At 61.5% G+C, this 112972-nt stretch carries 114 protein-coding genes, 1 tRNA gene and 1 other RNA gene; 51 read left to right on the top strand and 65 right to left on the bottom strand.

Translation table 11 applies throughout. From position 1 onward, the window contains the following. Window positions 1-64: 64 nt before the first annotated feature. The 4 genes from B9A97_RS04570 to B9A97_RS04585 form a co-directional block, all read right to left on the bottom strand. On the bottom strand, window positions 65-424 hold the full coding sequence (locus tag B9A97_RS04570; RefSeq protein ID WP_179145220.1) for a hypothetical protein: 360 nt from the start codon (window positions 422-424) through the stop codon (window positions 65-67). A 477-nt stretch (window positions 425-901) separates the two neighbouring features. Then, window positions 902-977, bottom strand: a tRNA-Lys gene (locus B9A97_RS04575). A 205-nt stretch (window positions 978-1182) separates the two neighbouring features. Continuing rightward, the gene (locus tag B9A97_RS04580; RefSeq protein ID WP_084364140.1) at window positions 1183-2097 is read right to left on the bottom strand and encodes a PhzF family phenazine biosynthesis protein; all 915 of its coding nucleotides are present in this window, start codon (window positions 2095-2097) and stop codon (window positions 1183-1185) included. Between the two features lie 812 nt (window positions 2098-2909). Beyond that, window positions 2910-4019 carry an endonuclease/exonuclease/phosphatase family protein gene (locus B9A97_RS04585; RefSeq protein WP_084363850.1) on the bottom strand — a complete coding sequence of 370 codons (1110 nt, stop codon included), beginning with the start codon at window positions 4017-4019 and terminating at the stop codon, window positions 2910-2912. A gap of 175 nt (window positions 4020-4194) precedes the next feature. Between B9A97_RS04585 and B9A97_RS04590 the strand changes: the two genes are divergently transcribed. Further along, window positions 4195-4572 carry a DUF4189 domain-containing protein gene (locus B9A97_RS04590; protein ID WP_244564128.1) on the top strand — a complete coding sequence of 126 codons (378 nt, stop codon included), beginning with the start codon at window positions 4195-4197 and terminating at the stop codon, window positions 4570-4572. A 4-nt stretch (window positions 4573-4576) separates the two neighbouring features. On the opposite strand, the gene B9A97_RS04595 is transcribed toward B9A97_RS04590, so the two are convergent. From B9A97_RS04595 to B9A97_RS04605, 3 genes are read right to left on the bottom strand one after another with little or no spacing between them, the layout of a single operon-like run. After that, window positions 4577-5608, bottom strand: a complete 1032-nt coding sequence (locus tag B9A97_RS04595) for an ABC transporter ATP-binding protein (RefSeq protein WP_084363852.1) — start codon at window positions 5606-5608, stop codon at window positions 4577-4579. After that, a complete protein-coding gene (locus B9A97_RS04600) occupies window positions 5596-7290 on the bottom strand; it encodes an ABC transporter permease (protein WP_084363853.1) in 1695 nt (564 codons plus the stop codon). The genes B9A97_RS04595 and B9A97_RS04600 overlap by 13 nt, the downstream gene beginning before the upstream one ends. A gap of 12 nt (window positions 7291-7302) precedes the next feature. Continuing rightward, window positions 7303-8283 (bottom strand): ABC transporter substrate-binding protein, encoded by a 981-nt coding sequence (locus B9A97_RS04605; RefSeq protein WP_084363855.1) that lies wholly within the window; start codon window positions 8281-8283, stop codon window positions 7303-7305. A 378-nt stretch (window positions 8284-8661) separates the two neighbouring features. On the opposite strand from B9A97_RS04605, the gene B9A97_RS04610 reads away from it, so the two are divergent. Beyond that, complete coding sequence (locus B9A97_RS04610; RefSeq protein WP_084363857.1) at window positions 8662-10563, top strand: CASTOR/POLLUX-related putative ion channel; 1902 nt, start codon at window positions 8662-8664, stop codon at window positions 10561-10563. 72 nt (window positions 10564-10635) lie between these two features. Here the strand turns inward: B9A97_RS04610 and B9A97_RS04615 are convergent, their stop codons facing one another. Continuing rightward, a complete protein-coding gene (locus tag B9A97_RS04615) occupies window positions 10636-11862 on the bottom strand; it encodes an aminotransferase-like domain-containing protein (RefSeq protein ID WP_084363858.1) in 1227 nt (408 codons plus the stop codon). 488 nt (window positions 11863-12350) lie between these two features. Here B9A97_RS04615 and B9A97_RS04620 point away from each other — a divergent pair, with 488 nt between their 5' ends. Further along, complete coding sequence (locus B9A97_RS04620) at window positions 12351-12725, top strand: hypothetical protein (RefSeq protein WP_084363859.1); 375 nt, start codon at window positions 12351-12353, stop codon at window positions 12723-12725. A gap of 66 nt (window positions 12726-12791) precedes the next feature. Here the strand turns inward: B9A97_RS04620 and B9A97_RS04625 are convergent, their stop codons facing one another. The 3 genes from B9A97_RS04625 to B9A97_RS04635 all read right to left on the bottom strand — a co-directional run bounded on the left by B9A97_RS04625 (window position 12792) and on the right by B9A97_RS04635 (window position 15169). Next, window positions 12792-13211, bottom strand: coding sequence for a cupin domain-containing protein (locus tag B9A97_RS04625; protein ID WP_143530329.1), 420 nt, complete (start codon window positions 13209-13211; stop codon window positions 12792-12794). A 233-nt stretch (window positions 13212-13444) separates the two neighbouring features. Further along, the gene (gene ilvC, locus B9A97_RS04630) at window positions 13445-14464 is read right to left on the bottom strand and encodes a ketol-acid reductoisomerase (protein ID WP_084363861.1); all 1020 of its coding nucleotides are present in this window, start codon (window positions 14462-14464) and stop codon (window positions 13445-13447) included. A 66-nt stretch (window positions 14465-14530) separates the two neighbouring features. Next, window positions 14531-15169 carry a TetR/AcrR family transcriptional regulator gene (locus B9A97_RS04635; protein ID WP_084363862.1) on the bottom strand — a complete coding sequence of 213 codons (639 nt, stop codon included), beginning with the start codon at window positions 15167-15169 and terminating at the stop codon, window positions 14531-14533. A 383-nt stretch (window positions 15170-15552) separates the two neighbouring features. On the opposite strand from B9A97_RS04635, the gene B9A97_RS04640 reads away from it, so the two are divergent. From B9A97_RS04640 to B9A97_RS04665, 6 genes are all read left to right on the top strand, one after another. After that, window positions 15553-15801 carry a hypothetical protein gene (locus B9A97_RS04640; RefSeq protein WP_084363864.1) on the top strand — a complete coding sequence of 83 codons (249 nt, stop codon included), beginning with the start codon at window positions 15553-15555 and terminating at the stop codon, window positions 15799-15801. Window positions 15802-15834: 33 nt separating this feature from the next. Then, window positions 15835-16083 (top strand): hypothetical protein, encoded by a 249-nt coding sequence (locus B9A97_RS04645; protein WP_084363865.1) that lies wholly within the window; start codon window positions 15835-15837, stop codon window positions 16081-16083. A 31-nt stretch (window positions 16084-16114) separates the two neighbouring features. Then, the gene (locus tag B9A97_RS04650) at window positions 16115-16363 is read left to right on the top strand and encodes a hypothetical protein (protein ID WP_084363867.1); all 249 of its coding nucleotides are present in this window, start codon (window positions 16115-16117) and stop codon (window positions 16361-16363) included. A 26-nt stretch (window positions 16364-16389) separates the two neighbouring features. Then, complete coding sequence (locus B9A97_RS04655) at window positions 16390-16638, top strand: hypothetical protein (RefSeq protein ID WP_084363869.1); 249 nt, start codon at window positions 16390-16392, stop codon at window positions 16636-16638. A 155-nt stretch (window positions 16639-16793) separates the two neighbouring features. Next, entirely contained in the window at window positions 16794-17165 is a 372-nt protein-coding gene (locus B9A97_RS04660; protein ID WP_084363870.1) for a DUF4087 domain-containing protein, read from the top strand. Between the two features lie 86 nt (window positions 17166-17251). Beyond that, window positions 17252-18178 carry a bifunctional helix-turn-helix transcriptional regulator/GNAT family N-acetyltransferase gene (locus B9A97_RS04665; protein ID WP_244564129.1) on the top strand — a complete coding sequence of 309 codons (927 nt, stop codon included), beginning with the start codon at window positions 17252-17254 and terminating at the stop codon, window positions 18176-18178. A 13-nt stretch (window positions 18179-18191) separates the two neighbouring features. Here B9A97_RS04665 and B9A97_RS04670 read toward each other — a convergent pair whose 3' ends face one another. Next, window positions 18192-18602 (bottom strand): winged helix-turn-helix transcriptional regulator, encoded by a 411-nt coding sequence (locus B9A97_RS04670; protein ID WP_084363873.1) that lies wholly within the window; start codon window positions 18600-18602, stop codon window positions 18192-18194. Window positions 18603-18743: 141 nt separating this feature from the next. Here B9A97_RS04670 and B9A97_RS04675 point away from each other — a divergent pair, with 141 nt between their 5' ends. Then, the gene (locus B9A97_RS04675; RefSeq protein WP_084363875.1) at window positions 18744-19625 is read left to right on the top strand and encodes an SDR family oxidoreductase; all 882 of its coding nucleotides are present in this window, start codon (window positions 18744-18746) and stop codon (window positions 19623-19625) included. A 92-nt stretch (window positions 19626-19717) separates the two neighbouring features. Here the strand turns inward: B9A97_RS04675 and B9A97_RS04680 are convergent, their stop codons facing one another. After that, window positions 19718-20470 (bottom strand): pyridoxine 5'-phosphate synthase, encoded by a 753-nt coding sequence (locus B9A97_RS04680; RefSeq protein ID WP_084363876.1) that lies wholly within the window; start codon window positions 20468-20470, stop codon window positions 19718-19720. Window positions 20471-21009: 539 nt separating this feature from the next. Here B9A97_RS04680 and B9A97_RS04685 point away from each other — a divergent pair. Beyond that, on the top strand, window positions 21010-21702 hold the full coding sequence (locus B9A97_RS04685) for a MerR family transcriptional regulator (RefSeq protein ID WP_084363878.1): 693 nt from the start codon (window positions 21010-21012) through the stop codon (window positions 21700-21702). A 15-nt stretch (window positions 21703-21717) separates the two neighbouring features. Here the strand turns inward: B9A97_RS04685 and B9A97_RS04690 are convergent, their stop codons facing one another. The 5 genes from B9A97_RS04690 to nthA form a co-directional block, all read right to left on the bottom strand. Beyond that, window positions 21718-22770 (bottom strand): CPBP family intramembrane glutamic endopeptidase, encoded by a 1053-nt coding sequence (locus B9A97_RS04690; RefSeq protein WP_084363879.1) that lies wholly within the window; start codon window positions 22768-22770, stop codon window positions 21718-21720. 239 nt (window positions 22771-23009) lie between these two features. Next, window positions 23010-24137: an ATP-dependent DNA helicase gene (locus B9A97_RS04695; protein WP_084364143.1), complete on the bottom strand. Its 1128-nt coding sequence runs from the start codon at window positions 24135-24137 to the stop codon at window positions 23010-23012. Between the two features lie 87 nt (window positions 24138-24224). Next, on the bottom strand, window positions 24225-24602 hold the full coding sequence (locus B9A97_RS04700) for a nitrile hydratase accessory protein (protein ID WP_084363881.1): 378 nt from the start codon (window positions 24600-24602) through the stop codon (window positions 24225-24227). Then, complete coding sequence (nthB, locus tag B9A97_RS04705; protein ID WP_084363882.1) at window positions 24589-25248, bottom strand: nitrile hydratase subunit beta; 660 nt, start codon at window positions 25246-25248, stop codon at window positions 24589-24591. Before nthB ends, B9A97_RS04700 begins: the two co-directional genes overlap by 14 nt. Continuing rightward, a complete protein-coding gene (nthA, locus tag B9A97_RS04710; protein WP_244564130.1) occupies window positions 25245-25913 on the bottom strand; it encodes a nitrile hydratase subunit alpha in 669 nt (222 codons plus the stop codon). The genes nthB and nthA overlap by 4 nt, the downstream gene beginning before the upstream one ends. Before the next feature lie 95 nt (window positions 25914-26008). Here nthA and B9A97_RS04715 point away from each other — a divergent pair, with 95 nt between their 5' ends. Both B9A97_RS04715 and B9A97_RS04720 read left to right on the top strand, forming a co-directional pair. Further along, on the top strand, window positions 26009-27289 hold the full coding sequence (locus tag B9A97_RS04715; RefSeq protein ID WP_084363884.1) for an SDR family oxidoreductase: 1281 nt from the start codon (window positions 26009-26011) through the stop codon (window positions 27287-27289). Continuing rightward, window positions 27289-27768 (top strand): DUF2269 family protein, encoded by a 480-nt coding sequence (locus B9A97_RS04720; protein ID WP_084363885.1) that lies wholly within the window; start codon window positions 27289-27291, stop codon window positions 27766-27768. Before B9A97_RS04715 ends, B9A97_RS04720 begins: the two co-directional genes overlap by 1 nt. Here B9A97_RS04720 and B9A97_RS04725 read toward each other — a convergent pair. Continuing rightward, a complete protein-coding gene (locus tag B9A97_RS04725) occupies window positions 27760-28356 on the bottom strand; it encodes a LysE family translocator (RefSeq protein ID WP_084364144.1) in 597 nt (198 codons plus the stop codon). The genes B9A97_RS04720 and B9A97_RS04725 overlap by 9 nt on opposite strands. Before the next feature lie 169 nt (window positions 28357-28525). Between B9A97_RS04725 and B9A97_RS04730 the strand changes: the two genes are divergently transcribed. Beyond that, window positions 28526-29371: an aldo/keto reductase gene (locus B9A97_RS04730; RefSeq protein ID WP_084363886.1), complete on the top strand. Its 846-nt coding sequence runs from the start codon at window positions 28526-28528 to the stop codon at window positions 29369-29371. 37 nt (window positions 29372-29408) lie between these two features. On the opposite strand, the gene B9A97_RS04735 is transcribed toward B9A97_RS04730, so the two are convergent. The 3 genes from B9A97_RS04735 to B9A97_RS04745 form a co-directional block, all read right to left on the bottom strand. Further along, window positions 29409-29648: a hypothetical protein gene (locus B9A97_RS04735; protein WP_084363887.1), complete on the bottom strand. Its 240-nt coding sequence runs from the start codon at window positions 29646-29648 to the stop codon at window positions 29409-29411. Between the two features lie 54 nt (window positions 29649-29702). Further along, window positions 29703-29984, bottom strand: coding sequence for a hypothetical protein (locus tag B9A97_RS04740; protein ID WP_084363888.1), 282 nt, complete (start codon window positions 29982-29984; stop codon window positions 29703-29705). 91 nt (window positions 29985-30075) lie between these two features. Then, window positions 30076-31029 (bottom strand): acyl-CoA desaturase, encoded by a 954-nt coding sequence (locus B9A97_RS04745; protein WP_084363889.1) that lies wholly within the window; start codon window positions 31027-31029, stop codon window positions 30076-30078. A gap of 147 nt (window positions 31030-31176) precedes the next feature. Between B9A97_RS04745 and B9A97_RS04750 the strand changes: the two genes are divergently transcribed. Both B9A97_RS04750 and B9A97_RS04755 read left to right on the top strand, forming a co-directional pair. Further along, complete coding sequence (locus B9A97_RS04750; RefSeq protein WP_084363890.1) at window positions 31177-31581, top strand: metalloregulator ArsR/SmtB family transcription factor; 405 nt, start codon at window positions 31177-31179, stop codon at window positions 31579-31581. A gap of 154 nt (window positions 31582-31735) precedes the next feature. Further along, on the top strand, window positions 31736-31993 hold the full coding sequence (locus B9A97_RS04755) for a hypothetical protein (RefSeq protein WP_084363891.1): 258 nt from the start codon (window positions 31736-31738) through the stop codon (window positions 31991-31993). Between the two features lie 124 nt (window positions 31994-32117). On the opposite strand, the gene ilvN is transcribed toward B9A97_RS04755, so the two are convergent. After that, on the bottom strand, window positions 32118-32690 hold the full coding sequence (gene ilvN, locus B9A97_RS04760; protein WP_084363892.1) for an acetolactate synthase small subunit: 573 nt from the start codon (window positions 32688-32690) through the stop codon (window positions 32118-32120). A gap of 17 nt (window positions 32691-32707) precedes the next feature. After that, window positions 32708-34465 carry an acetolactate synthase 3 large subunit gene (locus B9A97_RS04765; protein WP_084364145.1) on the bottom strand — a complete coding sequence of 586 codons (1758 nt, stop codon included), beginning with the start codon at window positions 34463-34465 and terminating at the stop codon, window positions 32708-32710. A gap of 335 nt (window positions 34466-34800) precedes the next feature. Here B9A97_RS04765 and B9A97_RS04770 point away from each other — a divergent pair, with 335 nt between their 5' ends. Next, complete coding sequence (locus B9A97_RS04770) at window positions 34801-36936, top strand: ATP-binding protein (RefSeq protein ID WP_084363893.1); 2136 nt, start codon at window positions 34801-34803, stop codon at window positions 36934-36936. Window positions 36937-36966: 30 nt separating this feature from the next. Here B9A97_RS04770 and miaA read toward each other — a convergent pair whose 3' ends face one another. Further along, complete coding sequence (gene miaA, locus B9A97_RS04775) at window positions 36967-37863, bottom strand: tRNA (adenosine(37)-N6)-dimethylallyltransferase MiaA (RefSeq protein WP_084363894.1); 897 nt, start codon at window positions 37861-37863, stop codon at window positions 36967-36969. Here miaA and serB point away from each other — a divergent pair. The 3 genes from serB to B9A97_RS04790 all read left to right on the top strand — a co-directional run bounded on the left by serB (window position 37862) and on the right by B9A97_RS04790 (window position 41824). Further along, window positions 37862-38752, top strand: coding sequence for a phosphoserine phosphatase SerB (gene serB, locus B9A97_RS04780; protein ID WP_084363895.1), 891 nt, complete (start codon window positions 37862-37864; stop codon window positions 38750-38752). The two genes, miaA and serB, sit on opposite strands and share 2 nt — an antisense overlap. Window positions 38753-38769: 17 nt before the next feature. Then, on the top strand, window positions 38770-39330 hold the full coding sequence (locus tag B9A97_RS04785; protein WP_084363896.1) for a GNAT family N-acetyltransferase: 561 nt from the start codon (window positions 38770-38772) through the stop codon (window positions 39328-39330). 100 nt (window positions 39331-39430) lie between these two features. Then, window positions 39431-41824 carry a putative bifunctional diguanylate cyclase/phosphodiesterase gene (locus B9A97_RS04790; protein ID WP_084363897.1) on the top strand — a complete coding sequence of 798 codons (2394 nt, stop codon included), beginning with the start codon at window positions 39431-39433 and terminating at the stop codon, window positions 41822-41824. A 34-nt stretch (window positions 41825-41858) separates the two neighbouring features. Here the strand turns inward: B9A97_RS04790 and B9A97_RS04795 are convergent, their stop codons facing one another. From B9A97_RS04795 to B9A97_RS04825, 7 genes are all read right to left on the bottom strand, one after another. Further along, a complete protein-coding gene (locus B9A97_RS04795) occupies window positions 41859-43487 on the bottom strand; it encodes a Do family serine endopeptidase (RefSeq protein ID WP_084363898.1) in 1629 nt (542 codons plus the stop codon). Between the two features lie 107 nt (window positions 43488-43594). Next, complete coding sequence (locus B9A97_RS04800) at window positions 43595-43780, bottom strand: DUF2065 domain-containing protein (protein WP_084363899.1); 186 nt, start codon at window positions 43778-43780, stop codon at window positions 43595-43597. Between the two features lie 10 nt (window positions 43781-43790). Next, on the bottom strand, window positions 43791-44786 hold the full coding sequence (locus tag B9A97_RS04805) for a protease modulator HflC (protein ID WP_084363900.1): 996 nt from the start codon (window positions 44784-44786) through the stop codon (window positions 43791-43793). Between the two features lie 4 nt (window positions 44787-44790). After that, window positions 44791-45876: an FtsH protease activity modulator HflK gene (hflK, locus tag B9A97_RS04810; RefSeq protein ID WP_084363901.1), complete on the bottom strand. Its 1086-nt coding sequence runs from the start codon at window positions 45874-45876 to the stop codon at window positions 44791-44793. A 155-nt stretch (window positions 45877-46031) separates the two neighbouring features. Further along, the gene (locus B9A97_RS04815) at window positions 46032-46562 is read right to left on the bottom strand and encodes a dihydrofolate reductase (RefSeq protein ID WP_084363902.1); all 531 of its coding nucleotides are present in this window, start codon (window positions 46560-46562) and stop codon (window positions 46032-46034) included. After that, the gene (locus B9A97_RS04820; RefSeq protein ID WP_084363903.1) at window positions 46559-47353 is read right to left on the bottom strand and encodes a thymidylate synthase; all 795 of its coding nucleotides are present in this window, start codon (window positions 47351-47353) and stop codon (window positions 46559-46561) included. Before B9A97_RS04820 ends, B9A97_RS04815 begins: the two co-directional genes overlap by 4 nt. A 92-nt stretch (window positions 47354-47445) precedes the next feature. Beyond that, complete coding sequence (locus B9A97_RS04825) at window positions 47446-47754, bottom strand: DUF2853 family protein (RefSeq protein ID WP_084363904.1); 309 nt, start codon at window positions 47752-47754, stop codon at window positions 47446-47448. A gap of 191 nt (window positions 47755-47945) precedes the next feature. Here B9A97_RS04825 and B9A97_RS04830 point away from each other — a divergent pair, with 191 nt between their 5' ends. The 5 genes from B9A97_RS04830 to B9A97_RS04850 all read left to right on the top strand — a co-directional run bounded on the left by B9A97_RS04830 (window position 47946) and on the right by B9A97_RS04850 (window position 50341). Then, the gene (locus B9A97_RS04830) at window positions 47946-48659 is read left to right on the top strand and encodes an AprI/Inh family metalloprotease inhibitor (RefSeq protein ID WP_084363905.1); all 714 of its coding nucleotides are present in this window, start codon (window positions 47946-47948) and stop codon (window positions 48657-48659) included. A 37-nt stretch (window positions 48660-48696) separates the two neighbouring features. Beyond that, window positions 48697-49073: a transfer-messenger RNA gene (ssrA, locus tag B9A97_RS04835) on the top strand. Between the two features lie 159 nt (window positions 49074-49232). Further along, window positions 49233-49742, top strand: coding sequence for an SspB family protein (locus B9A97_RS04840; protein WP_084363906.1), 510 nt, complete (start codon window positions 49233-49235; stop codon window positions 49740-49742). 61 nt (window positions 49743-49803) lie between these two features. Beyond that, on the top strand, window positions 49804-50001 hold the full coding sequence (locus tag B9A97_RS04845; protein WP_084363907.1) for a DUF4169 family protein: 198 nt from the start codon (window positions 49804-49806) through the stop codon (window positions 49999-50001). Window positions 50002-50125: 124 nt separating this feature from the next. Beyond that, complete coding sequence (locus B9A97_RS04850) at window positions 50126-50341, top strand: ribbon-helix-helix domain-containing protein (protein ID WP_084363908.1); 216 nt, start codon at window positions 50126-50128, stop codon at window positions 50339-50341. Between the two features lie 11 nt (window positions 50342-50352). Here the strand turns inward: B9A97_RS04850 and B9A97_RS04855 are convergent, their stop codons facing one another. Beyond that, entirely contained in the window at window positions 50353-50931 is a 579-nt protein-coding gene (locus B9A97_RS04855; protein ID WP_084364146.1) for a helix-turn-helix domain-containing protein, read from the bottom strand. 137 nt (window positions 50932-51068) lie between these two features. On the opposite strand from B9A97_RS04855, the gene B9A97_RS04860 reads away from it, so the two are divergent. The 5 genes from B9A97_RS04860 to B9A97_RS29710 all read left to right on the top strand — a co-directional run bounded on the left by B9A97_RS04860 (window position 51069) and on the right by B9A97_RS29710 (window position 55267). Next, window positions 51069-52439 carry an LLM class flavin-dependent oxidoreductase gene (locus B9A97_RS04860; protein WP_084363909.1) on the top strand — a complete coding sequence of 457 codons (1371 nt, stop codon included), beginning with the start codon at window positions 51069-51071 and terminating at the stop codon, window positions 52437-52439. Continuing rightward, complete coding sequence (locus tag B9A97_RS04865) at window positions 52439-52969, top strand: flavin reductase (RefSeq protein ID WP_084363910.1); 531 nt, start codon at window positions 52439-52441, stop codon at window positions 52967-52969. Before B9A97_RS04860 ends, B9A97_RS04865 begins: the two co-directional genes overlap by 1 nt. Before the next feature lie 119 nt (window positions 52970-53088). Then, window positions 53089-54315 (top strand): MFS transporter, encoded by a 1227-nt coding sequence (locus B9A97_RS04870; RefSeq protein WP_244564131.1) that lies wholly within the window; start codon window positions 53089-53091, stop codon window positions 54313-54315. Between the two features lie 168 nt (window positions 54316-54483). After that, window positions 54484-54849 (top strand): hypothetical protein, encoded by a 366-nt coding sequence (locus tag B9A97_RS04875; protein ID WP_084363912.1) that lies wholly within the window; start codon window positions 54484-54486, stop codon window positions 54847-54849. Window positions 54850-55105: 256 nt separating this feature from the next. Beyond that, window positions 55106-55267 carry a hypothetical protein gene (locus B9A97_RS29710; protein WP_179145221.1) on the top strand — a complete coding sequence of 54 codons (162 nt, stop codon included), beginning with the start codon at window positions 55106-55108 and terminating at the stop codon, window positions 55265-55267. Window positions 55268-55345: 78 nt separating this feature from the next. Here B9A97_RS29710 and B9A97_RS04880 read toward each other — a convergent pair whose 3' ends face one another. From B9A97_RS04880 to B9A97_RS04905, 6 genes are all read right to left on the bottom strand, one after another. Next, a complete protein-coding gene (locus B9A97_RS04880) occupies window positions 55346-59275 on the bottom strand; it encodes an AsmA family protein (protein ID WP_084363913.1) in 3930 nt (1309 codons plus the stop codon). A 193-nt stretch (window positions 59276-59468) separates the two neighbouring features. Then, window positions 59469-60878: an FAD-binding oxidoreductase gene (locus B9A97_RS04885; RefSeq protein WP_084363914.1), complete on the bottom strand. Its 1410-nt coding sequence runs from the start codon at window positions 60876-60878 to the stop codon at window positions 59469-59471. Between the two features lie 75 nt (window positions 60879-60953). After that, window positions 60954-61646, bottom strand: a complete 693-nt coding sequence (locus B9A97_RS04890) for a class I SAM-dependent methyltransferase (protein WP_179145222.1) — start codon at window positions 61644-61646, stop codon at window positions 60954-60956. After that, a complete protein-coding gene (locus B9A97_RS04895; protein ID WP_084363916.1) occupies window positions 61643-62377 on the bottom strand; it encodes a dienelactone hydrolase family protein in 735 nt (244 codons plus the stop codon). The genes B9A97_RS04890 and B9A97_RS04895 overlap by 4 nt, the downstream gene beginning before the upstream one ends. 41 nt (window positions 62378-62418) lie before the next feature. Then, entirely contained in the window at window positions 62419-65580 is a 3162-nt protein-coding gene (locus B9A97_RS04900; protein WP_084363917.1) for an efflux RND transporter permease subunit, read from the bottom strand. Continuing rightward, the gene (locus tag B9A97_RS04905) at window positions 65577-66827 is read right to left on the bottom strand and encodes an efflux RND transporter periplasmic adaptor subunit (protein WP_084363918.1); all 1251 of its coding nucleotides are present in this window, start codon (window positions 66825-66827) and stop codon (window positions 65577-65579) included. Before B9A97_RS04905 ends, B9A97_RS04900 begins: the two co-directional genes overlap by 4 nt. 393 nt (window positions 66828-67220) lie before the next feature. Between B9A97_RS04905 and B9A97_RS04910 the strand changes: the two genes are divergently transcribed. Together B9A97_RS04910 and B9A97_RS04915 are read left to right on the top strand one after the other, a co-directional pair. Then, window positions 67221-69719, top strand: a complete 2499-nt coding sequence (locus tag B9A97_RS04910) for an ATP-dependent helicase (protein ID WP_084363919.1) — start codon at window positions 67221-67223, stop codon at window positions 69717-69719. A 76-nt stretch (window positions 69720-69795) separates the two neighbouring features. Further along, on the top strand, window positions 69796-70080 hold the full coding sequence (locus tag B9A97_RS04915) for a type II toxin-antitoxin system TacA family antitoxin (protein WP_084363920.1): 285 nt from the start codon (window positions 69796-69798) through the stop codon (window positions 70078-70080). Between the two features lie 80 nt (window positions 70081-70160). Here the strand turns inward: B9A97_RS04915 and B9A97_RS04920 are convergent, their stop codons facing one another. From B9A97_RS04920 to B9A97_RS04940, 5 genes are all read right to left on the bottom strand, one after another. Next, entirely contained in the window at window positions 70161-70742 is a 582-nt protein-coding gene (locus B9A97_RS04920) for a thymidine kinase (protein ID WP_084364147.1), read from the bottom strand. Between the two features lie 89 nt (window positions 70743-70831). Next, window positions 70832-70999 (bottom strand): DUF2256 domain-containing protein, encoded by a 168-nt coding sequence (locus B9A97_RS04925; protein WP_084363921.1) that lies wholly within the window; start codon window positions 70997-70999, stop codon window positions 70832-70834. 28 nt (window positions 71000-71027) lie between these two features. Next, window positions 71028-72608, bottom strand: a complete 1581-nt coding sequence (locus B9A97_RS04930; RefSeq protein ID WP_244564132.1) for a cryptochrome/photolyase family protein — start codon at window positions 72606-72608, stop codon at window positions 71028-71030. 51 nt (window positions 72609-72659) lie between these two features. Further along, on the bottom strand, window positions 72660-73196 hold the full coding sequence (locus B9A97_RS04935; RefSeq protein WP_084363923.1) for a LysR substrate-binding domain-containing protein: 537 nt from the start codon (window positions 73194-73196) through the stop codon (window positions 72660-72662). Window positions 73197-73202: 6 nt separating this feature from the next. After that, window positions 73203-73562 carry a LysR family transcriptional regulator gene (locus B9A97_RS04940; RefSeq protein WP_084363924.1) on the bottom strand — a complete coding sequence of 120 codons (360 nt, stop codon included), beginning with the start codon at window positions 73560-73562 and terminating at the stop codon, window positions 73203-73205. Window positions 73563-73702: 140 nt separating this feature from the next. On the opposite strand from B9A97_RS04940, the gene B9A97_RS04945 reads away from it, so the two are divergent. After that, a complete protein-coding gene (locus tag B9A97_RS04945; protein ID WP_084363925.1) occupies window positions 73703-74317 on the top strand; it encodes a cupin domain-containing protein in 615 nt (204 codons plus the stop codon). A gap of 27 nt (window positions 74318-74344) precedes the next feature. On the opposite strand, the gene B9A97_RS04950 is transcribed toward B9A97_RS04945, so the two are convergent. Both B9A97_RS04950 and B9A97_RS04955 read right to left on the bottom strand, forming a co-directional pair. Next, window positions 74345-74623: a DUF6074 family protein gene (locus B9A97_RS04950; RefSeq protein ID WP_084363926.1), complete on the bottom strand. Its 279-nt coding sequence runs from the start codon at window positions 74621-74623 to the stop codon at window positions 74345-74347. Between the two features lie 205 nt (window positions 74624-74828). Beyond that, window positions 74829-77165, bottom strand: a complete 2337-nt coding sequence (locus B9A97_RS04955; RefSeq protein ID WP_084363927.1) for a glucose/quinate/shikimate family membrane-bound PQQ-dependent dehydrogenase — start codon at window positions 77163-77165, stop codon at window positions 74829-74831. 191 nt (window positions 77166-77356) lie between these two features. Here B9A97_RS04955 and B9A97_RS04960 point away from each other — a divergent pair, with 191 nt between their 5' ends. Together B9A97_RS04960 and B9A97_RS04965 are read left to right on the top strand one after the other, a co-directional pair. Beyond that, window positions 77357-77707, top strand: a complete 351-nt coding sequence (locus tag B9A97_RS04960) for a hypothetical protein (RefSeq protein WP_084363928.1) — start codon at window positions 77357-77359, stop codon at window positions 77705-77707. Window positions 77708-77790: 83 nt separating this feature from the next. Further along, window positions 77791-78795, top strand: a complete 1005-nt coding sequence (locus B9A97_RS04965; protein WP_084363929.1) for a threonine/serine dehydratase — start codon at window positions 77791-77793, stop codon at window positions 78793-78795. 3 nt (window positions 78796-78798) lie between these two features. Here B9A97_RS04965 and B9A97_RS04970 read toward each other — a convergent pair whose 3' ends face one another. After that, window positions 78799-79221: a BA14K family protein gene (locus tag B9A97_RS04970; protein ID WP_143530330.1), complete on the bottom strand. Its 423-nt coding sequence runs from the start codon at window positions 79219-79221 to the stop codon at window positions 78799-78801. 157 nt (window positions 79222-79378) lie between these two features. Here B9A97_RS04970 and pncA point away from each other — a divergent pair, with 157 nt between their 5' ends. The 3 genes from pncA (at window position 79379) to panB (ending at window position 81827) form a co-directional block, all read left to right on the top strand. Then, complete coding sequence (gene pncA, locus B9A97_RS04975) at window positions 79379-80014, top strand: bifunctional nicotinamidase/pyrazinamidase (protein WP_084363930.1); 636 nt, start codon at window positions 79379-79381, stop codon at window positions 80012-80014. A 102-nt stretch (window positions 80015-80116) separates the two neighbouring features. Continuing rightward, on the top strand, window positions 80117-80995 hold the full coding sequence (panC, locus tag B9A97_RS04980) for a pantoate--beta-alanine ligase (protein ID WP_084363931.1): 879 nt from the start codon (window positions 80117-80119) through the stop codon (window positions 80993-80995). A gap of 1 nt (window position 80996) precedes the next feature. Next, entirely contained in the window at window positions 80997-81827 is an 831-nt protein-coding gene (panB, locus tag B9A97_RS04985; RefSeq protein ID WP_084363932.1) for a 3-methyl-2-oxobutanoate hydroxymethyltransferase, read from the top strand. A gap of 6 nt (window positions 81828-81833) precedes the next feature. On the opposite strand, the gene B9A97_RS04990 is transcribed toward panB, so the two are convergent. Next, the gene (locus B9A97_RS04990; protein WP_084363933.1) at window positions 81834-82079 is read right to left on the bottom strand and encodes a DUF2164 domain-containing protein; all 246 of its coding nucleotides are present in this window, start codon (window positions 82077-82079) and stop codon (window positions 81834-81836) included. 120 nt (window positions 82080-82199) lie between these two features. Between B9A97_RS04990 and B9A97_RS04995 the strand changes: the two genes are divergently transcribed. Then, on the top strand, window positions 82200-82910 hold the full coding sequence (locus B9A97_RS04995; RefSeq protein ID WP_143530331.1) for an AzlC family ABC transporter permease: 711 nt from the start codon (window positions 82200-82202) through the stop codon (window positions 82908-82910). Continuing rightward, complete coding sequence (locus B9A97_RS05000; RefSeq protein ID WP_084363934.1) at window positions 82907-83218, top strand: AzlD family protein; 312 nt, start codon at window positions 82907-82909, stop codon at window positions 83216-83218. Before B9A97_RS04995 ends, B9A97_RS05000 begins: the two co-directional genes overlap by 4 nt. A gap of 9 nt (window positions 83219-83227) precedes the next feature. Here B9A97_RS05000 and B9A97_RS05005 read toward each other — a convergent pair whose 3' ends face one another. Then, the gene (locus B9A97_RS05005) at window positions 83228-85060 is read right to left on the bottom strand and encodes an aminopeptidase P family protein (protein WP_084363935.1); all 1833 of its coding nucleotides are present in this window, start codon (window positions 85058-85060) and stop codon (window positions 83228-83230) included. A gap of 321 nt (window positions 85061-85381) precedes the next feature. Between B9A97_RS05005 and B9A97_RS29715 the strand changes: the two genes are divergently transcribed. Next, entirely contained in the window at window positions 85382-85555 is a 174-nt protein-coding gene (locus B9A97_RS29715; protein WP_179145223.1) for a hypothetical protein, read from the top strand. A 200-nt stretch (window positions 85556-85755) separates the two neighbouring features. On the opposite strand, the gene B9A97_RS05010 is transcribed toward B9A97_RS29715, so the two are convergent. From B9A97_RS05010 to B9A97_RS29720, 3 genes are all read right to left on the bottom strand, one after another. Next, window positions 85756-86628 carry a 50S ribosomal protein L11 methyltransferase gene (locus B9A97_RS05010; RefSeq protein ID WP_084364150.1) on the bottom strand — a complete coding sequence of 291 codons (873 nt, stop codon included), beginning with the start codon at window positions 86626-86628 and terminating at the stop codon, window positions 85756-85758. Window positions 86629-86765: 137 nt separating this feature from the next. Then, the gene (locus B9A97_RS05015) at window positions 86766-87365 is read right to left on the bottom strand and encodes an SCO family protein (protein WP_084363936.1); all 600 of its coding nucleotides are present in this window, start codon (window positions 87363-87365) and stop codon (window positions 86766-86768) included. Between the two features lie 150 nt (window positions 87366-87515). After that, window positions 87516-87674: a hypothetical protein gene (locus B9A97_RS29720; protein ID WP_179145224.1), complete on the bottom strand. Its 159-nt coding sequence runs from the start codon at window positions 87672-87674 to the stop codon at window positions 87516-87518. 143 nt (window positions 87675-87817) lie between these two features. Between B9A97_RS29720 and B9A97_RS05020 the strand changes: the two genes are divergently transcribed. The 4 genes from B9A97_RS05020 to B9A97_RS05035 all read left to right on the top strand — a co-directional run bounded on the left by B9A97_RS05020 (window position 87818) and on the right by B9A97_RS05035 (window position 91880). Continuing rightward, complete coding sequence (locus tag B9A97_RS05020) at window positions 87818-88606, top strand: DUF2189 domain-containing protein (protein WP_084363937.1); 789 nt, start codon at window positions 87818-87820, stop codon at window positions 88604-88606. 229 nt (window positions 88607-88835) lie between these two features. After that, window positions 88836-90800 carry a methyl-accepting chemotaxis protein gene (locus tag B9A97_RS05025; protein WP_084363938.1) on the top strand — a complete coding sequence of 655 codons (1965 nt, stop codon included), beginning with the start codon at window positions 88836-88838 and terminating at the stop codon, window positions 90798-90800. 2 nt (window positions 90801-90802) lie between these two features. Continuing rightward, window positions 90803-91267, top strand: a complete 465-nt coding sequence (locus B9A97_RS05030; protein ID WP_084363939.1) for a chemotaxis protein CheW — start codon at window positions 90803-90805, stop codon at window positions 91265-91267. A 283-nt stretch (window positions 91268-91550) separates the two neighbouring features. Beyond that, window positions 91551-91880: a hypothetical protein gene (locus tag B9A97_RS05035; protein WP_084363940.1), complete on the top strand. Its 330-nt coding sequence runs from the start codon at window positions 91551-91553 to the stop codon at window positions 91878-91880. A gap of 307 nt (window positions 91881-92187) precedes the next feature. Here B9A97_RS05035 and B9A97_RS05040 read toward each other — a convergent pair whose 3' ends face one another. Beyond that, window positions 92188-92679, bottom strand: a complete 492-nt coding sequence (locus B9A97_RS05040) for a CreA family protein (protein ID WP_084363941.1) — start codon at window positions 92677-92679, stop codon at window positions 92188-92190. Between the two features lie 66 nt (window positions 92680-92745). Then, window positions 92746-93372, bottom strand: coding sequence for a 3'-5' exonuclease (locus B9A97_RS05045; RefSeq protein ID WP_244564133.1), 627 nt, complete (start codon window positions 93370-93372; stop codon window positions 92746-92748). A 324-nt stretch (window positions 93373-93696) separates the two neighbouring features. Between B9A97_RS05045 and B9A97_RS05050 the strand changes: the two genes are divergently transcribed. From B9A97_RS05050 to B9A97_RS05065, 4 genes are all read left to right on the top strand, one after another. Continuing rightward, complete coding sequence (locus B9A97_RS05050; RefSeq protein WP_084363942.1) at window positions 93697-94236, top strand: GNAT family N-acetyltransferase; 540 nt, start codon at window positions 93697-93699, stop codon at window positions 94234-94236. A gap of 209 nt (window positions 94237-94445) precedes the next feature. Next, the gene (locus tag B9A97_RS05055) at window positions 94446-96380 is read left to right on the top strand and encodes a DEAD/DEAH box helicase (protein ID WP_084363943.1); all 1935 of its coding nucleotides are present in this window, start codon (window positions 94446-94448) and stop codon (window positions 96378-96380) included. Window positions 96381-96530: 150 nt separating this feature from the next. Beyond that, window positions 96531-97397 carry a TIGR02587 family membrane protein gene (locus B9A97_RS05060; protein WP_084364152.1) on the top strand — a complete coding sequence of 289 codons (867 nt, stop codon included), beginning with the start codon at window positions 96531-96533 and terminating at the stop codon, window positions 97395-97397. 8 nt (window positions 97398-97405) lie between these two features. Then, the gene (locus B9A97_RS05065; protein WP_084363944.1) at window positions 97406-97816 is read left to right on the top strand and encodes a TIGR02588 family protein; all 411 of its coding nucleotides are present in this window, start codon (window positions 97406-97408) and stop codon (window positions 97814-97816) included. 2 nt (window positions 97817-97818) lie between these two features. On the opposite strand, the gene ligA is transcribed toward B9A97_RS05065, so the two are convergent. Beyond that, window positions 97819-99978, bottom strand: a complete 2160-nt coding sequence (gene ligA, locus B9A97_RS05070) for an NAD-dependent DNA ligase LigA (protein ID WP_084363945.1) — start codon at window positions 99976-99978, stop codon at window positions 97819-97821. Here ligA and B9A97_RS29725 point away from each other — a divergent pair. After that, window positions 99977-100132, top strand: coding sequence for a hypothetical protein (locus B9A97_RS29725; RefSeq protein ID WP_179145225.1), 156 nt, complete (start codon window positions 99977-99979; stop codon window positions 100130-100132). The two genes, ligA and B9A97_RS29725, sit on opposite strands and share 2 nt — an antisense overlap. Before the next feature lie 11 nt (window positions 100133-100143). Here B9A97_RS29725 and B9A97_RS05075 read toward each other — a convergent pair whose 3' ends face one another. From B9A97_RS05075 to B9A97_RS05090, 4 genes are all read right to left on the bottom strand, one after another. Continuing rightward, the gene (locus B9A97_RS05075) at window positions 100144-100965 is read right to left on the bottom strand and encodes an endonuclease/exonuclease/phosphatase family protein (protein ID WP_084363946.1); all 822 of its coding nucleotides are present in this window, start codon (window positions 100963-100965) and stop codon (window positions 100144-100146) included. Window positions 100966-100992: 27 nt separating this feature from the next. Then, window positions 100993-102438: a cardiolipin synthase gene (gene cls, locus B9A97_RS05080; protein WP_084363947.1), complete on the bottom strand. Its 1446-nt coding sequence runs from the start codon at window positions 102436-102438 to the stop codon at window positions 100993-100995. 132 nt (window positions 102439-102570) lie between these two features. After that, window positions 102571-104244, bottom strand: coding sequence for a DNA repair protein RecN (gene recN / locus B9A97_RS05085; protein WP_084363948.1), 1674 nt, complete (start codon window positions 104242-104244; stop codon window positions 102571-102573). Between the two features lie 29 nt (window positions 104245-104273). Continuing rightward, window positions 104274-105119 (bottom strand): outer membrane protein assembly factor BamD, encoded by an 846-nt coding sequence (locus B9A97_RS05090; protein WP_143530347.1) that lies wholly within the window; start codon window positions 105117-105119, stop codon window positions 104274-104276. 35 nt (window positions 105120-105154) lie between these two features. Here B9A97_RS05090 and B9A97_RS29295 point away from each other — a divergent pair, with 35 nt between their 5' ends. Next, window positions 105155-105460, top strand: a complete 306-nt coding sequence (locus tag B9A97_RS29295; protein ID WP_143530332.1) for a hypothetical protein — start codon at window positions 105155-105157, stop codon at window positions 105458-105460. A gap of 19 nt (window positions 105461-105479) precedes the next feature. Here B9A97_RS29295 and lpxC read toward each other — a convergent pair whose 3' ends face one another. The 6 genes from lpxC to B9A97_RS05120 all read right to left on the bottom strand — a co-directional run bounded on the left by lpxC (window position 105480) and on the right by B9A97_RS05120 (window position 112901). Next, window positions 105480-106433, bottom strand: a complete 954-nt coding sequence (lpxC, locus tag B9A97_RS05095; RefSeq protein WP_084364153.1) for a UDP-3-O-acyl-N-acetylglucosamine deacetylase — start codon at window positions 106431-106433, stop codon at window positions 105480-105482. 316 nt (window positions 106434-106749) lie between these two features. Continuing rightward, the gene (gene ftsZ / locus B9A97_RS05100; protein ID WP_084363950.1) at window positions 106750-108504 is read right to left on the bottom strand and encodes a cell division protein FtsZ; all 1755 of its coding nucleotides are present in this window, start codon (window positions 108502-108504) and stop codon (window positions 106750-106752) included. A 160-nt stretch (window positions 108505-108664) separates the two neighbouring features. Further along, window positions 108665-109996: a cell division protein FtsA gene (gene ftsA / locus B9A97_RS05105; RefSeq protein WP_084363951.1), complete on the bottom strand. Its 1332-nt coding sequence runs from the start codon at window positions 109994-109996 to the stop codon at window positions 108665-108667. After that, complete coding sequence (locus B9A97_RS05110) at window positions 109993-110916, bottom strand: cell division protein FtsQ/DivIB (protein WP_244564140.1); 924 nt, start codon at window positions 110914-110916, stop codon at window positions 109993-109995. The genes ftsA and B9A97_RS05110 overlap by 4 nt, the downstream gene beginning before the upstream one ends. Continuing rightward, window positions 110913-111839, bottom strand: coding sequence for a D-alanine--D-alanine ligase (locus tag B9A97_RS05115; protein WP_084363952.1), 927 nt, complete (start codon window positions 111837-111839; stop codon window positions 110913-110915). The genes B9A97_RS05110 and B9A97_RS05115 overlap by 4 nt, the downstream gene beginning before the upstream one ends. Before the next feature lie 207 nt (window positions 111840-112046). Further along, window positions 112047-112901, bottom strand: coding sequence for a GGDEF domain-containing protein (locus tag B9A97_RS05120; RefSeq protein WP_179145226.1), 855 nt, complete (start codon window positions 112899-112901; stop codon window positions 112047-112049). Window positions 112902-112972 lie beyond the last annotated feature (71 nt).

Consider the following 112972-nt stretch of genomic DNA (forward strand, 5'->3'; position numbering starts at 1 on the left):
AGCCCACCGCGAAGGGTGCTCGGCTTCGTGATCCAACACCATACGAACGGCGCGTTGACGGACTTCAGCTGAAAACTTGTTCGTTGTCTTGCTCAAAGTTGCTCCAATTTCTCAGAAGTTGGAGCCTCCGGCAAACCCGGCGCGGTTCAATGACTTCCTCGCTCTGATCGCACGCTGCACGGAGCTGGGCGACCTGGGATTCGAGATCAGCGATCAGGCGAACAGCGGTTAATGCCATCTGTTCCACGGTGCTTGCATGCTGACGTGCTGCACCAAGGACATCATAATATGCGTGCTCCCGGCGGGCTTCACGGGCCGCATCCAGGCCGTCGAAGATGCCCTGAGCCAAGCTTGCTGCACCCGCACCGATTACCATCATCCCGCCGAGATTTGACATTGCTGCCATGTCTGCAGGTGCTGACATGCTCCGCTCCAAGGTATGTTTCTACCGGCCAACACGTATGCCGGGCCCAACAGATCGAGGTAAGTCGGCATAAGCGACGTGGCGATCGATCCGTTAACGGAGCCCGTTGTGCCATTCAGAACCCGAAGTGAACTTGGTCGAAGCTATGGTGATCAAACCCTCGGGATCGGAAGCAGCAGACAAACAATCATATGATGGCCTCCAGAAGCAGCGGCTGGAAACGCACACCAGGAACATGCGGGAGTTCGAGGAGCGAGGAAGAAATTCGCTTACAACTGACTTATCGAATCGAGGAATGGTACGCCCAGGAGCACCCGATCACCCCAGACGATCCCGGTTATCCACACCAATCCACAGGCGCAAAACAAGCGCAGAACTTCTATTCAAAAACAGCGTGTTACATCGAAAAGCGACAAAACAACCTGGAAAGTGACCAAGCCTCTGACACACAACCTTTTGATGGCTAAAGGTCAATGATGGTGGGTGATGTAGGGCTCGAACCTACGACCCGCTGATTAAGAGTCAGCTGCTCTACCAACTGAGCTAATCACCCGCCTGCCCCGTCGCCGTGGCGTGACCGGGCGTATAAACAGGATCGTCCACCTTGTCTATACGGCGCTTGCAAAATTCTTCGAGAAATCGCGAAAAACTTGATTTCATAGCGAAAAAGAAGGCGCCGAAAGACTGGCCCAAACGCCATATTCATCTTCCCAGCAAGCCATCGGGGCAGGATAGCGGCCAGGAGAAGGCGCGCTCCCTCAATACTCCAGCATGCCGGACGCCACGCGCACTGCCTGACCGCCGATGCGGGCGCGCAAGATATCGCCGTCCTTGGTATCGATATGCAGGTGGATATAGCTCGGCCGGCCCATCTCCACCCCCTGTTCGATCATGAGGGGATAATGGCCGTCCGGCAGGTCGTCGAAGAAACGGATGGCGCCGGAGAGTGCGGCGACCGCGGACCCGGTGGCTGGATCCTCGGCTATGCCCATGTGAGGCGAGAACATGCGGGCATGAAACTTGGCGGCATGGTGCATGCCGCCGCGGCAATAGACATAGGCCGAGACCAGCCCGCCTTGAACGAAGGGAGCCGCACGCTCCCACAGTTGCGGATCGAACTCGATTGCGCCCACGGCCGCCAGGTTATGCACGGGAACCAGCAGAAACGGCACACCGGCACTCCAGATCGAGGGCACGTGGTTTTCAAAACCGATGACACCGGGCGATATGCCAAGCGCGTCCGCCAGAGCTTCCGGATCAAGCGCCAGGTCGACGCGCGCCGATGTCTTGGGCAGGTCGAACTCAGCAAAGCTGACTTCACCCGGGCGCAACCGCACCGCACAGCGCACGGGACCGACATTCTCCTCCAGCACCGAGACCTGATCGATCTGCTGCGCATCCCCATGCTGGCGTTCCCCCAGGGCGACAGCAGCGCCAACGGTCGGATGGCCGGCAAAGGGCAGTTCGCGCCCCGGCGTGAAGATCCGCAGGCGGGCCGTATGGGCCGGGTTGGTCGGCGCCATGACAAAGACGGTTTCGGAGAGATTGAACTCCGCGGCGATCGCCTGCATTTCACTGTCGTCAAGGCCCTCCGCCTCGAAGACCACCGCCAGCGGATTTCCCGCGAGTTTCCTGTTGGTGAAAACGTCATAGATGCAATAGGGCCGAGGCAATCGAATCTCCGCAGTCACACGATCGGACCGGCAGACTGCACGACCTTGGCAAAGCCTGCAAGCAACAGTATATGAGCCATGACGGGCGAAGTGCATCGCAAGAATCGGCGCCATCGTCTTGCTATAGGGATGCGCCTGCGGATCGGGGCTTCGAATGGCGACACCGCCGGCGATTTCCTGCTCCGGGTCGGTCTTCATGTGCTCGGCTATGCGTTCCAGCATCTCGTCCGCCGTGAGGTCGAAATGGTAAAACCGGAAGATGCTGACGAACCTGCCCCAGCGCGTAGCGTACAGATTGGCATCGGCACGGGCTGATGTCAGGTCCAGGCCCGTCTCCTCCAGCACCTCCCGATGCATATTGCCATGGATATCGCAGACCCCGTCAGTCACGTCGTGCTCATCGAGCGATCCGGCGGCGCAATACACCATGCCGGGATTAGCCGTATGATCGGACATGCGAATGGCGATGATCGCGCCATCGCGAGAGACCGGCACCGCCATGCCGAAAAGATGACATGCACCTTCAGGCCCCGTCTGCCGGCGCCACCACAGATAGGTTGAAAACGGGATGACATGCGCCTCGGCCTTGATGGCCCCGTCGCTCAGAACAATCTTGCTGTGCAGCAACATGCGGCCGTCATAGAGGGCCGGATTGGCCGCCGCTTCCCTTTCCCAATTCAGCGCAATCGCCTCGCGGTTGGCGAGGTAGAGCGGATGATCGCCGGGCAAGACACTGATCTCAACCGAGTTTACCGGAAAGACGTTGAGATCCGCCGGCCAGGCGGAGGTGTCAAAGGCCAGATTGTGTTCGGTCATGCGATATCCAATGTCATCACCACCGGGCAGTGGTCCGAAGCTTTTGGTCGGTCCCAGCCCACGCGTGGATAGCGCTCCACCGCCTGCCCCGGCGGAAAGACGGTGCGAAACGGCTGCCCTGCCCTGACGATCTCCGGCAAGCGCCCGGCATTGGCCCGGGCGAGCGCTGGCGACAGCCAGATATAGTCGAGCTGGCAGAGATGCTGCTCCTCGGGGCCGCGGGCATGGTAGAGCGTCCAGCGGTCCATGACCTCGCGGCGCTGCATCGGATTTTCAACAAAGCCATCATGGCTCAGCACATCGAGCGCGCTCGGCAAGTCCCCGACAGGCTGAAAGCGGTAGCCGCTGCGGCGATCCCCGATGACATCCACCCGTTCCTGATAGTCGTTCATGTCGCCGCAGATGGCAAAGCGCTTGTCCGCCGTGTGGCCCTTGCCAAAGCGGTTCTCGATGATGTGACGCAGCGCCTTCACCTCCGCCGTGCGAACCGGCATGGTCGCTGTACGGCCATCCATGCCGTCGCGCGGGCTGCTCATGGACTTCAGATGCACCACGTAGAGCGTGAACGGCTTGCCGCCGATGCGCAGGTCCATTTCCAGGCAGTCACGCTTGAAGATCTTGTCGTCGGCCTGGTTGGTTGCCTCAAGCTCGCGGTTGAACAGTCCCAGGTCGCGATAGGTCAATGCTGCATGGCTCTTGATATCGACGACCTCGATCTTCTGGCCATCCCGCGTTTCCTCGCGCATCATCACGGCCACGTCGATGCCCCGGCTATCATTTCCCTCGACGAGATATTTCTGCCGATAGCCATGCCCGACCATACGAAACAGATAGCCGTATTCGAAGGCGGACAGCGCCGCCATGTTATCGACCTCCTGCAGGCACAGGATATCCGCATCGGCATCGGCAATCGCCAGTGCCGAATGCTGGCGGGTGTCATCGGTCGAGGCCACCACGCGGGCCGCCTCCAGCCGTTTGTAGTCCTCCTCGTTCGCCACCTCGAACAGCTTCAGCACCCGATCCTGGCGCAACTGGTTGCGGAACCCGGTGAAATCGAAGCGCATCATGAGGTTTTCGACATTGAAGGTGGCAAGCCGCAAGGACATGGGGATTTCAGCCTTTCCTGCCTGCCGAGCCTAGCGAAGGAAGCGTGCCACAGCAGGTGCTTAAGCATTTATCTCGGGAGTTGTGGCACGGCAAAGGGTATCGCTCGAATGTCTGTATATTATTCTCTCCGACCTCAATAACATGGCGAAAAGCAAAGATGGAGGAGAGCCTGACATGCTGCGTCAAACGAGCGTTCTGGTCAGTTGCATGCTGGCGTTTTTCATGGTGATTCCGCCAGCGACCGCTCGGGCTGACAGCTATGGCGCCATAGCCTATTCACCCCGAACCGGCTCGACCGGGTGGTCCTACTCGTTCGATACGCGTGTCGGCGCGGAACGGCGGGCGATGCAGGGATGCACCTCCCATGCGCGCGACTGCCGGATTGCGATCTGGTTCGTCAATGCATGCGGCGCGCTGTCTGTCGGCTCAAGCGGTTGGGGCTCGGGATGGGGCAGCGATCGCGCTCGCGCGGAATATGAAGCCAACCGCTCCTGCAGCGGTCAGACCCGCGGCTGCCGCGTCATACGCTGGCAGTGCTCAGGCGCCCGGTGAGCCGTCACAACCGCCAGCCTCGGTTGATCGCCACATGGAGGCGGTCGCCCACCTGAACCTTGTCGCGGGCATAGGCCCGTAGGGCCTGGCCGTCAGCAAGCTCGAGGCGCAGTGCATATCGCTCTCCCTCGAACAGGGCGGAGGCCACACGGACCGGCAGCCCCTCGGCACAAAGCGCGACATCCTGCGGCCGCACAAGAACATCCATCCTCGGCTGGTTCAGCACCGAATGCCTGGCGATCATGGTTTCAAGCCGCTGCCTGTCGAAAAGCCGATCGTTGACGCCATCGTCGGGCAGCGAGAGAATGGAGCCCTGCCCGATCAGGGCGCCCACCTGCCTGCCTTCGGGTCGGGCATAGATCTCGTCCGGCGGCGCGACCTGCAGCAAGCGCCCCTCCGCCATGACGCCGACATCGGTGGCGAGCGCCATCGCTTCGGCCTGGTCATGGGTGACATAGACGATGGTGGCACCGGAGCGGATGTGAAAATCCCGAAACGCCTCCTCCATCTCCTGTCGCAGATGGCGATCGAGATTGGCCAGTGGCTCATCCAGCAGCACCACGTCAGGCGATGTGACCAGGCACCGTGCAAGCGCCACGCGCTGGCGCTGGCCGCCGGAGAGATCGGCCGGCCGACGATCGGCATAGCTTTCCAGCCGGACGGAGGCCAGCGCCTCCCGCACCTTGGCTTGAGCCGCAGCACCACTCGATCCGCGCACCTTCAGGGGATAGCCGACATTCTCTGCAACCGTCATATGCGGCCAGAGCGCATAGGACTGGAACACCATCGCCATGTTTCGCCGCTCCGGCGGTACCACAGCCGTGGCATCCGACAGCACCCGGCTCCCCAACAGGACAGCGCCGTCAGTCGGCGCCTCGAAGCCGGCGATCATGCGCAACACCGTGGTCTTGCCGCAACCGGACGGGCCTAAAAGCGCCAGAAAGCCGCGTTCCCGAATGTCGAGCGTGACATCGCTGACGGCAGGACGCCCGGTACCAAAATCCTTGCAGAGGTTACGAAGGGTCAGTTGCGCCATGGTACGACACCTCTCGGCAGCCGTGCCGCCATCAGTTCCAGCAGCAGCATCAGGATAACGACCAAGATCACCACCAGCACCGAAAGCGCCGAGGCAAGATCGTAGGAGCCGCTGTCATCGAGATTGTAAATCGCAACGCCCAGCGTCTGGGTACCGGCGGACCACAACAGGGCTGACACGGTCAGCTCGTTGCAGGCGATCAGGAAGACCAGGATGACGGAAGCGCCGGCAGCGGGCGCGATCAGCGGCACGACGATATCGCGAAGCCGCCGCTGAAATCCGGCCCCTGCCAGTCGCGCCGCCTCTTCCAAGGCCGGATCGAGCTGCCGCATGGCGCTGATGACGGGCTTCAGCCCAACGGCGAAGAAACTGGAGAGATAGGCTGCGAGAATGATCCAGATGGTGCCGTAGATCGTCACGTTCACGACCGGCAGCGGCGCTGCGAAGACCAGGATGAAGGCCACCGACAGCACAATACCGGGCAAGGCATAGGGTATCTCGATCAGTCCCATGACAAGGCGCGCAAAGCGGCCGGGGCGGCGGGTGACCGCATAGGCCGTCAGCACCGATATCACCAGGAGCCCTGCGGCCGTCGCGGAAGCGAGAAAGATCGAATTGGCAAACGCCGTTCTTGTCACGGTCTGCCGCAGCAGGATCTCTTCATAGGCAGACAGCGACAGCGTCTTCCATGACAGCGCCACCCCATAGGCTGGCACCAGGGACGCCGACAAGAGGGCAAGAAACGGCGCGAGCAGAATGGCAAACAGGATAGCCCACAACAGTGCCTCCAGCGGCAGCCTGAGCCGTCCAAGCGTGAATGTCGTGGTGGCGCCGGAGAGGCCGATGATGCGGTAGTCCCTGCCCTTCAGCGCCATTTCCTGCACCTGCAGACCTGCGACCGCCATCAGGCCGATCATCGCGGAAAGCATGGAAATATCGCCGAACGTGCTGGTGCCGAAGCTGGCAAAGCGGGAATAGATCAGCGTCGGCAGGGTATGGATCGAAGCGGGAATGCCGAGGATGGCCGGAATGCCAAAATTGCCCACACCAGAGACGAAGGCAATGGCGGCACCGGCAATCAGACCGGGGGCGGACAGAGGCAGCACGATGTGCCTCAGCACCTGTCCCGGCGATCCGCCCGACAGCCGGGCGGCCTCAATGCCATCGCGCGGCAGGGCCAGCAGCCCCGCTCGCAGCGCCAGATAAACCAGCGGCGCATGCTGCACACCATAGAGAAGCGCGATGCCGGCGATGGAATAAAGCGGCTGCGGGCTGCCGAGCGGCGGCGCGAGCCCCAAGGATTTCAGAAGCGGGCTCGATGGTCCCGACATGCCGATCCAGGCGAGCGCGGTAACCTGCGGCGGGATCATCATCGGCAACATGAAGAGGAAGCTCAGCAGCCATTTCGACCTGATATCCGCCAGTGTCAGGGAAAATGCGAACAAGGCGCCGATGGCGACCGCAAGGACCATGCCCAGCAGCGAGGTGACCAGCGTGTTATAGACCGCCGCCCAGACCGTCGCTTCCGACAGCAGTGCCCAGACGCCACCCGACAGGGCCGACGTCACCCCGGCCGCCAACAGCCTGACCAGCGGCAGCGCGCAAAGGCAAAGGGTCGTCGCCAGGACAAACGGAAACAGCCAGCGGGGCTGGCTGTTTGATATGCTAAGGGAATGCGACATAGAACCTGTCGATCAGTTCGTGCCGAAGATGCCGGAGAAGGTCTTCAGATCCGCTTCGGTGGCCTTGAGCGCCGCAGCAGCGTCGATCGGCAGGACCTTGATCGTGTCGCGCGCCGGGAAGCCTGCCGGAACCGGCATGCCATTGCGAGCCGGGATATAGCCAAGCTTCAGGAAGCCTTCCTGGCCCTTTTCCGACAGGACGTAGTCGACGAACTTCTTGGCGGCTTCGGCATTTTTGGTGGTGGAGAGGATGGCCACCGGTTCGGTCACGGCCGAAACACCTTCTGCCGGGAAGACAAACTCGACCGGCGCGCCCTTGGCCTTTTCGCGGATCGGCATGTAGTCCACGACCACGCCATAGGCCTTTTCGCCTGATGCGACCGACTTCAGGACAGCGCCGTTGCCGCCTGAGGCGATCGCGCCATTGGCCTGCAGCGCCTTGTAGTAATCCCAGCCGAGGCCCGGTACGGCCGCTAGCGTCTGCGCATGAATGAGCGCTGCACCCGAGGTCAGCGGGCTCGGCATGGTGACGAGGCCCTTGGCTTCCGGCTTGGCCAGATCGGCCCAACTCGTCGGCTTCATGGCGGCAGCCGTGTTGTAAATGATGCCGGTCGTGATCAGCTTGGTCGAGTAGTAGGCACCATCCGCATCATAGAGGCTCTTGTCGTAGTTGGCGGCCTCCGCAGACTTGTAGGCCATCAGCTGTCCGGCCTGCTTCATGCGCTCCAGCGTCACGGTGTCGGCAATCAGCAGCAGGTCAGCGACAGGGTTGCCGGCCTCGATCTCGGCCATCAGCTTTGCCATGATCTTCGGCGTACCGTCGCGCACCCAGTCGACCTTGATATCCGGATTGGCGGCCATGAAGCCGTCGACGGTCGCCTGCGCATCTTCATTCGGCTGGCTGGTATAGAGCACCAGATTGGCCGCACCGGCCCCAGAGGCGGCCAGCGTGAGCGCCATGGCGGATGCAAGCGTGGCAAGAATGTTCTTCATGATCGGACCCTCATTGATATGGGGTCCCTCTACGCCGGGCGCTTAACAGTGATATGACAATCATCAAGCACGCCAAGACGTCATGAGGGCGATAAACCGGCGCGGCAAGATGAAGACGAAGGTGCAGACGGATGTTTTTGCCGGCTTTTTTGCCGCCGGCTATCAGATGACATGGCGGCGCGGTTACCAAAGGGCAATTAATCCCGGATAGAAACGATCCTAACCTGCCGATCCACCCCCGGCTTGGCAAACGTCTCGTTTGTCATGGCCTTGGGGACAAGGACGCAGAAACTATAATTGGGACGAAGGCTGACGGTCTTGCACCTCGCGGGGAGAGGTGTAACCGATATAGCAACAAGGATGGGGACACCACTCGACATGAAGACACGCGACGATTGGCGCGCGCATCTCAGATACGCGTTCGACAAGAGCATGGCCGGCGGAGCTATGGCCCTCATTGGCTGGCTGGCGCTGATCTCGCTGATTGTGATCACGCTGGCCGGCGCTTTCCTGGCGATCACCGGGATTGCGCCAGCAGGCGGCGAACCTGTCAGTTTCATCGAAGGCACCTGGGAATCCCTGATGCGCACCTTCGATGCCGGCACCATGGGCGGTGACCAGGGCTGGGGCTTCCGCCTCGTGGCGCTCGTGGTCACGCTGGCCGGCATCTTCGTCTTCTCGGCCTTGATCGGCGTTATCAGCTCGGGCCTGGAAGACAAGCTCGACGAATTGCGCAAAGGCCGCTCGCGTGTGCTTGAAGTCGATCACACCATCATCCTGAACTGGTCGCCGTCGATCTTCGACGTCATTTCGGAACTTGTCATCGCCAATCGCAGCCGCAAGCATCCGCGCATCGTCATCATGTCCGGCCGCGACAAGGTGGAGATGGAGGAAGAGATTGCCGCCAAGATCGAGGATCTCGGCAATACCAAGATCATCTGCCGCAGCGGCGACCCGACCGATCTCTTCGACCTCTCGATCGTCAATCCGCAAACATCCCGTTCGATCATCGTGCTATCGCCCGAGGGTGATGACGCAGACTCACAGGTGATCAAGACCGTTCTGGCGCTGGTGAACGACCCGAAGCGCCGGCCCGCCCCCTATATGATCGCCGCCGAAATCCGCAGCGCCAGCAATGCCGACGTCGCCCGCATCGTCGGCGGCCCCGAGTTGCAACTGGTGCTCGCCGACGACCTGATTTCGCGCATCGTCGTCCATACCAGCCGCCAGTCCGGCTTGAGCGCCGTCTATTCCGAACTGCTCGATTTCGACGGCTGCGAAATCTATACGCTCGAACAGACCACCCTTGTCGGCAAGCCCTTCGTCGCTGGTGCCATGTCCTATGAGAATTGCACCCTGATTGGCGTATGCGACACGGATGGCAAGATCCATCTCAATCCACATCCCACGCGCGTCTTCCAGGAGAGCGAGCGTGCCGTGATCATCGCGGAGGACGACGACTCCATCCGCCCATGGACCAACGAGATCCAGTTGTCCAAGGAAGCGATCCGCCCGCCGCAGCCGCGTCCCGTCGGCCCGGAACGCACGCTCATTCTCGGCTGGAACCGCCGCGGTCCGATCATCGCCACGGAACTCTGCCGCTATGTCGCACCCGGTTCGCACCTGACCATCGCCGCCGACACGCCCGAGCTCGAGGCGGATATCGCCGGCCTCGTCTTCCCCAACGGCAATATGTCGCTGGATTATCGCATTATCGACACCAGCAGCCGCGCGGCGCTCGATACGCTCGGCATCGTGGCCTATGACCATGTTCTGGTCCTTGGCTATTCCGACCACATGACCATGCAGTCGGCGGACACGCGAACGCTGATAACGCTGCTACATCTGCGCAAGATCGCGGAAACTGAGGGCACCCGGATCAATGTCGTCAGCGAAATGACCGATGTCCGGAACCGAGAACTGGCCGAGGTCACCCGCGCCGATGACTTCGTCGTCAGCAACAAGCTGGTCAGTCTGATGCTCGCCCAGGCCTCGGAAAACCAGTACATGGCAGCGATCTTCGGCGAATTGCTCGATGAGAATGGCTCGGAGATCTACATGCGGCCGATGCGCGACTACGTCGCCATCGATGCACCGGTCAATTTCTTCACCGTGGCGCTGGCGGCCTTGCGGCGCGGAGAACTGGCAATCGGCTATCGACGCCAGAACGAGCCCGATGTCGATGGTCGCAGGCTGGGTGGTGTGACCGTCAACCCCTCCCGCTCAGAGATGGTGCAGTATACCGAAGAGGATATGGTCATCGTCCTGGCGCGCGACTGACCAGGCGATACCAGACAAAAAAATGCCCGCTGGTGACGGCGGGCATTTTCGTTTTCATTCCAGGCACGAGGCTCAGGCGGCCGCAGCCAACGCCCCGCCGATCAGGCGTCCAAGCCGCTTGATGCCCTCGTCGATCATCTCTTCATTGGCGCAGGAGAAGGACAGCCGCAGCGTATTGGCATTCGACCGGTCGGCAAAGAAGGCCTGCCCCGGAACGAAGGCCACCTTCTCAGTTTCAACCGAGCGCGCCAAGAGGTCGGCACCGTCCATGCCCTCCGGCAGTGTCACCCAGACAAACATCCCGCCTTCCGGCTTGGTCCAGACTGTCCCGGCCGGCATGTATTTCTCAAGGGCTGCCAGCATGGCATTGCGCCGCGCGCTATAAGCCGCCTTGATCTTGGCCACCTGCTCAGGGAAGTGGCGTTCCGCGACATGGGTAATGGCCATCTGGTTGATTGTGGAGGAGTGCAGGTCTGCGGCCTGCTTCATCAGGACCAGCTTGCGGATAACCGGCATGGCGGCAACCACGAAGCCGACGCGCAGGCCTGGAGCGAGCGTCTTGGAGAAACTGCCAGAATAGATCGTCCTGGTGTCTTCGATCGAGCCTTTCTCGGCAATCTCAAGCGCCAGGATCGGCGGGATCGCCTCGCCGTCATAGCGCAGCGACTGGTACGCAGCGTCTTCGATGATCGCAATATCCATCTCGTCAGCGAGCTTCAGCAGCCGCTTGCGCTGGTTGAGATCAACGGTTTCCCCGGTCGGGTTGGAGAAATCGGCGGAGAGATAGGCGAACTTGACGGCACCACCGAGGTTTTCGGCCGCAACCTTGTAGCTTTCGGGCGTACGGTTGCCGTTCAGCGTAAGCTGGTCGTAATTCGGTTCATAGGCGTTGAAGGCCTGCAAGGCGCCGAGATAGGTCGGCCAGCCGACGAGCGCCGTGTCCTTCGGCGACAGGAACAGCTTGCCGAGGTAATCGAGCGCCTGCTGCGAGCCTGAGGTGATGAAGATGTTGTCGACGGAGCAGGGAATGCCGAGCTTCTCCATCTCGCCTTTCAGCCATTCCCGCAACGGCTTGTACCCTTCGCTGACGGAATACTGCAGAGCCGCGCCAACCTGGTCGCTGGAGAAGATGTCGGAATAGGCCGTCTTGAACGCCTCGTCCGGAAACAGCTTGGGATCTGGAATGCCGCCGGCAAACGAAATGATATCGGGCCGTTCCAGCAGCTTCAGCAGTTCGCGAATTTCCGAAGCGCGCATACGCGACGAACGGGTTGCAAAGATATGATCCCAGTTCAACATGGGGGTTTCCTCGATTATCTTTTTGGATGATTCAACAGACCACGAAATTTGAGATAAGTCAACAATGCTGACCTATCGCTTTTCGACAAATTACCCGGCGATGCTGCAGCGCGAAATAAATGCAAAGCATGCCTGAACATCGCGCAAGATTTGACCGCGCGGCCTCAGACCAGCATAAAGATGCGCTCCATAGGAAGCACCTGATATGATACGTCGCGATTGCTCAGCACGAGCAAACGGTCTGAAGACACGGAAACACCCGAAAAGGGTGCAACTTTTGGACACAATACGTCATTTCTCCCCTTGAGCTTGACAAACAACAAGACATACTCCCGCCCGGACACGCCTCGGCTCAAGAGGCTCTGGTCCCGGTGCTGAGGGGCGCCGCAGCACCGCCATTCGTCTTAGCATTGTTCTGCATGAAGCCATTTAACCTTTTGCCGGCGACCGGGGGACGGTTCGTCGCGAACGATCACGGGGAGAACCGCATGCGCGGTCTAGCTTTTATCTGTCTTGTCACAGCCAGTCTTTATGCCCTTGTCGGCATGGCCGGCGGCATTTTTATGGGTATTACCCATGACCATACCCTGAGCCCTGCCCATGCGCATCTCAACCTTGTCGGTTGGGCCTCCATCGCGCTGTTCGGCCTCTATTATCACGTCGTGCCCGCCGCCGCCGCGTCTCGCCTGGCAAAACTACAGGTAGCAGCGGCCACGCTCGGCGTTCTTTGCCTCGCGCCGGGGATAGGACTGTCCGTGCTGGGAATGAACCCGGCGCTCGCCATCGTCGGCTCGCTGATCACCTTTGTGTCGATGCTGCTGTTCGTCACCGTGGTCGTATCCAGCCGCGCCAGCAACGCCTGACAAGGGTCGAACAACCACACCGGTCGCGACCCCCAGAGATTGCGGCCGGCGCCTCAACTGCATGGACTACTTTTTCGGCTCCATATTGACGACGCCCTTTGGCGCCTGGTCAATCACGAGCAATTTCAATGCCTCGGTGCCGGGGTTTTCGCCATAGTGCCACTGGCCAAGCGCTTCCACGATGAAGCCACCGACACCGAGATCCGTAACACTGCCCGTATCCATATTGGTGACGCGCAGCTTGCCGGACAGGACGTAGCCGTATCGCGGATACTGGTGGCGATGCTGCGACAGTTTTGCTCCGGGCGGAATTTCATACACTGAAACGGTAACTTCCGGATTGTCCGTCGGCAAGGCGATCGGCTGGCCCGACACCGTAACGTCGGCTTTGGTCACGGGCGTCACCACCACCTGGGATTGCGCCTGCGCGCTGGAGATACTGAGCGCGAAGAGCCCCAGCATCCCCACAACCGATTTCATCATCATTGGCTCCTCCACGATGGCGCACGACCGCCTGCGGCGATTCTCAACGCGAGGTTACAGCGAAACGGATATTGATGGTGAGCGCAACATGGAAAAGCCGGGAAGGTCTCCCTCCCCGGCTAATGCTTACATCCGTCTGGCGATGCTTGGTTGACAGCCTTGTCAACCAGCTTGTTCTTGCCGATCCCCGCGATGCCGAAGGCACGCGATCCTGAGGACCTGGAGCGGCAAGCCGATCAGTTGACGGCCTTGTCGACCAGCTTGTTCTTGCCGATCCAGGGCATCATGCCGCGCAGCTTGGTGCCAACTTCTTCGATCTGGTGGCTGTCGTTCATGCGGCGGATGCCCTTGAAGCGCGACGCGCCGGCGCGGTATTCCTGCATCCAGTCCGAGGTGAACTTGCCGGTCTGGATGTCATGCAGAACGCGCTTCATCTCAGCCTTGGTTTCTGCCGTGATGATGCGCGGGCCGGTGACATATTCACCCCACTCGGCCGTGTTGGAGATCGAGTAGTTCATGTTGGCGATGCCGCCTTCATAGATCAGGTCGACGATCAGCTTCACTTCGTGCAGGCACTCGAAATAGGCCATTTCCGGCGCATAGCCGGCTTCGACCAGGGTTTCGAAACCAGCGCGGATCAGCTCGACCAGACCGCCGCACAGGACGACCTGTTCGCCGAACAGGTCGGTTTCGCATTCTTCGCGGAAGTTGGTCTCGATGATGCCCGAACGGCCGCCACCAACGCCGCAAGCGTAGGAGAGAGCAAGTTCAAGAGCGTTGCCGGACGCATTGTGGTGAACGGCAACCAGGCAGGGAACGCCGCCGCCCTTCTGGTATTCGCCGCGGACCGTGTGGCCGGGGCCCTTCGGCGCGATCATGACGACGTCGAGTGATGCCTTGGGCTCGATCAGGCCGAAATGCACGTTGAGGCCGTGGGCGAAGGCAATCGCTGCACCGTCACGGATATTGCCGGCAATCTCGGCCTTGTAGATGTCGGCCTGCAGTTCGTCCGGGGTCGCCATCATGATCAGGTCGCCCCACTTGGCGGCCTCGGCAACAGTCATGACCTTGAAGCCATCGGCTTCGGCCTTCTTGATGGTGGCAGAGCCGGCCTTGAGGGCGATGACTACATTGGCGGCACCGCTGTCCTTCAGGTTCAGCGCATGGGCGCGGCCCTGGCTGCCATAACCGACGATGACGACGTTCTTGGACTTGATGAGGTTGAGATCGGCATCACGATCGTAGTAGACGCGCATTTCGTTTTCCTTCCCATTGCTTGTCTGTTGTTGAGATGTCTTAACCCTAGGATGAAGATCAGCGCTTCATTCCGTCGGTATTCTTGTCGTGCCGTAGAGCTTCAGGAATGACGCGACCGCCTTCCTGGCCCTGGCTGGAAATGTTTCCTTGCCCGGCCGGTCGCCGAGCAGCATGCGCACGTGAAGGTCCGAAACGATCAGGCCATAGAGCGATCGATAGGCCTCTTCCCCGTCATTGAATCGCAAAAGCCCGTCCCGCTGCCCGGCATCCAGCAGCGCGCGTGCGCGGCGATCGATCTGCCGCCGCCCGCGCTCAAGCAGCAGCGTTCCGAGCTTCGATCCCTCGCGGCTGGTCTGGCCGATCGCCAGCCGGTTGAGCGCAAGCGACACATCACCTGCCAGAACCTCCAGCAGGTCCCGCGCGAACAATTCGAGATGATCCACCAGCGTGTCCGGCGTCAGCCGCTCGCCGCTGCGCTCGAACGTCCTCACCTTGCTCGCCTGGTGCGAAATCATCGCAGACAGCAGACCATCGCGGTCGCCGAACCACTTGTAGAGGCTCTCCTTGGAGCAATTGGCAGCCCGCGCCAATCCGGCAGTCGTCAGCGCCTTGTCGCCACCATCGACAAGCAGACCCAGCGCCACGTCCAGAACCGCGTTCTGGCGTGGGGTGAAGTCGTGATCTGCAGTCGATTCGTGTTGCACTATCTTGCTCTCTGACGCGTACCGTACCGTACGGTTCCTGCATTTTCTAAAGGCATCGCCCCTGCCCGTCAAGCCGAAAAAACGGGCACAACGAGGGTTTTCCAGCGGCCTGCAGCCCCCAACACGCCACACTCACAGAAGCGTGACTACGTGGTGACAAAATAATTTTTTTATACAACAATTTTGGCTGCATGTAATTTACAAGCCACTGTTTTTGCATGCTAAATTTTTCAAGATCTCCAAAGAAAATCGATCAAATCATCGAACCAAGCGGTTCGATTGGCGCCTACCCCCTCTTGCCAAGCCGAAAAATTTGTCCCATTTCTAGCTCATCGAACCAAGCAGTTCGATTGCATATCAACTAATCAACAGAGGCAATGACCATGAAAAAGATCGCAGCAGCCACTCTCGTCGCCGTTCTCGCCGGCTCGTCCGCAGCCTTCGCCATCGAAGCCATTCCGGGCTCGCTCACCTACGGCGGCAGCAACGTTCAGCTTCAGAAGGCTCCGGCCGGTTCGAGCTTCGAACACGCCTTCATCACCAACAGCGGTGACCAGGCCATCGAGACCTACCGCGTCAACGCCGACAAGACCGTCACGCTGGTCACTCGCGACCACGTCGAAAACAACTAATGCCACTGGCACTCAAGTAAGGAGCATTTCCCCATGAACAAGATCGCAGCAGCAACCCTCCTCGCCGTTCTCGCCGGCTCTTCCGCAGCCTTCGCTCTGGAACCCATCCCGGGCTCCCTGACCTACGGCGGCGCCAATGTCCAGCTTCAGAAGGCTCCCGCCGGCTCGAGCTTCGAACATGCCTTCATCACCAGCACCGGTGACCAGGCCGTCGAAACCTACCGCGTCAACGCCGACAAGACCGTCAGCCTCGTGACCCGCGCCCACGTCGAAAACAACTAATCCCAACCTTCCCACATAAGGAGACATCATCATGAACAAGTTCGCAGCAGCCACCCTCCTCGCCGTTCTCGCCGGCTCGTCCGCAGCCTTCGCTCTGGAACCGATCCCAGGCTCGATCACCTTCGGCGGCAACAACGTCCAGCTTCAGAAGGCCCCGGCCGGTTCGAGCTTCGAGCACGCCTTCATCACCAGCACCGGTGACCAGGCCGTCGAAACCTACCGCGTCAACGCCGACAAGTCCGTCAGCCTCGTCACCCGCGCCCACGTCGAAAACAACTAATCCCCACACGAATAGGAGACATCATCATGAACAAGTTCGCAGCAGCCACGCTGATCGCCGTCCTCGCCGGTTCGTCCGCAGCCTTCGCTCTGGAACCCATTCCGGGTTCGCTCACCTACGGCGGCGCCAACGTCCAGCTTCAGAAGGCTCCGGCCGGTTCGAGCTTCGAGCACGCCTTCATCACCAGCACCGGTGACCGCGCCATCGAAACCTACCGCGTCAACGCCGACAAGACCGTCACGCTGGTGACCCGCGATCATTCGGAATCCAACTGATATTTCTCAGTTTTCGGACTTCCCGACCCAAGGCCCCGGAGTTTATCCGGGGCTTAAATTTTTTCTGTGCCTGGACCCAGTTTTGGCGCTTCATCCGGCTCATCGCGATCGATATGATCACGCAATTACCCACCTAGAGCCTGGATTGAAATACAATGTCGAAGCGTCTCATCGCCCTCGCCGCCCTCGGTCTTGCCCTGATCGGCAGCCCTGCACTTTCAGCCGAAAACCGCTGCGGCTGGCTTCATAATCCCACCCCAGGCAATCTCTGGCTCGATGACAGCGAAAGCACCTGGATCCTGATGTCCCAGGGCATGCCGGACGAGGCGCTGGGCATGGAGAACATCCCTGATTTTTCCGAGCGCGACTATGTGCGCACCAATGGCAATTACGGCTATGCCTGCGCCTGCATCGAAGTCGATACCGAGAGCCGTGATGGCATCGATCGCGTCGTCGCAGTCTACTCCTTCAAGCAACTGAAGCTGTCGAAGTGCGAAAACGATCGCAACCTACCGAAGCCCGAATAAGTCGATTTAGTGGACCTGGTCCATTAATTGATTGACCTGATCCGTTTTCCATCCTTATGCTCCTGACGAGGCGCAGGGAGTTCGATATGGAATCAACGGATCTGGAGACTGTGGAAGCGATGCGAGCCTTCAACCGCTTTTACACCAATCGGCTTGGTGTTCTGGGCCAGGGTTATCTCGGCAGCGGATACAATCTGACGGAGGCTCGCATCCTCTACGAAATTGGCGCCCGGCGCAGTGTGGCGGCGGTCGCACTGATCCGTGAATTGCAGCTGGATGCGGCCTATCTGAGCCGCATCATCAAGCGGTTTCGTGCCGCCGGCCTGATCGAAACGACGCCGGACCCCCAGGACAAGCGCAGCCAGATCATCACCCCCACGGACCACGGCATCAAAGAATTCGAAAAGCTTGGCGCGGCATCGAGGGTTGAGCTTGCCGCCATGGTCGACAACCTTGGCCAGTCCGACCGGGAGAGGTTGAAGGCGGCCTTTTCCACCATCCGCCTGCTTCTGGATCCGTCAGCAAGCCGCAACGAGCCTGCCGTCCTTAGGCCACACAGGCCGGGCGATCTCGGCTGGATCGTTCAGTCCCAAGCAGAGTTCTATACGGCCGCTTTCGGCTGGAACAGCCGTTTCGAAGCCCTCGTCGCCGAGATCGCAGGCAAGTTCCTGGCCAATTTCGATCCGGCACGGGAGTTCTGCTGGATCGCCGAACGCGGCGGCACGCGCGTCGGGTCGGCGCTGATCATGGATGGCGGCGAAGGAATCGCCAAGCTTCGCCTGCTCTATGTCGACGAGCAGGCCCGCGGTCTTGGTCTCGGGCGCCTGTTGGTTGAGGAATGCATCCGCTTTTCACGCGCGTCCGGTTATCGAAAACTGACGCTCTGGACCAACGACATCCTGCATGCGGCGCGGCATATCTATGTGAAGGCCGGCTTCGTGCTGGAAGCGGAAGAACCGCATACGCTGTTCGGCCCACAGGAAAACGGCCAGACATGGACCCTTACCCTGTGATGCGGTCATCACCTCAGGCGCTGAGCGCTTCTTCCTGATCGTAGCGCTGCCGCGCGTCGCGGACCGCCGGGAAATTTGCCTCGGCCCATTCCATCAGCGCCGACAGCGACACGAACAGCGAGCGGCCGAGCGGCGTCAGGCAGTATTCCACGCTTGGCGGCTTGGTGGGAAACACCGTGCGGTCGACATAGCCATCCCGCTGCAGGTCTCGCAATGTCTGGGTCAGCATGCGCTGGGAAATATCCGGCACCAGGCGGCGCAACTCCCCAAAACGATAGGGCTTTTCCGCCAGCGCCAGCAGCAGCAGCGTCGACCACTTGCCACCGATCGGCGCCATGACCGAGCGGATCGGGCAATTCTCCAGGCCCGTTCCATCGTCATACTCGGACAGTTTATCCTCGAAGATGGTCGCAACGCGTTTCATGGTGGTTCCCTTTAGGTAACGATGGTCTGAAAAACTGCCTTCTTTACAGATCACAGGCAATTCCTATTTTAGCGTAACTCTCATTTAGAGAGTTACAGCGACATTTGGAAGCCCCAACGGTTTCCCTTGGAAAGGACCATTATGAGCAAGATCCTCGTCACCGGCGCCTCTGGCCACCTCGGCAGCCTCGTGATTGCAAACCTGCTGGAACGCGGCGTTCCGGCCTCAGACATTATCGCGGGCAGCCGCGATCCGGCCAAGCTCTCCGCACTCGCCGCCAAGGGCATTGCCGCCCGCAAGGTTGATTTCGATGACGCGAGCACGCTTGCCGCCGCCTTTGCCGGCATTGATCGGCTGCTGATCATCTCCACCGACGAGCTTGGCACGCCGGGCAAGCGGCTGGAGCAGCACAAGGCCGCGGTTGCCGCTGCCAAGTCAGCCTCGGTCGGCCGCGTCTTCTACACCTCGCTGCCGAAGGCCGAAAGCTCGGCCGTTTCCTTCGCGCCTGACCATTTCGGCACGGAAGAAGCAATCAAGGCCTCCGGCCTGCCCTACACCATCTTCCGCAACAGCTGGTACATGGAAAACCTGTTCATGAGCCTGCCGAACGCACTCGCCTCCGGCCAGTGGTTCACCGCTGCCGGTGATGGCAAGACGTCGCATGTCTCCCGCGCCGACATCGCCAAGGCAATCGCCGGCGGCCTGATCTCGCCGCCAGCCGAAAACAAGATCTACACCCTGACCGGCGAAGCGGCCTACAGCAATGCCGAAATTGCAGCCCTCGTCAGCGAAGCGACCGGCAAGCCGCTCGCCGTGGTGAACCTGACGGACGCGCAGCTTGCCGAAGGCATGGCCGCACACGGCGTGCCGGCACCCTTCATCCCGACCCTCGTGTCGTTTGATACGGCGATCCGCGCTGGCGATCTCGGCATGGTCACGACGGATGCAGCCGATCTGGCGGGCGGCAAGCTCGTGACGCTCAAGGACTTCATCGCCGCCAACAAGGCCAGCCTCGGCGCTTGATCCGACTGCAGATAAAACGAATAAGCCCGCCAAGTCATCATCCTGGCGGGCCTCTCCGTGCATGATTGGCGTGGTCTATCCGGTCTTGGCTATCAAACCGCCTGGCCACAGGCCCTGCGGAAACGACGCACGGTCTCGGCCATTCCATATTCCAGGGCATCGGCTGTCAGTCCGTGGCCGATCGAAACCTCGGCCAGCGCGGGAATGCGCTTCACCAGCGCCGGCAGGTTCGCCACCGTCAGGTCATGGCCGGCATTGATTCCCAGTCCATGGGCCAGCGCGGCATCGGCGGTTAGGCCCAGACGCTCGATCTCAGCCTTGGCCCGATCCGGATCGTCGAAACACCCGCCATAAGGTCCGGTATAGAGCTCGATACGGTCCGTGCCGGTTGCTACGGCGGCCTTGACGGCGGCCTCGCTGCCATCGCCATCGGCAAAGAGCGAAACGCGCATGCCCTTGCCCTTTAGCCGCGCAACCACGCCCTTCAGGAAATCCTGATGCTGCGCAAAGTCCCAACCATGGTCAGACGTCGCCTGGGACGGATCGTCGGGAACGAGCGTCACCTGTTCCGGCTCGGTCGCCTCGCACAGGGCGAGAAAGTCTTCCGTCGGATAACCCTCGATATTGAATTCGGCCTGCGGAAATTCGTCGTCGATCAGCGCGCGCAGCACCGGAAGATCGGTAAAGCGGATATGCCGTTGGTCGGGACGCGGATGAACGGTCAGGCCGCTCGCCCCGGCCTTCAGGGCAATCCGGCCGAGATGCGCAACATCGGGCCACGGCAGATCGCGTCGATTGCGCAGCATGGCGACGGCATTCAGATTGACGGAAAGCTGTGTGGTCATGTCAGGTCCATGAAAAACGTCGGGCTCGGTTCGCTTTTAGACCGATGTCTCCACAAATTCCAACGAGTTGCTCGAATGATTTCATGCGCTTCGCTGATGGAAGCCCGAAAATGTGCCCTGAACTGGCACGCTCTCGGCATCGTCGGTAGGAATTCGACAAGCAGTGAAAGCGATATCCCGCTCGCTTCGTTGCACCGGAACGACAAGTGCTGGTAAGCGGAGACCGGCGCTGAATGCGCCTGTGATCCCCAAAATAGAGGGCTTTGATTGCCATTAGCGACAATTGTAGCCTTTGGGACGGGATATCGAGAAGGAGCGGACCTTGTCGTGCGGACATCGGCAGTTATTAACGGTTTGCAAATGCCCATACCGACGCCTATTCTGTCCGTTCATGGTCCTTCATCGCATGCCGGCCGGCAAAGTGGGACACGCAAGACGCCGGCAAGCAGCATGGTGATGTATAAAAGGCGGAAAACCGCCAGGACCGAAAGCCCATGACCGGTCGGCGCACGACACGCCCTGGGCGAAAGGGGGGAAACATGGCGGATCAACCGAAACATCCGCGCGGCAGCTCGATGGCCCAAGGCGGATCGCCAGCCCGATCTCGCTATCTGCCGAGCAATATCCTGCCCAACGAGCCTCCAAAAGAGCCGGTGACGATCGGCGACATGGCAAACATGTTTGGCGTGACGCACCGAACCCTGCATTTCTACGAGGAAAAAGGGCTTCTCTCGGCCGGCCGTGTCGGTCTGATGCGCGTCTACAATCAGGATGACGTCGGTCGCATGGCCCTGATCAACGCCTGCCGCGAAGTCGGCATGCCCGTCGCCGTGATCCAGGAACTCCTGGATGAACTGGATCAGGCACAATCCCAGGCCGAGGCCGAGGCGATCTTCAACGATGCCCTGACGATCCGTAAGCGAGAATTGACGGCCGCACTGTCGACCATCCGACGACAGATGCAGCAAATCGCAAACCTCCTGTCCGGGGATGAGGAGCATGCCGCGGCGGCGAAAACCGATGCACGCGACAGCATCGAACTCAGCGATCTGGAGCGCCGCTGCATTGGATTGATGGCGGAAGGCTATGCGCCGATGCGTATTGCCCGGGCGCTGGACCTGAAGAATGATGAACTGGTGGAACTGGAAAACACCATTATCCGCAAGTTCGACGCCAACAACCGCTTCCAGGCCGTGGCCAAGGCCGTGCTGCTCGGCATCGTCGCGTCCTGAGACAAGGCGCGCGCCTCAGAGAATTCCAAGCTGGAACGCGGCAATACCGGCTGCGACATGCAGAATGGTGACGCCGATCAGGTTGCCATGGCGCATATAGAGCGCGCCCATCACTACCCCTGACACAGCCGTCACCGCAACCGCCATCAGCCCGAAATGGCTGTGGAACAGACCGAAGATCAGCGAGGCGACAAGAAGCGACCGCACGCCGCTTTGATCGTCAAGCAGACGACGCAGGGATGTCTGTAGCACGCCCCGCGCCATCACTTCCTGGATCAGGCTATGCAGCGCATAGCCGCAGCGGCTGAGGATCACCATGCCCACTGACATGGTGGACATCGCCGCCTGTTCGCCCGGCACTGTGTCGTCATGCAACAGATGGCTCAGCGCATAGATCACGGCGATGGCAATAACGGACGCGGCCGCGCCCTCGATCACCGCGCGTCGCCACCCCTTCACAGTCAGTCCGATCTGCGACGGCGCGAGCTTCAGGTGCCAGACGGTGAAGGCCACCGGCAGCGTGATCAGGATCAGATAGGCCCAGGCAAAACCGGTCGAATAGACATTGAACCAGTCATAGGTCTGGACGAACAGTGTAACGATATTGGCAAGCCCGAGCAGCCCGATGAAGAGAACCACGAGATGGCCAAACTCGATGCGCTCGCGCAAGCTCCGCATCTTCTCGGAGACATCGCTGAGGATCACCACGACACCCAGCGGCTGACCGCTGCCTTCGTCGCGCAACATGGATGTGCGAACGACCACATGCCGTTCTTCGCGACCGATCCGGAAGGTGACATCGCGGGTCACAACATTATTGGCGGCATACATGGAATCAACGATCGCCTCGTTGATCTCCCAAAGCTCGTCGCGCATCAGCACCATCTCGGCGAAGGTGCCAGCCAGTTGGGAAGGATCATCGAAGCCCAACATCTCGCAGACCGGATGATTGGCCGTGATGAGGTTGCCGTTTTTGTCGAACGCCAGGACCCCATCGCGCATGTTTTCCACGATCGCGGGGAACAGCATGTCGCGGGGCGGTTTTTGCGGCGCGATCGTTGCGGTCATACCCTAGCCCTCCGAGCAAGCCGCTTCAGCAAGCGGCGACGATTCGCGCCTTCTGCCACAGGGTTTCACCGTAAGAAACCACCAACCGATTGCATCTCAGGTCATTATTGGGGGCAATCTTTGGATTGGACCAACGACTAGAGTATGTCGCGCAAAAGTGCGCCGCGGTTTTGCAATTACGACATGCTGAAAACCAGAGGACAAGCGTGGCAAGCGAATCCGAAAGATCGCGACACGCTTTAGCGGACGATGGTCAGTGTCTCCGCTGCCCGCGTGACCGCTGTATAGAGCCAGCGCTCACGGGTATCACGGAAGGCCCAGCTCTCATCGAACAGCACGACATCGTTCCATTGAGAGCCCTGCGCTTTGTGCACCGTCAAGGCATAGCCATAGTCGAACTCGTCATAGCGCTTGCGGGTCGCCCAGGGGATCTCGGTTTCGATGTCCTCGAAGGCCGCCTTCAGCAGCTTTATCTTCGCCGCCCCACGATCCATGTCGTCGTCTTCGGGCTTGATCAGCAGGTTGATGCCAGGCTTGACCGTCTCGCGCGACGAGGTCATCACCTGCCACAGGGAGCCGTTCAGCAATCCCTTGACCTGGTCATTGCGCAGGCACACCAGCTTGTCGCCGGCTTGCGGATACTCGACATTGAAGCCTTTCAGCTCCCTGAGCCGCTTGTTGTAGCGCCGACGCGTCTTGTTTGTGCCGACCAGCACCTGGTCCGCACCCAGCACCAGATCCTGGGTCACCTCGTTCTTGGAGATGACCTTGGCCGTACCATAGTTGCCATACATCAGTTCACGGCCCTCACGCACTTGCATGGCGAGCGTGATGATGGGATTGTCGCGCGCCTGCCGATGGATCTCGGTCAGGAGATAGTCTGGCTCCTGCTCGGTGAAGAAACCGCCGCCCGATACCGGCGGCAACTGGCCCGGGTCCCCCAATACCAGGATCGGCGTGCCGAAGCTCATCAGGTCCTTGCCAAGCTGCTCGTCCACCATCGAGCACTCATCGATGACGATCAGCGCTGCCTTGGCCAGCGGGCTCTGCCGGTTGATGGAAAACATCGGCGAGATCGAGGTCTTGCCGGTTTCCTCGTCCTCCACCTCCTCCTCGCCGCGCGGACGGTAGATCAGCGAATGAATCGTCCGGGCATTGGTGGCACCACGCGAACGAAGCACCTGCGCGGCCTTGCCGGTGAAGGCCGCAAACAGCACGTCACCATCGACATTCTCGGCAAAATGCCGGGCCAATGTCGTCTTGCCGGTGCCGGCATAACCAAACAGGCGGAATACGGGCTGGCGCCCGTCCTTCAGCCATTTCGAGACCGCCTTGAGCGCCTCGTCCTGTTGCGGTGAAAACTGCATCGTCAGGACTTGCGCGGATTCGCCTGCAAAGGCAAGGCGCGGCCCGCATAGACCCACCCTTCTCCCGGCTTTAGGCGATCTGCTTTGTCAGGCGCCCCGCAAAGGATCATTGGTCAACTCGATCGGCTGACCATGCGGGGTCGCCTCGGCGGCTCTTTTCCAGCTGTCCTGCAGAGCCAGAACGGTGTCTTCCTCGGCAATGCCCTTGGCGACGAGCAACCGCGTCAGCGCCGCCACCCAGCCGTCGAAATAATCGCTACCGTCCTCGGCACGGCCAGGCTTGTGCAACTCGCCGGACAGGGTTTCGGCCCATTCCGCCCAGGAAAACAGGCCCTGCCGATGCAGATGCACGGTCATGGCAAAGGCCTGCGCCTGCCAGGGCTCAGCGAACACCGGATCACCCTCGCTGGAGACCGGCAAGCCGGGGGAAGCCGAAAGCTGCGATCGGACCTCACAGGAGCTCAAGATAGCTCTCCCAGGCATCGATGGAGACCGTCAGGGTAGGGTCGCAGCCCTCGCCCCAGATCTCCGCCGCATCGAACACCACGGTATATACCCATTGCGGGTTTTCGCCTTTCCCATGGGCGTTGTCGTCGGGAAAGACGAAACTGCCCTGCACAGCCTCGATCGTGCCGACCTTGGCGCGCGCGTAGCGCGGCAGCCGCGTATGGGTCTCCGGATGGAAATTGCGCGTCCGCACCATGTCGCCGGGGGCAAAACGCGGCTCGGTCCTGACCGGACGGTCGCAAGGCCCGCCTCTGGCCAACACGCCCGCCACCATATCGGCCTTCAGCACGCGCTTGGGCACCGCGCCCTCGACACGGTGGTGGCCCCCGACCAGTTCCTCCCGCGTGGCAAAGCCATGACGCTCCAGCAAGACGTCCACCGCCCGGATCCAGATCTCGTAATAGCTTGCCGCCAGATATTTGGCTGGCGGGATGCTTTCGCGCGCATGTCGGCTTTCATCAATGGTCCAGGCTCCGAAGGCCCCGCAGGACAAGGTAATTCCGAGCGCCCGCTTTTCCCATTCCGCATGGAAATACGGCTCGTCTTTTTCCGGAGCAACGGGGCCGAAACCCATCTGGCCGCCAAGATCGTGGGGACCGTTCATCCGCGATCTCCGGGGGAAAGGGCAAGCCCAGTGCCTATCATCGAGTCCCGGGTCACAAGATCAGCCAGTGCATCGGCATCAAGGCCTTCGGTTCCCTCGGGTCGCTCAGGCACTACAAGATAGCGCAGTTCCGCTGTCGAGTCCCAGACCCTGATCTTCGTCTCTGCCGGAAGCTCGACACCAAATTCCGCCAGGACCGCACGGGGATTGATGACCGCTCGCGATCGATAGGCCGGCGCCTTGTACCACACCGGCGGCAGGCCGAGCACCGACCACGGATAGCAGGAGCACAGGGTGCAGACGACCATGTTATGCGTATCGGACGTGTTGAACACGGCGCGCATATGCTCGCCCTGCCGCCCTGTGAAGCCGAGGCTTGCAATGGCTGCCGTCGCATCCGCCTTCAGCCACTCGGCAAATGCCGGCTCTGTCCAGGCCTTTGCCACCACCTTGGCGCCGTTGCGCGGGCCGATCTTGGTTTCATAGGTCTCGACGATCTCGTCGATTGCCGCCGGATCGATCAGCCCCTTTTCCGTCAGCAGCGTCTCGAGCGCGCGCACCCTGGCCTGCATGTCCGTATATTGGTTGTCATGGTCATGGCCATGATCATGACTATGATCATGATGGTGGTGATGATCATGGGAATGATCGTGATCGGCGCTCACGGCAGGGCTCCTCAAAACAGGTGCAAGACTTTTAGGCGCGACAAAGGTGTTCGCCAAGCCCTATTCGAAACCGAGACCTCCTATAGGCTGTGGGCATGAAGATACTGATTCTTGGCGCCAGCGGTTTCATCGGCGCGACCGTTCTGCAACGGCTGATCTCAGACGGCCATCACGTCACCGGACTGGCCCGTGATGTAGCGCGCGCCGCCAATCGCCATGGCCATGCCGCATGGGTCAAGGCAGACCTTTCGGCGATGACGAAACCGGAAGATTGGCTACCGCTACTGCAAGACCATGAGGCGGTGATCAACTGCGCCGGTGCGCTGCAGGATGGCTTGAGCGACAATGTCGCCGCGACCCAGGAAACCGCCATGCTGGCGCTTTACACGGCGGCAAGGCAAAGCGGCGGCAAGCGCATTATCCAGATTTCCGCCGGGGTGGAGGGCGGGGGCGCCGACCTGCCCTTCCTGGCAACCAAGCGACGCGCCGATGCAGAACTCTCACGGTCCGGCCTGGATTCCACCATCCTGCGGCCGGCCCTGGTCGTCGGCCGCAACGCCCATGGCGGGACCGCCCTGCTCAGGGCCCTCGCTGCGATGCCGATGGTCCTGCCGCTCGTCTATGCCGCAAGCCCGATGGAAACCGTGTCCGTGGACGATGTGGCGGAGGCGGTCTCACGCGCGGTAACCGGCTCCATTTCCGGCGACATCACGCTGGCGGCGCCTGGCATCTTGACCCTGGGCGATGCCGTCGCCCTGCACCGTGCCTGGCTCGGGCTACGCCCCGCACCGCGGATCGACCTGCCGCCATGGTGCGCCCGCCCCGTGACCATCGTGGCAGACCTCGCCGGTCGCCTCGGCTGGCGCTCGCCGCTGCGCTCCACGGCCATGGCCGTCATGTCGGAGGGCGTGATTGGCGAACAGGACCGCCCGGCCCCACCTTTCCCCCTGCGGTCGCTGCGGCAAACTCTTTCGTCCCATCCCGCCGGCGTGCAGGATCTCTGGTTTGCCCGCCTCTATCTGCTGAAGGCGCCTGTTATCGTCACGCTTTCGCTTTTCTGGCTGCTCTCGGGCCTCATTCCCTTGGCGGAACCCGCGCGCGCTGCAGCGCATTTTCAGCCTTTGCTGCCGCCCGCCGGTGCGCTGGCCATGCTGTTGTTCACCTGCGCGCTCGATGTCGCCTTGGGCCTTGCCGTTCTGGTCCGGCCTTTCGCGCGGCGAGCCCTCATCGGCATGCTGCTGTTGAGCGCTGGCTATCTCCTGTCCGCCACCCTGGTCGAACCGGCCCTCTGGGCCGATCCGCTCGGCCCCCTGGTCAAGGTGCTGCCGTCGATCCTGCTGACCTTGGTGGCGCTTGCCACGCTGGATGAGCGCTGATGGCCTACGAGGAAATCCTCCGTCTCATTCATGTGGTCGGCGCGACCGTGCTCCTGGGAACCGGCGCCGGTATCGCCTTCTTCATGGTCATGGCGGTCAGGACCCGCAATGCCGCGCTGATCGCACACGTCGCGAGCACCGTCGTCATCGCGGACACCCTGTTCACGGCGACAGCGGTCATTCTTCAGCCAATATCGGGCGCCTTGCTGGCTGAGGCCGTGGGGTGGTCGCTGTGGGACGGCTGGATTGTCCTGTCGCTGTTGCTCTACGTTTTTACAGGCGTATTCTGGCTGCCGGTCGTCTGGATCCAGATCCGCTTGCGCGATATCGCCCGGGAAAGTGCCGCCTCTGGTGCGCCGCTACCCAAACACTTCTTCACGCTCTATCGCATCTGGTTTGCCTGCGGCTTCCCGGCCTTCTTCGCGGTGATTGCGATCTTCTGGCTGATGCTGAACAAGCCGGATATCGCGCTATTTTAGCATCGGCCAGAGACTGAGAACCAGAAGCACCGCCATGGTGATGTTGAACCATTTGAGCCGCGCCGGCACGGCCAACCAGTCACGCAGGACTGAGCCAAATCCCGCCCAGGTCGAGACCGAGGGCACGTTGACGGCGGCAAACACCAGTCCAACGACAAACACGCTGAACAGGTAGCGTGCCGGATCGGTATAGGTGGCCATGGCCGCGACAGCCATCACCCAGGCTTTTGGATTGACCCATTGGAACGAGGCCGCCGCCAGGAAACTCATCGGCTTTGCCGTATCGCCATTACCTTCGCCAAGGCTTCGCGAGCTCGCAAGCTTCCAGGCGATCCAGAGGAGATAGAGCCCACCGGCGATCTTCAATGCGATGAAGAGTGGTGGGAATGCCGCAAGCACGGCGCCGAGGCCAAGCCCAACGCCGAGCAGCAGCGACAGGAAGCCTGCGCCAATGCCCACCATATGCGGCACCGTCCGGCGAAAGCCAAAGTTCACGCCGGAGGCGAACAGCATCATGTTGTTCGGTCCGGGCGTGATCGAGGTGGCAAAGGCAAAGCCGATCAGGGCCAGCAGGGTTTCCAGGGGCATGCTCATTCTCTCGATCTCAAGGGCTGCCGAAAATAGTCTACCCGCAGCCGCAGGACCAATGCCACTTGCTGATGCGCCCAGCAAAACAATTGATCCATCAACGTTGAAACAGCCGCTGGCTCGGATAAGGTCGCCTTGGGATTGTGAACGAACTGCGGACGAATCAGACATGCATGACAGCATACCGACAGTGACCCTGCGCAACGGCGTCGAAGTTCCGTCGATCGGTCTCGGCACCTGGAAGATGGGCGAGAACCGGAGTCGTGCCAGCGAGGAAATCGACAGTCTGCGGCTCGGACTTGATCTCGGCATGACCCTGGTGGACACCGCGGAAATGTATGGGGATGGCGGCGCCGAGAAGGTCGTCGGCAAAGCACTTGAAGATCGCCGCGACGATGTTTTCCTAGTGAGCAAGGTCTATCCGTGGAATGCAAGCTTCGACAAGACGATCGCCGCTTGCGACCAAAGCCTCTCCCGGCTCGGCACCGACAGGCTGGACCTTTACCTGTTGCATTGGCGGGGCGACTATCCGCTCGCCGAAACCGTGGCGGCGTTCGAGGAACTGAAGCGCCAGGGAAAGATCGGCGCCTGGGGCGTCTCCAACTTCGACACCGATGACATGGAAGAGCTTTGGCGCGTGCCCGATGGCGACAAGTGCGCGGCCAATCAGGTGCTCTACAATCTGGCCCGGCGCGGCATCGAGTATGATCTCCTGCCGTGGTGTCAGCAGCGGGGCGTCGCCGTCATGGCCTATTCCCCGATCGATCAGGGGCGGATCCTGAAAAACCCCGATCTCATTCATCTCGCCAAGACCTATCAGGCCACGCCGGCCCAAGTGGCACTTGCCTTTCTTCTGGAGCGCGATGGCGTGATCGTCATTCCGAAATCCGCCAATCTGCGTCGCGTGCGGGAAAACCGCGATACCGTCGACCTCGATATCAGCGACGAGGATTGGGCAATCCTGGACACCGCCTTCCCGCCGCCGGACAGAAAAAAGCCGCTGGAAATGATCTGATTTCCAACGGCTCGACTGACAACGATGTAGGGCATTATTACTGGCGGACCACCTCAAGGCTTGCGACCTGTGGCAGGACCACCCGCTCCGCCTTGGCGACTTGAGCGCTTGGAAAGTTTGCGAGATCAGGGCTGCTCGTCGGCAGGCTACCGGCAACGGCGTAAACCACACCGATCGCCACCACGGCAGTTACAAGAAGCGCCTTTTTCGGAGAGTTGCGCTCAGCCCGAGCGCCATCTTCACGATCATCGATATAAGGACCAACACACCGCATCATGGGTGAACCCTCCTTGGGTGAAACGGCATCGAGCCGCGACATCATGTCTGGACTTTAAGACGGCATGCAGCTGTTGAGCTGCGCGACATCAGGTGAAACGCCATCAGGACCGAACTGGTCGTAACAATCGATGACCCACTCGACGGTCATCTCCTCGTCTTCCTCGGCCAAAATGGCCTGGGGCACCACTCTGGAAGACTTACCTATAACCGCCTGCTGGAACTCGGCCGGGGCAAAGGCTGGAAGACTAGCCGAAGCAACCCCGGTTTCATGCGCTGCAAATGCAGCACCGAGAAAAATGAGACTTGCTGCTGTGACGATCGCTGACCTGTTCATGACGCGCTCCTTTCGATGATGGAAACGCGCGATCTGGCGATTTGTTCAAATCCGCTCCTGTCAAGCGACAATCACATTTTCTTTACAGCTTTTACACGCGTGTTGCGCTGATGCCATAGCCTGGCGTGCGTTGGTGCGCGTGGGGCTTGGCTACTAGCCGCAGTCCTTCGCGATGGGGCACGCTATCGGGCAACTTGATCCCGCTAGCGAGACCTTGTCGTTCGAGCAGCTTGATGAACCACCAACCCAGGTCGATTTCACCCGACTGCAGACCGAGGCGTGCAGATTGCGGGAACGCGTGATGGTTGCCGTGAAAACTCTCACCGAACGTGACGAGGCCAAACCGGTTGAGATTAAAGCCTTGCACCGCGACGTCATCGACACTCCAGGTCTGCTGACCTGACCGATGGGCAAAATGCCCGATCAGCCAATGGCCTGTCAGCGAGACGCTCACTCTCACGGCAACCCCCCAGACAACCCAAGACACACCGCCGAAAGCGAAGAGAAGCAGCGCCATCGGCAACTGCTGCCACATCCACGTCGCTTCCAGGAAACGGTAGACCTTATCTCGAGCAACCCGGTCTTCGATGACGAAAACCGGAGGATGCCGCAGTTCGACCGCGCAATGCATTTGCCAGAACGCATCCTGGAAAAACGATCGGCGATGAGCGAACAGGTCATGGCACACGCGCTGCCGCTGCGCCCAATCCCTGATGTCATGGGCGTAGATCATCCCGAATGGTCCGGCCATACCGACAAGCGTCCCGAGATAGACCAGAATATACTCCAGCCACATCGGAATGGCGAAGGAACGGTGGATGAGCAGCCGATGCATCCCGACCGAATGGCCAAGACAGATCGTAGTGGCGGTCAAGCAAGCGAAAACGGCCACCGCATCCCAGGATATTGTGAGGGGACCAGCAACCAGAGCCACGATTATCATCATGGAGGTCCAAAGAGATTTCGGAGCCACCCATACGACGTTGCCTATCACGGCATCACTGGCCGGGCCGGCGCGCATACGTTCCGTCGACACCGCTGCCATGTAGCACCCCGCATGGTGATTAGGAAATTACCTAATCACCAAATAGCACAATTTAAAATTTAGGCAATTATCTAATTAACAAACAGCCAGATTGCATCGATGTCAGAGATCGCTTACAGCTGTCGGCATGAAGGCGGTTTCTGTTGCATGAGTGAAAAGGCCGATGATGATGCCGAGGAAAGTGGCGCAAGCCGCTCGGCTCAGCGTGTCTTCAATGCGCTGGCCTCCGCACCGCGTCGCAAAATCCTGGCGTATCTCTCCGCGTCAGGCCTGACGGCCGGCGAGATCGCAGCGCGTTTCGACATGACCAAGCCATCGGTCTCGCAACATCTCTCCATCCTGGAAGAGGCCGGGCTGATTACTCGGAAGAAGCGCGGCCAGTTCGTTCACTATTCGCTGGTTCCGAACAACCTGGTGAACACGCTGACCGGCTTTGTCCAGGAGGTCTGCCCTGTCGGCAGGCCGCTGAAGAAAGAAAGCAGGGCAAAGGCTAAAAAGTCCGAGGCGGTCGCGCAAATGTCAATGCCGCTGGACGAAGCTCATAGACGGTAACCCCCGCCCCAGTCACGTTTCATGAATGCCCCGCTGCGAGCCGTTACGGTTAACGTCGCATGAACAGCCCGTTCGCCGCCAGTTCAGGGGCGGTCCTCTAGAACTGGATCATCGCAAGGACGCGATAATCCAGACAGCGAGAGAGGACAAGACAATGATGAAGACCGCAGTGACCGCCGCCGTGATGACGATGGCGACCATATCCATGAGCTCGCAGGCCGGTGCTGAAACCCGCGTGCCGCTGAAAACAACATCCGTCGCCAGCGTCAAGGGCGACAAGATTGCAGCCCCGAAGGGTCAGGCAACCATGCGCGAGAATGTCGCCGAGGAATGGACACTGGCCTGCTACGCGGAGTTCGGCCCGAACGCGACGCATCCCGATGCCGCGCTTCTGGAAAAGTGCCTCAATTGATCGACACCGCAGCGGTCAATCGCTTGGCCAGCACGGCACAGCACGCCGTAAACAGCCAGACTTTAGCCTTCCGCAGACTAAGCAGGCGGTGCGCCACCGCCTGCTGCTACCGATTTAGAAATCGTTACATGCCCTGCGAGCCGCGGTTCATGGCGGCGATGCCGGTGCGGCAGATTTCGTTGAGACCGAGCGGCTTCATCACCGCGACGAACTGGTCGATCTTCGAGGACTTGCCGGTGATCTCGAAGATGAAATGCTCCACCGTCGCATCGACGACCTTGGCATGGAACGCATCCGCCAGACGCAGGGTTTCAGCGCGGGTCTCGCCGGTGCCGCGGACTTTCACCAGCGCAACCTCACGCTCGATCGGCCGCTCCTGGCCAAGTTCGCGCGCCCGCACCGTCAGGTCCACCACCCGGTGAACCGGAACGATGCGCTCGAGCTGGGCCTTGATCTGCTCCAGCACGCCCGGCGTGCCCCGGGTGACGATGGTGATGCGCGACAGATGCGCCTCATGCTCGGTTTCCGAGACCGTCAGGCTCTCGATGTTGTAGCCCCGACCGGAAAACAAGCCGATGACGCGCGCCAGAACCCCCGGCTCGTTGGTGACCAGCACCGAAAGCGTGTGGCTTTCGGCGGGATTGGTTTCCGGGGTGATGAAGTAGGCGGAGCCCGTGGGCTGAAGATGTGCGTTCATGTCTGGTTCTCCCCTGATCAGACCAACTGGCGGCCCTTGGCGTCGATGGCGGTGGCGACGACCTCGTCGGTTGCCTCGTCCGGCAGCAGCATCTCGTTATGTGCCTTGCCCGATGGGATCATCGGGAAGCAGTTGGCGAGATTGGCCACGCGGCAATCGAAGATGACCGGCTTCTTGACGTTGATCATCTCCTCGATCGCGGCATCAAGATCAGCGGGATGTTCGCAGCGCAGGCCCACGGCACCATAGGCCTCCGCCAGCTTGACGAAGTCAGGCATGGCGTCGGTATAGGAATGCGACAGGCGGTTACCATGCAGCAGCTGCTGCCACTGGCGGACCATGCCCATATACTGGTTGTTCAGGATGAAGATCTTGACCGGCAGCTCATACTGCACGGCGCAGGACATTTCCTGAATGCACATCTGGATCGACGCATCGCCGGCAATGTCGATGACCAGGCTCTCGGGATGGGCAACCTGGACGCCGATGGCGGCCGGGAAGCCATAACCCATGGTGCCGAGACCGCCCGAGGTCATCCAATGATTGGGCTCTTCGAAGCCGAAGAACTGGGCGGCCCACATCTGGTGCTGACCAACCTCAGTGGTGATATAGGTATCACGTCCCTGGGTTAGCGCCGCCAGCCGCTCGATCGCATATTGCGGCATGATGACGTCCTTGGACGGGGTGTAAGCGAAGGACTTACGGGCCCGCCAGCGTTCGATGCTGGCCTTCCACTCGGCCGTCTGCTGGGTTTCGGGACGCCTGGTGAGCGCCTTCCATTCCGCAACCATCACGTCGAGAACGCGGCCGACGTCACCGGGAATGCCGATATCGACGCGGACATTCTTGTTGATCGACGAGGTATCGATGTCGATATGGATCTTCTTCGAGCCCGGCGAAAACGCATTGAGCCGCCCGGTGATACGGTCATCGAAGCGTGCGCCGATGCAGACCATGACGTCGCAGTCGTGCATCGCCATGTTGGCTTCATAGGACCCGTGCATGCCCAGCATGCCGAGCCAGTTCTTGCCCGAGGCCGGATAGGCGCCGAGGCCCATCAGGGTCGAGGTGATCGGGAAATCCGTCAATTCGACCAGTTCCCGCAGCAGCCGAGTGGCTTCGGGTCCGGAATTGATGACGCCGCCGCCGGTATAGAGGATCGGCCGGCGCGCTGATGCCATCAGCTCGACAGCGGCCTTGATCGCATGGCGGTCGCCATCCATGCGCGGCTGATAGCTCTTCTCGATGATATCGGCGCTCGGCGGCGTATAGGTGCCGGTCGCGAACTGGATATCCTTGGGGATATCGACAACGACGGGACCCGGCCGGCCCGACTTGGCGATCCGGAAAGCCTCGTGGATGATCCGGGCGAGATCGTTGACGTCCTTGACCAGCCAGTTGTGCTTGGTGCAGGGCCGGGTGATACCGACGGTATCGCATTCCTGGAAGGCGTCTGAGCCGATCAGCGAGGTCGGAACCTGGCCGGTCAGGCAGACGAGCGGAACGCTGTCCATCAGGGCATCCTGCAGGGGGGTGACGGCATTGGTGGCACCGGGACCGGAGGTCACCAGCATGACGCCGACCTTGCCGGTGGAGCGGGCATACCCTTCCGCGGCATGGCCGGCGCCCTGCTCATGGCGCACCAGGATGTGCTGGATGTCGTCCTGCTGGAAGATCTCGTCATAGATCGGCAGAACCGCGCCGCCGGGATAGCCGAAGATATGCTCGACCCCGTTGTCCTTCAGCGCCCGCAAAACGATCTCGGCGCCCGTCATCTTCATCTCTGTACCCGTCATGCCTCTTCCCGTCCGTCATCCTGGATGTTTTGATGTGGGCTAATAGCCCGGTTCAGGCCATAAAAAAAGGCTCCCTGGGGAGCCTGTTTGTCTGCGCATGGGTGGCTATCGCCGGATGGTTACACCATCCTGCCCATGCGCCATCCCACCACGATAAGTGCCTTAAGATTTTTCATGACGCTCTTGATAGCCACAAAGCGGCGATCCGTCAACGCAATTGGTCAAAAAAGCGTAACCTGCGGTCTCTCGCCATCATTCCTATACGCCTTGTTAACGCGCCAAACCTTAGGGTGGCCCGAGCAGGGAGTGTGAATTTGCTGAACGACGACCTCCACAAGTCAGGTACGGCGGGCGAACAGGATCGCCGTGACCGTATGCATCCCGGCTATCGCATGCTCGGCCGTATCGTCGCCTGCAATGGTTCTCGCGCGACCATAGCTGCGACCGCCGAAGGTGGTAATACAGACCTTACAGAGCTCTGGTCCGTCGGACGGCTGATCTCCATCACCGTTGGCGAAAATCGCGTCGTCGCCCTCGCCTATTCCATGAAGACGGGCTCCAGCGCCTGGGGGGAGAACGAAGACAATACCTTCCTGATCGAGGTGGAGCTTCTGGGCGAGGTGCACAAGGGCCTGTCCGGGCGCGAGGAATTCTCGACCGGCATTTCTCGCTATCCCTATCTCGGCGCGATCGCTCATCGCATCCGCGCCGCCGACCTCTTGCGCATTTATGACACCGGCAAGGGCGACACCTGCGTCATCGGCAAGCTGACCCAGGACGAATCGATCGACGCCACGATCCATATCCCCTCCATGCTGTCGAAGCACTTCGCCATCGTCGGCTCCACGGGCGTCGGCAAGTCGACCGCCGTTTCCCTGCTGCTGCACAAGGCAATCGAGAGCGATCCGAAGCTGCGCGTGCTGATCCTCGATCCGCACAACGAATTCGCGGCCGCCTTCCCCAAACATGCCGTCGTGATCGACACGGACACGCTGGACCTGCCCTTCTGGCTTATGAAGCTCGACGAATTCGCCGAGGTGCTGTTTCGCGGACGCCCGCCGGTGGCCGATGAACTGGATATCCTGCGCGACCTGATGCCCGAGGCCAAGCGCGCCTTCCGCGGCTCGGAATCGGCGCTGATGCGCCGCTCGAACGACAAGAGTTCCATCACCGCGGATACGCCGGTCCCCTACCGCGTCGCCGACCTGCTGGCACTGATCGACGAGCGCATCGGCCGCCTGGAAGGCCGTGGCGAAAAGCCGTTCCTGCGGTCGTTGAAGATGCGCATCATGTCAGCCATCAACGACCCGCGCTACCATTTCATGTTCTCCAACAACACGATCAGCGACACGATCATGGAGACCATCGCCCATATCTTCCGTATTCCCGGAGAAAACCGGCCGATCTCCACCTTCCAGCTCTCTGGCATCCCATCTGAAGTGGTGAACTCCGTCGCCTCGGTGCTCTGTCGCATGGCATTTGAGATCGCGCTGTGGTCCAATGGGGCGATCCATATGCTGGTGGTCTGCGAGGAGGCACACCGCTATGTGCCGGCCGATCCCAATCTCGGCTTCTTCCCAACGCGCCAGGCCATTGCCCGCATCGCCAAGGAAGGCCGCAAATACGGGGTTTCCCTCGGCGTGATTACCCAGCGCCCTGGCGAACTGGACCAGACGATCCTGTCCCAGTGCTCGACGCTGTTTGCCATGCGGCTCGCCAACGACAGGGACCAGGAGATCATTCGCTCGGCCATTCCCGACAGTTCGATCTCGACCACCAGCTTCATTTCGTCCATCGGCAATGGCGAGGCCATCGCCTTCGGTGAGGCCGTGGCGGTGCCGATGCGCATGCGCTTCTCGCGCGTCAGCGACCAATTGCTGCCCAAGGCCAATGGCGTCTCCGCGAAAGTGACGGACGAAACGCCTGATACGGTCGATCTGCGCAGCGTCGTCAGCCGCATGCGCCAGATGGCAGGTCCTGACATCTCCGCCTTCCAGGCAAGTTTTGCGGCAACGCAGGACGGTTTTACGGCCTCTGCGGGCCAGGAGGATGAGGACGACGTCGCCGATCCGCCAGTCGCACCGCGGGCGCTTGATCGCCGCGCAACCGACCTGCCGCGCCAACCGGTTACGCCCCCGCCGCTGGCGGCCCGGGATACGCCGCCGATCGAGCCTTACCGCCCCGACATGCTGCCGCGAGCAACCTCCGCTCCACCACCGATAGAGCCATCCGGCATGCGGCGCGATGGATTTGCGGAACAGCGGCGCGACACACTGCGCGAACCGGTTGCCGCCCGCGAGGCACCTCCGTCTGCACCGCCGCCGATCCAGCGCAGTTTCGGCGCAGATCCTCCGGCGCCGGCGGCATCGTCTATCCGCCGCGAACCCGGTACATCCCTGCGCGACAGCATCCTGAGGAAACCACTCTCCAGTCTCTACAACAAGGACTGAAACGACAGGCGGTGACATAAGGAGCCGGTGCTACGGCACCACCCGCTCCCACGTCTCGTCCATCTGGTTGCGAAACCAGGTCATCTGGCGCTTGGCATATTGACGCGTCGCCGCCGACGAGAGCGCGATGACCTCGGCCTTGCTGAGGGAGCCCTGCAGCATCGCGGCGATCTGGGAGACGCCGATTGCCTTCATGGCGGGCATTTCGGGAGCGAGATTTAATGCGAGCAAGGCCTCCACCTCCTCCACGGCGCCCTCGTCCAGCATCTTCGCAAACCGCCTGTTGATACGGTCATGCAGCAATGATCGCTCCGGCAGGACGACGATTTTCCGCGCCTTCAGGGGATCGACGACCACAGGCCCGGCCTTGCCCTGGAACGCCGATATCGACTGACCGGTGGCCTCCAGCACTTCCAATGCCCTGATAATCCGCTGGCCGTCTTCAACCGCGAGCCGGGCGGCAATATCAGGATCACGCTCCGCCAAGATAGCATGCAGGTCGGTCGCCCCCTCGGCCAGCAGGCGTGACCGCCAATGCTCGCGAATCTCAGCCGGGATCTCGGGCATGTCCGAAAGCCCACCGGTGAGCGCCTTGAAATAGAGCCCCGTTCCCCCGACGATCACAGGCATCCGCCGCTGTGCCTTCAGTTCGGCCAGCAGCGAGGAGATCTCCCGCAACCACTCGCCGGTCGAGTAGCTGCGCCGCGGATCGACATGGCCGTAGAGATGATGCGGCACGCCATCCATCTCGTCCTGGGATGGGCGGGCGGTCAGCACCCGCAGCACGCCATAGACCTGCATGCTGTCGGCATTGATCACGACACCGTCATACTGGCGGGCAAGCGACAGCGCCAGCGCGGACTTGCCGCTGGCGGTCGGCCCGGTTATCAGGATCGCATCCATTTGTTGATCGGGGTTCTTCATCATGGCCTTCGTTGCCACGCTTATCGCCAATCCGTCAAATCCTGTTCTCCTCCCCGCGCTTGGCGAACAGGCGGCGGCAGCCGTCAACGCCTCGGGTCTGTACTGGCTGGCGGACGGCATCGCCTGCGATATCGCCCTTCCCGATAGCAGCGACCCTGCTCTAGCCGAACAGCAATTGCGGGATCTGCTAGCGGGTCAGCCAATCGACGTGGCTGTCCAGGTGGCTGAGTCCCGCCGCAAGAAATTCCTGATCGCCGACATGGACTCGACCATGATCGGCCAGGAATGCATTGACGAACTGGCGGCCGAGGTCGGGCTGAAGGACAAGGTTGCAGCCATCACCGCCCGCGCGATGAATGGCGAGATAGCGTTTGAGCCGGCGCTGCGGGAACGCGTGGCGCTGCTCAAGGGCCTGCCTTCTTCCGTGGTCGGCGAGGTCATTGCCAAACGCATCACGTTGACACCGGGTGGTCTGGAACTGATCGCCACCATGAAGGCGAAGGGCTATTACACGGCGCTGGTGTCAGGCGGCTTCACCGTCTTCACCGGCCCGATCGGCAAGCGTCTCGGCTTTCATGAGGACCGTGCCAATATCCTGATCGAAGCGGACGGCAAGCTTGTCGGCGAAGTGGCCGAACCGATCCTCGGCAAGCAGGCGAAGGTCGATGCACTGATCGACATCACCTCCCGGCTTGGCATTTCGCCGGAAGACACGATTGCTGTCGGTGATGGCGCCAACGATCTCGGCATGCTGCAGCTTGCGGGCTCCGGCGTCGCCCTGCATGCAAAGCCGGTGGTCTCGGCGCAGGCGAAGCTCAGGCTGGATCATGCTGATCTGACGGGCCTGCTCTATCTCCAAGGCTATCGGAAGACCGATTTCGTCTATCCCTGATCGAAGGAATGTAGTCCATGATCTACCTGGAAACCCCGCGCCTCGTCCTGCGCAACTGGATTGACAGCGACAGGGACCTGTTCCGGGAAATCTTTTCCGATCCCAAGGTCATGGAATTTTTTCCCTATCGCCGCAGCCATGCGGAGGCGGACGAGACCTTGGACCGCGTGCGCGACATGATCGCCAAGAACGGCGTGGGCTTCTTCGCCACCGTATTGAAGGAAACCGACGAACCGATCGGCTTCTGCGGCTTGTCGCTGACCAATCTCGAGCCTGCATTGCCAAAGGACACCGTTGAGATCGGCTGGCGTATGGCGACCCGTTTCTGGGGCAATGGCTATGTAACGGAAGCCGCCCGCGCTCTTCTAGCCTTCGGCTTCGAGACCAAAGGATACGACGAAATCGTTTCCTTTGCGGTGGAAGGCAACCGTCGCTCGACCGCCGTGATGCAGCGCATCGGCATGCATCGCGATCCCGCAGGCGATTTCGATCACCCTCGCGTGCCGGACAGCCATCCCCACCTGAAACGCCACGTTCTCTACAGGCTGTCTGCCTTGGATTGGCGGCAGCAATCCTGACCGGACGAAAGCTGGACCTGCTCCCTTCTTCGAACAGATAGAGTGAATGCCACGCCTCGGATTCATTCGCCTTTAAGCGAATGCAGCTATTCTAATATCCATGAAGCTAGCAACCCTCTATGGCAATCTGTCGCTTCGCATGCGAGCGGCCGGGGATCGGTACCTGCGTCTGGGCGAAGAAGGCCAGACGGAGAGCGAGGCCGCGCGCATCCGTGCCATCCGGCTCTCGACCGTGCTGCGCAACACGCCATGGATGATGGCCGCCAATGTCGGCAATGCCATCGTCACGCTCGCTGCCTTCTGGAACAGCCCGATGTTCACGCTGGTGACCGTCTGGGCCGCGTTCATCTTCGCGCTTGCCGTGCTGACTGGCATCACCTGGTGGCGCACCCGCAACCGGCCCCAACGGGAAACAGCCTCCTTGCGCGGAACCCGCCATGCGGTGATCTATGCCGCCATATTGAGCGGCCTCTGGGCGATCCTCGACGCCGCCTTCTACATGCATGCCGACCACAACCAGCGACTGGTGCTCGTGGCCCTGACCGTGGGCATGGCCGGCGGCGGCGGCTTTGCATTGGCGACCGTTCCACCCGCCTCGCTGATCTTCAGCGTCTTCATGGGCATCGGTGCGGTGCTTGCCGTCAGTTCGACGCCGCAGATCATCGGCCTCAACCTGCTCATCCTCTATGCCATTTATGCCGTCATCATCACGCGCGCATCCCTCGCTCTCTGCGATAGCTTCACCCATCGCGTCCGGGCACAGATCGCCGCGGACGAGCAGCGCGATGTCATCGGCCTGCTGCTGAATGATTTCGAAGAGAATGCATCGGACTGGCTCTGGGGCACGGATGCCGACCACCGCATGCGCCGTGCCTCGCCACGCTATTTTGAACTGACGGGACTGTCGGAGGCGGAGACCTTCGGCAAGCCCTTGTGGACGCTTCTGCCCGGGGCGAACAGCACCGGCCCGACCATGCAGCGACTGAGCGGCTTCGCCGCGCTGCGCCACCAGATGGAATCTCGCGACAGCTTCCGGGATTTCGAGATCAACATCGTGAAGGACGGCAAGCCCGGCGTATGGTCGCTCAGCGCCCGCCCGGTCTATGACAACAAGGGCAATTTCGCTGGCTATCGTGGTGTCGGGCGCGACGTCACCGCCGCCCAGGAGGCCCGTCGCCGCATCGAATACATGGCCCGCCACGATGCCCTGACCGATCTCGGCAATCGGGTGATGATGACGGAAGACTTCGCCCGCGCGATATCGCGGCTGGAGAGCATGAACGAGCGGTTCTCGGTGCTGCTGCTCGATCTCGATCGCTTCAAGCAGGTGAACGACAATCACGGCCACGGCGCCGGCGACGAACTCCTGAAGAAGGTCGCCCACTTGCTGAAGCAGCAAACGGGCGAACTCGATACCATCGCGCGCCTCGGCGGCGATGAGTTCGCCATCATCCAGTCCGGCGTCACCGATGCGCGGCAATCCGCCGACCTCGCCGAACGCATCATCGCTGTGCTGTCGCGCCCCTTTTCCCTGTCGAGCGGAACGGCCCGCATCGGGGTGAGCATCGGCATAGCCTGCGCGCCGCTGGACGGCCGGCAAGCCGACATGCTGATGCGCAATGCCGATCTGGCGCTCTACCGCGCCAAGGCGGATGGTCGCAACCGCTATCGCTTCTTCGACAAATCACTCGATTCGGCCGCGCGGCGCCGCAACCTGATCGAACAGGAATTGCGCAGTGCCGTGGCGCAGGAGGCGCTCAGCCTCAAGTTCCAGCCGCTTGTCGATGCCCGGAGCGGCGACGTCGTCTGCGTCGAGGCCCTGCTGCGCTGGGAGCATCCAGAACTCGGCACCATCAGCCCCGGCGAGTTCATTCCGATCGCCGAAGACATTGGCCTGATTACGGAAATCGGTGCCTGGGTCATCCGGCACGGCTGCATGGAAGCAACCCGCTGGCCGGAAAGCGTACGGATCGCGATCAACCTGTCGCCCAGGCAGTTCAGCACGCTTGGCCTGTTCCAGACCATCCGCATGGCCTTGCAGGAGACAAGGCTGCCGGCGGCGCGGCTGGAATTCGAAGTGACGGAATCGCTTCTGCTGAACAGCAACAGCGTAGTCGAATCAACGCTGATCGCGGTCAAGAATCTTGGCGTGCGCATAGCGCTGGACGATTTCGGCACCGGCTATTCGTCGCTGAGTTATCTGCGCAAATACCGCTTCGACAAGCTCAAGATCGACCAGTCCTTCATTTCCGATATCGAGCACAATGCCAACAGCCGCGCCATCGTCGATGCGGTCATCAGACTCGGCCATGACCTGAACCTGACCCTGGTCGCCGAAGGGGTAGAGACCGAAGGACAGTTCAACACCCTGCGCGAGATGGGCTGCAAGGAATTGCAAGGCTACTTCGTGGCCCGGCCAATGGACCCTCAGTCCCTGCTCGACTTCCTGGCGCAAACAACCAGTTCGGAGCCGACCGACCGCATCCGCGCCTGACGGCTTGAACTGGCGTCGCCATCCAGGAACGATATCACTCCAAAGGCACGGCGACGAAGCGAAGATCCCCGGCAGGGTTTGCGATCATCAGATGCGCGCTGCGCCGGCCCTCGCTCTTGAGCGACTTGACCGTCTCGGCGACATCCTGAGGCGTCTGCATGAATTCCTGCGACACCTCGACGATCACCTCGCCGACCTTCAGGCCCTTCTCCGCGGCAGCGGATCCCGCAGCGACCTCGGTGATGACAACCCCTTCGACGCTCTCCACGATGGAGAATTGGGCACGTTTCTCGTCATCGAGGGCTGACAAGGTCATGCCAAGGGTAGAAGCCGGAACGGCCGCGTCAGGCGACTGCTGCTCTTCGGCGCCGGGCGTCTCCTGGCTGTCCGTGCTATCATCCTCGGCGACGGGCGGTTCGACCGTGCCGTCAGACGCAGCCGCATCGTTTTCAGCCACGTCACTGTCCTCGAGACGACCAAGTGTCACCTTCACCGTCTGCTCCTTGCCGTCGCGGACGATCACCACGTCGAGCTCCGCGCCGATCGCACTTTCCGCCACCACGCGCACCAGGTCGCGGGTGTCGTTCACCGCCTTGCCGTCGAACTTGACGATCACGTCGCCGGCGACCAGAGGCCCGTTCTCCACCGGGCCGCCCTTGATGATGCCGCTGACAAGCGCACCCTTGGCGCCATCGAGCCCGACGCTCTTGGCCAGGTCATCCGTAACAGGCTGAATGCGAACACCGAGCCAGCCACGGCGGGTCTCGCCGAATTCGATCAGCTGCTTGACGATATTCTCGGCCAGTTCCGTCGGCACGGCAAAGCCGATGCCGATCGATCCGCCGCTCGGTGAAATGATGGCCGTGTTGATGCCGATCACCTCGCCATTCATGTTGAACAGCGGTCCGCCGGAATTGCCCTTGTTGATCGCCGCATCGGTCTGGATGAAATTGTCATAGGGGCCGGCATTGATGTTTCGGCCACGGGCGGAAATGATCCCGAGGGTCACCGAACCGCCAAGGCCGAAGGGATTGCCGATCGCAATCACCCAGTCGCCGATGCGCATGCGCCGGGAATCGCCGAACTTGACCGCCTTAAGCGGCTTGGGCGGCTCGACCTTCAACACCGACAAGTCGGTCTTGGTGTCGGTTCCGATCAGCGTCGCTTTCAGCTTCGACCCATCGGGGAACACGGCCTCGATGTCGTCGGCATTTTCAATGACGTGGTTGTTCGTGACGATGAAGCCGGAGGGGTCGATCACGAAACCGGAGCCAAGCGAGTTGACCTTCTGGTTGCCCTCGCCGCCATTGCGGTTCTTGAAGAAATCCTCGAAAAACTCCTGGAAGGGCGAGCCTTCCGGAATCTGCGGCAACGGCCCCTCGCCTTCCTCCTTCACGCTCTGCGACGTCGAAATGTTCACGACGGCATCCAGCAGCCCTCCGGCAAGATCGGCCACGGATTGCGGACCGAGCACTGGCGCGGGGACCGGAGCCGGTGTGGCGGGCGCAGGCGGGGCTGGAGCGGGCGGGACCGGCGGCGCCGGCATCGAGGATTGCTGCGCTCTGGCTGCGGTAAGCCCGACAGGCGACAGCGCCATGACCAGCGCGCTGCCGGTTGCCATCAGGAACCGGAAGGCAGAGTTTTGTTTCGCAGGCAGGTTCATCGGACGTCCTCATGATGCGGAATCGCAGTCAACTTGTCGGAAGCATAAGGCGGAAACATGGAGGGGGAAATGGTCTTCGCCGTAAAGCTGTCGTGAACGACGCTTTCTCAGCCGCGCAGCAGCCAGACAAGCCCTACGCCGAGCGTCACAGCGACAAGGCCGCATAGGCGAAGGTGCTGCTCGGGGATCGACGGCAACATCTTTGCCATGTCGACAAGAAAACGAGGGGCCAGTGCATAGACCAGCCCCTCGATGATCAGAAAGAATGCAATACCGGTCAGAAGATCCGACATTGCAGCCCGGTCAGTTTCCAGCGGCCGGTGCCGCAGGTGCGGCCGGGGCGGCAGGTGCCGTTGCGGGCGCAGCCGGTGCTACCGCATTGGCAGGCGTCTGAAGCGCACCCTGCGACCCGTTCGGCGCGCGACCGCCGGCGTTGTCGAAGAAGCGGAAGAAGTCCGAATTCGGCGACAACACCATGGTCGTGTTGGAATCTGCCAGCGACGATCCATAGGCCGCCATCGAGCGGTAGAACTCGAAGAAGGCGGGATCGCGCGAGAAGGCTTCACCGAAGATGCGGTTACGTTCCGCATCGCCCTCGCCTCGCAGGATTTCCGAATCCCGGCGCGCTTCCGATTCGATCTCGACGACCTGACGGTCGGCAATCGCGCGACGGCGCTGGCCTTCTTCGTTACCGCGGGCGCGGATCAGTTCGGCTTCCGCCAAACGCTCGGCCTTCATGCGGTCGAAGGTCTGCTGCGAGACTTCCTGGGTCAGGTCGGTGCGACGGATACGGACGTCATCAATGGTGATACCAAGCGACTCGGCATCCACCCGAAGATCCTCGCGGACCTCCTGCATCATTGAGGAGCGCGCGTCGGAAAGTGCCGATTCGAAGCCCCGCAGACCGTAGACGCGACGCAGCGAGGCGTCGAGACGGGTCGTCAGACGGGATTCCGCAGCATCGCGGTCACCCGAAACGGTCTGGCGGAAACGCCGGGGATCGGTGATCTTGTAGACGACGAAGGCATCGACTTCATAGAACTTGCCGCCCGAGACCTGCACGCGGATATTGTCGAGATCAAAGCGCAGGGCCTGATCCTGGACATACTGAACGCGATCCGCATCCATGAAGGCGAAGGGAAGCTTGAAGTACAGGCCCGGTTCGGAATGAACCGACTGGATTTGACCGAAGCGCACGACGACGGCCTGCTGGCGCTCGTTGACCACGAAGACCGAGGAGTAGACGAGCAGCAGGACGGCAGCGATGCCGATCAGGATGACTGGAAGACGATTGGACATGATATCAATTGCCTCCCTGCGTCGGACGGGCGATTTCATTCAGGGGCAGATAGGGCACGACGCCCTGCGCCTCGTCAATGATGACCTTCTTCGAGTTTTTCAGAACCTGCTCCATGGTCTCGAGATAGAGACGCTGACGGGTGACCTCAGGCGCGGTCGTATACTGCTCGTAGATCGAAACGAAGCGCTGCGCCTCACCTTCGGCTTCGTTCACGACGCGATCCTTGTAGGCGGACGCCTCTTCGCGGATCTGGGCCGCCTGGCCTCGCGCCTGACCGAGCTTCTGGTTGGCATAGCGGTTGGCTTCTTCAACGAAACGGTCTTCGTCCTGCTCGGCACGCTGCACTTCATCGAAGGCATCGGCCACTTCACGCGGCGGAGCGGCATCCTCGATGGCAACGGCGTTGATGGAAATACCGGCGCCATAGGTGTCCATGGTGCCCTGGATGATGGCACGCACGTCGGTGGCGATTTCCTGACGGGCGTCGCGGAAAATATCCTGCGCCGGACGGCGGCCGACCACTTCGCGCATTGCGCTTTCGGAAACCTGCTGCAGGGTTTCGGCCGGGCTCTCGACGTTGAACAGGAAGGCCTTGGGATCACTGACGGTAAACAGTACCGAGAACTGCACGTTGACGATGTTCTGGTCGCCGGTCAGCATCAGGCCGGCATTCGAATTCGAGGCGGCACGCGAACCGATATTCTGCTGCTGTTCGGTAACCTTGACGATCTCCACGGTTTCGAACGGCCAGATATGGAAGTGCAGGCCCGGCATCGAGACCTCTTCCTTCGGCTTGCCGAAGCGCAGTTCAACGCCGCGCTCGTCAGGCTGAATGGTGTAGATCGACTGCATCAGGGCGAAGACCACAACCACGCCCAGCAGGATCAGCACGATCCCGCCATTGAAGCCACCGGGAACGAGGTTCTTCAGGCGATCCTGGCCGCGACGGATGATCTCGTCGAGATCCGGCGGTGTACCGCCCCCGCGTGGCCGGTTCGGCCCCTGGCCCCAGGGGCCCTGATTGTTACCTCCGCCACCGCCGCCGCCCCATGGACCGCCGCCGCCGCCGTTCTGATTGCTCCAGGGCATCAATACCTCTTTGTTCGTCTCATCCCGTGATTCCGCCTCCCCATCGCCCCGTGGCAACGAACGCGGAATTCCAGCACGTGTTATAGGTATGCAGGTGCACGCTTTCAACGCGTGGAAGGCAACTTCTTTCGCCCAAACATCAGGAAACGGTTAACTTATCGCCTGAGGCGACGATACACCGCATACCGGGTTGGATGACTGTCCTTCTCGCCGGCAGTAACGGCGATCTCATCCACCTTCTCGAATGCCGCTTTGTCGATTTGCGGAAAATGCGTATCGCCCTCGATAACGGCCTCGACATGCGTCACATGCAATTCATCGGCAAGCGGCATCGCCTGCCTGTAGATCTCGCCCCCTCCGACAATGCAGACCGTGTCGCTGCCCATCTCATTTGCCAGGGTCTTGGCGCGCGTTAGCGCCGCCTCCAGGCTATGCGCCACCTCGACGCCTTCAGGTCGATAGTTCGTGTCGCGCGTGATGATGACATGCGGTCGCCCCGGTAGCGGCCGTTCCCCGATGGAAGCAAATGTCTTGCGCCCCATGACCAGCGGCTTGCCCATGGTCAGCGCCTTGAAGCGCTTGAGGTCCGTCGAAAGCTTCCACGGCATGTCGCCGTCGCGACCGATGACGCCATTCTCCGCAACGGCGACCACGAGGATGATCTTGGCGTCTTGGGCCCCGGTCATACCGCGATCGGCGCCTTGATGTTTGAATCAGCTTCGTAGCCGACGAGAGTAAAGTCCTCGAACTTAAACGAAAACAGGTCCTTCACGTCGGGGTTCAACTGCATCACCGGCAGGCGCTTCGGCTGGCGCGAAAGTTGCAGCGTCGCCTGCTCGAAATGATTGGCATAGAGATGCGCATCGCCGAGCGTGTGCACGAAATCGCCCGGCTTCAGGCCGGTCACCTGCGCCACCATCATCGTGAGCAGCGCGTAGGACGCGATGTTGAAGGGCACGCCGAGAAAGATATCGGCCGAACGCTGGTAGAGCTGGCAGGACAGCTTGCCATCGGCGACATAGAACTGGAACAGGCAGTGACAGGGCGGGAGCGCCATAGCGTCCACCTCCGCCGGGTTCCAGGCCGAGACGATATGCCTCCGCGAATTGGGGTTCTTGATGATCCCGTCCACAAGGTTGGCGATCTGGTCGATATGCTCGCCATTGGGCGCCGGCCATGACCGCCACTGCGATCCATAGACGGGTCCGAGATCGCCGTTTTCGTCGGCCCATTCGTCCCAGATCGTCACCCCATGCTGGTGCAGATAGGCAATGTTCGTATCACCGCGCAGGAACCACAGCAGTTCATGGATGATGGACTTAAGATGCAGCTTCTTGGTCGTGGTGACCGGAAACCCCTCGGAGAGATCGAAGCGCATCTGGTATCCGAAGACCGAGCGGGTGCCCGTGCCGGTGCGGTCGCCCCGGTCACTGCCATTGTCCATCACATGCCTGAGGAGGTCGAGATACTGCTTCATGGTTCCGCCATCCGTTCCCTGAATTCAGCAGAGTACATACGGGAAGGCTCAGGCGGAACCAAGACAGGAGCAAGAGTTTTTCGCAGCTGCGTTCAGAGCGTGTCCAGTTTGCCGAGTTCCTTGGCCACCAGGTAATAGAAGGTCACCCGGGATTTCGTGCGATCCGCCGCCATGGCCTTGGCAGCCGCCGCGATGGCCGATTTCGCCTCCGGACCTGTGACGCCAAGCTTCTTGCCACACCATTTTTCTTCAACACGATCCAGCTCCGACTGGTCGGAGGCGGAGACCATGGAAGAATCGCGGTTGCGGAGCGCAATGCCCAGATGCTTGACAATCTTGCCAACAACAGCGGCGTCGGCCGCCGCATCATATTTCTGAACGTCTGGTAGATAGTCCGTCATATGCCATCCTCCTTGATCCACCCCGCAGATCTCAGTCTGCTAATGCAGGAGAATGTGATAGGTGCCTTGGGCCGTCAAGCGCCGGCGCGCACACAAAGATGTATGCGGCTTTTTGACTCGGCTGTGCCTTGGCAGGCGCGCAAATCCCGTGGATAATTTCGGTCGAGACAACTTTACCGCAGGTAGTATCGATGATCGGCGCAGCAATTCTCCTCCGCTGGTTCGGTGCGCTAGGCGCCATCCTGGCAGTCTTCGCAGCCCTTCCCGGCACAGCCTCGGCGCAAGCCAATTATGTGGGCAACTGGACGGTCGATACCGGCAGCATGGCGGGAAGTTGCAAGCTTGAGCTTTCGCAGCAGGCCTTTGGCGGGCTGCCCAAGGCAACCACCTTCACCTGCCTCGGCCCGCTTGCCTTTGCACAAAACTGGCAGCCCAGCGGAAACGGCTTTACCGTCTACGGCCTCAACCGCATGCCGATTGCCAGTTTCTCGCCCGAGCGCGGCCGCATGGTGGGGCGGCTGTCCGACGGTTCGATTGCCACCCTGACCCCCGGCAGCGGCCAGCAGTTCGGCTTTGCCCAAGGTGGCGGCTTCCAGTCCGGCGGCAAATGCATTCATCATCCCCAAAGCGGCTATTGCGCGCCGCCCGAGGACATGACTGTGCCGCGTCGGGCCACAAATGTGCTGGTTCTGCATCCCCTGGCGGTGCGCACGGACCAGGACCTCAACAGCAAGCAGATCGGCCTCGTGGAAAAAGGCCAGTGCGTGCGCATTGACGGCTGCCTCGATACCCGCTGGGGACCGCGCTGCCTGATCAAGCTCAACAACGGCACGGTGCAGGGCTACATCAACAAGTTCTTCACACAGAAGGACACGACCTTTGTCGGCTTTTCCGTCGGCTGCTGATGAGCGCCGCGGACCAGCCGGTAAAGGTTTCAAGACACCCCTTTTCATCCCTGCGCTAAACACCTATATGAGGAGTGCCGGGGCTTGCTCCGGCTATGGCAATAAACGGTCGGTGTAATAAACCTATTGGACCCGGGGGCGGTACCCGGCGCCTCCACCAAAAACCGGTCGGGCTTCTCGCATGGGATGACCGGCTTTTGATGGGGGCGAAATAGGATCGACAAGGGCGTAAAGATCGAACTTTTGCTCGGCATGATACCGCCGTTATCGGGTCACAAGTGTAGTTGCAAACGACAACAACGCTAAGGAATACGCTCTCGCTGCCTAATGGCGGTGCGGGAATTCCGCTCTAAGTCCTCTAGGTTAGCCCCTTGAGGCGGGGTCCGAAGGCACCTGGCAACAGAAGCCTTCACCTTCCCTCTCCATCAAGTCTTCCTTCTGTCAAAGGTACTCCCTGGCGCAGAAATGATGTATCGTCGGCCTACATGACTCGTGGCCGGGGCTTTTCCCGAAACCGTCCTCATGGCATATAGCCATGAAAAAGACGCCACCGGATAAGAAAGACAGGATACGATGGGGCAAGACCATATTCGCTACGACATTCTGGCACAGGACGCGTTGCGTGGTGTCATTCGGAAGGTTCTGTCAGAGGTCGCCGCTACCGGACGCCTTCCGGGCGAGCATCACTTCTTCATCACCTTCCTGACCGGCGCGCCGGGCGTGCGGATCTCCCAGCATCTCAAGGCGAAATATGCCGAGCAGATGACCATCGTCATCCAGCACCAGTTCTGGGACCTCAAGGTCACGGACAGCCTGTTCGAAATCGGCCTGTCCTTCTCCGACACGCCGGAAAAACTGGTTATCCCGTTCAACGCGATTCGTGGCTTCTACGATCCTTCCGTCAATTTCGAGCTTGAATTCGACGTGCCGCTCGCCGACGAGGACGAGGGTTCCGCCGAGATCACCGCCTATCCGGTGGCAGCCGTCGAGAAGACGGAAGAAACCGACGAACCCAAGGCGGCGGGCGAAGAGAAGAAGGAGGGATCCGTCGTGTCCCTCGATGCCTTCCGCAAGAAGCAGTAGACCGTTACCCCGGCTTGGCGCCCTTCTGCTGGCGCCATTGGCCCTGCCGTCTGGGAAGCCCATGAGCGCCGACATCATCAATCTGAGACAGGCCCGAAAGAGCAAGGCCCGCAGCGAAAAAGAAAAGCGGGCCGACCAGAATCGCATTAGCCACGGGCTCAGCAAAGCCGAAAAGACCCTGGCCAAGGCGCTGAATGAGCAGGCCGGAAAGCGCCTCGACCAGGGACGCATCGAAAAGCCCGAGCGGGACGACGAATAGTCCTACGTACATTAGCGATTGCGAACCATCAGCCAAAATCAAGGACATTGGCGCATCTGCGGATTCAATGTCCAAAGCCGTTGAATCAGGTCCTGAGCTGTCCAGGTTCGAAGGAATGCCCCGGATGATTCGAAAGCACTCGGCAACCCTGCACGGTCATCGCACCAGTTTTTCGCTGGAAGACGCATTCCTGGCGGAACTGAAGACCATCGCAGCCTCCCGATCCCTGTCCTTCGCCGCCCTGCTGGCCGAAATCGACGACGCCCGCCCCGCTGACAGCAACCTGTCCTCTGCCCTTCGCCTTTATGTGCTGGACTGGGTCAAATCCCATCGCGACTGAACCCGCATCCGTCAACGGCGCGTCAGCGCCACCACATACTGCACAGGCTCCGGCCCCGGATTGTAGAAGACACAATCGGAGGGCGCCCCGAGCTGAAGACAGTCCCCCTGCTCCAACACCTGCGCCCGCCCGCCCTCGGTGAAATCGAGCCGCCCGCTGAGCACCCAGATCTGCTGGTGCTGGAACGCAAAAGCGGACGCCGGATAGGGAACGCGCACGCCCGCCGGCAAGGTTACCTCCAGCAATTCCAGATGCCCGCCATTCTGCGGCGACACCGCCCGCCGGACATAACCCGTATCCGGATCGCACCAGACGGGTTGGCGGTCGCGCCTGAGCAGGCGCTCCTCCGCCCGTTCCGCCAGGGCCAGAAGCACCGATAGCGGCAGGCCAAAGGCGCCCGACAGGCGTCCGAGCACGGTGGCCGTCGGGCTTGCCTCGCAGCGCTCCACCTTGCTGATCATCGCCTTGGACACGCCGGAGCGCTCCGCCAACTCCGCGAGCGACCATCGCCGGTTTTCCCGTTCCAGCCTGACCCTCCGGGCGATGGCCGCCGCCGTGTCGTCAGTGTCTCCGACGGCAGGTAAATCGATATCAGGGCTCTCGCCCGGCTTGTCTTTTTTCAAGTCTTAGTCTTCTATAGTGGACGAAAGAACATCATAGGCGACGAACGTTGCAGCCAATGTCAGCGAACGCCTGATATCAAGCCACCGAACGGGAACAAAATCCAGTGCCGCGCCAAATCCGTTTCAATGCCTTCGACATGAATTGCGTCGGTCATATCCAGCAGGGCCTCTGGGCTCATCCGCGTGACCGGTCCAGTGACTATGCCAGCCTGTCCTATTGGACCGACTATGCCCGGCGGCTGGAGGCCGGCCTGTTCGACGGAATCTTCCTGGCCGACGTGGTCGGCATCTATGATGTCCTCGGCGGCAGCTACGATGCAGCGGTGCGCGGCGCCGTCCAGGTGCCGGTCAACGACCCCTTGATGCTCGTCCCCGCCATGGCGGCGGTCACGAAGCACCTCGCCTTCGGCGTCACCGCAAACCTGACCTATGAACAGCCCTTCCTGTTTGCCCGCCGTATGTCGACGCTCGACCACCTGACGGGCGGCCGGATCGGCTGGAATATCGTGACGGGCTATCTCGACAGCGCCGCCCGCGCCATTGGCCTCGACGGCCAGATGGCCCATGACGACCGCTACGATCTCGCCGACGAATACATGGACGTGGTCTACAAGCTCTGGGAGGGCAGTTGGGAAGACGGTGCCGTTTTGCGCGACCGGGCCAACCATCTCTATGCCGACCCCGCGAAAGTCCACCGCGTCGTCCATCAGGGCAAGCAATACCGTATGGATTCGGTGCATCTCTGCGAGCCGTCGCCGCAGCGCACGCCGGTTCTCTACCAGGCCGGCTCATCGCCGCGCGGTCGCGCCTTTGCCGCGACCCATGCGGAATGCGTATTCGTCAACGGCCAGAAAAAGGAAGGCGTGACCGAGATCGTGTCCGATATCCGCGCCCGTGCCGTTGCCGGCGGCAGGCAGGCCGATGACATCAAGGTCTTCCTCGGCGCCACCATCGTCACCGGCCGCACGGATCAGGAAGCCCGCGACAAGTTCGAGGACTACAGGCGCTATGTCAGCTCGGAGGCAGCCTTGGTCCACGCCGCCGCGTCCATGGGCATCGACTTCTCGAAATTCGATCTGGACGAACCGGTGGAGACCGGCAAGAGCCAGGCCATCACCTCCAACATCAAGGCGATGGACCGTGCAACGGGACCCCAGTGGACCAAGCGGAAGCTCTTGGAGCAGATGGTACTGGGCAGCCGCCAGCCACCAATGATCGGCGCCGCCGATGCGATTGCCGACAAACTGGTGGAATGGGTTGATGAGACCGGGGTGGATGGATTCAACCTGTCACGCACCGTGGTCCCCGAATGCTTCGATGACATCATCGAACACATCGTGCCCCGCCTGCAGGAGCGCGGCCTTTACAAAACCGGTTACGACGAGGGACCGCTGCGGCAAAAGCTGTTCGGCGCGCCGCGCCTGCCGGATAGACACATCGCCGCCAGGAGCCGGAACCTGGGTTTGCACGTGTGATGGATCAGCCCCATATCAAGCCGGCGGAGCCAGCCATCACCGCTTCAGCCGACAAGGTGGAGTTTCGCGATGCCATGGCGCAGCTCTGCGCCGGCGTCAGCATCATCACCACGGACGGTTCGGCCGGACGGGCGGGCTGCACGGCAACGGCCGTCTGCAGCGTTAGCGATGACCCACCCACCCTGCTGGTCTGCCTCAACCGATCAAGCCGCAACAACAGCGTGATTCGCGCCAACGGGCGCCTTTGCGTCAACATCCTCGCTGCGGAGCAGGAACCGTTGGCCCGGAGCTTCGCCGACGCCACGCTGAGCATGGACGAGCGCTTCGCCCGCGCGTCCTGGCGGCAGGACTTGCAACAGAGCCCCGCGCTGTCAGGCGCCACGGCCTCCCTCGATTGCGATATCGACGCCACGGAGGAAATCGGCAGCCATTCGGTATTTTTCTGCCGCATTCGCCATATCGAGAAGGGCGAAACCCGGTCCGGCCTTGCCTATTTTAACAGGGCATTTCACAAGCTTGGAAACGGCTAGAGCATGGCGCGCAAAAGTGTGCAGCGGTTTTGCGGTCACGACGAGCTGAAAAACAAGGAATGAAGCGTGGAAAGCGCATCTGAAAGATCGCGACACGCTATAGGTCTGGAGAAGCGATCGTGAGCGCAAGTCCTCAAGGCGTGGCGGCTGGAGCAACCACCACCTTGTCGCTGCTGTGTCTGGCGGTGGTGGCATCCATGACCGGCTGGTTCTCCGCGACCTCGGTCACGCCAGAGCTGGTCCGTCTCTGGTCGCTCTCTCCTTCCGATACCGCATGGATGACCAATGGCGTGCAGATCGGCTTCGTCAGCGGGGCGCTGCTGTCGAGCTTCGTCAACCTGCCCGATATCGTCAGGCTGAACCGGCTGATGGCGGTGTCCGCCTTCCTGGCAGCACTTGCCAATGCGGCGCTGCTGCTGGAGCCCTCACCGGGCATCGCCATTCTCTGCCGCATCGCCACCGGCATGGCCCTCGCCGGCGTCTATCCACCGGCGATGAAGCTGACCGCCACCTGGTTCATGAGAGGTCGCGGTCTGGCACTCGGCGCCGTCATTGCCGCGCTCACCACAGGATCCTCGCTGCCGCATCTGATGCGCGCGGCGACCGGTGGGCTGGACTGGCGCCTGGTGGTTGCCGGTGCGAGCCTCGCTACCGGCATCGGCGCGCTGATCTTTCTTCTGTTCGTGCGTGAGGGGCCTTACCCCTTCTCTCGCGCGGTGTTCCGGCTCGGCCAGATTGGCTCCGTCATCCGCGACAGGAACCTCCTGCTGGTCAACTTGGGCTATTTCGGCCACATGTGGGAGCTCTACGCCATGTGGGCCTGGCTCCTGACCTATCTCGCCATGAGCCCTGTCGGCCAGCCACTGTCACCATCAGCAGGCTCCGCACTGACCTTTGCCGCCATCGCCGCCGGCGCCGTGGGCTGCATCGCCGGCGGGTTGCTCTCGGACCGCTATGGTCGCACCGCGACGACGGTGGGCATGATGACCGTCTCCTGCCTTTGCGCCCTGGTCATCGGTTTTGCCTTTGATGGACCGCTCTGGCTGCTCGGGACCATCGTCATCATCTGGGGTATATCGATCGTCGGCGACAGCGCTCAGTTTTCGGCCGCCGCGACCGAAATCGCCGATAGCCGCTATGTTGGCACCGCGCTCTCCCTGCAGATGGCCATCGGTTTCGCTTTGACGGTGGTCGCCATCTGGCTGATGCCCCGCCTCGCGGAATGGCTTGGTGGCTGGCAGTGGTGCTTCCTGTTCCTCGCACCCGGCCCGCTGATTGGCACGCTTGCGATGCTTCGCCTGCGCCACCGCCCGGAATCCGCAAAATTGGCGGGCGGAAAACGTTAATATCAGGCTGCAAAGGCCACGGAATTAACCAAACATTCACCATACCCTACTACGCCTGAATGCATAGTTCATATTTTGTATCGGCTCTGCCACGGCCATGGCGCCGGGCATCGGCCCCTCGTATTTCCGCATTTCATTCCCGCAACCCTTTTCTGACGAGAAACCATCATGGTTACCGCAATTTCAGGCACGTCCACGTCACAGGCCGTTTCCACCCTTTCCTCCTCTTCGACAGGCTCGGCAAAGTCGCAGATCGCGGCCCTCCAGAGCCAGCTATCGGCCAAACAGATAGAACTGTTCGAAGCCAAGGACGAAGAGAGCAAGAGCGAGATCCAGGAATCAATTGCCGATCTGAAGGCACAGATTACCGCACTCGAACTGCAGCAAAGCCAGGAGCAGCAGGCGAAACCGGCAAGCAAGCCTGCCAGCGATGAACAAACCGCGACCAAGCTTCTGTCCGGCGAGAGCGAAAGCATCGGCACCAAGAACTTTGACGAGGAAACGCCATTCGGCGACCGCTACACCATCGTTTAAGGGCGCCCGCACGGCCGTTAAACCACCCTGCCCGAGATGATCGGGCAGCGCCATCCTTGGCGGCAGATAACGCGGCGCAGCTCGAAAAAGACAGCGCTTTTATAAAATCCTTACGGTCGTGGCTCCACCGCCAAATCGAATTCTTATTTCGATGTCGCCATATTTCACCGTGCAGGCGCCAGGCCGGCGGGAACGCACAGAGACAAGCAGCCTCCCGCATGTGGCTTTCAGCACGCCCTGAGCAGGAGTGAAATTCATGTCCACTTTACCCTACCAGTCAAGCTATCAGTCGCAGCCCCGGATAACGATCCGCACTGTGGCAGCCTTCGCGGGCCCACTGCTTCTATGCCTCGTCGGTCTGGCAATCGCCGTCGGGATGCGCCTGATGTACGCCATGTCCGCGGTCAATTCGATCTAGCGCTGGATCGCTGCTGACGGCTCGTCATCATGCTGCAAACCCAACTTGGATCACTCGATCCCTCAAAGGGCGCTCCCTTCACCTCACCCCCGGCAAGCCCTCGAATGTCAGCGGCACAGGCGGCAATGCACCGCCGCGCGTCACCTTCTCCCGCGGCGGGACAGGTACAGGTGGGTTGGGCACGCTTTGCGTCGTCGCGGGTTCCGGTGGCAAGGCGTTTTCGGCCGCATCGGGTACGACTGTACCTGCCGCCCCAGCTGCCGGAAGCGTAGGTGCGGCGCGCCGCGCCGCCTCTTCGTCCGCAAGCCGCTTGGCCGCTTCATCGGCGGCGCGCTGTTTTGCCTCTGCTTCCGCCGCCGCCTTGGCGGCCGCCTCGTCCTTCAACCGCTGCGCCTCATCGACCTTGGCGCGTTCTGCAGCCTGGGCCGCCTCTTCTGCCGCCCGCGCCGCGCGCTCGGCCTCCAGCCGCGCCTCCTCGGCCAGCCGGGCCTGCGCTTCGGCCTCCGCCTTCTCGCGCGCCGCCTGCCGTTGACGCTCTTCAAACCGGTAAAGCGCCACTTCACGCCGCAGCCGCTGTTTCTCCAGCACATTGGCCTGCAGCGTCTCAACCCGGCGACGCTCTCGCTCAAAAGCCCGCAACGAGAGGAAATTGGTCAGTTCCGCAATGTCAAAGCTGCGCTGCGGCGATGTCACATCGCCCTTGAACAACATGCGGAAGCTCGGATCGGCACCCGCAAGGGCCTCTTCTCCAGCCGCCAGGTCAACCGTCACGGCTGCATCGACCTCACCGCTAGCGAGCGACAGCCTGACATCCGTCGAGGTTCGCGCACCCGCGTTACCGGCCACGATGTTTTGCGCGCGAGCCACGCCGGCGGAGATGTTGAAGGGGACCACGACATTCCCGAGTTCGGTTCGCCTGCCACCGATCAAGCCTGCCAGCATCGGCTCGACATTCTCCGGGGTGATCTCCTGTTGCAGGCGATCGGCTTCCGCCAGCAACGGTCCAAACAGATCCAGGTCGAGAGTGTTCACGCCGAGACCGTTGAGCCGCAGTTCCCCGGAGCCATTCACCGCGCCCAGCACCTCTCGGACCGTCTTTCCTGATCCTTCGATCGTCGAGATGAGATCGAAGCGGCCGGTTGCCACGGCAGTCTCGGCGGAGGGATAGAGGGTTGCGATGTCCCCGTTTGCGACCGACAGCCGTCCCTGCAGCAGGCCGCTTCCCTCGGCATTCACAAGTGAGAGCCGTCCGCTGACGGTTCCATCCCGCCATTTGCCCTTGGCATCTTCAAGAGCAACGGCGCCATCCTTGACGTTGAGCGTTCCTGTCAGATCCGCAACCGTGCCCAGCGAGCCACCGTGAAAGCGCCGGGCGGTCAGATCGACATGGAAATCGGAGTTTGCCGGAACAACGGTGGGCAATTCCGTGGCCGATAGCTCGCCGGTCGCAGGATCGGTCAACGGACCAAGAACAAGCTCGGCAAGCCATGCCAGATCGACATCATCCAATGCGATCGCCCCGTTCCCCTTGGTCAGGCCGGAGGCGCGGTCCAGTTTGATCTCACCTGAAATGGCGTTGCCGGCAGCGGTCGCAGCAAGATTTGCCACCGTCACGGTCTGCGCATCGGCGGAGACATCGGCGGCCGCCTTGACCGAAAGGCCTGACCCCTGCTGCGGAAGCACGATGCCGTTCATCAGCAGATAGGGTTCGATGTCGGCGCTATCGACCGTCACCTTGCCCGCGCCCTGCAGGAACTCGGTCGCGTCGAGCTTGATGTCGCCTTCGGCCGTGAGGGTGGTCATGCCGGTGGCGAAACTCAGCTGGCCACGCCCCGCGATACCGCCGCTTTCGTCCATACCACCAAGGCGATCCAGGGTCAGTATGAGGCGCCCCGCCCCGTCACCATCAAACGGCAGCGGCGAAAGCCCTGCCTGCCCCAAGAGGATGGACGGCGTGGGATTGTCGACCGCAAGCTCAAGCCTGGCGGCGCTGGTGCCCATCAGATCCACCAGGTCATCCTGGCGGAAGGTTGCGTCCACACGGCTACCATTGCTGGTGCCCTTGATACTGCCGCTCAAGCCTCCGCCCTGCTCTTCGCCAAACTGGATACGGCCGTTGAGGGCGGTATTGGTATACCAGCCCGCATTCTGCTCCATGCGCTGCAACACCGGGTGGTCGCCGACGGATTTGCGAAGCATGGCGATGAAGGGTCCCGGATCGAAGGCACTGAAGGAAATGTCGCCGGCGCCGCTATAGGAAAGCAGCGCACCCTCTGCACGTCCCGATACCTTGATCGCCGCACCGGCGAGATCGCCGATATTGAGCTTGGTGACCGACAAACCGCTTTCACCGATGCTGAAGACGGTATCGACGTCGCGCGCCTCGGTGCCGAAGGCGCTGAGCTTGCCGACCTTCAGCCGCGCGGCGATCTGGTGGTCGAACAGGCTGTCGCTGGCGTCCTCGCCGCTGAACAGGGTGGCGAGCGCCCGCATGGCGTTGATGTCGAGAGAGTTGCCGGTCAGGTCGAAGGACAGGTTCGGCATGGCATTCGCAAAGGCCTGCCGCTCCACCCTTCCCTTCAACTGGTCGGCGCCGACGGACAGTTCCAGCTTTTCGAAGCGCTGCAATTCCGGTGTCAGGCTGACCAGCGCCGAGAAGCCGGCGGAATTCAACTGGCGTATGGCAGGATCGACCTGACCGGAGAGCCAAGCGGACAGGCCGGACGGCTGCGTGGAGGCGGCCAGCATCTCTCCGGAAAACGACGGTTCTCCCTGAAGATCAAGCCAACCCTTGGCTTCGACCTGCGTACGCCCGGGAAGGATGGCGACCGCGTTTTCGACGGTCCAGCCATTGCCCGCCGGTCTCACATCGAGCTTGATGTCGCGAATGACAGTGTCGCCGGCGACGATGGCCGGCAGGGAAAGGCTGGCACGCCCCGGCACCTCGGGGATAGGAACAGCGGCTGCGAGGCTGATCAGTCGGTTCAGCCGTTGCCGGACGGAGACGGCGGGGTCGCGGCCGGTCTTGCCGTTCGTCCCGTCACTGTCGATCCTGTTGACATCGATCTGTTGTCCCTCTGCCGTCAGCAGAAATTCTGGCGCCCGCCCGGTATCGAGCGTCGCTTCGCCCGTCACCGCATAGGGATTGTCGGGCGTCCCGAGCTCAAGCCGGTAGTCTGGAACTCGGATCCGGTCATTGGCAAGCTCGAACCCGCCTTTAATCGAGGGCGCTGGCTTCTTGGCGCCATCCGCCGGCGCGTCCATCGCTCCGGTCCACTGTGCCTGGAAATTGCCCTTGTAGCCCGGCCGCCCCTCGGCAATCGCGAGTTCGCCATCCAGATCGAGCGTGAACGGCCGGGTATCCGGCAGGAGCCGAAGCTTCAGCGGCACCGCACCGGTCACCTCATTGGGCTGCAGGCTGGACAGATGAAAACTGCCCGCTTCTCCATCGACCACCGCATTGCCGCTGGCGGTCCAGGGTCCCGCGAGCGAACCGGCAGACATGTCGGCATTGAGATTGGTGATGCGTCGCGTGCGGCGGCTCTGGTCGTCGATGAACTCGACAACGCCGCCGGTGACATGAACCTTTTCCAGAACGACGGTACGGGCGGGAATCTCGGGACGTCCGCCACGCATCCAGTCCAGCGTGCCATCGGGCAGCAGCCGGATCCGCACGCGCGGATCTTCGATGCGCATGTCGAAAATCCGCGCTTCGCCCGAAAGGAAGGGAGCAAGCTCGGCATCCATGGAAAACCGTTCGACATGGACGAGCGGCGAGCCGTCGTCGTCGCGTCCCACGGTCACGTCATGCAGGGTCACGGAGGGAAATGGCAGGATCCGGGCATCGACGCTGCCGATCACCGTCACCTTCTTGCCGAGGATACGGCTTGCCTGATCTTCAAAGTTGCGCCGGAAATCGGTCCAGTCGACAAACAGCGGGGCCAGCAGTGCCGCAAACAACGCCACAACCACAATGCCGCCGAGAAATACCAGAAATCGTCCGACCACGCCTTGGCGACTCCCTCTGAGTAGATCGACCTGCGCCCGGCTCCAAGCGCAAAGCACGATCTAATTTACTGATGCAGCACCAGAATAAGCGAAACACACTGAATTGTTCGTTGCTCCAGGCAAGACTAACCCTTTACAGCGTTGCGACAAGACCGCAAGTGCACAATGCCGCGACCCAACACGAGCCTTTGACTCACAATCGGAAGATCTTGCCCGGATTGAACAGGTTGTCGGGGTCGAGGCTCCGCTTGATATGACGCATAACGTCAAGTGCGGCCCCCAGTTCCTGCTCCAGATAACCCATCTTGCCCTGCCCCACGCCGTGCTCCCCGGTGCAGGTCCCATCCATCGCAAGCGCCCGCGCATTCAGCCGCGCCATGAAGGCCTCGGCCCGCTCCAGATCCTCGGCGTTCTTCTCATTGAAGAGCAGCAGCACGTGGAAATTGCCATCGCCTGCATGTCCGACGATCGGCGCCAGCAATCCGCTGTCGCGGACATCGGCCTGCGTCTCCGATACGCAATCCGCCAGTCGCGAGATCGGCACGCAGACATCAGTGGATAGCCCGTTGAGGTCAGGCGCCAGCGCCCGGCCCGCCCAATAGGCATTGTGACGCGCCTTCCACAACTGGTTGCGCTCCTCCGCATTGGCCGTATAGCGGAACTCATCCGAACCGAATTCCGCGGCAATCTCACGGAACTGTTCGGCCTGCAGCGCGACCGTCTCCTCCGTTCCGTGGAACTCGACAAACAGGGTCGGTCTCTCGCTCAGCGTCAGCGCCGAATAGGCGTTCACGGCCTTGATCTGCATTTCGTCGAGCAATTCGATCCGCGCGACCGGAATGCCCATCTGGATCGTCATGATGACCGCATCGCAGGCGGCCTTCAGACTGGGGAAGGCGCAGACACCGCCGCTAATCTTGGCGGGGATTCCCTGCAGCTTGAGCGTCACGGAGGTAATAATGCCAAGCGTTCCCTCGGCTCCAACGTAAAGCCGTGTCAGGTCGTATCCGGCGGATGACTTCCTGGCCCGGTGCGCGGTTCGGATCTCCTCGCCATTGGCCGTGACCACTGTCAGCGCCAGCACATTGTCCTTCATCGTGCCATAACGAACGGCATTGGTACCGGACGCGCGCGTCGACGCCATGCCGCCGATCGAGGCATTCGCGCCGGGATCGATGGGGAAGAACAGGCCGGTATCGCGCAGATGGACGTTGAGCTCCTCGCGCGTGATGCCCGGCTCAACCGTGCAGTCCAGATCCTCCGCATTCACTTCCAGAACCCGATTCATGCGGCTGAAATCGATGGATATTCCGCCATAGGGCGCATTCACATGGCCTTCCAGCGAGGAGCCCGTACCGAAGGGCACCATGGGCACTTTATGGGCGGCGCACAGTTTCACGACAGCTTTCACATCGTCGGAACTCTCGGCAAACAGCACGCCATCGGGCAGTTGCGCTGGAAGATAGGAGGTGGTGTGGCTATGCTGCTCCCGGTAGGAAAGCCCCGTCTGGAAGCGCTCGCCATATCTCTGCTTGAGGATCCCGAGGACCGCCGCGATCCCCTCCTCGTTCCTCTGACCGGCAATGACATCCTTGATGGACATGGCACTTACCTCCTCTTTGTCTCCAACTGAAGCCGTCTACTTTTTCCGAGCTATGGGATAGCCGGTGCGCTTTGTCTACTGCGCCCCCATCGGCTGCGGGGCTTGCAGGACACCATAGACCCCGGCATTCACCGCCGCTGATCCAAAGTCGGAAACGGTATAGGCGGCGATCCGGTGGAAATGCGCCAAGGGGAACGTGCGTCGCCCGGGATCGCCGACCAGCACCAGAGTGCCCGTCTTTACCAGTGCATCGATAAGGACAAGTATGCGCTGCGCGAGGCGGGTGTCGTAGAAGAGATCACCGACCAGCACCACATCGGCTGGAGGAAGCGGCATGGCGGTGACATCGCCTTGCAGGAAAGACACGGCAATACCGTTCGCCTCCGCATTCAGCCGCGCCGCCGCAATCGCCCACGGGTCGCAGTCGCAACCGGTCACCTCTCTCGCGCCGGCACGAGCGGCCGCCAGGGCGACCAGCCCGTTGCCTGTGCCAAGGTCGAGGACATCAAGGCCTGCAACAGCATGGGGATGGTCGGCGAGATAACGCGCAAGCGTCAGGCCACCCGCCCAGGAATGCGCCCAATAAGGTGCGACATCCCCCACAACTGCTGAGAGCCGGCTTGTGGGGGTAGCGGCATAGAGCAGCAAGTCTTCCCCTGCCGACCCGCCAAGGCCGGGGACCGCCTGCAAGGTCAGGCGATCACGGATGATCGTGCGACGCCTGGCGTCTTCGTCAGCGTCAGATGGTCTGGCGTCAGCCAGCCTCACGTTGCCAGCGTCTCTGCGAAGTGGGAGAGCAGCCGGTTCCAATGCCGCTCGGCGCCGGTTTCATCATAGATCGCATGGTCGGGAACACACCAGCCATGCGCCATGCCAATGTAGTTCTCCAACGTGAAATCGACCTCGGCCCGACGAAACGACTCTACAAAGCGCGTCGATTGCTCCGGCGGGAAGGAGCCGTCGACGCCAGCCGTGCCGACATAGACCCGTGCCTTGATCGCCTCTGCCTTTAGATGGGGGCTGTCGGTTGCATCACTTGCAAGATTGCCGCCATGCAGGCTTGCCGCGAAGGCAATGCGATCCGGATAGGTGGCCGCCGCGGTGAGCGCCCGTCCGCCGCCCATGCAATAGCCGACGGTGGCGATGGGACCATCGACGCCCGCTTTTTCCAGGGTGGAAATGAAGACCGCCGTGTCGGCAGCAGTCATCGCTTGGGTGGTCCCACCGATCATGCCGCGGATTTCCTTGGCAGTCTCTTCGGTCTTGAAGGCCGTCTTGGCATCATAGGGACCGTATTCGCCGAACCGGTAGAAGAGGTCCGGAACCAGCACGGCATAACCGTTGGCGACGATGCGCGCGGCCATATCGTAAAACGCCTGTCGCAGGCCGAAGGCGTCCATGTAGACAATCACGCCGGCAAGCTTGGCGCCCTGCTTTTTTTCCGGCATGGCGAGAAAACCTTTCGCCACGCCCTCTTCCATCTGCATTTCGATCGTCATCGCGTCCTCGCCTGTCGCTTCCGTGTTCGGGAGGTATAGCCTCACTCGGCAGCGATCGGCAACGTATCCTGCTCATCGGCCGGCCGGCGCGCGGCTTGGGCGAGTTCCCTATGGAACCGCTGTTCCTCATGGGCATGCGGTTTGGCAAAGCGCGCAATCAGCAGATAGGCAACGGGCGTGATGTAGAGCGTGACCAGGGTTGCAACCCCGAGGCCACCGACAATCACCCAACCGAGCGCAATGCGCGCCTCGGCACCCGCGCCCTGTGCCAGCACCAGCGGCAGACCGCCGATGACGGTGGCGATCATCGTCATCATGACGGGACGCAGACGCAGGCGGCATGCCTTCTCGATCGCCTCGCGCACGTCCTCTCCCCGGTCGCGCAACTGGTTTGCGAACTCGACGATCAGGATGCCGTTCTTGGCCATGACCCCGACCAGCAGAACCAGGCCGATCTGGCTGTACACGTTGAGGCTGGAACCGGTGATCACGAGTGCGAAGACGGCGCAAGCCAGGCCAAGTGGCACGGTCGACATGATGATGATTGAGGACAGCACACTTTCGAACTGTGCCGCCAGCACCAGGAAGATGATGGCGATGGCAAATCCGAAGGTCAGCAGCATGCCGTTGGAGTTTTCCTCCAGCGTTGCAGCCTCCGCCAGCGGCATCAGACGGGAACCGGGCGGCAGCAGAGGCTGGGCCATTTCCGTGACCGCTTCCACAGCCTCGCCCAGCGAAACGCCATTCTTGAGGTTTGCCGAGATCGAAACCGCAGCCATCTTCTGCTCGCGGTTCAGCTGCGGGGCAACGGCATTTTCCTGCAGCGTGGCAATGGTGGAGATCGGCACGATCCGCCCGTCACCGGCCTTCAGGAAGATGTTTTCGAGATCCGTGGGATCGTCGATCGGCCGCGTGGTCGATGTCAGCTTGACCGGAATGGCCTCGCCATCGACAAAGACATCCGTGACCGACCGTCCTTCCAGCAGCGATTGCAGGGCGGTCCCAAGCCCGGTGATGTTGATGCCGAGGTCCGACGCGCGCTCGCGGTCGACGGTCACGGAGACCTGGGCCTGTGTCGGCTCGTTCTGCAGGCGCGGCGTGTCGAAGAGATCGGAGCTTCCCATCTGCTGCACCAGCTTGATGGCCGCTTCGGTCAGGTCGGCATGGTTGTTGCCGATCAGCGCCATCTGCAACCCGTTGCCGGCGCCGCGGATGCGCAGGCTGTTGGCCTGCATCGCAAAACCGCGCAATGCCGGAACCTTGGCAGCGGCGGCATTCACGTCACCGACGATTTCGTCCTGTGTGCGCTCTCTTTCGCTCCAGGGCGCCAGCGTCAGCACCATGAAGCCGCTATTGGTCGATCCGCCCATGCCGGAAATCGAGAAGATGTTCGTCACCTCGCCCGAATCCAGCAGTGGCTGGAGATTTTCCTCGACCCTCTGGATCTGATCCTGCGTGTAGCTCAAGCTCACGCCCTGCGGCGCCGAGAGCCGCATCATCACCATCGCCCGGTCTTCCTTGGGCGTGATCTCGCTCTTGACCAGACCGAAGGCGACATAGGCTGCACCGGAGAACATCACCGCAACGACGATCACCACAAAGGGCGCGTTCAGACAGAAGCGCAGGGTCCGGGCATAGAAGCTGGCAAAGCCCGCCCCGAATGCGCCGAGGATCCCGTGTTTTTCCGTCATCGGCCTTGTCAGCATCCGCGAGGCCAGCATCGGGCACAGTGTCAGCGCCGTGATCGATGACAGAGCAACCGCAAAGGCGAGCACGAAGCCGAATTCACGGAACAGGCCGCCGAGTTGCCCCGGCAGGAACGACAGGGGAATGAAGACGGCAGCCAGCGTTGCCGTGGTCGCCATGACCGCAAAAAATACCTCCTGCGTGCCAAGCACCGCGGCTGCCCGAGGTCCCATGCCCTCGGTGCGCCGTCGTACGATGTTTTCGAGCACCACGATGGCGTCGTCGACCACGAGACCGGTCGCCAGCACGATCGCCAGCAAGGTCAGGATGTTGATGGAGAAGCCGACCATGTAGATCGCAATCAGCGTGCCGATCAGCGCGACCGGCATCGTGAGCGCCGGAATAAGGGTCGCCCTCCAGTCCCGCAGGAACAGGAAGATGACGACGACAACGATGATTGCCGACAGCGACAGGGCGATTTCGACCTCGTGCAACGCACCCTGGATGAACACGGCATCATCGCTGGTAACGATGATGCGTGTCCCCTCGGGCAGAGTCTTGGAGAGGTCCGCGACCGCCTTTTGCACGCCATCCGAAATGGTCAGCGTATTGGACTGGGCCTGGCGGATAATGCCGAGGCCGATACCCTGCACGCCATTTGACCGCAGCGACGTGCTGCCATCGTCGGCGCCAAGAGTCACGGTCGCAACGTCACGCAGCCGCACCCTGTCGCCGCCGATCAGAATGTTCTCGAAATCCTCGGGCTTCGTCAGGTTGGCGGTGGCGCGTACCACGATGTCCTGGGTGGACGACTGCAGTGTTCCGGCCGGCACGTCAAATGCTGCCGTCGACAGCGCCGTCGACAGGTCGGCGACCGTCAGGCCGCGCGCGGCCAGGGCGGATTGATCCACATCGATCCGGAAGACCTTTTCCTGGTCGCCATAGAGTTCGACATCGGCGACCCCTTCGACAGACGCAAGGCGATCGATCACCTCGTTCTCGACCAGCAGCGTCAGGTCTTCCATGCCAAGCGTGGAGGAGGTTATCGCGAGCCGCATGATGGCGGAACTATCCGCATCCGCCTTTACGATACGGGGCTCTTCGGCATCTTCCGGCAACTGGTTGGCAACCCGGCCAAGCGCATCGCGCACATCGTTGGCGGCCACCGCCAGATCGGCGCTGGTGTTGAATTCCAGCGTCACCCGGCTCGAGCCGAACTGCGACTGCGACGACATCGACTTGAGTCCGTTGATGCGCGATACCGCGCCTTCAATGACTTCCGTCACCTCCTGGTCGATCGTCTGCGCCGAGGCGCCGGTATAGGTCGTCCGCACCGTCAGCACGGGCTGGTCGACATCGGGAAGCTCACGCACCTCGACGCCGAACAGCGCCGCAAGGCCCGCCACCACCAGCAGCGTGTTCAACACGGCTGCGAGGATGGGACGGCGGACGAAGATAGCGGTGAAAGAGTTGCCGGCACCACCATCGGGGCCGCCGTGATTGTTCTCGACGCTCATTGGGTAACGACCTCCGCCGGCTTCGTTGCACCAGCGACGCGCACCGCGCCACCTTCACGCACCCTCTGCAGCCCCTCGATGACCACCTGGTCGCCTTCGCTCAGCTTGGCATCCACCAGCACGAAATCCGGATTGCGCTGGATGATCCGAACTCGCGTCTTGGAGGACTTGCCGTCGGCCACCTGCCAGACATAGGAGCCCTCGGAATCCCACTGGATGGCCAGCGGATCGACCGAGGGATAGGTCTCGCCTGGGAAGCGCATCGAAACGCCGAAGGACATGCCGGCCCGCAGCGTGTCGTCCGCGTTCGGGATCCGCGCCCGGATCCGGATCGTGCGGCTCGCCTGATCGACGCGGTTGTCGACGGCTTCGACGGAACCGGCAAATGTCTGGCCGGGCCGCGCCACTGAGCTTGCCTCGACCGGCATTCCCGGCTGCACTGCCGTCGCGAAGCGTTCAGGCGCCCAGAAATCGACCAGCAGTTCGGAGCGGTTATCGATCGAGACGACATTCGTGGATGTCGTGGCATTGTCGCCGATATTGACCGCGACGATGCCGACGATACCGTCGATCGGCGCCACGATCGCGCGGCGCTTGAGATTGAGTTCCGCATTGGTCAGGTCGAGCTGCGCCGTTTCCACGCCGATCTGCGCATCCAGAACCTCAAGCCGCGAGAAGCTAGCAAGATTCTTGTAGGAATCCGACTTCTCGCGCGCGCTGCGCAGCATTACCTGCGCCTGATCGCGGGCGATCACCTGTTCGTCGTCATCAAGCCGTGCCAGAACAGTGCCCTTGGTGACGCGCTGGCCGGAGGATACCAGAATTTCCTCGATCGTACCGGCCGCCTGCGGCATCACCACGACGGACTGGATGGCCTCGCCGTCGCCGATGGCATTCAGGCGGTCGTTGACCACGCCGTTGACGACCTGCTTGACCACCACGAGCGGACCCTGCTGGCCATCCCGGCGCCCACCGCCGGGCGCATTGCCCTGGCCGGCCCCGCCCTGCTTGTTATTGGCCGCCTGCCCCTGGCCAGCCGCGCGCTGGCCATTCGGAGCCTGCTGCCCAGCGGCAGAAGCATTGGCCTGCTCAGCCGGCGCTGCAGGTTTCGGCAGCACCGCAACGATTGGCGAGGGCACGCCCCAGGAAGTGAGCTTCGCACCCGCACTCGGGTCAAACCAGGTCCATGAACAGAGCCCGACAACCACGAGGATTACGGCAAGCAGCAATTGTTTCCAAAACGCCATTTAAGTCTCCGGTCCAGTCACAGGATCGGGGGCCATCCCCCTTGCCCGCCACGAACGGCAGGGCTGCACCGCTGGGGGTGCACAACAACAGATAGGCTATATTCCGCCCATACTTACAAACGGCAAGCCCGTTTCGACAACATTACGAAATTGTCATCCGTGCCGCCGCGTTACGACGAATGCTGCGTCGCAAAAAAGACAGGACGCCGTCGAGATGCAGCCAATGCCGCCTATGACCAGATCTGACGATCATCAATTCCAACGCTCTGTCTGGGCTGGATGGCGAGGTATCGGTGGAAAAGCGACGATTTTCCTTGCCCAGACATCAAATTAGAGAATGAAACAAGAACATCTTTTCTGGTCTTTCCGACCCGAATCACTACATTGAGCCGCATGAGCAACGGATTCGACGACATACCTTTCTTCGACGAAGAGCCAGACGAGCCCAGGACGGCGCATCGCCGGCCGGAGCCGGCCGCCTCCCGATCGGAGCCGGCACCGCCGGCTTCCGGCGGTGGCCTTGGCATTGCAGCGCGCGCGATGGCCGCCCGCGACCAGCACCGCCAGCCTGATTATCTCTCCGGACTCAATCCCGAGCAAAGGGAGGCGGTGGAGACGGTAGACGGCCCCGTGCTAGTGCTGGCCGGCGCCGGCACCGGCAAAACCCGCGTGCTGACCACCCGTATCGCCCATATTCTTGCCACCGGACGCGCCTTCCCCAGCCAGATCCTCGCGGTCACCTTCACCAACAAGGCGGCACGCGAGATGAAGGAACGCATCGGCCTTCTGGTCGGCGGGGCGGTGGAAGGCATGCCATGGCTCGGCACCTTCCACTCCATCGGCGTCAAGATCATGCGCCGCCATGCCGAGATGGTCGGCCTGCGCTCCGATTTCACCATTCTCGACACCGATGACGTGGTGCGCCTGATCAAACAGCTGATCCAGGCCGAAGGTATCGACGACAAGCGCTGGCCGGCCAAGCAGTTCGCCGGCATGATCGACACCTGGAAGAACAAGGGGCTGGACCCCTCCCAGATTCCGGAAGGCGACGCCCGCGCTTTTGCCAATGGCAAGGGCCGTGAGCTCTATGCGGCCTATCAGGCCAGGCTCAAGACGCTGAACGCCTGCGATTTCGGCGACCTGCTGCTGCATCCGATCCGCATGTTCCGCGCCAATCCGGATATCCTGAAGGACTATCACGGGCGCTTCAAATACATCCTGGTCGATGAGTACCAGGACACCAACACCGCCCAATATATGTGGCTGCGGCTCTTGGCACAGCGCCCGCCGAACGTGCCGCAGAATGTCTGCTGCGTGGGCGACGACGACCAGTCGATCTATGGCTGGCGCGGCGCGGAGGTGGACAATATCCTGCGCTTCGAGAAGGATTTTCCCGGGGCCAAGGTCATCAAGCTCGAACGGAACTACCGCTCGACGGAACATATTCTCGGCGCCGCCGGCCATCTGATTGCCCATAATGAAGGCCGTCTCGGCAAGACGCTGTTCACCGATCGCGTCGATCCCGACGATGAGAAGGTCATTGTCCACGCCGCCTGGGATTCGGAAGAGGAAGCCCGCGCCATCGGCGAGGAGATCGAGCAGCTCCAGCGCGACAAGCACCCCCTGAACAACATGGCGATCCTGGTGCGCGCCTCGTTCCAGATGCGCGAATTCGAAGATCGCTTCGTGACGCTCGGACTGAACTACCGCGTGATCGGCGGCCCGCGCTTCTATGAGCGGCTCGAAATTCGCGACGCCATGGCCTATTTCCGGCTGGTCTGCCAGCCGGCGGACGACCTCGCCTTCGAGCGTATCGTCAACACGCCGAAACGCGGCCTTGGTGATACGACCATCCGCGCCTTGCACGACTATGCCCGCGCTCGCGACGTGCCGATGCTGGCCGCCGCCGCGGATATCATCGAGACGGACGAGCTGAAGCCGAAAGCCCGGAAGGCGCTGTTCGACGTGATTCAGAGCTTTCGCCGTTGGAGCGAACTGCTTGAAACGACTCCGCATATCGAGCTGGCTGAACAGATACTTGAAGAATCCGGCTACACCGACATGTGGAAGAACGACAAGTCGGCAGAGGCTCCGGGCCGCCTTGACAACCTCAAGGAACTGATCCGCTCGATGGAAGCCTTCGAGAGCATGCGCGGCTTCCTCGAGCATGTCTCTCTGGTCATGGATGCCGAGCAGAACGCCGATCTGGACGCGGTCTCGATCATGACCCTGCATTCGGCCAAGGGCCTGGAATTCGAAACAGTGTTCCTGCCCGGCTGGGAGGAAGGCCTGTTCCCCCACCAGCGATCCCTCGACGAAGGCGGACGTGCCGGCCTCGAGGAAGAGCGCCGCCTCGCCTATGTCGGCATTACCAGGGCCAAGCGCCGCTGCCACATCTGGTTCGTGTCCAACCGTCGCATCCACGGCATGTGGCAATCCACCATGCCCTCGCGCTTCCTGGACGAACTGCCCCCCTCCCATGTGGAGGTTGCAGAGGCCGAGCAATCCTATGGCGGCTATGGCCGTAACCCCTATGGCCAGTCGCGTTTCGACAAGGCCGAACCCTTCCAGAACAGCTATTCGACGCCCGGCTGGAAGCGCGCCCAGGAAAACAAGACCGAGGCCACCCGCAACAACTGGGGCAATCGCTCCGGCCATGCCGTCGAGCGCATCGGCTACGGCGAGTCCGGCCCGCGCGCCAAAACCATCGAGGGCGAACTGGTGGCCAAGTCCACCACTTCGGAACCCTCGAAATTCTCCGTCGGTGACCGCGTCTTCCACATGAAGTTCGGCAACGGCAATGTCATGGGTGTCGAGGGCAACAAGCTGACGATCAATTTCGACCGGGCGGGTGAGAAGCGCGTGCTGGACGGTTTCGTGACGGCGGTGTGAGGCGGCATGATATTGTGGGCGCTCTCACCATGTTATACCCAATGTGTATGCACCGGTTGACGGCAGGAGCCTGAAGATGCCGCATAAAATTAGGGCGGAACCTCACAAACGTGCGGTCAACTTGCGTATGCGTGAAGACATCAGGGCGTTGATTGATCGCGCAGCCAAAAGCCAAGGCAAGACGCGCTCGGATTTCATGATCGATGCCGCCCGGCGTGCAGCCGAGGACGCCTTGCTGGATCATACCCTCATCCGAGTCGATCCGGACGCCTATGCTCATTATATTGCCGTCCTGGACCGGCCGGCGGCGGGTCCCGGCGTTGATCGGTTGATGAGCGCCCCAAGACCCTGGAAACCGTAGTGCTCTTGGCGCCGACTTTGTTGGTCGACGGCCATGACCTGATCTCCCTGAAGCTACCCGTTGGAGGCACGGGCTAACGCCTACTCCATTTCCATCGCCACGCGCCAGTGGCGGCGGCAGAGCGAGGTGTAGGTTTCGTTGCCGCCGATCATCACCTGTGCGCCGTCCTTCAGCGCCTTTCCATCCTCGCCCATGCGCACCACCATGGTGGCCTTACGGCCGCAATGGCAGATGGAGCGGGCTTCGGTCAGTTCGTCGGCGACGGCGAGTAGCCCGCGGGAACCCGGAAACAGCTCGCCGCGAAAATCCGTGCGCAAACCATAGGCCATGACAGGGATGTCAAGCGCATCGACAATCCGGGCCAGTTGCCAAACCTGCTCGGTCGTTAGAAACTGCGCTTCGTCGACGAACACGCAGGAAAGCGGCCCATTGGCATGGTCACGTGAGATTGCGTCGTAGAGGTCCTCGTCCGGCCCGAAGGCATCGGCCTCGGCCCGAAGCCCGATCCGCGAGCCGATAAAACCCTTGCCCGCCCGGTTGTCGAGAGCGCTGATGAACTTGGCAATGCGCATGCCCCGTTCCTGGTAATTATAGGCCGCCTGGAGCAGGAGCGTAGATTTGCCAGCATTCATGGTGGCATAGATGAAATGCAGTTTGGCCAAGGGGTCACCGATCGCTTCTTGAACAGCGCGGTTCTTAACGGAGTTGCCGCGCAAAGCGCAACCTGTCGGCGCCCTTGCCAACAGCTTCGTCAGCCCTTGCCAGGACCTTTCCCCGCCTTTTGCCCGCGGCAGCGGTCGGAGCAAAAGCGGACATTGTCCCAATCCCTCGCCCATTTCTTGCGCCAGGCGAAGGGCCTTCCGCAGGCGGCGCAGGTCTTGGTCGGCAGATTTTCCTTACGCATCATCTTGCCCGGCATGGGCCACTCCTTGCCTTGTGCGGAAACGTCAGACGACCTCTCCGGCGTCGAGCTTTGCCAGGAAGGCCTGCGCACTGCGCCTATAGGTCTCCCTCTGCCCCTCCTCCATCCGGAGCCAGGTCGCATAGGGCTGCGCAAGGCGCCGGTTGCCGCGCAGCTTCTCACCATTACGGTCGAGAAAGTCCCAATAGAGCGCGTTGAAGGGGCACGCCCCCTCCCCGCTCTTCTTTCGCACGTCATAACGGCAGCCGTCGCAATAGTCGGACATGCGCGAGATATAGGCACCACTGGCCGCATAGGGCTTGGAACCAAGCAGCCCGCCATCGGCGAACTGGCTCATGCCGATCACATTCGGCATTTCCACCCATTCGAACGCATCCGCATAGACCTCCAGATACCATTCATGCAGCGCATGCGGATCAAGGCCTGCCAACATGGCGAAATTGCCCGTCACCATCAGCCGCTGGATATGGTGGGCATAGGCATTGTCGATCGTCTCGCCGATCACCGTGGCAAGGCAGGCCATCTTGGTTTCGGCGGTCCAGAAGAAGGACGGCAGCGGTCTGCTGGACCCGAGATAATTGCGCCTGGCGTATTCGGGCATGAACAGCCAGTAGACGCCGCGCACATATTCCCGCCAGCCGATGATCTGCCGGATGAAGCCCTCGACCGCATTCAGCGGCGCGCGACCCTCGAAATATTCGCGCTCGGCGGCCCAACAGAGTGCCAAGGGATCGAGCAGACCGAGATTGATCGAAAAGGACAGAAGCGCGTGGTTGAGGAACGGGTCTCCCTTCAGCATGGCATCCTGGGTTTCGCCGAACTGCGGAAGAAACGAAGCAAGGAAGCTGTCCGCCGCGCGCTGTGCCTCATCCCGCGTGACCGGAAAGTTGAAGCCTGCCGCCTTGCCCATATGATCGGGGAACCGCGCATCAACCAGGTCCATGACTTCCTTCGTGATGCTGTCAGGCGGAAAACTTGGCCGTGGAGGCCGGAAGAGATCGGGTTTGGCCGGCTTGCGGTTCTCGGCATCGTAGTTCCAGCGCCCGCCGACCGGCTGCGCGCCATCCATCAAGAGACCTGTGCGCCGCCGCATCTCGCGATAGAAGAACTCCATCGTCAGTTCCCGCCGTCCTTCCGCCCACGCCTGGAAGTCCTTGTGGGAGCAGAGAAACCGGCCGTCCGGGCGGATATCGACAGGGAGCTTGTAGGTCGTCTCCCAGGACCGCATCGCGTCCAGCACCCGCCATTCGCCAGGCTCGGTGACGATCAGGTGCTGCGGCTTAAGCGCCTTGATCGCCCGTTCCAACTCTCCGGTGAAGGAGCCTGAATTGTTGGCATCATCGAGCCTGACATACCGCACCTCATAGCCTTCGGCGCGCAATTCCTCAGCGAAATGGCGCATGGCCGAGAGGATCAGGACGATCTTCTTGCGATGATGGCGCACATAGGTCGTTTCCTCGGCCACCTCGCACATCAGGATGACATCGCGTGCCGGATCGGCCCCTTCAAGGCTGGAGATCGAGTGAGAGAGCTGGTCGCCCAGAATGAAGATGAGGTTTCGGCAGGCAGGCATGGCAATCCGGGCGGCTGGTGAACACAGGCGCATAACGCATCAAGATCCACGATGGATCGCCGGACGAACGATCAGGCAGCAAGCCTATGTGTTCACAGTTGCGGCAACGCGCTCCTTCACCAGCGTCTTCAACACGTCCACGACGGCGCGAACGCGGGGAACGTTGCGCATGCGCTCGTGGGTGACCAGCCAGATTTCAGCCGCCGGCGCTACGGGCGGACGGAAGCATAGCACCAGCTCGGGATCACCGGCCGCAATGAATTCGGAATAGAACCCCACCCCTAAGCCGTTGCGGACGCTCGCGAAAGCCGCAGGCACCGTATTCTGTCGCAGCAGCAGCGTCTCCGGCGGAAAATGCCGGCTGGCCCAATCGAAAATCGGCCTGCCACGGGCATGCGTATCGATTCCAATCAGCGAATGATCGGACAGATCCTCGACGCTGCGCGGACATCCGTGACGCTCGGCATAGGCGCGCGAGCAATAGAGGCTCCAGTGATCCTCTACCACTTTCAGGCCGACCAGCCCGGCCTCGGTTGGCGCCGGCGCGGCGCGCAATGCGACATCGGCCTCGCCGCCGGCCAGGTCGCGCAACACGTTGCTGGTATCCACTTCAAGGCGCACCTGAGGTTAGGCCTCCCTCAACCGTATGATCAGATCCGGCAGCATGAGGCCCGCCAAGACATCATTGGTGGTGAAGCGTACGACACCCGAAATCTCCCGCGAAAGACTGCCGACAGCCCGAGAGAAAGCCGCCATAGCGTCGCGCACGGCCTCCGCCGGCCCGATGAGCGCGGCGCCCGCCTCCGTCAGGTCATAACCGGTCCGGCGCTTGTCGAAGAGTTGCACCCTCAGGCTATCCTCCAAAGCGGCGATCCGTCGCGAAACGGTGCTCTGGCTTACCTTTAGAACTTTCGATGCCTGCAGTGTCGAGCCCGTCTCGGCCACCGCGAGCAAATAGCGCAAATCGTCAACGTTGGCGGGGTCCATGATCGGTTATGCAAATCCGGTGAACGTGGCGGCAAAAACGGTGTTTGAACGTAAAACGCTTCGAGAATACATGGCTGTCACTGCCCGCAAAACGTGTTTGCAGGCTCATCACACGTTCAACATAGACCAGGAGAGACGCCATGCGCAAAGCGCTTGTGCCAGCCAATACCCGTATTCTCAATCCTTACAACAAGGAGACGTTCGTCTTCACCCATCCCTATGAGGGAACGATATCAAGCCGTATGGATGTCGTGCTCGGCAAGGGCGGTTCCGGTGGCGGCAATGCCATCGCCCACATCCATCCGGAAACCGACGAGATCTTCACCGTCAACAGCGGCTGCGTCATGGTGATGATCGACGGGCAAGAACACGTGGCGGTGGCCGGACAGTCGATCACGGTCCCGAAGGGTGCCAGCCATTTCTTCCGCAACGCCTTTGACGGGGAAACCCACCTGACAGTCACCTTTGTCAATGCCCAGGAGCATCTGCGCTTCTTCCTGAATCTGGCGCGCTGGACATCGGAATATCCTGCCTATTTCAAGCCGGATGGCTCGGTGAAGCTGCTGCCGATCGCGCTCGCGCTCAACGCTTTTCGCGATCACCTTTACATTTCCGGCCCGCCGGTATGGGCGCAGAAAGTCTTGTGCACCGCGCTCGCGCCGATTGCGCGGCTCGCGGGCTACCGTCTGGCGGCCAAGCCTGCAAGCCGCGCTGAGCGGCGCATGCGGCAGAACGAACAGGCGCTTGTCGCCTGACGATGAGAAGATGAACGGCCTGCGGTCTCAGCCGCGGGCCAATTCTGCCCGGTGCATTTCCAGGAGTTCAACCTGGACGGCGGCCTGGAAATCGAGAATTTGCAGGCGCATTTCTTCTTCGGGGCAGCCGCGGGCGATCAGTTCGGCACCCAGGTCCCGGCAGGTATTCCGCCAGAAGTCGATTGCTGCATTTCCGTGATGATTGTCGAGCGCGATGGCCGAGCGTTTGACGAGATCCTGCCGCCAGGCAAGGGGGAAGAAACTGACTACGGACCGGGCTTCCTGCCCGCTTGTTACATCTGACATGTGCACCATCCTGACTGTGAGTCTCTTCAATAGGATGGCGATGGTTAACGATCGGTTGACTTCAGGAGAGATGTTGTCTCCGATCGCTCCACCGCAGGCATGCATCAGTCTCGGCCAAGAAGAACAAAGGTCCGAACGAGACTGTCCCCGAGCACCGAATCGGTGCCCAGGGACCCTCTCCTCGTAACTTCGAATGCGGGCGGGGCTAAGGCAGCTTGTAGGCGATCACAAAGTCACCGGGCTTGGTGCCAACAGAGCCGTGTCCGCCGGCCACCATGACGACATATTGCTTGCCGTCATCCAGCGAATAGGTCATGGGCGTCGCCTGCCCGCCGGCCGGCAGTCGCGACTTCCACAATTCCTTGCCGGTGGTGAGGTCGTAGGCACGCAGGTAGTTGTCCACCGCGGCGCCCAGGAAGACGACACCGCCCTTGGTGATCATCGGCCCGCCGATGCCGGGAACCCCGACCTTGATCGGAAGCGGCAGCGGCGTCATGTCGTAGATGGTGCCGTTGCGGTGCTGATAGGTGATCTCGCCCGTCCGAAGATCTGCGCCGGCGACCGTGCCCCATGGCGGCGCCTGGCAGGGAATGCCGAGCGGCGACAGGAACGGCCCCATATAGACGCCATAGGCCGCCCCTTCATTCCTGTTCAGCCCCTGCTCGCTCGCCTTCTGATCGGCGGACTTCGGCGGGATCTGGTCGCGCGGAACGAGCTTCGACGTGAAAGCGAGATAAGTAGGCATCCCAAACATGACCTGCCGCTCCGGATCGACGGCGACCGAACCCCAGTTGAAGGTTCCGAAGTTGCCGGGATAGACCAGCGTCCCCTGCAATGACGGCGGCGTATACTGGCCTTCATATCTCAACTGACGGAACTGGATGCGGCACAGCATCTGGTCGATCAGCGAGACGCCCCACATGTTGCGTTCTTCCATCTTGGGCGGACGGAAGCTCAAGCCCGACAGCGGCTGCGTCGGAGCAGCGAAATCGTCCTCGATCGCGCCGCCCGGTGCCGGCTGTTCGGTAACGGGAATGAGTGGATCGCCGGTGCGGCGGTCGAGAACATAGATGTCGCCCTGTTTGGTCGGCCCGACGAGCGCCGGCACGACCGCGCCATACCGCGTGATATCAAGCAAGACGGGCTGGGCCGGCACGTCCATGTCCCAGAGATCGTGATGAACCGTCTGGCGAACCCAGCGATCAGCGCCGGTGTTGATATCGAGCGCGACGATCGAGGACGAATATTTTTCGACACTCTCGCTGCGGCCGATGCCGATCTGGTCCGGGACCTGATTGCCCAGTGGAATGTAGACAAGCCCCAACTGCTCATCGACCGAAAACACCGACCAGCTATTCGGGGAGTTCGCGGAATAAGTCTGGCCCTCCGGCAGTGGCGCCGTCTGGGTCGGATTGCCCGAATCCCAGTTCCAGATCAATGCACCGCTATTGACGTCGAAGGCGCGGATGACACCCGACTGCGACTTGACCGAGTAGTTGTCATTGACCGCACCGCCGATGATAATCTTCCCGGCAGCGATCACAGGCGGCGACGTGGAATAGTAATAGCCGGCGGGATTGTAGGGCATGCCCTGCTCGAGGCGCAGCGTGCCGCGATCGGCGAAGCTCTCGCAGACCGATCCGTTTTGCGCGTCGAGCGCAATCAGACGCGCATCCGATGTCGGCAGGTAGACCCTGGTCGCGCAGGCGGCACCAGCAGTGGCAGCCGGATCGGCATAGTAAGTCACGCCGCGGCAAGTCTGGTGCTGACGGTCAGGATTGAGGCCCGCATTGGGATCGTATTTCCATTTCTCCTTGCCGGTCGCGGCATCGATGGCGATTGCCCAGTTATGCGGCGTGCAGAGATAGAGCGTGTTTCCCACTTTGAGCGGTGTGACCTGATAGGTGGTCTCGCCGACATCCTCCGGCAGCTTCACGTCGCCTGTCTGGTAGCGCCAGGCCTCCTGCAACTGATCGACATTGTCGACGGTGATCTGGGTGAGCGGCGAATAGCGCTGGCCATAGGGCGTGCGGCCATACTGATGCCATTCGCCATCGGGCACGTTGCCGCCATAGCTGACCACGTCAGTGACTTTCTCCGTCGGCAGGGCGCCGACCTTGTCATAGCTGTCGAAGCTCAGGGAATAGCCGGCAACGACGACCGCCAGAAGCACCGGGATTGCGACAGGCCATGGCCGCGCCGGATAGCGGTTGCCCGTGACGCCGACAAAGCCCAGAGGGCGGCGTATCCAGGGAGTCATCAGCCAGATTCCGGCAAGCACCACCAGTCCGCCGCGCGTGCCGAGTTGCCACCAATCGAAACCAACTTCCCAGATCGCCCAGGCCAGGCTGGCCACGATGAAGATGCCGTAGAGCATCAAGGCCTGCGGCCTGCGCATGAACAGCAAAACGCCGGTCGCCAGAAAGACAATGCCGGCGACCAGATAATAGGGACTTCCACCGAGCATCACCAACTGACCGCCGCCTATGCCGAGCACGAGGCCCAGCAGGCCGAAAACGAGTGCGGTCAATATGATAGCCATATCAATATCCTGAATATTTACGTGATGAGGCTTCCGCGATGGGAAACGGATGATTAGCCGAACAAACGCCTGACATCCGAAAATGTTCCGCCTCGCGGCGCGAATGCTCAAATCGCTTTTCAATGTCGACTCATCAAGTAAGCTAGGCTTGGTCCGCTAGGGCCATGAGGACAAAGAGGGGGCGGGTCGAGATGCGATTGAAAATCGTGATGTTGTCAGGCGTGACCCGGCACAACCGCCACCAGGTGATGGCTGATATCAATGACGCCATCTCTGCCGCCGGCGGCTGGGTCAGCAACCACAGCCTGTTCTCCAACATTGCCGCCACGGTGCATTTCGCCCTGTCGCCTGGACGCTTCGCTGTGCTGAGCCAGCGCATCGCCGAGATTGGCGTGCGACTGGACGACGAGAGCATCGCCCTGCTAAAAACGCTGCCAGACGCCCCACCCCGCCCCGAAGATGAGATCAACGCGTCGCTCAACATTACCTTCATTCACGACGAGCCCGACCTGCGTCGTGACGTCCCGGCGGTGCCGGGCTGAACGAAAAAATCGTCTCGCGCCCTCCGACCGGCACAGACACCATCCGCGTCTAAAAGGCTGCGGTGAAAGCAATAGGAATTTCCATGACCAATGACATCTCGATCACGCCGGAACGCATCGCGGAGACGGCGAGCCGCATCATTCCCTTTGTCCGGCAGACGCCGGTGCTGTCGGTCAATCTTGCCGATTTCGGCATGGAGCCGATGCCGGTCGATCTGAAGCTGGAATGCCTGCAGCATTCGGGATCGTTCAAGGTGCGCGGGGCTTTTTCGGGCCTGCTGGGCGAGGCCGTGCCGGATGCCGGTGTCGTGGCCGCCTCCGGAGGCAATCACGGCGCCGCGGTTGCCTATGCTGCCCAGAAGCTGGGTGTGGCGGCCACCATCTTCGTGCCGTCCATCACCTCACCCGCCAAGCTCGACCGCATCCGCAGCTATGGCGCGGAACTGGTTGTCGGCGGTGAACGCTATGCCGATGCCCTTGCGGTAAGCGAAGAGTTCGCCAGAAAAACGGGCGCGCGTCCCATACATGCCTTCGATGACGTGACCACATTGCTCGGCCAGGGCACGCTGGGGCGTGAAATCGAAGAGCAACTGCCTGAGATCACCACCCTGCTGGTTGCGGTCGGCGGCGGCGGGCTGATCGGAGGCGTCTCCGCCTGGTACCAGAGCCGCATCAAGATTGTCGCCGTGGAGCCTGAAGGCGCGCCAACGCTGCATATGGCGCTGCAGGCAGGCCACCCGGTCGACGCACCGACGGAGGGCATTGCGGCGGATTCGCTTGCCCCGAAACAGGTCGGTGGGCGGGTGTTCGAGATCGCCAGACAGCATGTTGGGCAATCGGTGCTGGTCACCGACCAGGCAATCCGGGATGCCCAGATCGCCTGCTGGAACACCTTACGCATGGTGCTTGAGCCAGGCGGCGCCGCCGCCTTTGCGGCCCTGCTATCAGGGGCCTATAAACCCGATCCAAACGAACGGGTCGCTGTGCTGCTCTGTGGCGCCAACACCGACGGCAGTCAACTTCCAATAAAATCGACACCGCAACGAAAAAAGGCGGCACAGCGCCGCCTTTCGAAAAGTGTATGTTGAAAATTACCGGTAGGGCGACATGCACTGGGCGCGAACGCCGGCACGCGGCACATAGGTATTGTCGTAGGCGCGATAGGTCCGGTAGCGGTTTGCGCACCACTGCACATGGGCATTGCCGCCGGAATAGGCGCGCGGCGGAGCAGCGATCGCGCCACCGATAATGGCACCGGCACCGAAGGCAGCCAACGGATACCACCAGCCATCATTGTGGCGACGATAGCCCGGACGATAATCCCGATAGCCGCGGTGACCGCGATGCCAGCCACGACGATCATCCCAGTGGCGGCGATACTGAACCTGCTCGACGTCTGATGCCTGCTGCACCTTCACGACCGGCAACGGCGCCGCGGCGGCCGGCAACATCGAGGTGAGCGACATGATCGACGCCAGACCGGCGACAAAGACGGGTTTGATGAAGTTTTTCATGGGAGTCTCCTCGTTCATTTGAGGATTAAACTTTCAACTCGTGCGAAAGTTCCGCATGGCGCAGCCGGCGCGGCCAATGTCTGCGGGTAAGCGCTTGCGCTCTTGATCGCAGCAACAGGGCTTGCAATGTTAGGACCATGACAGCCCAGGAGATTTCATGACCAAGGCCCTACTTGTCATCGATATTCAGAACGGATTCTGCCCCGGTGGAAATCTGCCGGTGGCGCAAGGCGATGAGGTGGTGCCGGTGGCCAACGCGCTGATGGCATCGGGACAGTATGATCTGGTGGTCGCCTCGCAGGATTGGCATCCGCCCGGACACGGCAGCTTCGCCTCAAGCCATCCCGGCGCGAAACCCTTCGACATGGGCGAACTGTCAGGCAAGCCCCAGGTGCTGTGGCCCGACCATTGCGTCCAGGGCACCGGCGACGCCGAATTCCATCCCGGTTTGGACACGAAGCGTATCGACCACGTGCAGCGCAAGGGCGAAAATCCCGCCGTCGACAGCTATTCCGCCTTTCGCGACAATGACCGCTCGGCTCTGACGGGCCTCGCCGGCTACCTGGCATCCCGCGACGTGCGCGAGCTAGATGTCATGGGCCTTGCCACGGATTACTGCGTCAAGTTTTCCGCGCTCGATGCCGTCGAGATGCTTCCGGGCGTCAGGGTCCGCTTCATCGAGGATGGATCCCGTGGCATCGATCCGGCCGGCGTCATCCGCGCCATTGCCGAGATGAAGGCAGCCGGAATTGCAGTGACCCAAAGCACCGACCTGCTCAAGGCAGGCGCATAGTCCGATCGGACGCGATTGCATTCGCCTGCCATCCGCGCTAGGGGACCGGCCAGCGGCCGCGACCCGACCGGCCCGCACCATGTCCTGGAGGAGGAGCCGGAAATGGAGACGGTGACATCGATCGAGGAACTGCGTCGCAAGCTGCAGCCGTCGCGGCTCCAGGGCCGCACCATCGGCTTTGTCCCGACCATGGGCTACCTGCATCAGGGTCACATGCAGCTCGTTGCACGGGCCAAAGCCGAAAACGCGGTTACCGTCGTCTCGATTTTCGTCAATCCCCTGCAGTTTGGCGCCAATGAGGACCTCGCGCGCTATCCCCGCGACCTCCCGCGCGACAGCGCCATGCTGGAAGCGGCCGGTGTCGACTTTCTGTTCGCGCCTGAGGTCACTGATATGTATCCGCGCCCGATGCAGACGGTGGTCGATGTACCAACGCTGGGCTCGCAACTGGAAGGCGAAGCGCGCCCCGGACATTTTGCCGGCGTCGCGACTGTTGTGACGAAGCTGTTCAACATCGTCCAGCCGGATTCCGCCTATTTCGGCGAGAAGGATTACCAGCAGGTGGCGATCATCAGGCGCATGGTCGAGGACCTCGCCCAGCCAGTGCGCGTCGTGCCGGTGCCCACAGTGCGTGAGGCAGATGGCCTCGCCTGCTCCTCGCGCAATGTCTATCTTTCAGAACAGGAACGGGCGGCGGCCGTGATCGTGCCGCGCGCCCTTGATGAAGCGGAACGGCTGGTCAGCGCCGGCATGACCGACATCGCCGAACTCGAAAAAGCCGTCCGGGCTTTCATTGCCAGCGAACCGCTGGCAATGGCCGAGATCGTCGCCATCTGCCACCCCGATACCCTGGAGCCGATGCCATCGGCCACGGGTCCGATCCTCGTGCTGCTGTTCATCCGCATCGGCAAGACCCGGCTGCTGGACAACAGGGTCATCGGCAAGGCGCAGACGGCAAGCAAGGACATGGAGGCTGCCTGAGATGAGTACACCACCCCGCCAGAAGCGTTTGACGCCGGCGAATGTCACCGCGCTCAAAGGCGAGCGTCCGATCGTCTCGCTCACCGCCTATACCACGCCGACGGCGCGCATCTTCGACCGGCATTGCGATCTTCTCCTGGTCGGCGACAGCCTGGGCATGGTCCTCTATGGGCTGGAAACCACTGTTGGTGTCACTGTCGAGATGATGATCGCCCATGGCCAGGCCGTCATGCGCGGCGTATCCCGCGCCTGCGTCGTCGTCGATCTTCCATTCGGCAGCTATCAGGAAAGCCGTGAACAGGCCTTTCGGACGGCCGCCCGCATCATGAAGGAAACCGGCTGCGACGCGGTCAAGCTTGAGGGCGGCGCTGAAATGGCCGACACCATCGCCTTCCTGACGGACCGGGGCGTGCCCGTGCTCGCCCATGTCGGCCTGATGCCGCAGCAGGTCAACACCCATGGCGGCTATCGCTCGCAGGGCCATGACACCGTCGAGGCCGACAAGATCCGCAATGATGCCGCCGCCGTTGCTCGCGCCGGCGCCTTTGCCATGGTGATTGAAGGAACCGTCGAGCCGCTGGCGCGGGAGATCACCGCAGCCCTGTCCGTGCCCACGATCGGCATCGGCGCATCGCCAGCCTGCGACGGGCAGATCCTCGTGTCTGATGACATGCTGGGCCTGTTCAACGACTTCAAGCCGCGCTTCGTCAAGCATTATGCGGAACTCGCGGTGACGATCGACCAAGCCGTGGAGAGCTACGCCGCCGAGGTGAAGGCCCGCGCCTTCCCCGGCCCGGAGCACACCTTCCAGGTCAGGCCGAAGAAGGCCTGATCAGAATCAGGACTTTGGCTGCCGCTCAAGCTGATAGATAGCATCGTTGATGTCATCGACCTTCGCCATCAGTACGGCCTGCGCATCGGCAAGCCCCTTGTTGTAGGCGCGCACGCCCACTTCCTCCGCGAAGAAGGCGATTAGCGCCTCGACCTCGAACCGCCCTGCCGTGAGGTCGAACTCCATTTGCAGAAATGCTCTGGCGCGATCGATCAGGTCCGCCATTTCTTCTTTCGTGAAATCAGACAGCATCACGATTGCCTCCCCCTCGATCTGTGGCGCTTCACCCGTTTCAATCGACCCATCAGTGAAATTGAATTGTCGATTCTGGCAACGCACCGTAATCCGGGTGGCTGCGAAAGAAAGAGCATCATGCGTACTGTTTTCCTAGAGGGCGCACGCGCCAGCCTGCCGATCCTCGTTTCCACGGTTCCCATGGCCGTCCTGTTCGGCGCCCTGGCCGTCGGCAACGGCCAGTCGGTGATCGAGGCGATCCTGATGAGCGCGACGATCTTCGCCGGGGCAAGCCAGCTTGTCGGCATCGAATTGTTCAACCACTCCGTTCCGGCATGGCTGATCGTCCTGTCGGTTTTTGCGGTGAACTTCCGGCATATCCTCTATTCGGCGGCGGCCAGTCCTCTCTTTGCGAGCTTCTCTCCGTTTCAGCGCTACCTGTCTTTCTTCCTGCTCACCGATCCGCAATTCGCTCTGTCGCTTACGCGCAGCGAAAGCGGCAAACCGGTCACCTTCACCTGGTATATCGGGCTTGGCGCCGTCATCTATTGCTCCTGGGTCGGCATGACGGCCGTCGGCGCGATGTTTGGCCAGTTGATCGGCGATCCCAAGGCGCTCGGCATTGATGTCCTCATGCCGATCTATTTCATGGGTTTGGTCCTCGGCTTCCGCCAGCGCAGCAATTTCATGCCGATTGTGGCTGTCAGCGCCACCGTGTCGGTCGCCGCCATGCATTTCGTGGGATCGCCCTGGCATGTCAGCATCGGCGCCTTCGCCGGCATTGCGCTGGCGGCCCTCTTACCGCCCAAGAAGGAGCAAGAGGCAGTCGAGAAGGAGGCAAAGGCGTGAGCGAACTCTATGACCTCAAGATCGTCCTGACGATCCTCGCCGGCGCGGTCGCAACCTATCTGACGCGTATATCCGGCCATCTCCTGATTTCGCGCATGAAATCCGTGCCGCCGCGCCTTGAGGCGGCGCTGAACGCCGTTCCTGCCGCGGTTCTGACGACCCTTGTCGCTCCCGCCTTCTTTTACGGCGGGCTCGATATGCAGATCGCCATGGCGGTCGCGTTTCTGGTCGCCTTCCGCACCACGGGCATACCGATGCTCGTGGCCGGATGGATTACTCTTGCCATCGCCCGCGCCTATCTAGGCTGACGGTATCAGTCAGTCGAAGGGCTGGGTCGCACGCTCCAGCCAGGCCCGGACCTCATGCCCGTGCAGCAGCGGCATCAGTTCCTCACGCACCTTCTGGTGATAGGCGTCGAGCCAGCGGATTTCCTCGCGAGTCAGAAGATCGGTCACGACGAGATACCGGTCGATCGGCACGAAGGTTAGCGTGCCAAAGGACATCATCGGCATATCGCCGCCCTCGACCGGCTCCAGTTCCCGCACATAGACGAGATTCTCGATGCGGATACCGAAGGCGCCGGGCCGGTAATAGCCGGGCTCATTGGACAGGATCATGCCGGGAAGCAGCTCCTGCGTCGACAGCCGCGAAATCCGCTGTGGCCCTTCATGGACCGACAGATAGGAACCGACGCCGTGGCCTGTGCCATGGGCAAAGTCGGCGCCTGCCTTCCACAAGGCGATGCGCGCCAGCGGATCGAGATCGCAGCCGCGGGTGCCCCTTGGGAAACGCGCCGTGCTGATCGCAATCATGCCCTTGAGCACCAGTGTGAAGAACCGTTTCTGCTCCTCCGGCACCGCGCCGATGGCCACCGTCCGGGTGATGTCTGTGGTTCCGTTGACATATTGCGCTCCGGAATCGATCAGGAACAGCTCCCCGCCCTTGATCGGCCGGTCGCTTTCGGTCGTCACCCGGTAATGCATGATGGCCGCATGCGGTCCGGCGCCGGAAATCGTATCGAAGGAAATATCCTTGAGCGGATTCTGCATCCGCTCGCCGACCCGGGCGCGTGCTGCTTCCAGCGCCCGCGCCGCATCGATTTCGGTAATGCTGCCGGGATGCTGCTGGTCGAGCCAGTGCAGGAACTCCACCATGGCCACGCCATCCTGCAGATGCGCCGCCGCCGACCCGTTCAGCTCCACGCTATTCTTCACCGCGCGTGGCAGCTTGGCTGGGTCATTGCCTTCCACGACGACGCCGCCTTCGCGACGGATGAGCTCCGACAGCGCAAAAGGCGTCAGGTCCGGATCGACGAGGATCCGCCCGCCGCCCGCCGACAGGGCAGCCAGCCGATCGGAAAGCGCCTGCGGTTCCCGCTGCACACCGAGCTGTCCCAGATAGGCCTCGGCCTCGATGCCGGTCTTGCGCTTGTCGAGAAAGATGTCCGCGGAGCCGTCAGCCAGTATGATGGCCCTCGCGAGGGGATGGGGCGTGTGCGGCACATCCGCGCCACGGATATTGAAGATCCAGGCGACCGACGACGGGTCGGTGACCAGGGCGGCCTTGAGGTTGCGCTCTGCCAGATCCGCGGCAATTTCCGCGATCTTTTCCTTTGCCAGGCGGCCGGCATAGCTTTCGGTCTGGATCGTCACCGCCCCCAGCGGCTCCTGCGGCCTGTCACTCCAGATGGCATCGAGCGGGTTGGCGGCCAGTTGCACCAGCGCACCGTCCTTCTCAGCCAAAGCCTTCTCCAGCCGGCGGATTTCGGCACCGGTATGCAGCCACGGGTCAAGCCCGAGACGGAAACCTTTGGTCGCGTGTGCGGCAATCCATCTGTGCGGCGGCTCGCCTACGAGATCGCCCGGGGTAAACACCTCCAGATCGACCTGCTCGGCGACCTGCGTCACATAGCGTCCATCGACGAAGACGATCGCCTGGTTGCGCATGACAAGGGCGACACCCGCGGAGCCGGTGAAACCCGTCAACCAGGACAGACGCTCCGACGACGCCGGCACATATTCGCCCTGGTATTCGTCGGCACGCGGCACCAGGAATCCATCGATGCCGAGTGCATCGAACTGCGCCCTGAGCGCCTCGAGCCTTGAACGGCCGAACTGGGGCGTGGAAGTGACCTCAAAGGATTGAAACATCGAACCGCCTGCTATCTGTCATCAATGAGCGAGCTATAGCAGCCGACACTCCCGAGCGCCATTCTGACCGACAAAATCCGAGTCGCGCTTATTATCTGCGGACCACACTGGCAGAACGATGCTGCATCGCAAAAGGCAAATGCCTTTACCCCATGCCTGCCAGATAGGCATTTCGACAAAATTTGGATGGCAAAACCCCTGAGTATTGCATTCAGTGCATGACACCCATGTAGGAAGCCCTCTGCCTAAATCGGCGATAACGCCTATATTCATAATCACGAACGGGGGCAAAATTGACCTCGGAACCAAAGGATCACTTCCATGGCAAACTCGATTTTCCGCAATGCCTATAACCGCGTAATCGAAGCCCGCGAACGCCAGGCCAACCGCTATGTCAACGGCGCGCTGATGAACCTTGACGACAAGACCCTGGCTTCCATGGGCCTGACGCGCGAAGAACTGCGCCGCAAGGGCACCGCGGCTTACATTTTCTGAACGGATTGGCCGCGTCGACATTCTCTCCCTCTGTCGGCGGTCAGTTCAGTACCAAATCCGCTTGAGCGCACTCCTCCCATGGGCTCGCGGATTTGACACACAAAAGGCGGCATCACCGATGCCGCCTTTTGTTTTGTCTCACAAAGCCTGAGTTATGCTTTTGATGCAACGCTGCATCGCAATATCGGCACCCGCGTCCTTTATCCGAGATGGATCGTGACCCAGCCATTGCGCCAGATGGTGCGGATGTGGCGCATGCCGACACCATTGTAAGCGGCCAGCACCTTCCAGCGCTGCTCCGCCAGGATGCCTGATAGGATCACCGTGCCACGCGGTGTCAGATGCGACACGAGTTGCGGCGCCATCTTCATCAGCGGCCGCGCCAGGATATTGGCAATGATCAGGTCGAACGGACCATGCTTGCCAAAGGCCGGCGAGTGGAAGCCGGGTGCCGTCTCGAATGCAATGCCCTCGGAAATCCCGTTGCGACGCGCATTCTCCCGCGCGACCCGCGTTGCCACCGGATCGATATCCGTGGCCAGCACCGGCACCCTGATAAGTTTGCGCACCCCGATCGCCAGCACGCCGCTGCCGGTCCCGAGATCCAGCGCATTGGTGACCGTGCGCGACCGAACCACCTGCTCGATCATCTCAAGGCAGCCGGCCGTCGTCCCATGATGGCCGGTTCCGAAAGCCTGGCCGGCCTCGATTTCCATGGCAAGGTCGTTGATCGCCACCTTGTCTCGGTCGTGGGACCCATGGACCAGGAACCGCCCTGCCCGCACGGGCTTCAAGCCCTCAAGTGACTTGGCGATCCAGTCGATATCCGGGATCACTTCGCGCGCCACGACCAAATCCGGGTAAAGCCCTGATACCGTGGCCTGGAACAGCGCGCCGACATCGCCCTCGTCATCTGCGAGACAATAGACCGATGCCTCCCAGACATTGTTCTTCTCGTCGATCTCGGTGGTGGCGACGGCAAACTCCTCGAAGTCCGCCTCCTCGGTCATGGCGTCGAGGATCCGGGTCGCCTCTTTTTCACCTGTCGTCACATATAAGCGGATTTCACTCACGGTCGGGCTTTCGATTTCGATTGCGGGTCTTGGCGCGGCATCGCGGCTCGCGCCTGCTTTGCCGTTTGGGTACAACGCAAGCCATGGCCTTGCAATGCCGAACCATGAGCCCCGCAAGCAGAAACGCCGAGAAAGGTTCAGCCCTTCAGCAGGTTCGCCAGCTTCTGCTGCGCGACATCGGTATTCTCACCATAGGAAATGGTGCCCTTGAACCGCCCTTGCGCATCCAAGAGGAAGACCGAGGCGGTGTGGTCCATGGTGTAGTCGCCGTTCGGATCCTTTTCGTCCGTCGGGATCTTCTTGGCATAGACCTTGAAGCCCTTGATAACCTCCGCGATCTTTGCGGGATCGCCAGCAATGCCCTTCACCCGGTCAGTCACATTGGAAATGTAACGCCCCAAGAGCTCAGGCGTATCGCGTTCCGGGTCGACAGTGACGAAATAGGCCTGCAGGCCGGTGCCCGAGGGATCGACTGACTTCAGCCAGCCATCCAGTTCGAACAGGGTCGTCGGGCAAACTTCCGGGCAATGGGTGAAACCAAAGAACAGCGCGGTCGGCTTGCCGCGGAAGGCCTGCTCGGTAATCGGCTTTCCGGTCTGGTCCACCAGTTCGAACGGAACGCCGAAGGGCGCATCCGCCACCTGCTGCTTGCTTTGCGTGATGGTGAGAGTAAGCCAGCCCAAAACACCAGCCAAGGCCAGAACGGCCACCCAGAGAACAACCCGTACCGTCTTCATAAAATACCTTCCTGCGCCGCTCAATTCCGGCAAACGCCTTCAGATACGCTGAGCCTCGTTTCAAGGCAAATCAACTGGCGGTCAAAACACCGGGGCGCGCGCATTTGTCTCGGTTCTACCCGCCCGTGTCCGGGCACGATCGGCCATCCGCTAAAAACAGTAGGCGAGCCCTGTTTCCGAAAGAGACAGGATGATGGCGTCACCGAAATGCAGCCAGCCTGTGAAAGCCATCGCCGCCGCGGCAACAGCGAGCGCCGACAGCGCCACAAAGGGCAAGAAGGCAGATGATCTTATGGCAGCAGCAATCATGGCGCTATGATAACGCAGCCGGTGTCAGGGCGAAAGTGGCAACTATTTCGTCATAACTCCGGGAAGGCTTGACGGAAATCAAGGATTGCACAAGCGATTTGCCCATAGGATTCAAGGTGCCACAATCGTCTTGGGAGGGATGAATGGAACAGCAGACCATCACGGGCATACCGCCGAAGCTGAAGATCAACAAGCTGGAGCTTGCCGATGTGAAGTCGGCATTTTTAGCGGGTTGGGCGGATTTCCTGAGCTATCCGCTCTATGGTCTGTTCTTCGGCGCCATCTATGCAGCCGGCGGCGTGTTCATCACCGTCTTCCTGGCCTATTATCACCTGCCCTGGATGATCATCCCCGTGGCGATCGGCTTCCCGCTGATCGGTCCCTTCGTGGCGGTCGGCCTTTACGAAATCAGCCGTCGCCGGCAAGCAGGCATCGCCATAACCTGGCAGGGTATCCTCGGCGAAGTGTTTCGCCAGAGGGAGCGCCAACTGTCCTGGATGGCGTTTGCGGTGCTGTTCATCTTCTGGATCTGGATCTATCAGGTGCGCCTGCTGCTGGCGCTGTTTCTCGGCTTCAAGATCCCGGCATCGCTCGGCGCCTTGGCAACCGTCATCGCGACAACGCCCGAAGGCCTGACATTTCTCTGCGTCGGCACGATCGTCGGCGCCGTGCTGGCAACGCTTCTGTTTTCCGTAACCGTCATATCGATGCCGCTGCTGCTTGACCAGGACATCGACTTCATCACGGCCATGATCACCAGCGTGCGCAGCGTGGCGGAAAATCCAGCACCCATGCTGCTCTTCGGCTTCATCATAGCCTGCCTGACGCTAGTCGCGCTGATCCCCGCCTTCCTCGGACTGCTTGTCGTCCTGCCCGTCGCCGGCCATGCCACATGGCATCTCTACCGGCGTGCGATCGCCCCGATCTTCTAGCTGATCTGGGCTTCGCACACTTCCCAGTATACAGCAGTTTCCGCCCGCAATTGCTTCGGCTGCCTTTAGTATTAGCGAAAGTTTAACTAATATTGGCGACAGTTGATAAGCGAAGATGCCCATCCGGGTTATTTGGATATGACGTCCGCCGCGCGTTGATCGCCCCCGGCCTCCGCATGATCGATACCAGCAGTACGATTGACGGAACGCGTGGAGCGCGAGGGCTTGCATGTTAGGCGATGCGATTGGCAAGAAATTTACGGTCAAACAACGCCTCATGACGCTGGGCGGCGCTGCGGTGTTTGGCATCGCGTCCATGCTCGGCGTCGGCTGGTACCAGAGCGCGGGTCTCAGCAGCGCGCTTGCCCGCGCAATTGAAGTTCAAAAGGCCAACGAACGCATCAACGAAATGCGCCTCGCCAACACCAATCTGGTGCTGATCGCGATGGACAGCATCATCGATCGCGGCGAAGGCAAGATATCGCCGGAACGTCTTGCGGCGGTCAAGAAAGAGTCCGATCTGCTGGAGGCGGGATCCGCGACCCTGAAGGATGTTGCCTCCCGGCTCGGCGACCCCGGCAAGGTGAGCAGCTACGATGCGGACCTGTCTCTTGTTCGCAAGGCCATCGAAACCGACCTCAAGAACCTGATCGAGACCGGCGCACCAGAGGAAAGCTACGCGCAGATCGACGACGTCATCGATGATGCCGGAGAGCGCATCAGCGTCATGCTGCACGATATCTCCGTCGCCGCCGGCAAGCTCGCCGAAGAGCGGGTCACAGAGGCAACCACCCGCTCGCGCGACACCCTCTATGCCCAGATCGGCCTTGGCGGCCTGGCGTTCATCACGGTGCTCGTCCTTCAGATCATTCATGGCAACGCCATTGCCAATGGCATCCGCGCGGTTCGCGCCGGCATGCAGCGCATCGTCGATGGCGACTACGAGACCCAGGTCGAGATGCTTGACCGGCAGGACGAGATCGGCTCCATGGCCCGCGCCGCCGATGTGTTTCGGCGCGCTGCAATCGAAAAACAGACCGTGGAAGCCAACGCCGCTGCCGCGCGGGTTCAGAACGATGCGGAGCGCCGCCAGCGCGATGCTGTCAGCCAGGCCGATGCCCTTTCGGTCAAGAACGTGGTCGACGCGCTCGGCCTTGGTTTGAACCGCCTGTCGGAGGGCGACCTTTCGGTCCGCATCGACGTGCCTTTCGAAGGCGACCTGGACAAGCTGCGCGCCGATTTCAACAATGTCACCGAACGCCTGCAGCAGGTGATGAGCGACATCACCGGCAACACGAACTCCATCCAGGCCAATAGCCAGCAGATGCGCAGCGCGGCCGACGACCTGGCCCGCCGCACCGAACAGCAGGCCGCATCCCTGGAGCAGACATCCGCCGCCCTCGACCAGATCACGGTCACCGTCCGCAATGCCACGAGCCGCGCGGAAGACGCAAGCCACATGGTGGACAACGCCAAGACCTATGCGGAGAAATCCGGCGCTGTGGTCTCGGATGCCATGGCGGCGATGGAGCGAATCGAAAGCGCGACCGGAGAGATCGGCAAGATCATCAACGTGGTCGACGAGATCGCCTTCCAGACCAACCTGCTGGCGCTGAATGCAGGCGTCGAGGCTGCCCGCGCGGGCGATGCCGGCAAGGGCTTTGCCGTTGTTGCGCAAGAGGTCCGTGCCCTGGCCGGACGCGCCGCCGACGCCGCCCGCGATATCAAGGCTTTGGTCGGCAAGTCGAATGTCGAGGTCAAGACCGGCGTTGAGCTCGTCACCGCCACCGGAGAGGCCTTGCATCGCATCGGCGAGGATGTCGCGCGCATCAATGAGCACGTGAAGTCGATTGTAACCTCCGCGCGCGACCAGTCGATCGGCCTCGGCGAAATCAATTCCTCCGTCAGCCAGATGGACCAGGTCACGCAGCAGAACGCTGCCATGGTCGAGCAGACCAATGCCGCAAGCCACACACTTGCCAGCGACGCCGAAGCCCTCACGAGGCTGGTGGCGCAGTTCAAGATTGGCGGGAGCCCCGCTCCCGCCCGTAAGCCGGAGGTCGCAACCGCTGCCTCCCTACCGAAGCCGTCTCCCGCCAGGCAACTTGTCAGCAAGGTGGCGGGAGCGATGAACCGCAGCACAGCGGCCGCCCCCAAGCAACAGGCGGCTGCAGAGAATTGGGAAGAGTTCTGAACATGTCCAACGCGATCAAGCAGTCGGGTGCCTATCTCGAAATCGTATCCTTCCACCTGGCCGAACAGGAATTCTGCATCGACATCATGGCGATCCGCGAAATCCGCGGCTGGGCACCGGTCACGCCGATGCCCCACACCCCGCCCTACGTGCTGGGTCTGATCAACCTGCGCGGCGCCGTGATCCCGGTCATCGACATGGCCTGCCGTCTGGGCATGAACATGACCGAGCCATCCGAGCGGGCCGCCATCATCGTCACCGACATCGCCGGCAAGCTCGTTGGCCTGCTTGTCGAGCAGGTGTCGGACATGATGACCATCCGTTCGGAAGACCTGCAGCCGGCACCGGAAATCATCCCGGAAGCACAGCGCGCCTTCTGCCGCGGCATTGTCGCCCTGGAAAAGACCATGGTCTGCTTCCTCAATCTCGATACGGTCATCGCCGACGAACTCGCTCAGGCCGCCTGAGCCGTCGACGCCCTACTCTTCCCCAAGATCGGTCTCCAGCCTCGCGCTGGAGGCCCGATTAGCCGTGTCTGGCAAGTGGAGCACGGTTGGGACAGGCGCGCCTCCAACGCCGCCCACAGTCATCAGCAGAGCAAAAATTCAAGAGCACTCACGAAATTTTGATTTCACAAGTATTTGATATCTATATGCTTTCTTAAGATTTAATTTGGAACAATGCCGTTTCCTCATCGTTTCTCCATCGCTTCCCCAACGGGAAAGATAAAACACGAGAAGGAGAACGAACATGAACAAGACCATCAAGATTGCACTGGCCGGCATGCTGGCTGCTTCTTCTGTCAGCGGTGTTGCCCTGGCACAGTCTGCCATGGCCCCGATGGCCGATGACGGTGTCAGCATCGTTCGGATCGACAGCCTGAACCAGGACAGCACACGCAGCCAGTTCCGCGAGCTCGAACTGAAGGCAACCGACACGGCTGGCGTTCAGGAGGCTCAGGCGGAGGTTCAGGCAGACCCAGCGATCGTGAGCGCGCTGGCCGAGCAGAACCTGCAGCTGTCCTTTGTCGTTGACGTCCAGACGGCCGCAAATGGCGGCAAGATCGTCTACGTCCGCTAAGTCTGGCTTGATTTGACAGACATGTGGCAATCAGAAAAACGCCCTGAAAGCTTGGCTTTCAGGGCGTTTTCGCCTTTGGCGAAATTGTTTGGCTCCACCAAGGTGCTGGGCAAGATACGAGCAGACCGGAAAGCGTTGGGGTTTACGCCTCAGCCATCAAATATCCACTGGGGAGCTTGCACCAATTCCTAACAGGGCAAAAGTGACGGAGCGCACAAACTTGCTCATTTGGCGACGATGACCCTGACCAATTTTGGTTGTATCTGGGACCAGCGTTCGACAGGGTCATGCAGCATCAACCGAGGCGCTACTTCGGCTTTCCATTGGTCCAGGTGACCTGTTGCGAGAACAACGGCACCGTGGAAATGGCCATCTTGGCAGAACCGTCCGTGACCTGGCGGGAATGAACCAGATAGACAAGCGTATCATTGGCCTTGTCATAAATCCGGTTGACGACAAGCGTCTTCCAGATCAGCGACATTCCCTCGCGGAAGACCTCCTCACCCTCCTGGCCCAGGTCGATATCGCCGATCGTGATCGGTCCCGTCTGACGGCAGGCGATCGAATTGTTGGACGGGTCCTCGAACCAGTTGCCCTTTGATAGGCGATCGATGATGGAGCGATCGAAATAGGTCACGTGGCACGTCACCCCGGAAATCTTGGGATCCGTCATGGCCTCGATGACGATATCGTTGCCGACCCAGTCGACCCCGACCTTGCCGATCACTTCCGCCGACGCTACGCCCGCCCATAGGGCTCCGGCGGCCATCGCTCCCGTCAGGATTTTCTTCCATGCCATATCGAACTCTCCTATGAACCGTTGCAGCCAAGGTAAGCACGCCGATGACCGTTGCAAGGGCTGGCCTCATGCCCTTCGGCAGGAGCACGCCTCATAGCCACCGGCATAAAGACGCCCGGGACGCATGCCGATAACCCCGGCAATGGCGGCGACATGGGACACACCCGCCTGCCGCGCCATGGCAATCGAGGCTTCCGCGCAGATGGCGGCGTCCTCTGCGGCATTGTGATGGCGAAACATCAGCCCCAGATGATCCGCCAGCACATTCAGCCGATGGGAGGTCAGATGCGGCCAAAGCCGCTGCGCCATCTTCACGCTGCACAGGTAGGAAAGCTGCGGATAGGCCTGCCGGTAGGAATCAAGCGCACTGCGCCAGACGCTGAAATCGAAGGCGGCATTGTGCGCGATCATGGTGGCACCGGCAAAGTCGTCGGCAAACTCGTCCATCACCTCCGGAAATTCCGGCGCGTCTTCGACATGCTCCGGTCGAATGCCGTGAATGGCGATGTTGAACGAGGAAAAGCGCATCGAGCGCGGACGGATCAGCCGCTCCTCCACCCTGACGACCCGGCCATCCTCGATCCAGGCAAGGCCAACCGAGCAGGCGCTTCCGCGCTCTTCATTGGCGGTCTCGAAATCAATGGCGATGGTCTTGCCATTAGGCAGTGCAGGCAGTGCGTTCAACATGGTCATGCGGATGGAATAGGCGTTAGCGGGGATTCGGACAATGCTCTCGGTGTCAGCCGTCCACTCTGGACAATGCCTGTGGCCGTCGCGCGACATCGTCGAGAACAGAGCACAACCTTCTCATCCTGTCATTGACAACTGACAGTCGAGCCGGCAGTTTTCCTCCATGATCGCGAACATTACACTCATGCACATGACCCATGTCACCGTCGTCCTGTCGAAGGGCGCTGGAACGCGGTCACGTCCATAGACACGCGATCATCCGGCAAACCCTACCGAGGCGAGTAGGGTTTGAAGACACCTGCTCTCCCGGCAATCGATGAGAGAGCCATGGCAGAAGCACCACCGACACCACCAATCCGTTACCGACAATATTTGCCCGAAGGGCTAAGCATTCGCGGACGGGTCCCTTCCGATGCACCAGAAATCGCGGCCCTGCACAATATGCCGGGCTATCGCAACGGCACGCTGCGGCTTCCCCATCACACGCCAGACGAAGTCCGCAAGGGCATCGAAAATGCGCCTACCGGCTATATCAACCTCGTGGCTGTCCTTGACGGCAGGATCGTCGGCGATATCGGCCTCAGCCGGTTTTTGGGACGTCGCGCCCATGTCGGCAGCGTCGGCATGGGCGTGCATGACGACTATCAGCGCCGCGGCATCGGCCGCGCCTTGCTGGGCGAAGTCATCATGATGGCGGATGACTGGTACAATCTGCGCCGCCTGGAACTCACCGTGTTCATCGACAATGCGCCGGCCATCGCGCTCTATGAAAGCTTCGGCTTTGAGCGGGAAGGCACGCATCGCCAGTTTGCCTATCGTGCGGGTGCCTATGTTGATGCCTATGCCATGGCACGGATAAGGCCCTGAGACCGCCTAGCGGGAGATGGAATGCGTATCCCGCGTAAACCATTCCGTCCCTTTCAGGTCTGCCTTGCAGAATCGGCGCTGTACAATTGCGGCTTTGACGTTTAGGAACGCCCCATCTGAACCCGCTTCGCGCGGGCGCGGCCTTGTTTGCCGCCCGATTGCACCATCGGCCAAGAGTGCAAGTGACCTGAATTCGAAAGACGACATCCATGACAGAATTTGACGGCATCGTCCCGGCGATTGCCGAAGCCTTGCGTAAACGCGGCTATACCGACCTGACCCCTGTGCAGCAGTCGATGATCGACCCCGATCTCGAAGGCCGCGACGCCCTGGTTTCCGCCCAGACCGGCTCCGGCAAGACCGTCGCCTTCGGTCTTGCGCTGGCGCCGACCTTGCTCGGCACGGAAAGCCGCTTTGCCCGTGCCGGCAGCCCGCTGGCACTGGCCATCGCGCCCACCCGCGAACTTGCCATGCAGGTGATGCGCGAGCTTGAATGGCTCTATGAGTTGACCGGCGCCGTCATCACCTCTTGCGTCGGCGGCATGGATGCGCGCAGCGAACGGCGCGCGCTGGAGCGCGGCGCCCATATCGTCGTCGGTACGCCAGGCCGCCTGCGCGACCATATCACCCGTGGCTCGCTCGACCTTTCCGGACTGCGCGCCGTCGTGCTGGACGAGGCGGATGAAATGCTGGACCTCGGCTTTCGCGAGGACCTGGAATTCATCCTCGAAGCCTCGCCGGACGACCGCCGCACCCTGATGTTCTCGGCCACCGTGCCGAAGTCGATCGCCGGCCTCGCCAAAAGCTACCAGCGCGACGCGCGGCGCATCGAAACGGTGTCGGAAAAGAAGCAGCATGTCGATATCGAATATCGCGCGCTGACCGTCGCCAATCCAGACCGGGAAAATGCGATCATCAACGTCCTGCGCTATTACGAGGCGCGCAACGCCATCGTGTTCTGCTCCACCCGCGCCGCGGTCAACCACCTGACGGCCCGCCTGCACAACAGGGGCTTCTCGGTGGTGGCGCTTTCGGGCGAACTGTCCCAGAACGAACGCACCCATGCCCTCCAGGCGATGCGGGATGGACGTGCAAGGGTCTGCATCGCCACCGACGTCGCCGCCCGCGGCATCGATCTGCCGGGCCTGGAACTCGTCATCCACGCCGACCTGCCGACCAATTCGGAAACCCTGCTGCATCGCTCCGGCCGTACCGGCCGTGCCGGCAACAAGGGCGTGTCCGCCCTCATCGTGCCCGTCAGCGCCCGCCGCAAGGCGGAGCGACTTCTGGGCGGCGCAAACGTCCAGCCGACCTGGGCCCTGCCCCCGTCCGCCGACGAGGTGATTGCCCGCGACGACGAGCGCCTGCTGGCCGATCCGAACCTGTCGCTGCCGCTGAGCGAGGACGAAGCCCCGTTCATCGCCACCCTTCTGGCGCAGTATAGCGCCGAACAGGTCGCAGCCGCCTTCCTGAGGCTGCAGCGCGGCAACCGCTCGGCACCGGAAGACCTGATCCCGATCTCGCTACAGCCCGAGCGCAAGCGCCGCGAAGGCGAAAACTTCGAGCCCGGCCCGCGCGCCGAGCCGCGTCCGCGCAGCGAATTCGGCCCCAGCGTCTGGTTTTCTCTGTCGGTAGGTCGCAAGCAGAATGCCGAGCCGCGCTGGCTGATCCCGATGCTGTGCCGTCACGGCCAGATCACCAAGAATGAGATCGGCGCGATCAAGATGCAGGGCGAAGAGACCTTCGTCGAAATCGCGGCTGGCAATGTCGACGGTTTCGTCGGCGCGCTTGGCCCCGACATGACCATGGAGCGCGGCGTCCGGGTGAAGCGGCTGAACGGGATTCCAGACCTTTCCGGTGGCCGCGACAAGCCGGCCCGCGACAGCAAGCCCTATGGCGAGAAGAAGAGCTTCGGCGATAAAAAGCCCTATGGCGAAAAGAAGCCCTATGCTGGCAAGCGCCGCGACGACGACATGATCAGCGCCGATCGAGACGTCTGGGGTGATCCGAAGCCGGCAGGCGAAAAGCAGGCCTGGAAGCCGAGAGGCGACAAGCCGGCATATGCCGGCAAGCCCAAGGGCAAGTTCGATGACCGCAGCAATGCGGCACCGGGCAAGAAGAAGCCCTACAAGCCCAAGGGCTGATTTCCCATCGCGGCCGGGCCAGTCTCCGCCGCTTACAAGACAGCTTGCCGGATCTCTGCCACAGGTCCGGCATCCTCGTCCGATCTCAGGAACAAATCCGCCATCCACGCATTACCCCGCCACATCAGGCAAGGGGCATGAATGATGGATATGGCGGCGCAAAGCGGCGACAGTTTCGATGACGCGCGCCGTGTGAGGCGCAACCGCTTCCTGATGGGCCTGGCGCGCGGCATAGCCGGCGCCCTGCTCTTCGCATTGCCCATGCTCATGACGATGGAGATGTGGTTCCTCGGCTTCTACATGGGCCGCGACCGCCTGCTTCTCCTGATGCTTCTCAACATTCCCCTGCTGGTCGTGCTGGCCCACCGCATCGGCTTCGAGCGCACCGTCAGCTGGCGGGAGGCCGCGCGCGACGCCACCGTCGCCTATGGCATCGGCATTGTCTCCAGCGCCCTGATCTTGACGGTTTTCGGGTTGTTGAAGGGCGACATGCCGGGAACCGAGATCATCGGCAAGATCGCCCTGCAGTCCGTGCCCGCCAGCATCGGCGCTATGCTGGGCCGCAGCCAGTTGGCAGGCGATGCGGATGACGACGAGGACGAAGAAGAGCCGGACGAGACGCAGACCACCTATTTCGGCGAATTGTTTCTGATGGCCGTCGGCGCGCTCATTCTCTCGCTCAATGTTGCACCCACGGAAGAGATGATAGTGATCGCCTACAAGATGACGCACTGGCACGCGCTGGCGCTGGTGATCCTCTCGATCGCCTTGATGCACGGCTTTGTCTATGCGGTGTCGTTCGAGGGTGGCCACGAGCTTTCGCCTGACACACCGTGGTGGCATGCCTTCGTGCGCTTCACCCTGCCCGGCTTCGTCATCGCCTTGTCGATCAGCCTCTACACATTGTGGAGCTTCGAGCGGATCGACGACACCTCGGCCGCCAATGTCCTGCTGTCCGTCATCGTGCTGGCCTTTCCGGCGTCGCTCGGTGCGGCTGCGGCCCGGCTCATTCTGTGAGGTAACCCATGACCACGACGACAAAAGGCCGGCATACGGAAGGCGACCAGCCCCACTGGGTCGAATGGGTGACAGGCATCATCTCGGCGGCGCTGGTGCTGTTCATCCTCTCCTGGATTGCCGTGGAGGCCTTCACCCATACGGCGGAGCCGCCCGAGTTGGAGGTTGCCGAGGTTTCTGAAGGTGCGACAGCCAGCGGCTACCGTGTTACCTTTGAGATCTCCAACAGCTCCAACACCACGGCGGCCGCCGTCGTCGTCAGGGCAGAGCTTCGCGAACGAGGCGAAGTCGTCGAGGAAGCAGAGGTGACCTTCGACTATGTGCCGGCACAATCGCTGACCCGCGGTGCCGTTCTCTTCGCGACCGATCCCGCCGGTCGCGAGCTGACGCTACGCGCCATCGGCTTCACCGATCCCTGAGCCTATCCGCCGATCAGTTCCAGCCACTCGTCCTCGGTCATGACGGCGACACCCAGTTCGCGGGCCTTGTCGAGCTTGGAGCCAGCCCCGGGGCCTGCCACGACATAGTCCGTCTTCTTGGACACCGATCCCGCCACCTTGGCACCCAGACCTTCCGCGCGCGCCTTCGCCTCGTCACGGGTGAAGCGCTCCAGCGAACCTGTAAAGACGACGGTCTTGCCGGCGACCGGGCTGCCTGATGTCACCGGCGCTTCGGCATCCAGCGGCGTCACCTCGTCGATCAGCCGTGCCACGACTTCGAGGTTGCGCGGCTCCTTGTAGAATTCGACGATGGAGGCCGCGACCACCTCGCCAATGCCATCGATGGCATTGAGTTCGTTCCAGGCATCACCGGCCCGCGGTGCGGCTGCCTTCATCGCCTCTTCGAAGGCGGCATAGCTGCCATAGGAGCGCGCCAGCAGCTTGGCCGTCGTCTCACCGACATGGCGGATACCGAGCGCATAGATGAAGCGGTTGAGCGCGATCTCGCGCCGCGCATCAATGGCGTCGAACAGCTTTTTGACGCTCACCTTGCCGAAGCCGTCGATATTTTCGAGCTTCGTCAGCGTGGACGATTCCTGACGCTTCTTTAGTGTGAAGATATCAGGCGCGGTGCGGACCTTCAGCGCATCGTCTTCACTCTCGAAGAAGAAATCCACCTGCTTGGTGCCCAGCCCCTCGATGTCGAAGGCATTGCGGGAGACGAAATGCTTGATGTGCTCCACCGCCTGCGCGCGGCAGACGAAGCCGCCCGTGCAGCGCGTCACGGAATCGAGCTTGCCGGTCTTCTCGTTCTTTTCACGCACGGCATGGCTGCCGCAGACCGGACATTTCGTCGGAAACACATATTTTTCGGCCGATACCGGGCGCTTTTCCAGCACCACATCCAGCACCTGCGGGATAACGTCACCGGCGCGCTGGACGATGACCGTATCACCCACCCGGATATCATGCTCCTCGGGCCGGATCCGCTCGCCTGAATTGCCGATACCCTCGATATAATCGGCATTGTGCAGCGTCGCATTGGTGACCACCACGCCGCCCACCGTGATCGGCTCCAGCCTTGCGACCGGCGTCAATGCCCCGGTGCGTCCGACCTGGATGTCGATCGCCTCCACCTTGGTAAAGGCCTGCTCGGCTGGGAATTTATGGGCAGTCGCCCAGCGCGGCGACCGCGAGCGGAAGCCAAGCCGCTCCTGCAGGTCGAGGCGGTCCACCTTGTATACAACGCCGTCGATATCGTAGTCGAGATCAGCCCGTTGCAGGCCGATGGCATGGTAATGCTCCAGGATCTCGGCAGTCGAGGAAAGCCGCTTCATCAGCGGGTTGACGGGAAAACCCCATTCCCGGAGCGTCTCCACCATGCCGAATTGCGTGTCGGCTGGCATTTGCGACATTTCTCCCCAGGCATAGGCAAAGAAGCGCAGCTTGCGGCTGGCGGTAACCTTGGGATCGAGCTGCCTCAGCGAACCGGAGGCCGTGTTGCGCGGGTTGACATAGGTCTGCTTGCCCTCGGCTTCCATCTGCGCGTTCAGCGCCAGAAAATCGCTCTTGGCCATGTAGACCTCGCCGCGCACCTCGACGATTTCGGGCACGCCCGCGGGCAATGTCCGCGGAATTTCCTTGATGGTCAGGATATTGGCTGTGACGTTTTCGCCTGTTGTCCCGTCGCCGCGCGTCGCTGCCGTGGTCAGGCGACCGTTCTCGTAACGAATCGACATCGACAGGCCGTCGATCTTCGGCTCCGCGGTAAAGGCAATCGACTGGTCGGGCAGATTGCCGAGGAAACGATAGACCGAGGCGACGAAATCGGCCACGTCCTCATCGGAAAACGTGTTGTCGAGCGACAGCATCGGCCGGGCATGGGTGACCTGGGAAAAGATGCCGGCGGGCGCCGCCCCTACCCTCTGCGACGGGCTGTCCGTCCGGATGAGATCCGGGAACAGCGCCTCTATAGCATCGTTCCGCTGCTTCAGCGCATCGTAATCGGCGTCGGAAACCTCAGGCTGGTCCTTGCCGTGATACAGCGCATCATGGTGCGCGATCTCGCGGGCAAGTCTTTCCAGTTCCGCGCGTGCGGCCTCTGCGTCAAGCTGCTCGACTGGCGTGATGGGGTTCGACATGACCGCTCTCCGTATTCAACCTGAACGTCTTACTGCAAAATTCCTTGAATCGAAATCGATTCAAGGCGAAAATTATGCAGCAGATACAAAGAGCTACAGCGAACCTTTGTGCGCCATATTTGGCGCACGGGCTGTAGCGAAAAAAAGCGAATGAAAAGATGCTGCTCAGGCCTCGACCGCCGTACCCAGATCGATACGCGCCTTGATCGGCAGATGATCCGATGCGAGGCGGGCAAGCGGGGAATCATGCACGGCAATCTCCTGGATCAAACCCTCGCGATTAGCCATGATCCGGTCCAGCGATAAGACGGGCAGTTGCGCCGGAAAGCTCGGGAGCGCGGGCGGCAGCGGACCGAACACTCGCTCCAGCCGCTTCAACGACGAGCCGTTGCCGAGCCGCCACTCGTTGAAATCGCCCATCAGTACGGTCGGGCAGTCCTCGCGCATGCCGATGATGTCGACCAGCGTATCGGCCTGCTGCCGCCGTGAACGACGCATCAGGCCGAGATGGGCGGCGATCACCCGCAGCGCCTTGCCGTTATCAAGGTCGATCTCCGCCACCAGCGCCCCGCGCGGCTCCAGCCCCGGCAACGCCACCTGGTGCACGTCGCGCAGCACCCCCTGCTTGAACAGCAGCACATTGCCGCGCCATCCATGCGACTTCGGTTTTGCCGCCACCGTCACCGGGATCGGCGCAAGGCCCGTCTCTTGCCTAAGCCGCGGCAGGTCTAGCAACCCTGCCCGCTCGCCAAAGCGCATGTCAGCCTCCTGCAGCGCAATCACATCCGGATCGATCTCGTGGATCACCTCGATGGTGCGGCCCGGATCGAAGCGGCCATCCACACCGACGCATTTATGCACATTGTAGGAGGCGAACAGCAGGCTGCCGGCAGGCCTGTGATAGGGCAGAAGCTCGGCCGGGCGATTGTGCCTGTTGCGGATCGAAGCCAGCAGGGCGCTTGCGATATTGGCATTGTTCTTCTTCATGCGGAGCCGTTCCGTCCTGGGTATTCGCTAAAGATAGGGCGATGCCAGCCAAACGACACGGTCAAACAACCGGACCAGGAATGGTCGTTGTCTGAGCGTATCGAGATCGACCGCCTCGGCGTGTTCAAGCGCATGCCGGATGCGCGCGTCCACTGCCTCGGCGAAAGCAGGATCATAGACCTCCACATCCACCTCGAAGTTAAGACGCAGCGATCGAGAATCCAGATTGGACGATCCGACGAAACTCCATTGCCCGTCGACCGTGGCCAGCTTGGAGTGATCGAACGGCCCCTGAACCCGGTGGATGCGGCAACCATCCCTAAGGATCTGCTCGAACTGTGCCGTCATCGCATGGCTGACGATGGCCAGATTGTTGTTGGCGGGAACCAGGATATCCACCGTCACCCCACGGCGAGCGGCCGTCGCCAGCGCGCCGAGCAGGATGTTGTCGGGCAGGAAGTAAGGCGACATGATGCGGATCGAAGTTTCCGCGACGGAGAACGCCCCCATCAGTGTCTTGTGGTTCGTCTCGAGATTCGTATCCGGCCCCGACACGACGGCGCGCATATAAGGCTTTGTGCCCGGCTCCTCGCAATCCACGGACACCGCCCAGGCTTCCCCCGTCAGCGTCTCTCCCGTCTCGAAGGCCCAGTCCTCCGCCGCAACGGCCTGCACATCGGCAACGACGGGTCCGGAGAGACGGAAATGCGTGTCATGCAGTCTGTCCGGGCCGGTAAAACCCGCCCTGATATTCATGCCCCCCATGAAAGCGGTCTCGCCATCGACAACCAGGATCTTCCGGTGCGTCCTGAGATTGGCATAGGGCAGTCGCAGGCCGAGGATGACCTGGCCATTGAACGAGGCGGTCGTGACCCCGCGTTCACGCAGGTAGCCGACAATGCTCGGCACGCTATAGCGGGCGCCGACCGCATCGATCAGCACCCGCACCTCGACGCCGCGCCGATGGGCAGCAACGAGACAATCGGCGATCCTCAGCCCCGCCGCATCCCGGTCGAAGATATAGGTTTCCAGCAGCACGCTATGCCTGGCAGCATTGATCGCCTTGGCGAAGGCGTCATAGGTCTCGTCACCCGAGGCGAGGATCTCGATCCGATTGCCGGAGGTCAGGCTATGACCGGCCACCCGGTCGCCCAACACCTTCAGCGCCGCAAAACGCCGCCCGAACTGCGCTTCGATCTCGCCGGTCGCGACAACATATTGCGACAAGACTTTCCAGAGGCCCGGATGGCGCGCGCGGCGCAGCATCTTCGAGGCCCGGCGGATGCGGTTGATGCCAGCGACCGTATAGATCAGGGCACCGACGATCGGAGAGAGGATGATGATGCCGACCCAGCCGATGGCGGAGCGCACGTCCCGCTTGGTCATGGCGGCATGGATGGCTGCGACCCCGCCCATCAGCACGGAAAGTGCAGCCAGGACATGTGGCCAGTAGTTGGAGAGGACTTCGAACATCGATCACCGGGACTGAGGAACGTGCCGCGCAAGGATGACCGTGCGAACTGCCGGATGGCAAGCGGAAAGGCATCATTGCGAGGCAATCAATAACGCGCGAGACGCCGTCGCGTTCACCCAGCAGGGAAAAAATCAGTTTTCGCCCGACAGCAGCTTGGCCGCAGCCGCCCGCGCCTCTTCGGTAACCGTCGCGCCCGCCAGCATGCGGGCGATCTCTTCCGTGCGGTGCCCCGGCTCCATGGTCGCAACACGCGTCGCGATGCGGTCGCCGCCCTCGGCCGAGGGGCCCTTGGAAATCAACAGATGGGTCGCGGCCCGCGCCGCCACCTGCGGCGCATGGGTGACCGAGAGAACCTGCACACGCTCTGACAACCGCTTCAGACGCTGGCCAATCGCATCTGCGACTGCCCCGCCAACACCCGTGTCGATTTCATCGAAGACCAGCGTCGGCGCCGAACCGCGATCGGCAAGCGCCACCTTCAGCGCCAGCAGGAAGCGCGACAGTTCCCCGCCCGAGGCGACCTTCATGATCGGCCCCGGACGCGTGCCGGGATTGGTCTGCACATGGAACTCGACGATGTCGATGCCATCTGCCGTCAGCGCTTCCGCATCGCTGGTGATTTCCACCATGAAACGGGCGCGCTCCAGTTTCAGCGCCGGCAATTCCTGCATCACGGCCTCTGCAAGCGCGCTTGCCGCATGATGCCGCTTGTCGGAGAGCGAACGGGCCTTGCGATCAAACACCGCACGCGTTTCCGAGACGGCAGCCAGGAGATGGCCGAGTTTTTCCTCGCCTGCATCCAGGTCCGCGAGATCGCTGATCATCTTCTGCGCCAGGGCGGGCAATTGCATCACCTGGACCTGGTACTTGCGGGCGGCAGCGCGCAGGGCAAACAGCCGCTCTTCCACCCTTTCCAGTTCCCGCGGATCGAACTCCGTGCGCCGCAGGGCGGCTTCCACTTCCATCTGGGCGTTGGAGAGCGAATCGAGCGCCGAATCCAGCAGCTGGACCGTTTCCTCCAGCAAACCAGGCGCTTCCGCGCTCTTGCGCTCCAGTCGCCGCATCAACGATGCGATGACAGGCACTGGCGAGGCATTGCCGTTCAGAAACTCGGAGGCTTCTGCAATATCGCCGGCGATCCGCTCGGATTTCTGCATCACGGCGCGGCGCTCGGCCAGTTCATCCTCTTCCCCGTCCTGGGGCGAAAGCGTCTCCAGCTCTTCGACTGAAGATCGGAGGTAATCCGCCTCGCGGGCAGCAGCCTCGACCTTGGCCTTGTGGGTCTTGTAGGCGCGCTCTGCCTCGCGCCAGCGGCGATAGGCCTCGCCCACGTCGGCTGCGTCGTCGGCCAGGCCCGCAAACGCGTCGAGCAGCACCCGGTGGGCATCGGTATCGACCAGCGCTCGGTCGTCATGCTGGCCGTGGATTTCGACGAGCAACTGGCCCGCCTGCCGCATCAGTTGAACACTGACCGGCTGGTCGTTGATATAGGCACGGGTGCGTCCGTCGCCCGACTGGACCCGTCGAAAGATCAGGTCGCCATCGTCATCGACGCCATTTTCCTTGAGAAGTGCGCGAGCCCTGTGGGTGCCGGAAACGTCAAAGACGGCCGTCACCTGCCCCTTGTCCATGCCGTGTCGAACGAGAGACCCGTCCCCGCGCCCGCCAAGGGCGAGCGACAGGCTGTCCAGGAGGATGGACTTGCCCGCACCGGTTTCACCGGTCAGCACCGAAAGCCCGGCCTCGAATGAGAGGTCGAGCCGTTCGATCAAGACGATGTCGCGGATCGATAGCTGGACCAGCATGGGCGCAATGTTCTCGATCTAGATTGGGGTCAGGCTCCGATGAGCTTCTTTCCGGCGCGAGAAATCCAGGAGCCGGAATTCTCCCGCGGCTCCAAGCCACCGCTCTGCAGCAGCTTGAACGAATCGGCATACCACTGGCTATCAGGATAGTTGTGGCCCAGAACCGCCGCCGCGGTCTGCGCTTCCTGAACCACGCCAAGGGCGAAATAGGCTTCGACCAGGCGGGCAAGCGCTTCCTCGACCTGATTGGTGTTCGGATACTTTTCGACAACGGCACGGAAGCGCTGGATGGCGCCGAGGAATTCCTTGCGCTCCAGATAGTAACGACCGACCTGCATCTCCTTGCCGGCCAGCTGGTCGCGAGCAAAGCGGATCTTTGCCTGGGCGTCGTCGACATATTCGGAATTGGGATAGTTATCCACGACCTTCTGCATCGCCTCGATCGTGCGCTGCGAGCTCTTCTGGTCCTGGGTCACGTCGACGATCTGCTTCCAATAGGCCAGACCGACAAGATACTGGACATAGGCGGCGTCTTCCGACTGCGGATAGAGGCTGAGATAGCGGTTGCCGCTGGTCACGGCTTCGGTGTTGCGACCGGCGCGATACTTGGTGAAGGTCCCCATGACCTGCGCCTTGCGCGACCACTCGGAGAACGGGTTCTGCGCATCGACGGCATCGAATTTGCGGATGGCTTCGGACATCTTGCCGGCCTTGATATTGGCCAGACCCTGATTGTAGAGCACTTCCGGTGGTTCGGTCTCGGCAGCGAGCTTGGTGATGTCGATATCAGGATCCGTCTGGCAGGACGACAGCAGCGCACCGATCCCGGCTGCGACGATAACGACAGAGCCGATCCGCGCCGCTTTCTTCACCATCAAAGACACAACATTACCCATTTAACAGATCCCGATTGCAGCCCGGCACTGGCCCTGGACACCATCTCGGCATCCCCAGGGTCGATGCGTTCAACTCAATTCCCACCAGCAACCCCGCAACCTCCGTCACGAAGTCCGCGGTCGCCGTGCTGAACACGATCGCATCCGACCGCGTTCTATCCTTAAAAGCCATTTCAGAGCAACGCAATGATGGCGCTTTAACGCATTTTTATGGCAGCGCGAAGTCTTTGCCGCAAACTCACCATTTTCGTAAATTCACCGCGCGCGGCCCTTCTGCTGAAACGAAAATTGCCGCCGATTTCCATCAGCGGCAATCATAAATTCCAAAGGTTTAAAGGCTCACGCCGTCCAGGGCGCGAAATCAGCCACGCTGACCGGCACGAATTCCCGGGCCCGAACCTGTTGGCCGCGCGAGCGCGTTTCAACGACTTCGTAAGCCGTCGGATCCGACAGCAGGGCCTTCAGCGCATTGGCATTCATCTTGTGACCGCCGCGATAGGAGCGATAGCAACCGATAAACTGAGCGCCGGCAAGCGCGAGATCGCCGACGGCATCCAGCGTCTTGTGACGCACGAACTCGTCGTGATAGCGCAGGCCTTCCATGTTGATCACGGTATTGTCGTCGGAAATGACGACCGAATTTTCAAGCGATGAGCCGAGCGCAAATCCAGCGGCCCACAGACGCTCCACGTCGCGCATGAAGCCGAAGGTACGGGCGCGCGACAATTCCTTGCGGAAGGAGACCGGCGTCAGGTCCCCCTTCCAGCTCTGCCGACCGATCAGCGGGCAATCGAAGTCGATTTCGACCTCGAAGCGCGTGCCGTCATAAGGCCGAAACTCCGACCAAGACCCACCAGATTCGACGCGAACCGGCTTCACAACACGGATGTAGCGGCGCTTGACGCCGAGATTGACCACACCGGTCTGCTCAAAGGCGTCCATGAAGGCTTCGGAGCTGCCGTCCATGATCGGCATTTCCGCACCATCGACCTCAATGACCAGGTTATCGACGCCATAGGCGTAGATGGCGGCCATGACATGCTCGATCGTCGCCACCGAATGGGCCGGAGAAAAGCCGAGAACGGTGCACAGATCGGTATTGCCGACCTGCGAGGAAACTGCCTTGAGCTCGATCATGGACCCATCAGCCGCCATGCGGTTGAACACGATGCCGGTTCCGGCCTCAGCGGGCTGGAAGGTGATGGAGACCGAAGTTCCCGAATGCACGCCGATACCCGTCAACGTGACCGGTGCAGCGATAGTGGTCTGGAACCCCAGCAAACCGATTGCCATGAACTTGCCTTCCTTTATGCGGATCGCCATTCTTCAATCCAGGCCAGCTGCATCGCCGGCCTGCGACAGAACAAACATTTTTAGGTTAATGCTTGCTTCCCCTGCATCCTTCATACGGGTGTCGACGCAACTTTCCAAATCACTGTTCATTTCGATTTGTTACGAAGTTAACCATCTGAAATAATTTGATAATGGCCTCCAGACCAAACAAAAATGCCCGGGTTTGTTACCCGGGCATTCACAAGGCGCATCAAAGTCGGCTGGCGGATTCGCATCCGCCGGGCGTCGTGGCGACGATCGCCGCCGACCGGGCCTATCAGTTCGACTGCCGGCGAAGGAAGGCCGGGATTTCGAGCTGATCTTCTTCGTGCGAGGCACGCGACTGCGGAACGGCACGACCCTGATCGTCAAGCTGGCCACGACGCGGTGCGTAGAGGCTGGCTTCCGGCGACAGCGGGCGACGCTGCTGCGAGGCGGCGGCTGGTGCGGAGGTCATTTCCGGAACCGCCTGCTCCTCGTCTTCGCGACGGCCGAGCGAGTTGGTGATGCGCTTCAGCAGTCCCATCGGGCCACGCTCGTCGGCTGTCGGGGCGGCCGCGGGCTGGCTGCGATGATCGAGCTCGGCGCGTAGGACCGGCGGAAAATCCTCGACCTTGGGCATGCGGACCGGATCGACCGACTGGCGCAGGACCGGAGCGACCGGCTCATGATGCATCGGCGCAACCGGTGCAGCGGCGATCGGAGCAGCGGGGCGCTGCAAGACCGGCGCCGGCTGCGGTGCTGCGGCACGCAGGACCGGCTGCGGCTCGACTGCCGGAGGCGGCGTGAACAGCCGGCTCTGCGGGCGGAACTCCTCGGCAACGGGAGCCTGCATCGGTGCCGGCGCCGGAGCGGCGGCAACCTGGCGGGCCATGGCAATTTCCAGTTCGCGTTCCATTTCGGCTTCTGCCGAACGGATGGTCTCGGCGATCGGGTCCGCTACGCGGGGTGCCTGCGCGACTGCAGGCTGCATGGCGGCCGGAGCCGGAGCAACGGCCGCCGAAGGACGGATAACGGGCTTCGACTGGGCTGCGGCCTGGAAGGCGCTGTTGGCAGCAGCATTGGTGGCGCGATCGATACCGGTCGCGACGACCGAAACGCGGATGATGCCTTCCAGCGCTTCGTCGAAGGTGGCGCCGAGGATGATGTTGGCGTCCGGATCGACTTCCTCGCGGATGCGGGTTGCCGCTTCGTCCACTTCGAACAGCGTCATGTCGCGACCGCCGGTGATGGAGATCAAGAGACCCTGAGCGCCCTTCATCGAGGTTTCGTCGAGCAGCGGATTGGCGATCGCAGCTTCCGCTGCCTGCATGGCGCGGCCCTGGCCCGAGGCCTCGCCGGTGCCCATCATCGCACGACCCATTTCGCGCATCACGGAGCGAACGTCGGCGAAGTCGAGGTTGATGAGACCTTCCTTGACCATCAGGTCGGTGATGCAGGCGACGCCCGAATACAGCACCTGGTCGGCCATGGCGAAGGCATCAGCAAAGGTCGTCTTGTCGTTGGCGATGCGGAAAAGGTTCTGGTTCGGGATGACGATCAGCGTATCGACGGACTTCTGCAGCTCCTCGATGCCCTGCTCGGCAAGCCGCATGCGGCGCTGACCTTCGAAGTGGAACGGCTTGGTGACGACGCCGACGGTCAGGATGCCCTTGTTGCGGGCGGCCTGAGCCACGACCGGGGCAGCACCCGTGCCGGTGCCGCCGCCCATGCCGGCGGTGACGAAGCACATATGCGTGCCGTTGAGATGATCGATGATCTCATCGATGCACTCCTCGGCGGCTGCGCGACCGACTTCCGGCTGCGAACCGGCACCAAGACCTTCGGTGACATTCACACCGAGCTGGATGATCCGTTCGGCGCGGGTCATCGTCAGGGCCTGGGCATCGGTATTGGCAACGACAAAGTCGACGCCCTGCAGGCCGGCCGTGATCATGTTGTTGACGGCGTTGCCGCCGCCGCCCCCGACGCCAAACACCGTGATCCGAGGCTTCAGCTCGGTGATATCTGGCTTTTGCAGCTTTATCGTCATGGTACCCGTTCCTTCTTTCTCTGGCCGCATCGCCATGCCGGCCAAGTATTTCATCTTCTCTGACCGCCAACCTTGTGCGAAGCTTGCGTGGTGGTGGAATTCACTCAATCGACGCTCCCTTTCGCGAAAAACCTTTTGGGCATCCGCGGGGAGGAAAACGCTAGAAACTCTCCTTCAGCCACTGCCCGACGCGGGCAATACGGCCATTTCCGGCGGCAAAGGGCGAGAACATGCCGCCCTGGCCGATATGTGTCTCCTGGTCCGCGACCTGCGGGTAGATCATCAACCCGACAGCCGTGGAAAAAGCAGGCCCCTTGGCCGCAGCCGGCAGGCCGGCAACACCCATGGGACGCCCGATGCGGACATTGCGAGCCAGAACCCGACGCGCCGTTTCCGGGATGCCGGTGAGCTGGCAAGCGCCACCGGTCAGCACCACCCGCTTGCCCACGACGGGGCTGAAGCCGGACTTGGTGATTCGGTCGCGGATCAGTTCCAGTGTCTCCTCGATGCGCGCCCGGATGATTCTCGTCACCAGCGCCTTCGGCACCTGGGTCGGCAGGTCACGCTCGTCTTCGCCGATCGGCGGCACGGCAATCACGTCCCGCTCGTCGGCGCTGTTGGACAGAGCCGATCCGTGCACCACCTTCAGCCGCTCCGCATCGTCGATCCGGGTGGACAGACCACGCGCCAGGTCAGTGGTCACGTGATGGCCGCCAAGACCGATCGCATCGGTGTGGATCAGCTTGCCCTCGGCAAAGACGGAAATGGTCGTCATGCCGCCACCCATGTCGATGCAGGCGCAACCCAGTTCGACTTCATCATCGACCAGGGCAGCCAGACCGCTGGCATAGGGTGTCGCCACCACGCCTTCGACCGACAGATGCGCCCGGTTGACGCAAAGCTCGAGATTCTTCAGCGCTGCACGCTCGGCGGTCACCACATGCATGTCGACACCGAGCACGTCGCCGAACATGCCGAGCGGATCGGCAATGCCGCGCTCGCCGTCGAGCGAGAAGCCGGTTGCCAGCGAATGGACCACGCCGCGCTCCAGCCCCTGCGACTGCTGGGCAGCCGCAACCAGAACCTTGCGCAGATCGCTTGCCTCGACTTCCTGGCCGCCGAGATCGATCGTCGCCGTGTAGACATCGCTGCCGACCCGGCCGGCGGATACGTTCACGATCAGGCTTTCGACCGTCAGGCCAGCCATGCGCTCGGCGGCATCCACCGCCAGGCGAACCACGCTCTCCAGCGCGTCGAGATCGGAAATGATGCCGGACTTCACGCCACGGGACCGCTGATGGCCGATGCCGATGATCTCCACGCTATGCGTGCGACCCGGCAGCACGGCGCTTTCCTTGCGCGGATTGAGCCGGCCGATCATGCAGACCACCTTGGTGGAGCCGATGTCCAGAACCGAAACGACATGTGACCGCTTCGAGGACAGTGGCTTCAGCCGAGGCATGCCGAAATTGGATGAGCCGAACAGGTTCATATGTTCTGCTCCGCCTTCTTGAGTGCCTTCGTCCGAGCCTCAACCGCCGCCTGACGGCGTGCCTGGGCTTCGGGCGTCAGTTGCACCGTGGTGCGATCCTTGAGCCGCAGGTCGATGGAGGCGATGTCACGCGACAAGATCTGCTGCTCGGCATCGAGACGCGACAGCAGTGCAAGTGCGTCGCTCAAGCCATCCTGCGGCAGCTTGACGATGATGCCATTGTCCATGTGCAGGTCCCAGCGGCGGCTTGCGACCCGGACATAGGCCTTCACATGGGCGGCAATCTGCGGCCACTCGGCAAATTCCTTTTCGACGGAGGCAGCAGCCGTTTCCGCGTCGCGGCCGACAAACAGCGGCAGAGAGGCGAACTGGCTGTCCCGCAGCGGTGCGATCACGCTGCCGCTCTTTTCGATCAATGCCAGATCGCTGCCATGCTGCCAGATGCCATAGGCCTCACGCTCCTTCAGAGCCACCTCGATGGTGTTCGGATAGACCTTGCGCACCTCAGCGGCCTGAACCCAGGGAAGTTCGGTCAGGCGCTGGCGAGCCGTGTCAATATCGAGTGCTACGAGCGACGTCGTGCCGTCAAGACCGAGCAGCTGCAGGATATCCAGTTCCGACGTATGGGTGTTACCGGAGACGCGAACATCCTCGATCGCAAAGCCGGCGATCGACGTTGCGGCCTGGAACACGGTAGCCGTATGCCCGCCTGCCACCACGCCCTGGGCCGTAACCGCAGCGCAATAGACAGCAAGGGAAACCGTCCCGACATGGTTGGGGATGGCGATCCGCCCCGAGCAGAGGCTGACGATAAAGCGCACCATGCGCCGCAGGGGTCGCGGCAACACGAACGATTCAGCGGCGGCCGGCGCACCAAATGCGCCGTCATCCTGCGAATCAACCGACCTCTTGCCGCTCACCGCAAACACGACGCGTCCTCCACCATCCAACGGACCAGATCACCAAAGGAAAGGCCGGCATGTGCGGCCATCTCGGGCACAAGCGAGGTCGGGGTCATGCCGGGCTGCGTGTTGATTTCCAGCCAGATCACCTCTCCATCTTCAGAGAAACGATCATCGTAACGGAAATCCGACCTGCTAACGCCACGGCAACCAACGGCCTGATGCGCCTTGACCGCCAAGTCTTGTATTTTTTGGTAAATTTTCGGTGAAATTTCTGCAGGCAGCACGTGTTTGGAGCCGCCGGCCGCATATTTGGAATCGTAATCGTAGAAGGCGCCGGTCAACGGCACGACCTCCGTCACGCCCAGTGCCTTGCCGTCCATAACCCCGCAGGTCATTTCACGGCCCGCGACATAGCGCTCGACCATGACGCGATCGCCATAGCGCCACTCCGACGAGGTCAGCACCTGCGGCGGATGCGAGCGCCCCTCCTGCACGATGACGACGCCAAAGCTAGAGCCCTCGCGCACCGGCTTGACGACGTAAGGCGGCTTGATCGGGTGCTCCTGGCCGATATCGAAGCGGCTCATCTCGCGGCCTGCCGCAACCGGAACGCCGGCGGCAGCAGCAACGATCTTCGCCTGCGCCTTGTCCATGGCAAGGGCGGAGGCCAGCACGCCGGAATGCGTGTAGGGGATCTCGAGATATTCCAGCACGCCCTGAATGCTGCCATCCTCGCCGAACGGCCCATGAAGCGCATTGAAGGCGACATCCGGCTTCAGTTCCGCCAGGACCTGGGCCACATCACGACCGACATCCACGCGGGTGACGCGATAGCCCTCGCCTTCCAGCGCCTGGGCACAGGCATTTCCCGAGGACAGGCTGACCGGCCGCTCCGAGGAAATTCCGCCCATCAGGACGGCTACATGCTTGCTACCCATCAAACGCCCTCGAATAATCCGCTATGCCTTCATATCTGCACGTTGCAGGCATTTCCCAAAACGGAACCCTGCGCCATGAGCTACTAGAACGACATTAAGGTTAATGAAGCGTTTACTTTGGTTAACCGGGCGGGTCGGGCCGCTAATATTTTAAGCAGGCCAGTGGCGTAAAAACGCCGAAATCCAGCATTTCCGGGCTTTTTCGATTTAGGCCCGACGCTGCATCGGTAACGGATCACCAGGCTGTTCCGGCCGTGATCGCTGGCTCGCGGTCAGTGATTCGACCTGCGACGCGCGGATGATTCGGTTTCGGCCGCCGGCCTTTGCCAGGTAGAGCGCGCTGTCGGCGGCGGCGAAAATCTCGGCGAAGCCCCGCGATATGGTCGAGCGGGCAATGCCGCCTGATATCGTGACCTGGATCGCACCGGAGGCAATCGAAATCGGCGTTCCCGCGATCTTCAACCGCGCCGCTTCCGCCAGGGCGAAACTGTCGCTGTCCGAAGAGAGGAAGCTGAGGATGGCGAATTCCTCCCCACCGATTCGCGCGCAGACATGGCCCTCTCCATAGATGGACCGCAGCATGTTCGCGACGGCGACAATGACGTCGTCGCCGGCCTTGTGGCCATGGGTATCGTTCACTGACTTGAACCGGTCGACATCGAAGAGGATCATCGTCACATCGCCGGACGCGGCATCGAACGCATCCTGGAAAGCTCTGCGGTTCAGAAGACCTGAGAGCATATCGGTTCGGCTCAGCCTCTCGAGCTCCGTGCGCGAGACCGCAAGATCATGGATGGCGAAACCGACGACCGAGTAAGCGATGACCGCCACGATAAACGACACCGGCGGCGTCAAGGCGGTCGCAAGGACCAGCGCCGGCATGAGGTCGTAAGGCATGAGCCCCAGCCCATAGAGCGCGAAATGGGCGAGCACGTTCATGGCATAGGCGATGGCCGCGATCTTGAGGGCCATGCGGCAGGAACGCCGTACAACATCACTGCTCGAATTGAATTCGCCCAGCGTCAACTGCCGCACGATCCATTTTCGGGTCGCCACCACCATGCCCATACTCCATACAGATGGCGGGATCGTAGGGGCCTCGACTTAACAATTCGTCGCCATTGCAGGCGGCA

This window comes from Rhizobium sp. RU36D (assembly GCF_900176345.1).
Taxonomy (GTDB): domain Bacteria; phylum Pseudomonadota; class Alphaproteobacteria; order Rhizobiales; family Rhizobiaceae; genus Allorhizobium.

Excerpts from the sequence above, each read along its gene's own strand:
- B9A97_RS04570 (WP_179145220.1), bottom strand. The coding sequence starts at position 424 with ATGTCAGCACCTGCAGACATGGCAGCAATGTCAAATCTCGGCGGGATG.
- B9A97_RS04585 (WP_084363850.1), bottom strand. The coding sequence starts at position 4,019 with ATGTCCTTGCGGCTTGCCACCTTCAATGTCGAAAACCTCATGATGCGC.
- B9A97_RS04590 (WP_244564128.1), top strand. The coding sequence starts at position 4,195 with ATGCTGCGTCAAACGAGCGTTCTGGTCAGTTGCATGCTGGCGTTTTTC.
- B9A97_RS04595 (WP_084363852.1), bottom strand. The coding sequence starts at position 5,608 with ATGGCGCAACTGACCCTTCGTAACCTCTGCAAGGATTTTGGTACCGGG.
- B9A97_RS04600 (WP_084363853.1), bottom strand. The coding sequence starts at position 7,290 with ATGTCGCATTCCCTTAGCATATCAAACAGCCAGCCCCGCTGGCTGTTT.
- B9A97_RS04605 (WP_084363855.1), bottom strand. The coding sequence starts at position 8,283 with ATGAAGAACATTCTTGCCACGCTTGCATCCGCCATGGCGCTCACGCTG.
- B9A97_RS04610 (WP_084363857.1), top strand. The coding sequence starts at position 8,662 with ATGAAGACACGCGACGATTGGCGCGCGCATCTCAGATACGCGTTCGAC.
- B9A97_RS04615 (WP_084363858.1), bottom strand. The coding sequence starts at position 11,862 with ATGTTGAACTGGGATCATATCTTTGCAACCCGTTCGTCGCGTATGCGC.
- B9A97_RS04620 (WP_084363859.1), top strand. The coding sequence starts at position 12,351 with ATGCGCGGTCTAGCTTTTATCTGTCTTGTCACAGCCAGTCTTTATGCC.
- B9A97_RS04625 (WP_143530329.1), bottom strand. The coding sequence starts at position 13,211 with ATGATGATGAAATCGGTTGTGGGGATGCTGGGGCTCTTCGCGCTCAGT.
- ilvC (WP_084363861.1), bottom strand. The coding sequence starts at position 14,464 with ATGCGCGTCTACTACGATCGTGATGCCGATCTCAACCTCATCAAGTCC.
- B9A97_RS04640 (WP_084363864.1), top strand. The coding sequence starts at position 15,553 with ATGAAAAAGATCGCAGCAGCCACTCTCGTCGCCGTTCTCGCCGGCTCG.
- B9A97_RS04645 (WP_084363865.1), top strand. The coding sequence starts at position 15,835 with ATGAACAAGATCGCAGCAGCAACCCTCCTCGCCGTTCTCGCCGGCTCT.
- B9A97_RS04650 (WP_084363867.1), top strand. The coding sequence starts at position 16,115 with ATGAACAAGTTCGCAGCAGCCACCCTCCTCGCCGTTCTCGCCGGCTCG.
- B9A97_RS04655 (WP_084363869.1), top strand. The coding sequence starts at position 16,390 with ATGAACAAGTTCGCAGCAGCCACGCTGATCGCCGTCCTCGCCGGTTCG.
- B9A97_RS04660 (WP_084363870.1), top strand. The coding sequence starts at position 16,794 with ATGTCGAAGCGTCTCATCGCCCTCGCCGCCCTCGGTCTTGCCCTGATC.
- B9A97_RS04665 (WP_244564129.1), top strand. The coding sequence starts at position 17,252 with ATGGAATCAACGGATCTGGAGACTGTGGAAGCGATGCGAGCCTTCAAC.
- B9A97_RS04670 (WP_084363873.1), bottom strand. The coding sequence starts at position 18,602 with ATGAAACGCGTTGCGACCATCTTCGAGGATAAACTGTCCGAGTATGAC.
- B9A97_RS04675 (WP_084363875.1), top strand. The coding sequence starts at position 18,744 with ATGAGCAAGATCCTCGTCACCGGCGCCTCTGGCCACCTCGGCAGCCTC.
- B9A97_RS04680 (WP_084363876.1), bottom strand. The coding sequence starts at position 20,470 with ATGACCACACAGCTTTCCGTCAATCTGAATGCCGTCGCCATGCTGCGC.
- B9A97_RS04685 (WP_084363878.1), top strand. The coding sequence starts at position 21,010 with ATGGCGGATCAACCGAAACATCCGCGCGGCAGCTCGATGGCCCAAGGC.
- B9A97_RS04690 (WP_084363879.1), bottom strand. The coding sequence starts at position 22,770 with ATGACCGCAACGATCGCGCCGCAAAAACCGCCCCGCGACATGCTGTTC.
- B9A97_RS04695 (WP_084364143.1), bottom strand. The coding sequence starts at position 24,137 with ATGCAGTTTTCACCGCAACAGGACGAGGCGCTCAAGGCGGTCTCGAAA.
- nthB (WP_084363882.1), bottom strand. The coding sequence starts at position 25,248 with ATGAACGGTCCCCACGATCTTGGCGGCCAGATGGGTTTCGGCCCCGTT.
- B9A97_RS04715 (WP_084363884.1), top strand. The coding sequence starts at position 26,009 with ATGAAGATACTGATTCTTGGCGCCAGCGGTTTCATCGGCGCGACCGTT.
- B9A97_RS04720 (WP_084363885.1), top strand. The coding sequence starts at position 27,289 with ATGGCCTACGAGGAAATCCTCCGTCTCATTCATGTGGTCGGCGCGACC.
- B9A97_RS04725 (WP_084364144.1), bottom strand. The coding sequence starts at position 28,356 with ATGCCCCTGGAAACCCTGCTGGCCCTGATCGGCTTTGCCTTTGCCACC.
- B9A97_RS04730 (WP_084363886.1), top strand. The coding sequence starts at position 28,526 with ATGCATGACAGCATACCGACAGTGACCCTGCGCAACGGCGTCGAAGTT.
- B9A97_RS04735 (WP_084363887.1), bottom strand. The coding sequence starts at position 29,648 with ATGATGCGGTGTGTTGGTCCTTATATCGATGATCGTGAAGATGGCGCT.
- B9A97_RS04740 (WP_084363888.1), bottom strand. The coding sequence starts at position 29,984 with ATGAACAGGTCAGCGATCGTCACAGCAGCAAGTCTCATTTTTCTCGGT.
- B9A97_RS04745 (WP_084363889.1), bottom strand. The coding sequence starts at position 31,029 with ATGGCAGCGGTGTCGACGGAACGTATGCGCGCCGGCCCGGCCAGTGAT.
- B9A97_RS04750 (WP_084363890.1), top strand. The coding sequence starts at position 31,177 with ATGAGTGAAAAGGCCGATGATGATGCCGAGGAAAGTGGCGCAAGCCGC.
- B9A97_RS04755 (WP_084363891.1), top strand. The coding sequence starts at position 31,736 with ATGATGAAGACCGCAGTGACCGCCGCCGTGATGACGATGGCGACCATA.
- ilvN (WP_084363892.1), bottom strand. The coding sequence starts at position 32,690 with ATGAACGCACATCTTCAGCCCACGGGCTCCGCCTACTTCATCACCCCG.
- B9A97_RS04765 (WP_084364145.1), bottom strand. The coding sequence starts at position 34,465 with ATGACGGGCGCCGAGATCGTTTTGCGGGCGCTGAAGGACAACGGGGTC.
- serB (WP_084363895.1), top strand. The coding sequence starts at position 37,862 with ATGGCCTTCGTTGCCACGCTTATCGCCAATCCGTCAAATCCTGTTCTC.
- miaA (WP_084363894.1), bottom strand. The coding sequence starts at position 37,863 with ATGATGAAGAACCCCGATCAACAAATGGATGCGATCCTGATAACCGGG.
- B9A97_RS04785 (WP_084363896.1), top strand. The coding sequence starts at position 38,770 with ATGATCTACCTGGAAACCCCGCGCCTCGTCCTGCGCAACTGGATTGAC.
- B9A97_RS04790 (WP_084363897.1), top strand. The coding sequence starts at position 39,431 with ATGAAGCTAGCAACCCTCTATGGCAATCTGTCGCTTCGCATGCGAGCG.
- B9A97_RS04795 (WP_084363898.1), bottom strand. The coding sequence starts at position 43,487 with ATGAACCTGCCTGCGAAACAAAACTCTGCCTTCCGGTTCCTGATGGCA.
- B9A97_RS04800 (WP_084363899.1), bottom strand. The coding sequence starts at position 43,780 with ATGTCGGATCTTCTGACCGGTATTGCATTCTTTCTGATCATCGAGGGG.
- B9A97_RS04805 (WP_084363900.1), bottom strand. The coding sequence starts at position 44,786 with ATGTCCAATCGTCTTCCAGTCATCCTGATCGGCATCGCTGCCGTCCTG.
- hflK (WP_084363901.1), bottom strand. The coding sequence starts at position 45,876 with ATGCCCTGGAGCAATCAGAACGGCGGCGGCGGCGGTCCATGGGGCGGC.
- B9A97_RS04815 (WP_084363902.1), bottom strand. The coding sequence starts at position 46,562 with ATGACCGGGGCCCAAGACGCCAAGATCATCCTCGTGGTCGCCGTTGCG.
- B9A97_RS04820 (WP_084363903.1), bottom strand. The coding sequence starts at position 47,353 with ATGAAGCAGTATCTCGACCTCCTCAGGCATGTGATGGACAATGGCAGT.
- B9A97_RS04825 (WP_084363904.1), bottom strand. The coding sequence starts at position 47,754 with ATGACGGACTATCTACCAGACGTTCAGAAATATGATGCGGCGGCCGAC.
- B9A97_RS04830 (WP_084363905.1), top strand. The coding sequence starts at position 47,946 with ATGATCGGCGCAGCAATTCTCCTCCGCTGGTTCGGTGCGCTAGGCGCC.
- B9A97_RS04840 (WP_084363906.1), top strand. The coding sequence starts at position 49,233 with ATGGGGCAAGACCATATTCGCTACGACATTCTGGCACAGGACGCGTTG.
- B9A97_RS04845 (WP_084363907.1), top strand. The coding sequence starts at position 49,804 with ATGAGCGCCGACATCATCAATCTGAGACAGGCCCGAAAGAGCAAGGCC.
- B9A97_RS04850 (WP_084363908.1), top strand. The coding sequence starts at position 50,126 with ATGATTCGAAAGCACTCGGCAACCCTGCACGGTCATCGCACCAGTTTT.
- B9A97_RS04865 (WP_084363910.1), top strand. The coding sequence starts at position 52,439 with ATGGATCAGCCCCATATCAAGCCGGCGGAGCCAGCCATCACCGCTTCA.
- B9A97_RS04875 (WP_084363912.1), top strand. The coding sequence starts at position 54,484 with ATGGTTACCGCAATTTCAGGCACGTCCACGTCACAGGCCGTTTCCACC.
- B9A97_RS29710 (WP_179145221.1), top strand. The coding sequence starts at position 55,106 with ATGTCCACTTTACCCTACCAGTCAAGCTATCAGTCGCAGCCCCGGATA.
- B9A97_RS04885 (WP_084363914.1), bottom strand. The coding sequence starts at position 60,878 with ATGTCCATCAAGGATGTCATTGCCGGTCAGAGGAACGAGGAGGGGATC.
- B9A97_RS04895 (WP_084363916.1), bottom strand. The coding sequence starts at position 62,377 with ATGACGATCGAAATGCAGATGGAAGAGGGCGTGGCGAAAGGTTTTCTC.
- B9A97_RS04900 (WP_084363917.1), bottom strand. The coding sequence starts at position 65,580 with ATGAGCGTCGAGAACAATCACGGCGGCCCCGATGGTGGTGCCGGCAAC.
- B9A97_RS04905 (WP_084363918.1), bottom strand. The coding sequence starts at position 66,827 with ATGGCGTTTTGGAAACAATTGCTGCTTGCCGTAATCCTCGTGGTTGTC.
- B9A97_RS04910 (WP_084363919.1), top strand. The coding sequence starts at position 67,221 with ATGAGCAACGGATTCGACGACATACCTTTCTTCGACGAAGAGCCAGAC.
- B9A97_RS04915 (WP_084363920.1), top strand. The coding sequence starts at position 69,796 with ATGCCGCATAAAATTAGGGCGGAACCTCACAAACGTGCGGTCAACTTG.
- B9A97_RS04925 (WP_084363921.1), bottom strand. The coding sequence starts at position 70,999 with ATGCCGGGCAAGATGATGCGTAAGGAAAATCTGCCGACCAAGACCTGC.
- B9A97_RS04930 (WP_244564132.1), bottom strand. The coding sequence starts at position 72,608 with ATGCGCCTGTGTTCACCAGCCGCCCGGATTGCCATGCCTGCCTGCCGA.
- B9A97_RS04940 (WP_084363924.1), bottom strand. The coding sequence starts at position 73,562 with ATGGACCCCGCCAACGTTGACGATTTGCGCTATTTGCTCGCGGTGGCC.
- B9A97_RS04945 (WP_084363925.1), top strand. The coding sequence starts at position 73,703 with ATGCGCAAAGCGCTTGTGCCAGCCAATACCCGTATTCTCAATCCTTAC.
- B9A97_RS04950 (WP_084363926.1), bottom strand. The coding sequence starts at position 74,623 with ATGTCAGATGTAACAAGCGGGCAGGAAGCCCGGTCCGTAGTCAGTTTC.
- B9A97_RS04955 (WP_084363927.1), bottom strand. The coding sequence starts at position 77,165 with ATGGCTATCATATTGACCGCACTCGTTTTCGGCCTGCTGGGCCTCGTG.
- B9A97_RS04960 (WP_084363928.1), top strand. The coding sequence starts at position 77,357 with ATGCGATTGAAAATCGTGATGTTGTCAGGCGTGACCCGGCACAACCGC.
- B9A97_RS04965 (WP_084363929.1), top strand. The coding sequence starts at position 77,791 with ATGACCAATGACATCTCGATCACGCCGGAACGCATCGCGGAGACGGCG.
- B9A97_RS04970 (WP_143530330.1), bottom strand. The coding sequence starts at position 79,221 with ATGAAAAACTTCATCAAACCCGTCTTTGTCGCCGGTCTGGCGTCGATC.
- pncA (WP_084363930.1), top strand. The coding sequence starts at position 79,379 with ATGACCAAGGCCCTACTTGTCATCGATATTCAGAACGGATTCTGCCCC.
- panC (WP_084363931.1), top strand. The coding sequence starts at position 80,117 with ATGGAGACGGTGACATCGATCGAGGAACTGCGTCGCAAGCTGCAGCCG.
- panB (WP_084363932.1), top strand. The coding sequence starts at position 80,997 with ATGAGTACACCACCCCGCCAGAAGCGTTTGACGCCGGCGAATGTCACC.
- B9A97_RS04990 (WP_084363933.1), bottom strand. The coding sequence starts at position 82,079 with ATGCTGTCTGATTTCACGAAAGAAGAAATGGCGGACCTGATCGATCGC.
- B9A97_RS04995 (WP_143530331.1), top strand. The coding sequence starts at position 82,200 with ATGCGTACTGTTTTCCTAGAGGGCGCACGCGCCAGCCTGCCGATCCTC.
- B9A97_RS05005 (WP_084363935.1), bottom strand. The coding sequence starts at position 85,060 with ATGTTTCAATCCTTTGAGGTCACTTCCACGCCCCAGTTCGGCCGTTCA.
- B9A97_RS29715 (WP_179145223.1), top strand. The coding sequence starts at position 85,382 with ATGGCAAACTCGATTTTCCGCAATGCCTATAACCGCGTAATCGAAGCC.
- B9A97_RS05015 (WP_084363936.1), bottom strand. The coding sequence starts at position 87,365 with ATGAAGACGGTACGGGTTGTTCTCTGGGTGGCCGTTCTGGCCTTGGCT.
- B9A97_RS29720 (WP_179145224.1), bottom strand. The coding sequence starts at position 87,674 with ATGATTGCTGCTGCCATAAGATCATCTGCCTTCTTGCCCTTTGTGGCG.
- B9A97_RS05020 (WP_084363937.1), top strand. The coding sequence starts at position 87,818 with ATGGAACAGCAGACCATCACGGGCATACCGCCGAAGCTGAAGATCAAC.
- B9A97_RS05025 (WP_084363938.1), top strand. The coding sequence starts at position 88,836 with ATGTTAGGCGATGCGATTGGCAAGAAATTTACGGTCAAACAACGCCTC.
- B9A97_RS05030 (WP_084363939.1), top strand. The coding sequence starts at position 90,803 with ATGTCCAACGCGATCAAGCAGTCGGGTGCCTATCTCGAAATCGTATCC.
- B9A97_RS05035 (WP_084363940.1), top strand. The coding sequence starts at position 91,551 with ATGAACAAGACCATCAAGATTGCACTGGCCGGCATGCTGGCTGCTTCT.
- B9A97_RS05040 (WP_084363941.1), bottom strand. The coding sequence starts at position 92,679 with ATGGCATGGAAGAAAATCCTGACGGGAGCGATGGCCGCCGGAGCCCTA.
- B9A97_RS05045 (WP_244564133.1), bottom strand. The coding sequence starts at position 93,372 with ATGACCATGTTGAACGCACTGCCTGCACTGCCTAATGGCAAGACCATC.
- B9A97_RS05050 (WP_084363942.1), top strand. The coding sequence starts at position 93,697 with ATGGCAGAAGCACCACCGACACCACCAATCCGTTACCGACAATATTTG.
- B9A97_RS05055 (WP_084363943.1), top strand. The coding sequence starts at position 94,446 with ATGACAGAATTTGACGGCATCGTCCCGGCGATTGCCGAAGCCTTGCGT.
- B9A97_RS05060 (WP_084364152.1), top strand. The coding sequence starts at position 96,531 with ATGGCGGCGCAAAGCGGCGACAGTTTCGATGACGCGCGCCGTGTGAGG.
- B9A97_RS05065 (WP_084363944.1), top strand. The coding sequence starts at position 97,406 with ATGACCACGACGACAAAAGGCCGGCATACGGAAGGCGACCAGCCCCAC.
- B9A97_RS29725 (WP_179145225.1), top strand. The coding sequence starts at position 99,977 with ATGACCGCTCTCCGTATTCAACCTGAACGTCTTACTGCAAAATTCCTT.
- ligA (WP_084363945.1), bottom strand. The coding sequence starts at position 99,978 with ATGTCGAACCCCATCACGCCAGTCGAGCAGCTTGACGCAGAGGCCGCA.
- B9A97_RS05075 (WP_084363946.1), bottom strand. The coding sequence starts at position 100,965 with ATGAAGAAGAACAATGCCAATATCGCAAGCGCCCTGCTGGCTTCGATC.
- cls (WP_084363947.1), bottom strand. The coding sequence starts at position 102,438 with ATGTTCGAAGTCCTCTCCAACTACTGGCCACATGTCCTGGCTGCACTT.
- recN (WP_084363948.1), bottom strand. The coding sequence starts at position 104,244 with ATGCTGGTCCAGCTATCGATCCGCGACATCGTCTTGATCGAACGGCTC.
- B9A97_RS05090 (WP_143530347.1), bottom strand. The coding sequence starts at position 105,119 with ATGGTGAAGAAAGCGGCGCGGATCGGCTCTGTCGTTATCGTCGCAGCC.
- lpxC (WP_084364153.1), bottom strand. The coding sequence starts at position 106,433 with ATGGCAATCGGTTTGCTGGGGTTCCAGACCACTATCGCTGCACCGGTC.
- ftsZ (WP_084363950.1), bottom strand. The coding sequence starts at position 108,504 with ATGACGATAAAGCTGCAAAAGCCAGATATCACCGAGCTGAAGCCTCGG.
- ftsA (WP_084363951.1), bottom strand. The coding sequence starts at position 109,996 with ATGAACCTGTTCGGCTCATCCAATTTCGGCATGCCTCGGCTGAAGCCA.
- B9A97_RS05115 (WP_084363952.1), bottom strand. The coding sequence starts at position 111,839 with ATGGGTAGCAAGCATGTAGCCGTCCTGATGGGCGGAATTTCCTCGGAG.
- B9A97_RS05120 (WP_179145226.1), bottom strand. The coding sequence starts at position 112,901 with ATGGTGGTGGCGACCCGAAAATGGATCGTGCGGCAGTTGACGCTGGGC.